The organism is Bartonella sp. AP1QHHD (assembly GCF_042196265.1).
Classification (GTDB): Bacteria; Pseudomonadota; Alphaproteobacteria; order Rhizobiales; family Rhizobiaceae; genus Bartonella.
The window spans coordinates 1-115,343 of sequence record NZ_JBHIPW010000006.1 but is presented as its reverse complement, the minus strand read 5'-3'; the positions used below and the strand labels follow the sequence as shown (position 1 = coordinate 115,343).

97 protein-coding genes and 1 other RNA gene are annotated in these 115,343 nt (G+C 37.6%); 47 read left to right on the top strand and 51 right to left on the bottom strand.

Going from position 1 to position 115,343, the window contains the following annotated elements; translation table 11 throughout:
• Positions 1 to 812: 812 nt before the first annotated feature.
• From ACFIME_RS01125 to gshB, 11 genes are all read right to left on the bottom strand, one after another.
• Positions 813 to 1,433 carry a ribonuclease D gene (locus ACFIME_RS01125; RefSeq protein ID WP_375618019.1) on the bottom strand — a complete coding sequence of 207 codons (621 nt, stop codon included), beginning with the start codon at positions 1,431 to 1,433 and terminating at the stop codon, positions 813 to 815.
• Positions 1,426 to 2,820: a M20/M25/M40 family metallo-hydrolase gene (locus tag ACFIME_RS01120; protein WP_375611787.1), complete on the bottom strand. Its 1,395-nt coding sequence runs from the start codon at positions 2,818 to 2,820 to the stop codon at positions 1,426 to 1,428. The genes ACFIME_RS01125 and ACFIME_RS01120 overlap by 8 nt, the downstream gene beginning before the upstream one ends.
• A gap of 84 nt (positions 2,821 to 2,904) precedes the next feature.
• Entirely contained in the window at positions 2,905 to 3,780 is an 876-nt protein-coding gene (gene mutM / locus ACFIME_RS01115; protein ID WP_375618020.1) for a bifunctional DNA-formamidopyrimidine glycosylase/DNA-(apurinic or apyrimidinic site) lyase, read from the bottom strand.
• A 273-nt stretch (positions 3,781 to 4,053) separates the two neighbouring features.
• Positions 4,054 to 5,301 (bottom strand): aminopeptidase, encoded by a 1,248-nt coding sequence (locus tag ACFIME_RS01110; protein WP_375634007.1) that lies wholly within the window; start codon positions 5,299 to 5,301, stop codon positions 4,054 to 4,056.
• Positions 5,302 to 5,478: 177 nt separating this feature from the next.
• Positions 5,479 to 6,312, bottom strand: coding sequence for a cell wall hydrolase (locus tag ACFIME_RS01105; RefSeq protein WP_375634006.1), 834 nt, complete (start codon positions 6,310 to 6,312; stop codon positions 5,479 to 5,481).
• Positions 6,313 to 6,859: 547 nt separating this feature from the next.
• Complete coding sequence (gene phoU, locus ACFIME_RS01100; protein WP_375634004.1) at positions 6,860 to 7,582, bottom strand: phosphate signaling complex protein PhoU; 723 nt, start codon at positions 7,580 to 7,582, stop codon at positions 6,860 to 6,862.
• A 21-nt stretch (positions 7,583 to 7,603) separates the two neighbouring features.
• On the bottom strand, positions 7,604 to 8,362 hold the full coding sequence (pstB, locus tag ACFIME_RS01095) for a phosphate ABC transporter ATP-binding protein PstB (protein WP_375611792.1): 759 nt from the start codon (positions 8,360 to 8,362) through the stop codon (positions 7,604 to 7,606).
• A 51-nt stretch (positions 8,363 to 8,413) separates the two neighbouring features.
• Entirely contained in the window at positions 8,414 to 9,703 is a 1,290-nt protein-coding gene (pstA, locus tag ACFIME_RS01090) for a phosphate ABC transporter permease PstA (RefSeq protein WP_375634578.1), read from the bottom strand.
• Entirely contained in the window at positions 9,700 to 11,160 is a 1,461-nt protein-coding gene (pstC, locus tag ACFIME_RS01085) for a phosphate ABC transporter permease subunit PstC (protein ID WP_375684363.1), read from the bottom strand. The genes pstA and pstC overlap by 4 nt, the downstream gene beginning before the upstream one ends.
• A gap of 75 nt (positions 11,161 to 11,235) precedes the next feature.
• Positions 11,236 to 12,282 (bottom strand): substrate-binding domain-containing protein, encoded by a 1,047-nt coding sequence (locus ACFIME_RS01080; RefSeq protein WP_375627631.1) that lies wholly within the window; start codon positions 12,280 to 12,282, stop codon positions 11,236 to 11,238.
• 133 nt (positions 12,283 to 12,415) lie between these two features.
• Positions 12,416 to 13,363, bottom strand: a complete 948-nt coding sequence (gene gshB, locus ACFIME_RS01075; protein ID WP_375634580.1) for a glutathione synthase — start codon at positions 13,361 to 13,363, stop codon at positions 12,416 to 12,418.
• Between the two features lie 87 nt (positions 13,364 to 13,450).
• On the opposite strand from gshB, the gene ACFIME_RS01070 reads away from it, so the two are divergent.
• Positions 13,451 to 14,245, top strand: coding sequence for a molybdopterin-synthase adenylyltransferase MoeB (locus ACFIME_RS01070; protein WP_375636671.1), 795 nt, complete (start codon positions 13,451 to 13,453; stop codon positions 14,243 to 14,245).
• A gap of 836 nt (positions 14,246 to 15,081) precedes the next feature.
• On the opposite strand, the gene ACFIME_RS01065 is transcribed toward ACFIME_RS01070, so the two are convergent.
• Positions 15,082 to 15,645: a c-type cytochrome gene (locus tag ACFIME_RS01065; RefSeq protein ID WP_375661907.1), complete on the bottom strand. Its 564-nt coding sequence runs from the start codon at positions 15,643 to 15,645 to the stop codon at positions 15,082 to 15,084.
• 104 nt (positions 15,646 to 15,749) lie between these two features.
• Between ACFIME_RS01065 and ACFIME_RS01060 the strand changes: the two genes are divergently transcribed.
• From ACFIME_RS01060 to truB, 24 genes are all read left to right on the top strand, one after another.
• On the top strand, positions 15,750 to 16,481 hold the full coding sequence (locus ACFIME_RS01060; protein ID WP_375618030.1) for a 3-deoxy-manno-octulosonate cytidylyltransferase: 732 nt from the start codon (positions 15,750 to 15,752) through the stop codon (positions 16,479 to 16,481).
• Positions 16,478 to 17,341, top strand: coding sequence for a prephenate dehydratase (locus ACFIME_RS01055; protein WP_273790573.1), 864 nt, complete (start codon positions 16,478 to 16,480; stop codon positions 17,339 to 17,341). Before ACFIME_RS01060 ends, ACFIME_RS01055 begins: the two co-directional genes overlap by 4 nt.
• 537 nt (positions 17,342 to 17,878) lie before the next feature.
• The gene (locus tag ACFIME_RS01050; RefSeq protein ID WP_375684362.1) at positions 17,879 to 18,286 is read left to right on the top strand and encodes a hypothetical protein; all 408 of its coding nucleotides are present in this window, start codon (positions 17,879 to 17,881) and stop codon (positions 18,284 to 18,286) included.
• A gap of 1,587 nt (positions 18,287 to 19,873) precedes the next feature.
• An RNA gene (gene ffs, locus ACFIME_RS01045) (signal recognition particle sRNA small type) lies at positions 19,874 to 19,971 on the top strand.
• A gap of 221 nt (positions 19,972 to 20,192) precedes the next feature.
• On the top strand, positions 20,193 to 22,133 hold the full coding sequence (locus ACFIME_RS01040) for a DNA polymerase III subunit gamma/tau (protein ID WP_375661908.1): 1,941 nt from the start codon (positions 20,193 to 20,195) through the stop codon (positions 22,131 to 22,133).
• A 14-nt stretch (positions 22,134 to 22,147) separates the two neighbouring features.
• Positions 22,148 to 22,471, top strand: a complete 324-nt coding sequence (locus ACFIME_RS01035) for a YbaB/EbfC family nucleoid-associated protein (RefSeq protein ID WP_375661909.1) — start codon at positions 22,148 to 22,150, stop codon at positions 22,469 to 22,471.
• Positions 22,472 to 22,501: 30 nt separating this feature from the next.
• Positions 22,502 to 23,107 carry a recombination mediator RecR gene (recR, locus tag ACFIME_RS01030; protein ID WP_273790577.1) on the top strand — a complete coding sequence of 202 codons (606 nt, stop codon included), beginning with the start codon at positions 22,502 to 22,504 and terminating at the stop codon, positions 23,105 to 23,107.
• A 69-nt stretch (positions 23,108 to 23,176) separates the two neighbouring features.
• On the top strand, positions 23,177 to 24,205 hold the full coding sequence (locus ACFIME_RS01025; RefSeq protein ID WP_375621200.1) for a YeiH family protein: 1,029 nt from the start codon (positions 23,177 to 23,179) through the stop codon (positions 24,203 to 24,205).
• Positions 24,206 to 24,940: 735 nt separating this feature from the next.
• A complete protein-coding gene (gene tsaB, locus ACFIME_RS01020; RefSeq protein ID WP_375661910.1) occupies positions 24,941 to 25,627 on the top strand; it encodes a tRNA (adenosine(37)-N6)-threonylcarbamoyltransferase complex dimerization subunit type 1 TsaB in 687 nt (228 codons plus the stop codon).
• Positions 25,627 to 26,118 carry a ribosomal protein S18-alanine N-acetyltransferase gene (rimI, locus tag ACFIME_RS01015; RefSeq protein ID WP_375633989.1) on the top strand — a complete coding sequence of 164 codons (492 nt, stop codon included), beginning with the start codon at positions 25,627 to 25,629 and terminating at the stop codon, positions 26,116 to 26,118. Before tsaB ends, rimI begins: the two co-directional genes overlap by 1 nt.
• 31 nt (positions 26,119 to 26,149) lie before the next feature.
• Complete coding sequence (gene miaB / locus ACFIME_RS01010) at positions 26,150 to 27,526, top strand: tRNA (N6-isopentenyl adenosine(37)-C2)-methylthiotransferase MiaB (RefSeq protein WP_375684361.1); 1,377 nt, start codon at positions 26,150 to 26,152, stop codon at positions 27,524 to 27,526.
• Positions 27,527 to 27,685: 159 nt separating this feature from the next.
• Complete coding sequence (locus ACFIME_RS01005; RefSeq protein ID WP_375634606.1) at positions 27,686 to 28,810, top strand: PhoH family protein; 1,125 nt, start codon at positions 27,686 to 27,688, stop codon at positions 28,808 to 28,810.
• The gene (gene ybeY / locus ACFIME_RS01000; protein ID WP_375633985.1) at positions 28,807 to 29,274 is read left to right on the top strand and encodes an rRNA maturation RNase YbeY; all 468 of its coding nucleotides are present in this window, start codon (positions 28,807 to 28,809) and stop codon (positions 29,272 to 29,274) included. The genes ACFIME_RS01005 and ybeY overlap by 4 nt, the downstream gene beginning before the upstream one ends.
• A 107-nt stretch (positions 29,275 to 29,381) precedes the next feature.
• Entirely contained in the window at positions 29,382 to 30,407 is a 1,026-nt protein-coding gene (locus ACFIME_RS00995; RefSeq protein ID WP_375634586.1) for a hemolysin family protein, read from the top strand.
• The gene (lnt, locus tag ACFIME_RS00990) at positions 30,370 to 32,004 is read left to right on the top strand and encodes an apolipoprotein N-acyltransferase (protein WP_375634587.1); all 1,635 of its coding nucleotides are present in this window, start codon (positions 30,370 to 30,372) and stop codon (positions 32,002 to 32,004) included. The genes ACFIME_RS00995 and lnt overlap by 38 nt, the downstream gene beginning before the upstream one ends.
• Positions 32,005 to 32,152: 148 nt before the next feature.
• The gene (locus ACFIME_RS00985; RefSeq protein ID WP_375633981.1) at positions 32,153 to 32,566 is read left to right on the top strand and encodes a helix-turn-helix domain-containing protein; all 414 of its coding nucleotides are present in this window, start codon (positions 32,153 to 32,155) and stop codon (positions 32,564 to 32,566) included.
• A 130-nt stretch (positions 32,567 to 32,696) separates the two neighbouring features.
• Positions 32,697 to 33,965 (top strand): methionine adenosyltransferase, encoded by a 1,269-nt coding sequence (gene metK, locus ACFIME_RS00980; protein ID WP_375633979.1) that lies wholly within the window; start codon positions 32,697 to 32,699, stop codon positions 33,963 to 33,965.
• Complete coding sequence (locus tag ACFIME_RS00975; protein ID WP_375634588.1) at positions 33,962 to 34,663, top strand: tRNA (guanine(46)-N(7))-methyltransferase TrmB; 702 nt, start codon at positions 33,962 to 33,964, stop codon at positions 34,661 to 34,663. The genes metK and ACFIME_RS00975 overlap by 4 nt, the downstream gene beginning before the upstream one ends.
• 127 nt (positions 34,664 to 34,790) lie before the next feature.
• Positions 34,791 to 35,441 (top strand): ribosome maturation factor RimP, encoded by a 651-nt coding sequence (rimP, locus tag ACFIME_RS00970; RefSeq protein WP_375611870.1) that lies wholly within the window; start codon positions 34,791 to 34,793, stop codon positions 35,439 to 35,441.
• A 47-nt stretch (positions 35,442 to 35,488) separates the two neighbouring features.
• On the top strand, positions 35,489 to 37,120 hold the full coding sequence (nusA, locus tag ACFIME_RS00965; RefSeq protein ID WP_375634589.1) for a transcription termination factor NusA: 1,632 nt from the start codon (positions 35,489 to 35,491) through the stop codon (positions 37,118 to 37,120).
• Complete coding sequence (locus tag ACFIME_RS00960) at positions 37,121 to 37,756, top strand: RNA-binding protein (RefSeq protein ID WP_375633975.1); 636 nt, start codon at positions 37,121 to 37,123, stop codon at positions 37,754 to 37,756.
• A complete protein-coding gene (gene infB, locus ACFIME_RS00955; protein ID WP_375684360.1) occupies positions 37,753 to 40,272 on the top strand; it encodes a translation initiation factor IF-2 in 2,520 nt (839 codons plus the stop codon). The genes ACFIME_RS00960 and infB overlap by 4 nt, the downstream gene beginning before the upstream one ends.
• Positions 40,273 to 40,393: 121 nt before the next feature.
• Positions 40,394 to 40,801 carry a 30S ribosome-binding factor RbfA gene (gene rbfA / locus ACFIME_RS00950; protein WP_375633973.1) on the top strand — a complete coding sequence of 136 codons (408 nt, stop codon included), beginning with the start codon at positions 40,394 to 40,396 and terminating at the stop codon, positions 40,799 to 40,801.
• Positions 40,802 to 40,805: 4 nt separating this feature from the next.
• Positions 40,806 to 41,768 (top strand): tRNA pseudouridine(55) synthase TruB, encoded by a 963-nt coding sequence (gene truB, locus ACFIME_RS00945; protein ID WP_375684359.1) that lies wholly within the window; start codon positions 40,806 to 40,808, stop codon positions 41,766 to 41,768.
• Positions 41,769 to 42,228: 460 nt separating this feature from the next.
• On the opposite strand, the gene ACFIME_RS00940 is transcribed toward truB, so the two are convergent.
• Positions 42,229 to 43,857 (bottom strand): MFS transporter, encoded by a 1,629-nt coding sequence (locus tag ACFIME_RS00940; RefSeq protein ID WP_375661914.1) that lies wholly within the window; start codon positions 43,855 to 43,857, stop codon positions 42,229 to 42,231.
• A gap of 314 nt (positions 43,858 to 44,171) precedes the next feature.
• On the opposite strand from ACFIME_RS00940, the gene rpsO reads away from it, so the two are divergent.
• The 3 genes from rpsO (at position 44,172) to ACFIME_RS00925 (ending at position 47,957) form a co-directional block, all read left to right on the top strand.
• On the top strand, positions 44,172 to 44,441 hold the full coding sequence (gene rpsO, locus ACFIME_RS00935) for a 30S ribosomal protein S15 (protein WP_005774142.1): 270 nt from the start codon (positions 44,172 to 44,174) through the stop codon (positions 44,439 to 44,441).
• Positions 44,442 to 44,693: 252 nt separating this feature from the next.
• Positions 44,694 to 46,889, top strand: coding sequence for a polyribonucleotide nucleotidyltransferase (pnp, locus tag ACFIME_RS00930; RefSeq protein ID WP_375661915.1), 2,196 nt, complete (start codon positions 44,694 to 44,696; stop codon positions 46,887 to 46,889).
• Between the two features lie 72 nt (positions 46,890 to 46,961).
• Positions 46,962 to 47,957, top strand: coding sequence for a class I SAM-dependent methyltransferase (locus ACFIME_RS00925; RefSeq protein WP_375661916.1), 996 nt, complete (start codon positions 46,962 to 46,964; stop codon positions 47,955 to 47,957).
• A gap of 19 nt (positions 47,958 to 47,976) precedes the next feature.
• Here the strand turns inward: ACFIME_RS00925 and hslU are convergent, their stop codons facing one another.
• Positions 47,977 to 49,287 carry an ATP-dependent protease ATPase subunit HslU gene (gene hslU / locus ACFIME_RS00920; RefSeq protein WP_375661917.1) on the bottom strand — a complete coding sequence of 437 codons (1,311 nt, stop codon included), beginning with the start codon at positions 49,285 to 49,287 and terminating at the stop codon, positions 47,977 to 47,979.
• Complete coding sequence (gene hslV / locus ACFIME_RS00915) at positions 49,288 to 49,869, bottom strand: ATP-dependent protease subunit HslV (RefSeq protein WP_375661918.1); 582 nt, start codon at positions 49,867 to 49,869, stop codon at positions 49,288 to 49,290.
• Between the two features lie 220 nt (positions 49,870 to 50,089).
• Between hslV and ACFIME_RS00910 the strand changes: the two genes are divergently transcribed.
• From ACFIME_RS00910 to ACFIME_RS00895, 4 genes are all read left to right on the top strand, one after another.
• The gene (locus tag ACFIME_RS00910; RefSeq protein ID WP_375661919.1) at positions 50,090 to 51,079 is read left to right on the top strand and encodes an asparaginase; all 990 of its coding nucleotides are present in this window, start codon (positions 50,090 to 50,092) and stop codon (positions 51,077 to 51,079) included.
• Positions 51,080 to 51,201: 122 nt separating this feature from the next.
• Entirely contained in the window at positions 51,202 to 52,200 is a 999-nt protein-coding gene (coaA, locus tag ACFIME_RS00905; protein WP_375613301.1) for a type I pantothenate kinase, read from the top strand.
• A gap of 13 nt (positions 52,201 to 52,213) precedes the next feature.
• Positions 52,214 to 53,587, top strand: a complete 1,374-nt coding sequence (locus tag ACFIME_RS00900; RefSeq protein WP_375661920.1) for a M17 family metallopeptidase — start codon at positions 52,214 to 52,216, stop codon at positions 53,585 to 53,587.
• A gap of 152 nt (positions 53,588 to 53,739) precedes the next feature.
• The gene (locus tag ACFIME_RS00895; RefSeq protein ID WP_375661950.1) at positions 53,740 to 54,603 is read left to right on the top strand and encodes an NlpC/P60 family protein; all 864 of its coding nucleotides are present in this window, start codon (positions 53,740 to 53,742) and stop codon (positions 54,601 to 54,603) included.
• Between the two features lie 920 nt (positions 54,604 to 55,523).
• Here ACFIME_RS00895 and mutT read toward each other — a convergent pair.
• The 3 genes from mutT to ACFIME_RS00880 all read right to left on the bottom strand — a co-directional run bounded on the left by mutT (position 55,524) and on the right by ACFIME_RS00880 (position 58,380).
• Entirely contained in the window at positions 55,524 to 55,937 is a 414-nt protein-coding gene (mutT, locus tag ACFIME_RS00890; protein ID WP_375661921.1) for an 8-oxo-dGTP diphosphatase MutT, read from the bottom strand.
• A gap of 125 nt (positions 55,938 to 56,062) precedes the next feature.
• Positions 56,063 to 57,295: a bifunctional glutamate N-acetyltransferase/amino-acid acetyltransferase ArgJ gene (argJ, locus tag ACFIME_RS00885; protein WP_375661922.1), complete on the bottom strand. Its 1,233-nt coding sequence runs from the start codon at positions 57,293 to 57,295 to the stop codon at positions 56,063 to 56,065.
• A 131-nt stretch (positions 57,296 to 57,426) separates the two neighbouring features.
• On the bottom strand, positions 57,427 to 58,380 hold the full coding sequence (locus ACFIME_RS00880) for a peptidylprolyl isomerase (RefSeq protein WP_375684358.1): 954 nt from the start codon (positions 58,378 to 58,380) through the stop codon (positions 57,427 to 57,429).
• 434 nt (positions 58,381 to 58,814) lie between these two features.
• Here ACFIME_RS00880 and secA point away from each other — a divergent pair, with 434 nt between their 5' ends.
• The 4 genes from secA to prmC all read left to right on the top strand — a co-directional run bounded on the left by secA (position 58,815) and on the right by prmC (position 64,124).
• The gene (gene secA, locus ACFIME_RS00875; RefSeq protein ID WP_375661924.1) at positions 58,815 to 61,532 is read left to right on the top strand and encodes a preprotein translocase subunit SecA; all 2,718 of its coding nucleotides are present in this window, start codon (positions 58,815 to 58,817) and stop codon (positions 61,530 to 61,532) included.
• Positions 61,471 to 61,962, top strand: a complete 492-nt coding sequence (locus ACFIME_RS00870; protein WP_375618055.1) for a Fur family transcriptional regulator — start codon at positions 61,471 to 61,473, stop codon at positions 61,960 to 61,962. Before secA ends, ACFIME_RS00870 begins: the two co-directional genes overlap by 62 nt.
• 222 nt (positions 61,963 to 62,184) lie before the next feature.
• A complete protein-coding gene (prfA, locus tag ACFIME_RS00865; protein ID WP_375633948.1) occupies positions 62,185 to 63,261 on the top strand; it encodes a peptide chain release factor 1 in 1,077 nt (358 codons plus the stop codon).
• The gene (gene prmC, locus ACFIME_RS00860; RefSeq protein ID WP_375618057.1) at positions 63,258 to 64,124 is read left to right on the top strand and encodes a peptide chain release factor N(5)-glutamine methyltransferase; all 867 of its coding nucleotides are present in this window, start codon (positions 63,258 to 63,260) and stop codon (positions 64,122 to 64,124) included. The genes prfA and prmC overlap by 4 nt, the downstream gene beginning before the upstream one ends.
• Here prmC and nrdF read toward each other — a convergent pair.
• Genes nrdF through nrdH form a run of 4 tightly spaced genes read right to left on the bottom strand, consistent with a single transcriptional unit; the run spans position 64,121 to position 67,861 of the window.
• On the bottom strand, positions 64,121 to 65,095 hold the full coding sequence (gene nrdF / locus ACFIME_RS00855) for a class 1b ribonucleoside-diphosphate reductase subunit beta (protein ID WP_012754609.1): 975 nt from the start codon (positions 65,093 to 65,095) through the stop codon (positions 64,121 to 64,123). The two genes, prmC and nrdF, sit on opposite strands and share 4 nt — an antisense overlap.
• A gap of 11 nt (positions 65,096 to 65,106) precedes the next feature.
• The gene (gene nrdE, locus ACFIME_RS00850; RefSeq protein ID WP_375633944.1) at positions 65,107 to 67,257 is read right to left on the bottom strand and encodes a class 1b ribonucleoside-diphosphate reductase subunit alpha; all 2,151 of its coding nucleotides are present in this window, start codon (positions 67,255 to 67,257) and stop codon (positions 65,107 to 65,109) included.
• Entirely contained in the window at positions 67,239 to 67,637 is a 399-nt protein-coding gene (gene nrdI / locus ACFIME_RS00845) for a class Ib ribonucleoside-diphosphate reductase assembly flavoprotein NrdI (protein WP_375661925.1), read from the bottom strand. The genes nrdE and nrdI overlap by 19 nt, the downstream gene beginning before the upstream one ends.
• The gene (gene nrdH / locus ACFIME_RS00840) at positions 67,637 to 67,861 is read right to left on the bottom strand and encodes a glutaredoxin-like protein NrdH (protein WP_005774163.1); all 225 of its coding nucleotides are present in this window, start codon (positions 67,859 to 67,861) and stop codon (positions 67,637 to 67,639) included. The genes nrdI and nrdH overlap by 1 nt, the downstream gene beginning before the upstream one ends.
• A 680-nt stretch (positions 67,862 to 68,541) precedes the next feature.
• Here nrdH and ACFIME_RS00835 point away from each other — a divergent pair.
• The 4 genes from ACFIME_RS00835 to ACFIME_RS00820 all read left to right on the top strand — a co-directional run bounded on the left by ACFIME_RS00835 (position 68,542) and on the right by ACFIME_RS00820 (position 71,644).
• Positions 68,542 to 69,294: an ABC transporter ATP-binding protein gene (locus ACFIME_RS00835; protein WP_375661926.1), complete on the top strand. Its 753-nt coding sequence runs from the start codon at positions 68,542 to 68,544 to the stop codon at positions 69,292 to 69,294.
• Positions 69,295 to 69,297: 3 nt separating this feature from the next.
• Positions 69,298 to 70,167, top strand: coding sequence for a metal ABC transporter permease (locus tag ACFIME_RS00830; RefSeq protein WP_375661927.1), 870 nt, complete (start codon positions 69,298 to 69,300; stop codon positions 70,165 to 70,167).
• Between the two features lie 9 nt (positions 70,168 to 70,176).
• On the top strand, positions 70,177 to 71,094 hold the full coding sequence (locus tag ACFIME_RS00825) for a metal ABC transporter solute-binding protein, Zn/Mn family (RefSeq protein WP_375613291.1): 918 nt from the start codon (positions 70,177 to 70,179) through the stop codon (positions 71,092 to 71,094).
• Between the two features lie 370 nt (positions 71,095 to 71,464).
• On the top strand, positions 71,465 to 71,644 hold the full coding sequence (locus ACFIME_RS00820) for a DUF4102 domain-containing protein (RefSeq protein WP_375661928.1): 180 nt from the start codon (positions 71,465 to 71,467) through the stop codon (positions 71,642 to 71,644).
• A gap of 1,382 nt (positions 71,645 to 73,026) precedes the next feature.
• Here the strand turns inward: ACFIME_RS00820 and ACFIME_RS00815 are convergent.
• The 7 genes from ACFIME_RS00815 to ACFIME_RS00785 all read right to left on the bottom strand — a co-directional run bounded on the left by ACFIME_RS00815 (position 73,027) and on the right by ACFIME_RS00785 (position 82,083).
• Positions 73,027 to 74,073, bottom strand: coding sequence for a sn-glycerol-3-phosphate import ATP-binding protein UgpC (locus ACFIME_RS00815; RefSeq protein ID WP_375634596.1), 1,047 nt, complete (start codon positions 74,071 to 74,073; stop codon positions 73,027 to 73,029).
• Positions 74,074 to 74,075: 2 nt separating this feature from the next.
• Positions 74,076 to 74,927 (bottom strand): sn-glycerol-3-phosphate ABC transporter permease UgpE, encoded by an 852-nt coding sequence (ugpE, locus tag ACFIME_RS00810; protein ID WP_375633937.1) that lies wholly within the window; start codon positions 74,925 to 74,927, stop codon positions 74,076 to 74,078.
• Between the two features lie 10 nt (positions 74,928 to 74,937).
• Complete coding sequence (ugpA, locus tag ACFIME_RS00805) at positions 74,938 to 75,822, bottom strand: sn-glycerol-3-phosphate ABC transporter permease UgpA (RefSeq protein ID WP_375621175.1); 885 nt, start codon at positions 75,820 to 75,822, stop codon at positions 74,938 to 74,940.
• 94 nt (positions 75,823 to 75,916) lie between these two features.
• Positions 75,917 to 77,251, bottom strand: a complete 1,335-nt coding sequence (ugpB, locus tag ACFIME_RS00800) for a sn-glycerol-3-phosphate ABC transporter substrate-binding protein UgpB (protein WP_375633933.1) — start codon at positions 77,249 to 77,251, stop codon at positions 75,917 to 75,919.
• 964 nt (positions 77,252 to 78,215) lie between these two features.
• Complete coding sequence (locus ACFIME_RS00795) at positions 78,216 to 78,938, bottom strand: glycerophosphodiester phosphodiesterase (RefSeq protein WP_375611843.1); 723 nt, start codon at positions 78,936 to 78,938, stop codon at positions 78,216 to 78,218.
• Between the two features lie 169 nt (positions 78,939 to 79,107).
• Positions 79,108 to 80,664 carry a glutamine-hydrolyzing GMP synthase gene (guaA, locus tag ACFIME_RS00790; RefSeq protein WP_375634023.1) on the bottom strand — a complete coding sequence of 519 codons (1,557 nt, stop codon included), beginning with the start codon at positions 80,662 to 80,664 and terminating at the stop codon, positions 79,108 to 79,110.
• Positions 80,665 to 80,796: 132 nt separating this feature from the next.
• Positions 80,797 to 82,083, bottom strand: coding sequence for an RsmB/NOP family class I SAM-dependent RNA methyltransferase (locus ACFIME_RS00785; protein WP_375661931.1), 1,287 nt, complete (start codon positions 82,081 to 82,083; stop codon positions 80,797 to 80,799).
• 519 nt (positions 82,084 to 82,602) lie between these two features.
• On the opposite strand from ACFIME_RS00785, the gene ACFIME_RS00780 reads away from it, so the two are divergent.
• Positions 82,603 to 82,749: a hypothetical protein gene (locus ACFIME_RS00780; RefSeq protein ID WP_273722522.1), complete on the top strand. Its 147-nt coding sequence runs from the start codon at positions 82,603 to 82,605 to the stop codon at positions 82,747 to 82,749.
• 179 nt (positions 82,750 to 82,928) lie between these two features.
• Here ACFIME_RS00780 and guaB read toward each other — a convergent pair whose 3' ends face one another.
• The 3 genes from guaB to ACFIME_RS00765 form a co-directional block, all read right to left on the bottom strand.
• The gene (guaB, locus tag ACFIME_RS00775; RefSeq protein ID WP_375684357.1) at positions 82,929 to 84,428 is read right to left on the bottom strand and encodes an IMP dehydrogenase; all 1,500 of its coding nucleotides are present in this window, start codon (positions 84,426 to 84,428) and stop codon (positions 82,929 to 82,931) included.
• A gap of 150 nt (positions 84,429 to 84,578) precedes the next feature.
• Positions 84,579 to 86,150, bottom strand: a complete 1,572-nt coding sequence (locus tag ACFIME_RS00770; RefSeq protein ID WP_375633928.1) for a phospholipase D family protein — start codon at positions 86,148 to 86,150, stop codon at positions 84,579 to 84,581.
• Between the two features lie 403 nt (positions 86,151 to 86,553).
• A complete protein-coding gene (locus ACFIME_RS00765) occupies positions 86,554 to 87,939 on the bottom strand; it encodes a sigma-54-dependent transcriptional regulator (protein WP_375655127.1) in 1,386 nt (461 codons plus the stop codon).
• Between the two features lie 253 nt (positions 87,940 to 88,192).
• Here ACFIME_RS00765 and ACFIME_RS00760 point away from each other — a divergent pair, with 253 nt between their 5' ends.
• Positions 88,193 to 88,552, top strand: coding sequence for a hypothetical protein (locus tag ACFIME_RS00760; RefSeq protein ID WP_375618071.1), 360 nt, complete (start codon positions 88,193 to 88,195; stop codon positions 88,550 to 88,552).
• A 274-nt stretch (positions 88,553 to 88,826) separates the two neighbouring features.
• Here ACFIME_RS00760 and ACFIME_RS00755 read toward each other — a convergent pair whose 3' ends face one another.
• Positions 88,827 to 89,819, bottom strand: coding sequence for an SIS domain-containing protein (locus ACFIME_RS00755; protein ID WP_375661932.1), 993 nt, complete (start codon positions 89,817 to 89,819; stop codon positions 88,827 to 88,829).
• Positions 89,820 to 89,858: 39 nt separating this feature from the next.
• Positions 89,859 to 90,749, bottom strand: a complete 891-nt coding sequence (locus ACFIME_RS00750) for a UTP--glucose-1-phosphate uridylyltransferase (protein WP_375661933.1) — start codon at positions 90,747 to 90,749, stop codon at positions 89,859 to 89,861.
• A 266-nt stretch (positions 90,750 to 91,015) separates the two neighbouring features.
• On the opposite strand from ACFIME_RS00750, the gene ACFIME_RS00745 reads away from it, so the two are divergent.
• A complete protein-coding gene (locus ACFIME_RS00745; protein WP_375661934.1) occupies positions 91,016 to 92,269 on the top strand; it encodes a lytic murein transglycosylase in 1,254 nt (417 codons plus the stop codon).
• Between the two features lie 14 nt (positions 92,270 to 92,283).
• Complete coding sequence (locus tag ACFIME_RS00740; RefSeq protein WP_375661935.1) at positions 92,284 to 93,360, top strand: SGNH family hydrolase; 1,077 nt, start codon at positions 92,284 to 92,286, stop codon at positions 93,358 to 93,360.
• Between the two features lie 162 nt (positions 93,361 to 93,522).
• On the opposite strand, the gene ACFIME_RS00735 is transcribed toward ACFIME_RS00740, so the two are convergent.
• Positions 93,523 to 95,547: a M3 family metallopeptidase gene (locus ACFIME_RS00735; RefSeq protein ID WP_375684356.1), complete on the bottom strand. Its 2,025-nt coding sequence runs from the start codon at positions 95,545 to 95,547 to the stop codon at positions 93,523 to 93,525.
• Positions 95,548 to 96,097: 550 nt separating this feature from the next.
• On the opposite strand from ACFIME_RS00735, the gene mgtE reads away from it, so the two are divergent.
• The 3 genes from mgtE (at position 96,098) to ppa (ending at position 101,178) form a co-directional block, all read left to right on the top strand.
• Positions 96,098 to 97,474 carry a magnesium transporter gene (mgtE, locus tag ACFIME_RS00730; RefSeq protein WP_375684355.1) on the top strand — a complete coding sequence of 459 codons (1,377 nt, stop codon included), beginning with the start codon at positions 96,098 to 96,100 and terminating at the stop codon, positions 97,472 to 97,474.
• A gap of 1,267 nt (positions 97,475 to 98,741) precedes the next feature.
• A complete protein-coding gene (typA, locus tag ACFIME_RS00725; RefSeq protein ID WP_375684354.1) occupies positions 98,742 to 100,568 on the top strand; it encodes a translational GTPase TypA in 1,827 nt (608 codons plus the stop codon).
• Positions 100,569 to 100,647: 79 nt separating this feature from the next.
• Positions 100,648 to 101,178, top strand: a complete 531-nt coding sequence (gene ppa, locus ACFIME_RS00720) for an inorganic diphosphatase (RefSeq protein ID WP_375661939.1) — start codon at positions 100,648 to 100,650, stop codon at positions 101,176 to 101,178.
• Positions 101,179 to 101,230: 52 nt separating this feature from the next.
• Here the strand turns inward: ppa and ACFIME_RS00715 are convergent, their stop codons facing one another.
• From ACFIME_RS00715 to ACFIME_RS00640, 16 genes are all read right to left on the bottom strand, one after another.
• The gene (locus ACFIME_RS00715; RefSeq protein WP_375684353.1) at positions 101,231 to 101,545 is read right to left on the bottom strand and encodes a DUF167 domain-containing protein; all 315 of its coding nucleotides are present in this window, start codon (positions 101,543 to 101,545) and stop codon (positions 101,231 to 101,233) included.
• Positions 101,546 to 101,567: 22 nt separating this feature from the next.
• On the bottom strand, positions 101,568 to 101,861 hold the full coding sequence (locus ACFIME_RS00710; RefSeq protein ID WP_375684352.1) for a YggT family protein: 294 nt from the start codon (positions 101,859 to 101,861) through the stop codon (positions 101,568 to 101,570).
• A gap of 327 nt (positions 101,862 to 102,188) precedes the next feature.
• The gene (locus tag ACFIME_RS00705; protein ID WP_375633907.1) at positions 102,189 to 102,749 is read right to left on the bottom strand and encodes an invasion associated locus B family protein; all 561 of its coding nucleotides are present in this window, start codon (positions 102,747 to 102,749) and stop codon (positions 102,189 to 102,191) included.
• Between the two features lie 99 nt (positions 102,750 to 102,848).
• Complete coding sequence (locus ACFIME_RS00700; protein ID WP_375611860.1) at positions 102,849 to 103,376, bottom strand: RNA pyrophosphohydrolase; 528 nt, start codon at positions 103,374 to 103,376, stop codon at positions 102,849 to 102,851.
• A gap of 39 nt (positions 103,377 to 103,415) precedes the next feature.
• Positions 103,416 to 104,726 (bottom strand): S41 family peptidase, encoded by a 1,311-nt coding sequence (locus ACFIME_RS00695; protein WP_273790634.1) that lies wholly within the window; start codon positions 104,724 to 104,726, stop codon positions 103,416 to 103,418.
• Positions 104,716 to 105,957, bottom strand: coding sequence for a murein hydrolase activator EnvC family protein (locus tag ACFIME_RS00690; RefSeq protein WP_375661952.1), 1,242 nt, complete (start codon positions 105,955 to 105,957; stop codon positions 104,716 to 104,718). The genes ACFIME_RS00695 and ACFIME_RS00690 overlap by 11 nt, the downstream gene beginning before the upstream one ends.
• A 133-nt stretch (positions 105,958 to 106,090) precedes the next feature.
• Complete coding sequence (rlmH, locus tag ACFIME_RS00685) at positions 106,091 to 106,573, bottom strand: 23S rRNA (pseudouridine(1915)-N(3))-methyltransferase RlmH (RefSeq protein WP_375661941.1); 483 nt, start codon at positions 106,571 to 106,573, stop codon at positions 106,091 to 106,093.
• 1 nt (position 106,574) lies between these two features.
• On the bottom strand, positions 106,575 to 106,961 hold the full coding sequence (rsfS, locus tag ACFIME_RS00680; RefSeq protein WP_375661942.1) for a ribosome silencing factor: 387 nt from the start codon (positions 106,959 to 106,961) through the stop codon (positions 106,575 to 106,577).
• A gap of 109 nt (positions 106,962 to 107,070) precedes the next feature.
• Positions 107,071 to 107,664 (bottom strand): nicotinate-nucleotide adenylyltransferase, encoded by a 594-nt coding sequence (locus ACFIME_RS00675; RefSeq protein ID WP_375661943.1) that lies wholly within the window; start codon positions 107,662 to 107,664, stop codon positions 107,071 to 107,073.
• Between the two features lie 29 nt (positions 107,665 to 107,693).
• On the bottom strand, positions 107,694 to 108,950 hold the full coding sequence (locus tag ACFIME_RS00670; RefSeq protein ID WP_375661944.1) for a glutamate-5-semialdehyde dehydrogenase: 1,257 nt from the start codon (positions 108,948 to 108,950) through the stop codon (positions 107,694 to 107,696).
• A gap of 45 nt (positions 108,951 to 108,995) precedes the next feature.
• Entirely contained in the window at positions 108,996 to 110,135 is a 1,140-nt protein-coding gene (gene proB, locus ACFIME_RS00665) for a glutamate 5-kinase (protein WP_375661945.1), read from the bottom strand.
• A 1-nt stretch (position 110,136) separates the two neighbouring features.
• A complete protein-coding gene (obgE, locus tag ACFIME_RS00660) occupies positions 110,137 to 111,162 on the bottom strand; it encodes a GTPase ObgE (protein WP_375684351.1) in 1,026 nt (341 codons plus the stop codon).
• Positions 111,163 to 111,312: 150 nt separating this feature from the next.
• Positions 111,313 to 112,059, bottom strand: coding sequence for an RlmE family RNA methyltransferase (locus tag ACFIME_RS00655; protein ID WP_375634604.1), 747 nt, complete (start codon positions 112,057 to 112,059; stop codon positions 111,313 to 111,315).
• Positions 112,060 to 112,088: 29 nt separating this feature from the next.
• Complete coding sequence (locus tag ACFIME_RS00650; protein ID WP_375661947.1) at positions 112,089 to 113,399, bottom strand: Ppx/GppA phosphatase family protein; 1,311 nt, start codon at positions 113,397 to 113,399, stop codon at positions 112,089 to 112,091.
• Between the two features lie 909 nt (positions 113,400 to 114,308).
• Positions 114,309 to 114,911: an invasion associated locus B family protein gene (locus ACFIME_RS00645; RefSeq protein WP_375661948.1), complete on the bottom strand. Its 603-nt coding sequence runs from the start codon at positions 114,909 to 114,911 to the stop codon at positions 114,309 to 114,311.
• On the bottom strand, positions 114,908 to 115,343 hold a 436-nt coding region (locus ACFIME_RS00640; protein WP_375684350.1), incomplete at its 5' end, for a YadA-like family protein. The genes ACFIME_RS00645 and ACFIME_RS00640, both read right to left, overlap by 4 nt.

Genomic DNA, 115,343 nt, shown 5'->3' with positions numbered 1-115,343 from the left:
ATACCATAAAACCCTTTCATTCCAAATCTTCCTCATGTTGAATCAACCAAAACCATTTGTTTGTACATTACAAGTGGGGAAGCCTATGTGGAGTGAAACTGTACAATAAAGGACTAAAAATGCCTTTTATGAAATGTCTCCAGTGCCAAGGGTTGTCGCAAAATTGGGTGTTGGCAAAATGTGTGATAGTAGCGGCTTGTTAACTCTATAAGCGTAAGATGGTAGTGTTCAATAGATTTTATATTGGTATTGGAGGCTTTATCGTTATATCTTTTATGAGCACCGCCGTAAAATGAACTTGGGTGTCGGTTTCTTTACAAAAAGTACATGAATTAGCAACACAAATATATTCCGTTTAGGGCGTTCTGTTTTACATGAAGAACGTAAATCCATTAAAAAAGCATGAGGCAATGCGTAATCTCTATTATTTAACAGACATTGCTTTAAATACTTTTGAAAGTCGTAAAGTAGAATTAAAAATGATGGTAAAGATGAGATTGGTTTTTTACATTTACACATTCATATTCTCCCCCAATTAGGCTGTATACCGGTTTCAGAGATTTAAGTCTTCCAACCTACCGTATGTTTCCAGCCTCTCCTCAAAATTGCTTTGTTTCAAATAAAAGCTGTTACAAAAATAAAAAATATGAATTCGCAAAAGTACCTTTATTGCCTAAACTTCAAATGAAATAGCACTTAAGAATTTATTATAATTCTTATCAGAAAAGATGAGAGGATAAAATGCCCATAATGTACAAGCATTTTGTCCTCTCACATCAATAATTAACTCCATTTAAAAGCCAATTTTAAAGTTAGCTATGCGCAAAAATATCAACTTCCGCCCATCCTAAAAGATCAAGCCTAGCTCTCATAGGCAAAAATTGAAAGCATGCCTTGGCAACATTTTCTCGCTCTTCACGTCTTAAACGTTCTTCAAATATAACCTTTAAACGATGCAAATATAACACATCCGACGCAGCATATTCAATTTGTGCCTGTGATAACGTTTCTGCCGCCCAATCCGAAGATTGTTGCTGTTTAGAAATATTCACATTCAGCAATTCATTACAAATTTCTTTCAAGCCATGACGATCCGTATAAGTGCGCGTGAGTTTCGAAGCAATCTTTGTACAAAAAATAGCCTCTGGCATAACACCAAATGTATGTGCTAAAATAGCAAGATCAAAACGCCCAAAATGGAATATTTTTACGACTGCTTTATCTTCAAGAAGCTTGACCAAATTAGGTGCATTCTTTTGTCCTTTAGCAATCTGTATAATATCAGCAGTACCATCTCCAGAAGAAAGCTGAACAACGCATAAACGATCACGATGGGGTTGTAATCCTAAAGTTTCAGTATCAATCGCAACAGCATCAGTTTGATAATTATCTAAGTTTGGTAAATCACCTTGATGAACGCGAATCTCAGCCATTTACCCTCCTACTTGCTAAAGCAGCAAGAATACGCGCCCAAGACCGCTGCCCCTTATGAAACGATTTTAAATTATACTTTTCATTAGGAGAATGAATACGGTCATCAGCCAGTCCAAAACCAACCAAAAGAGTTTCCATACCAAGAATTGACCGAAAATCTGCTACAATTGGGATCGAGCCCCCCATGGCTGTCAAGACAGCAGGCACTTCCCACTCTTGTGATAAGGCATCCTTCGCCTCCTTGATAAAAGATGAATCATCAGAAATCTGAAGTGCCGGAGAAGAACCGTGATTCTTAAATTCAACCTTACAATCAGCAGGAATTGAGCTACGTACATAATCACGCAACGCTTGGCGTATTTTCTCTGGATCTTGCTTATGCACCAAACGACACGATACTTTTGCACTCGCTTGAGAAGCAATAACTGTTTTCATCCCTTCCCCTTCATAGCCGCCACTAATACCATTAATTTCCATGGTAGGACGTGCCCATACAAGCTCTAAAATGCTCCGCCCTTTTTCACCAGCTGGAACGGAAAGTCCTATAGGACCAAGAAAATTTTCAGCAGTACAATTAAGTGCATTCCATGATTGTAAAATCTGTGGAGGTGTTTCTTCTACGCCATCATAAAAACCAGGAAGTGTTGCCCTATTATTTTCATCGTGAAGTCCTGCTAAGATTTTCGTTAAAATACGAATGGGGTTAGCTGCTACTCCTCCAAAATAACCAGAATGCAAATCACGATTCGCTGCTGTGATAATAATCTCTTCTGCCATAATTCCCCGAAGAGAAAGAGCAATAGATGGTGTATCCGCATCCCACATTGACGTGTCACAAACTAATGCATAATCTGCCTTAAGTTCATCTGTATTTGCTTTTAAAAAAGGAATAAGGGAAGGAGAAGCACATTCTTCTTCTCCCTCAAATAAAACAGTAACTTTAATAGGAAGCTGCCCTGTTTCTTTCTTAAATGCACGACATGCTTCAATAAAAGTCATCAACTGACCTTTGTCATCTGAAGCTCCACGAGCACAAATAACTTTCTCTCCATCTCTCTCTTTTAAAGAAGGTGTAAATGGATCATCCTCCCATAAACTCAATGGATCAACAGGTTGAACATCATAATGTCCGTAAAACAACACATGCAAACAATCATCTGAAGGTCCTGGATGATGCCCAACAACCATTGGATGCCCCGGCGTATCACGGCGTGAAGCCTCAAAACCGATGCTTTTTAAATCCTCTACTAACCAATCAGCTGCTTTACGACATGCATCCTTGTAAGCCGAGTCTGTAGAAATCGATTGAAAACGTAAAAGAGAAAAAAGGCGTTCAAGGCTCTTCTCTATATTTCCATCAAGATGTGTTAGTACTTTATTCAGCATAAAAAAAACCTTTCAAGCCTTGTGTAATTATATTATAGATGCGATGACTTTAAGCCTCTTGTAAGATTTTGCAAGACACCTTATTCATTTTTGACATTGTGAGCAGTAAAAACTTGAACGTCCAGCCTGTAAAATGCGCATAATAGGCGCTCCACATTCCAAACATTGCTTGCCTTCTCGTCCATAAACTGAAAAAGTATGCTGAAAATAACCAAGCGAACCATCTATATGCATATAATCACGTAAAGAAGAGCCACCAGACAAAATGGCTTCAGAAATCACATTGCATATATTTTGTGCTAAAGAATCTGCAAATTCACGTGCACGTGCCGTTTTTGATGCCAATGTAAATGCACCACGTTGTGGAGACAAACGACTCCGCCAAAGTGCTTCGCAAACATAAATATTCCCAAGACCTGCAACAATAGACTGATCAAGTAAAACACCCTTGAGAGACATTTTTTTATTAACAAAAGCCTTTTGTAAATAACGACCAGAAAACGAATTACTCATAGGTTCAAGACCTAGCTTATTTAAAAGTGGATGTTCATAAAGCTTATCCGTATCGACTAAAAGCATAAACCCAAAGCGACGCACATCATTATAAATAAGACGATAAACGTCACCATTCTTTGTCTGAATCTCCATGACAAAATGATCATGTTTAACTAATTTACTTGACGCTGAACAAGCTTTTCTTAAAAAATCATTCTCTATACGCCATGAACCAGACATTCCTAAATGGCTTAAAATCGTTTCATCCTGAGAAAGATGAAATAATAAATATTTCGCACGCCGGCCAAGTTCTATAATTGTTCTGCCAATAAGGCGCTCAGAAAAAGCCTCAGGAAAAGGAAAGCGCAAATCTCTACGATTAAGTTTGACAGATACTATCTTTGCATCAGTTACAACGGACTCAAGTCCACGACGAACTGTCTCTACTTCAGGAAGCTCAGGCATTACTCTTCTTTAATAATTATACACTTTCCAATCGTATCTCTGATAAATTGACTTCTTCCCACCCCTCAAAGAACGAAGACTTCCTCTACATCTACTAAACAAATTCTTGATGAGTGGATTTTACTTGGATTCCTACTCATGTGAGTCATTTAACTAAAGGCTTTATGGCCAAACCCTGCCTTGAATATATACCACACACTCTAAAATACTTAACGTATCAATGAGGCTTACATCCCACCCCACCTCAAATGACCGTGTTTTATGGTAACAAAATTAAGCCCATTCACCCTTACGAAATACAGGAACTCTTACACCATCTTGGGTAATGCCATCTATGTCAATTTCACCAGAACCAATCATCCAGTCAATATGAATGACACTTTTATTCCCACCACGTGCTGCAATCTCTTCTGACGTCAATGATGCCCCATCTAAAAAGCATTTGGAATAACACTGCCCTAAAGCAATATGACATGCAGCATTTTCATCAAATAAGGTATTATAAAAAAGGAGGCCACTTTTAGAAATTGGTGAAGAATGGGGCACAAGGGCAACTTCGCCCAACCGGCTTGCACCCTCATCACTTTGCAAAACCTGCTGTAAAACTTCTTGGCCTGTTGATGCACGAGCCTCAACAATACGCCCTGCTTCAAAACGTACTTCAATATTATCAACCAGAGTTCCTTGATAGGAAAGGGGCTTTGTTGAGCGAACGAAACCTTCAACCTTATGAGCATGAGGAGTCGTGAAAACTTCTTCTGTCGGAATATTCGGATTGCAAATAACACCATTTTGAGCAACGGATGCACCACCATGCCATTCATGATCATCTGCCAAACCAACAGTTAAATCAGTCCCTGGCCCTGTAAAGTGTAAGGCAGAAAAACGCTGCTCATTAAGCCAAGATGATCGTTTCTTTAAATTCTCGTTATGGACAGTCCACGCCTGCACCGGATCTTCTCCTGTAACACGTGAAGCAGAAAAAATTGCATCGGCTAATTTTTTAATCGCCTCATTAAGTGGTAAAGAAGGAAACATTGCCTCAGCCCATCCTGCTGTTGGATAAGCAACAATCGACCAATTCATAGCAAAATTTGATATTTGCTTGAGTGCCGGCTGGTAAGCTATTGAAGTGGCTTTATTTAAACGTGAAACCTTATCAAAATCCTGATTGGAAAGGAGTAAAGGATTATCACCAACAATCGCTAAACGCGCTGCCCCATTTTCAAAAGCCTTTGCCATTCCCTCATAAAGCCAAGAAGGGGCACAATCAAAACTAGTTGTATGGGCATTTTCAAACCGTGTAAGCGATAACATATCATCACTAAAAATTGGTGTAATGACACCAGCACCAACCTTATAAGCATGATATGCAATACGCCGAACAAAAGGTAACGCTGAAACTGGAGCAGTTAAAACAAGATCCTGCCCCTCTTGTAAATTCAACCCCACTTTCACTGTAATTTCTGCAAGACGATTAAGCATTTCAGGCGAAATTGTCTCATGAATATCAAAGTACATTACCAATACCCTTCTTTAAATAGAATGCGTTCTTTATGTTGTCATATTATAAATTGTTTTTCAGATCCTTTGAGTTCGCTTTCTCTACGTATATTTATGCGTATCATTATCGCTAAAATTCACTTAATTCATAAACCGCAATGGGTATATCATCCTTCTTTGGTCATGAAAAACTTACTAGTTCCTGTGTCGTTTTTCTAACATTGCAACAATTGCATTTAACTGATCAGATGAAGGTAAAGCCATAATCGTTTTATTTTCCTCTTTCCTAGCTAGATGTTGAGGTGCATAGGCAGGAATAGGAACTTTATCAAGCTGTACCATAGCAAAAGGAGCAGGATGTGCCGTCTTGGACTGTGCTACTTCTGTCAAAGGAGATGTACTTTTCTCTGCCTTTACTCCCCTACTCTCTAAGCCTTCATCTATAAAGCTTGGCGCATGACCAGAACGTTCTTGAGCAAAAGCATAAGCAACATCATAAGGGCGATTATTTGTAGGAACTTGAAGTTCTCCATCACGTGATCGTTTTTCATAAAAAGCATTTCCCCCTGCAACCTGAACATAATGCATGTTTTTATACGGAAAAGACAAACCAGCGGTATGAAAAAACTTAGCGTGTTTAACTTTCTTATCTCGTTCACCCCGTAAAACGGCATCAGCCGCCTCTCTTACACGAGCAACAGATGCTTTCTCCGTCATAGGACGCGTTAAAACACCAGGAGCAAATTGCCTATATTGACCAACAACACCACAAATCGTCTTAGGATAGGCGGTTGAATTAACACGATTCATAACAACCGTTCCAACGGCAATCATTCCTTCACGGCTTGTGCGATTTGATTCAAAATACATCGCTCGCATAAGACATTGACGCTCTGTCAATGGATATGTAACCGTTTTTGTCTTATTATTATCTACTTTTCCAGCATCTAAATAACTTGAAGCACATCCCACAACAACTAACGGCGCTACACAACAGGTAACAAAAACATTCCAACGATTTTTTTTCATCTTATGCAACACATTCCTATAATCTCTGAGATATTCAAGTCTTGAAATGAGCTTTAAATGTATCTCTCAATAAAGTACATAGCTAATTGTTACCACTCAGTAAAATTTTAATACAAGAGGTAATCAAAAAGTATCTATGCAAAATAAAAAATAAAAAACTATTAATTTGCGGATCGATATTGTTATTCTTCATGGCTCAATATAGGCTATAATAACCCACACGTTTCAATTACAATAAAGTAACACTATCCACTTCTTCTACATACGAAAAAATAATACAGATATCCCCTTTAATATAAAATTTTAACAAAATGATCTGAAAGGAAATCCCCTAGAAAACTCCCCTCCTGCCACAATACGAGTGATGACATCATCCAATATACAAATATGTCAAACCAAGAGTTAACAATCTGCCATGCTTCTCTGAAAAAACTCTTTGTTGCTTCTTTGTGCTTTTCCATAGATGGTTATCTTATTCTTTCTATAGCTGCACTATAAGAGAATACTCATATATCTACAAACTGATTTTATATATATAAGAGAAATTTTAATCTATTTTCTTCTCACCTACCCCAACTTTATAAGTAAGGTCATCGCGAGGACGATCAGAGGACATATGGTAACCCGTTATGATATAATGCAGCATTTCAGCAATATTAGTAACATGATCACCAATTCGTTCAATATTCTTTAAACAAAACAGTAAGTGCGTACAAACCGTAATATTGCGCATATCTTCCATCATATACGTCAAAAGTTCACGAAAAAGAGAAGTATACAAAGCATCAATCTTCTCATCACGCTCACGCACCGCGTCAACACGCTCTAATAGGCGACTCGTATAAGCATTTAAGACTTCTTTTAATTGATTGAGTGCTAAAGCTGTAATTGTTTCAAGCCCATGATAAACAGAAGCAGATTGACGTATTTCTGAAAGTGCAACAGTCCTTTTAGCAATGTTTTTTGCCATATCCCCAATCCGTTCAAGATCAGAAGAAATACGAATGGCTCCAATAATTTCACGCAAATCGACAGCCATTGGTTGGCGTTTGCAAATAATAGCAACCGCTTTTTCATCAATGTCACGTTCTGCTTCATCTAAAAACACATCATCGGCAATCACTGTCGTTGCAAGTTGAAGATCACTACACACAACCGATGCGACAGAACGTTCAATCATCCTTTCTGCATGGCTCCCCATTTCTGTAATCCTTACTCTTAAATATTTTAGTTCTGCATCATAAGAACGGACAGTATGTTTCATAGACATATCTTACACTCCTCAATTCACCTATCCAAAACGCCCCGTAATATAATCTTGCGTCCGTTGCTCTTTTGGTGAGGTAAAGATCATTTCAGTCGCACCAACTTCTACCAAATGCCCTAAATGAAACATAGCCGTATATTGAGAAACACGTGCAGCCTGTTGCATGGAATGCGTTACGATAACAATTGTATAATTTTGCCGTAACGCATCGATAAGCTCTTCAATCCGTGCTGTCGCAATAGGATCAAGAGCTGAACATGGCTCATCCATCAAAATAACTTCAGGACTAACCGCAATAGCACGTGCAATACACAAACGCTGTTGTTGTCCCCCTGATAAACTTGTTCCAAGATCATGAAGGCGGTCTTTCACTTCTTCAAACAAACCTGCCTGCCTCAAACTCTTTTCAACGACATCATGCAATTCAGAGCGTGTTTTAACTAAACCATGAATGCGTGGACCATACGCAACATTCTCAAATATAGATTTTGGAAAAGGGCTGGGCTTTTGAAAAACCATTCCAACACGAGCGCGCAATTCTACAACATCAATCCGTGTGTCATAAATATTCTCCCCATCTAAGGTAATAAGACCAGTTGTTTTAGCGCCTTCAATCGTATCATTCATACGGTTAAAACAACGCAAAAAAGTTGACTTTCCGCATCCTGATGGACCAATCAAAGCAGTTACTTGATGTTCAGGAATATCAAGTGTAATACCGTGGAGTGCTTCTTTATCTCCGTAAGAAACCTTCACATCCTGACCGCGCATTTTAATCTTCATTACAAAAATTCACCTTACAAAAATCTTATCAAAGCTGTTGTTTTATTAAAATTACTGGCGGCGTTCAAATCGTCGACGTAAAAAAACCGCAGAAATATTCATGATCGCAAGAAAAATCATCAATACAATAATAGCACCTGATGTCTTTTCAACAAAAGCACGCTCTGCTTCACCCGCCCACATAAAAATTTGAACAGGCAAAGCCGTTGCTGGATCCATGGGGGTCGTAGGAATATTAACAACAAAAGCAACCATTCCAATCAAAAGCAAAGGAGCTGTTTCACCCAAAGCCTGAGCGACTCCAATAATTGTGCCTGTCAAAATGCCAGGCGCAGCTAAAGGAACAACATGATGAAAAATCATTTGTGTTTTTGATGCTCCCAACCCCAAAGCTGCTGCACGAATAGAGAGAGGAACAGCACGCAGAGCAGAACGTGTTGCAATAATGATCGTGGGAAGAGTCATGAGCGCTAAAACAAGACCACCAACAAAAGAGGCTGAACGTGGTAATCCTAAAAAATTAACAAAAAAAGAGAGTCCTAAAAGACCAAACACAATTGAAGGAACAGCTGCAAGATTATTGATATTAACCTCTATAAAATCTGTAAATTTATTTTTGCGTGCATATTCTTCTAAATAAAGAGCCGTTGCTATACCTATTGGAAGTGAAACTAATAAAACGATGCCTATCATATAAAGAGAACCAATGATCGCAACACCTAATCCCGCAGTCTCAGGACGACTTGAAGCGCCAAATGTAAAAAAACCAATATTAAATGTTTTATAAAGCGTACCATCATGCGCTAAACGCTTTATCCATTCTATTTGTCGATTAGAAACTTTACGGTTTTTTTCTGCTACACGCAAATCAATCTGTCCCTTATAAGCAGAATCAATATCCGCAGATGCCAAAACTTTAACTTTTTGCATTGTGCCAATCAGTTTTGGATTTTTTGTCACCATTTCACGCAGTTGAACACGGACACCATTCGAAAACATACGGTTAACGTCTCGAAGAGAGGCTCGATCATTTTGATTGATATTAAGTTTCTTTGCTAAAGCATTGCGTACAAGAAGTGGATAATTCGCCGTCATGAGCACTTGTGGTTTTGTTTTACGTTGACCACTTGGATCAATGATCTTTTCATCCAAATAAATCGACAATGTCATTTCACTTTGAAAAAAAGCTGTATAACCCTGACTAATGATAGACCATAAAAGCGCAAATAAAAAAAACAAACCAATAAAAATGGCAATCAAACCATAGGCACGAAAACGACGTTCAGCCCAATACCGACGATTGAGACTAATATTGCGACGAGGAAAAAAATCTTCATTCATTCATATTGTTCCCGATATTTACGCACAATATAAAGAGCTAGAATATTCATCAAAAGTGTCATAACAAAGAGCGTCATCCCTAAGGCAAAAGCCACCAGAGTTTGTGGAGAATTAAACTCAAAATCACCGGTCAATTGATTAACAATCTTAACAGTCATCGTAGTCATTGCTTCAAAAGGATTGAGTGTTAAGTTTGCTGCAACACCTGCCGCCAAAACCACAATCATTGTTTCTCCAATTGCACGCGATGCCGTCAACAAAATGGCCCCCATAATCCCTGGAAGCGCTGCTGGTATAACAACTTTTTTAATTGTTTCAGATTGCGTTGCGCCTAAACCATAAGAACCTTCACGTAAAATGCGTGGAACAGCCGTAATAACATCATCCGATAAAGAGGAAACAAAAGGTATCAACATAATTCCCATCACAACTCCAGCGGTCAAAACACTTTGTGCCATAATAAAACTAACCCCGTCTGAGAGAGAAGCAGAAAGATCACGTAAAAATGGTCCCACAACCTTCAAAGCAAAAAAGCCATAAACAATCGTTGGAATGCCAGCAAGAACTTCTAACAATGGTTTTACAATTGCTCGCAATCGCGCAGAAGCATACTCCGCCATATAAAGAGCTGAAAATAGTCCTATAGGTACAGCAAAAAGCATGGCAACAAATGCAATATAAAGCGTACCAGCAAGAAGCGGTATTAAACCAAATTGTCCTACTTCATCGCTGGAACCGCTCGCGGAAAAACGCGGATCCCAAACTGTTCCTAAAAAGAAATTTGAAAAGGATACAGACTGAAAAAAGCTCACTGTCTGAAAAAGCATAGAAAGCGCAATGGCTATTGTTGTCAAGACTGCAACAATAGATGCACAAATCAATCCAATAATAATAAAAGATTCAACCTTATTACGCGCACGTTGATGAGGCGCAATTTGCATCATTCCACAGATAAAACCAAAGGACGCAATAGCAAAAAGGAAAACATAACCTATAAATTTAAGCTTTTCAGAAGAAAATACCCACGACTGTGCTATTTTGAACACATCATCTGATGCTTCATCGGGTAAAATCAATCCCTTCGCGAGTAATTGTGCCTGCACTTCCTTATAGGAAGCGGTAGAAAGATTCCCCTCAAAACGATGAATCTTTTTGACGAGACTTCGAAGTGTCTCCCAAAGTAGATCGTGATTTACAAGCTCTGTTACATGCGCACTATACGCCCCCAGCTCTCGAGAAGCATTATATTCTAAATAAATTGTACTCCCAGCATCCCAAACAATTACAAAAATAAAAGCTGGAATAACAGTAATCAAAAATGTCCACCAGCCATAATAATACGCACGAGAATGCATTTTATGTTGTCTGTATTCAAGAATGCGTGCTCGCATATAAGAAATACAAAAGCCACAAAATCCAAAAATCAATAATAGCAAAACAATGAAGGAAATGCGCATTTTATCTTTCAGTTTTTATAAAAAAATAGCACCCAAATTTCCTATCTCAGAAATCCAACAAATTTTCCCTGCAAATTATTTCAATGTCATTACTCGACCAGCAGAAAAATCAGAACGCTGTGCTTGACGTTCCTTTTCAGGAGAAACAATCAAACCATATTCAGCCAAAGGACCCTCTGGACCAATCATTTGATCAGAAAGAAAAAAATCAACATACTCTCGCAAACCTGAAATAATACCTAAATGTGCTTTCTTAATATAGAAAAAAAGCGGACGAGAAACTGGATATTGTCCACTAGAAATCGTCTCAACTGTTGGCGCAAAACCGTTAATATCGGCAACCTTTAGCCTATCAGCATTATTTTGATAAAACGACAAACCAAAAATACCAACCCCTGTTTTATTAGAAGTTAGACGCGCAAATGTTTCAGAATAATCACCATCAATATCAACCGCTTTTCCATCCTTACGTACCGCAATACAAGCAGTGTGTATCTCCTTATCATCCATTCCTAAAGACTTCATCACCTCAACTGCCCCACTCTCTTTACACCCCTTAGTAAGTAATTTTTCCTCAAAAACTTCACGTGTCCCATGCTTCTCTCCAGGAATATACGCTGCTATCGTCCAATCAGGAAGAGCACTATTAACTGCACTCCATTTCAAAACATTATTCGGTTGCAACTTTCCGTCTATAATAATTCGAGCAGCAAGGGCTTTATAAACATCTACTGGCTGTAATTTCCAATCAGGCCCCTTAATATCAGTTGCAAAAACAATGCCATCATACCCAATACGTATTTCCTCAACATCTTTTACACCAGCATCAAAACAAGACTGTAATTCACTCGGTTTCATTGCTCGCGAAGCATTAACAATATCAACAGTGTTCTCCCCAATACCACGGCAGAATTCCTTAATACCAGCTCCTGTTCCTCCCGATTCGATAACAGGAACCTTAAAATGGGGATAAATTTCTCCAAATGTTTCAGCAACAATCTTTTGATAAGGTAAAACTGTAGATGAACCAGTAATCTGTATTTGATCGCGCGCATTGCCTCCATTTGCTGACAGCAGTAGCGCAAAAATCAATCCCACTCCAATTGATAATACTTTGTTCATCTATAAACTCCCTAAAAATTGAAAACAAAGCCTCTTAATTTATATCATACGGTCATTCTAGTTCACATTTGCAACATAACAAATATAAAAAACAACATGGATCATTTTTTTAAAACCATGTTTTTGTCCTCTGTCAAATAAATTCATTTGAACGCTTGAACTCAATAACATCCCAAAACAAATGAGCAACATCTATACCGCAGAAGCGTTTAATTTCACGAATTCCCGTAGGAGACGTCACATTAATTTCTGTTATATAATCTCCAATCACATCAATCCCCACAAAAAGAAGACCGCGTTCCTTTAAGGCTGGACCAATGCGTTCACAAATTTCATAATCACGTTTTGTTAACTCCACATTTTCCGCACGACCTCCAACATGCATATTAGAGCGCACATCTGTTTCTGTCGGAATTCGATTAATAGCTCCAACAGGTGTACCATCAAGCAAAATAATCCTTTTATCTCCTTTTCGTACTGCCTCTAAATAGCGCTGAACAATAAAAGGTTCGTGATAAATTTCTGCAAATATTTCCAACAATGATGCTAAATTGCGATCATCTTGTTTTAAATAAAAAATACCAGCGCCCCCATTTCCATAAAGTGGTTTAACAATAATATCGCCAAATGTCTCTCTAAAAGCTGTTATTTCTTCAATATCTTTGGTAATTAATGTTTCTGGCATCAGATCAGAAAATTCAGTAACAAAAATTTTTTCTGGACTGTTGCGTACCCATGCCGGATCATTCACAACGAGTGTTTTAGGATGAATACGTTCTAACAAATGAGTTGTTGTGATATAATTGAGATTAAAAGGTGGATCTTGGCGTAAAAGAACCACATCCATATCTGTTAATTCCGTACGAACAGGCTTTTCTAATCGATAGTGGCTTCCCTCTTTATCATGTACAATCAATGGCTCTAGTCGTGCAATCACACAACCATCGTATAGAGATAAACGATCTGGTGTATAATGGAAGAGAGAGTGTCCACGTTCTTGGGCTGCTAAAGCGAGTGCAAATGTCGTATCTCCTTGAATCCGAACTGTTGAAATATGATCCATCTGAATGGCAATTTTCATAAATAAATCCTCTCTATCCTAAAAGCAGACTGGTCTATGCATCATAAACTTAGTAAACAATAAAAGAACTATGACAAGAGAAAATTTATGACACAAGAAACAGATATAAAATTAAACAACAAAGAAATCGAACGCTATGCACGCCACATCATTTTGCCTGAAATTGGTGGTGCAGGGCAACAAAAGCTAAAAAAAGCACGTGTTCTTGTTGTAGGCGCTGGTGGTCTTGGTGCTCCTGTCTTAACCTATTTGGCTGCCGCAGGTGTTGGAACTCTTGGAATTGTCGATAACGACATCGTTTCACTTTCCAATTTACAACGCCAAGTTATTCATAAAACAAATGCAATCAAAAAAAGTAAAACAGACAGTGCTGAAACCACTATAAAAGCAATAAATCCCCATGTTATAGTTGAAAAACACACCCTACGCTTAGACAAAAGTAATGTGGATAAACTGCTCAATGCTTACCACATCATTGTTGATGGAAGTGATAATTTTACGACACGCTATCTTCTTGCTGATCACGCTGCCCAATGTAAAAAACCTTTAATAAGTGGTGCTGTAGAACGTTTTAATGGCTCATTAACCGTCCTTATGCCATATAAAGACAATAATCCTCACTATCGCGATTTATTCCCCACCTCTCCAGCTCACGGGACTATCCCAACATGCGCTGAAACTGGAATCATCGGTGTTTTACCTGGCGTTATTGGAACCCTACAAGCAATGGAAGTTATTAAAATGATCACAAACATCGGAGAGCCATTAGTAGGAAAGATTCTTCTCTATAATGGATTATTAGCGCAATTTAATATTATTACTTATAAACGCTCAAATTATAAAGAAAATACCATAGTTATTAAGGAGCTTGGAGAATCATGATTATGTCCTCTCTTCCACTAATTTTTAGCACTCTCGCAATATGTATTGAAATACTAATTATTTTATCGCAAGTCATCGAAACATTGTAACCAATGAAACCTATTAAATTTATCACAAATATGGCAAACCTTTTGTGAAAAAATAATTCTCTATAATGGATTATCATCATAATTTCATGTCATCGTCTATAAATGGACAGAGACTCGTTGGAACGTAGCTGCTATCAGTATTCTTGTGTAAAAAATTTTCGACGTAGATAAAAATACAATCAGCAGAACTCTATTCAACTATTTTACTATTCACACATAAAAATTGTTTCACATGAAAGTGCTTACTTCAAACCATAACCTATAAATAAATAATCTAAGTCATATTTTAGTGATCGATACTATAAAAGGTCAATGATCTGTCCATACATCTCTAACCTCAAGAGAAAACGTCTATTCATCGAGCATCATAAAATGCAGCTTAGGATTATTGCACGTATAAGAACAATCAATTGTCTCTGTTCATAAGAAAAATACATGGGAATTGATGTAAAAGTACATAGGGATTGATGTGTATAGAAGGATTGAGATAAACTTCATGGAGAGCTTTAATTACATAATTATTGCATTCAGAAGCAGAAAGCTGCGGCTCATGAATTGATAATCCTTCAGCAATAATTTCACAGACAAGTATATGTAGAAAAAGTGAAGCACACAAATCTTGAAAACCAATCCGCAGATGACAGCGTAAAGAGTGCATTTTTATATAAGAGCTCTTTTTATAAAACTATGAAACTAAAATTACAAAAAAATCAGACTTCTTTCTAAAGTTAACATCTATGGTATAAGTTAATTTGGCTCGTTCGCTTTATTATTATCCATTGGTAAAGGAACAGGATGATCGGATAAACTGCGTAAATAAAGCAAAAGATCGGCACGATCTTGGTCATTTTTAATTCCACGAAAAGACATAATAGTCCCAGGAAAAGCTTCACGTGGAGAACGTAGATAACGATCCAAAGTGATAAAATCCCATTTTTGATCAGAATGAGCACGCAATGCCCGTGAATAAGCAAAACCTGCTGCTGATGCCAAAGGGCGGTCAACAATCTTCCAGAGAACTGGACCAACACGCCCTGCTTCATTGCGTCCAGAAGTATGGCATATGGCACATTGGCGAAAAATTTTACGGCCATTTTCAAAATTGCCTTGTTGAAGGCGGCTATTTAGTGATAGAGAAACATCAGGTGCTTTTTGTTTTTCTTGAAATATATCATTCTTGGCAACTGTATGATGATATTGGACTGATGTAGGATGATCGTAAACTATATTGCTGAGTGTGAAAATCCCCACAATAGCAACCAGCACACATAAACAAGCACAAATAAAATAAATAAATCTCGGGCGATTCATAAAAACTCAAATGTTCACGGTTTCATTACCATTTTTAGTTTAAGCTTTTTCTTTATAACACACAATATCATAAATGCATCACAGATGACATTGGGAATCTTACAATGGCTCTTGAACCAATTATTCTTATTCCTGCCCGTATGGGCTCAACCCGTCTTCCTCAAAAAGCTCTCGCTGAAATTGGCGGAAAACCGATGATTGTTCATGTCGCAGAACAAGCCAAAAAAGCTGGAATAGGACGTACAATCGTTGCAACAGATCATAATGATATCGCTAAAGCTGTTGCAGATTATGGGCATGAATATATCATAACACGAGGTGATCATAAGTCTGGATCTGATCGTATTTATGAAGCTTTAGTGCGCATTGATCCTGAACAACGCTACAACGCCATTTTAAATATACAAGGTGACCTACCAACAATCATGCCTCGTGAAATCATTCGTGCACTACGCCCTTTAGAAAATAGCTTTACTGATATTGCAACCTTGGGTGCTCAAATCATTGAAGAAAATGAAACAAGAGATCCCAACGTTGTCAAAATCATTGGTACACCGCTTTCTCAAAATCGCCTTCGTGCTCTTTACTTTACGCGCGCCAAAGCACCTTATGGAGAGGGTCCTCTTTATCACCATATTGGAATATACGCCTATAGGCGCGAAGCACTTGAGAAATTTGTATCATTCAAACCCTCACCACTTGAGAAACGTGAAAAACTTGAACAATTACGTGCATTAGAAAACAATATGCGTATTGATGTGGAAATAGTCGATACAATTCCCTTAGGTGTAGATACACAACATGATCTCGATAGAGTTTGTGAGATTTTAGCATGAAAATACTAAAAAAAACTAATAAAATTTCTTTCCAAGGAGAATACGGCGCTAATTCCCATATTGCTTGCTCCAATATGTTCCCCAATATGGATGCTGTTCCCTCTGCTACTTTCGAAGACGCCCTTAATTTAGTGGAAAGCGGGAAAGCTGATCTTGCTATGATCCCTATTGAAAATACCCTTGCGGGACGCGTTGCAGACATTCATCATCTTTTACCGCAGTCATCTCTTTATATTATTGATGAATATTTTTTACCTATCCATTTTCAACTCATGGTTTTGCCCGGCGTTACACATGACGAAATTAAAACCGTCCACAGCCATACGCATGCCCTTGCACAATGCCGAAAAATCATACGAAACAACGGTTGGAAACCTGTTGTTTCTGCTGACACCGCTGGAGCTGCAAAATTTATTAAAAAAAATGCTAAACGTTCACAGGCTGCCTTAGCACCTTTAATCGCAGCAGAACTCTATGGACTTGATATTCTTGAAAGAGATGTTGAAGATAACCCTCATAATATTACCCGTTTTGTCATCCTTTCACGCTCCAAACGGCATGTCCCCAAACCTCAAAATGGCGAAAAAATCATCACCAGTCTTCTTTTTCGAGTGCGCAATGTCCCCGCTGCTCTCTATAAAGCTATGGGAGGATTTGCAACGAATGGTATCAATATGACAAAATTAGAAAGCTATCAAATTGGTGGAAATTTCAATGCAACACAATTCTTTGTTGATATTGAAGGACATCCTGAAGACCCGATGATGAAACTTGCCTTAGAAGAATTATCTTTCTTTTCTGCAGAACTGCGTATTATCGGTACTTATCCAGCACAAAACGATCGAACATCGTATATATAAAAGCAATTAAGCTGCCATCATTTTTATTGATATCAAAAAACATCATAAAAATTTCATAATGCACCCCATCTTGAAAGGGCTCGTTTTTTTCTACTCAACACCCTTCATAAACACTGAAGAAGAAAAAATAGCTCGTAATAGAATATATAAATTATTTTCATAATATTTTCTCACAAATTATATCATGATAAACCGCAATTCAATTCGTATAAAAACCAGTGTAAAAAACACAGTAACCAAAAATAAAAACGCTTGTACCATCTATTTCCCTTTATATATTCAAAGAGAGCTTCTTGAGAAAAGTCATTTCCTCTGACAATTTATTCCAATAAAGATAACGAACTTCTAAATTAGCTCTCAAAATAATTCAAATTATTATATATAATAGAGCATTCAAATCTTTTAGATTAATATCATTCTAAACATGGTTTAAAACTAGAAAATGCAACTTAGCCCTGTTTTTAGCGTTAAGTTTGAGCTTTTATCTTTATAAAAATTGATTTATGATTCACCTCACTTTAGAAAAAGGAGAGGATAATGAAAAAAATCTTCATGCAAGGATTATTAGCCGCAAATATTCTCGCCTACTCTAGTGTTGCGTTTGCTGGCTTTGGTGAGAAAAAATGGAATTTTGGGCTGGATGAAAGTGTTGTGATCATACCATCCGATATAATCCATCAAGGAGCTGAATACTCTTGTAGTATCTTTGAACCGAAGAAAGTATCCTTTACTTTATCGTACTCTAACCCTTCTGATTTAAACAAATTGAGAATTGCTGTTGATGATGAAAAAAAAATAACCCATGATAAAGAAAAGAAGATCTTTATCCTAAAAAATATAAAATCTCTTCATATAAGTTTTCCTTCGTCAGGACATTATATTTTTAAAAATATTACGAAGAAAAAAGTTGTTGGAACAAATTGTGACACAGGAGATTATGATTAACAATATTTCTATAACATCTAAATTTGAGTAGAGTTATTCTTTTTTTCAGGCGTTTTTTTCAAAATACGGCATAATGAGCTACTAAAACTAATCGCTGAAGAGGTATTTTATCCTAATATGACAAACCTTAAGCTGCTTATAAGGTTAGATATTAAAGAACTTTTGCGAAAACTAAAAGACTAAACTTAAATTGTTCTGTATTTTCTACTATCAGAGCTATTTTTTTAATAAGAATATAACTTCTATCTTCGCAACTGCTTTATTTTAAGTACTATAAAGCACATCGTACCCAAATCACTTAGATAAACAGAAAAGTAAAATTTGCATCTACAGATGCATTCCTCACTGCACTTTAAGTCATACTCATTCAGCTTTTTATAAAAATTTATCTCGCTTTTCCCTCCTTATTAAAGAATATAATTATTTGAAACTATAAAATGTCGCTTATATCGAATAAGAACCATTTTTATGCTTATAAAATCATTACCCCCTTATTTCTATAGCGTTTAATGTTGCATCTTCTCTTGCTGAGTACAATCCCTTAAAAATATATGAAATCTTTTCTCAAATAATGGAAATTCATATATTGATCCATTTTGTGATGAACATCAATGTTTTTTAATTAAAAGAACAAGCATGCAAAAAAAGAGCGATAACATTTACTTAGTATTTATATTCATATATGTTAAAAGCAAAAATATTACATATTTGATATTCTCATTCACTATAGAAATGAAGTGGTTCTCTTGTACGATATTTAAGATATTGACTTATCATTATAAGAGTTCGATTTTTTATAATGAATTACAACCACGAATAAAGTAAGATTCTCTCATCTTAAATCTCATATTGAAATCAATTAAATTTGTTTCCTTGAAAGTTACAAATGAAAGTGATGTGTGAGTAAAAACGATTAAAAAAGGAATAAAAATGCTTCTTATAAAGCCTCTCAAGTGCAAGGGATCGCAACATTGGGAGTTGTTAAGTAGTATGAGGGCTAAAATTTATACTTTTATTAAGCATAAAGAGGATAGTGCACAATGGATTTATACCTCAAGGGAAGCATATATACTATTTATGAGTGGAGTTTGAAATATAGTTAAGAGTATTGAACAATAGCTCTTTAAAAAGCCTGTGAATGTACAACATTAAATGTATTATGTTTGGGATGTTTTGTATAGAGGAGCAACACCATTAAAGCAATATTTTATAATTATTTAAATAGCACTCTTCCCCCTAACTTTCGAATGTTAGCCAATTACATGATCTATATACTTTATTTGCCTTTTTTATCGTTGCAAATTTTTAATCATTCAATTTCGTAGTTTTAGAACAGGCGTATCTATCCTAAAACTCTTATATGTTTCAGCGAATGAGAATAATTATACATTCAGACGATCTTAAGCGAAAAGATATTTTCATACCAAATAAATATGAAGAGCTACTGCTATAAAAACTGGTAAATCCACAATCTCTTTGTTGTTTATATGTCAATAAATTAAACGCAAAGGAAAATTCTTCGTCTTTCTTAGGATATTTTTCGTTTCTGAGCTTGATTTTTCATTCCAAATCGACAATATGAACTTGGGAGGTTGGTGGTGGACGAACTACTCGCCAACTGGGTCAGGTCTGGAAAGAAGCAGCCCCAACGAGTTCTGGTACGGGTCATCGTTCCAACCTCCTATTTTGCTGAAGAAATTATTTTTATGCTGTCTTTTAGCGAGGTATTTTTAATCTTCAGAGCGGCATTTGTATGCAGCAAATAAAGGGATTTGGTTATTTTAAACAAATTGTCCCATAAATAATTTGATTAAGAAAAAATCCTTTTATATGAGACTACAGTATTGATCTATGCTTTTGTATTATCAAAATGTACGCATAAAAAACTTCGAAGTTGGAAATATTCATGGAAAATTTACCGGTAGAAACAGCCTATCGTGTTCTTGCTCGTAAATATCGACCCCAAAACTTCTCTGACCTCATTGGTCAGGAAGCTATGGTGCGTACTCTCACCAACGCCTTTGAAAAAGGTCGTATTGCACAAGCGTGGATGTTAACAGGGATTCGTGGCGTAGGTAAAACCACAACAGCACGTATTTTGGCACGTGCGCTTAATTATAAAACAAAAGATATTGACCAACCAACAACTGTATTGGACTCTCTTGGTGAACATTGCACACAAATTATCGAAGGGCGCCATATTGATGTTATAGAAATGGATGCCGCTTCTCATACGGGCATTGATGATATTCGTGAAATTATTGAACAAATACGCTATCGTCCTGTTTCTGCACGCTATAAAGTTTATATTATCGATGAAGTACATATGCTCTCAACACAAGCCTTTAATGGTTTATTGAAAACTCTTGAAGAACCACCTTCCCATGTGAAATTTATTTTTGCCACAACAGAAATTCGCAAAGTTCCTATTACAATTCTTTCGCGTTGCCAACGTTTTGATTTGCGACGTATTGAATCAAAAGCTTTGAGTGCACATTTGCGCCAAATTGCGAAATATGAAAAGGTAGAAGTAGAAGATCAAGCACTCTCTATGATTGCCCGTGCTGCAGAAGGATCTGCACGTGATGCATTATCCATTTTTGATCAAGCAATCGCCCATAGCAATGGCAATGTTAATGCTATTGCGGTGCGTACAATGTTAGGATTAGCGGATCAAGCACGTATTATTGATCTTTTTGAATTTATCATGAAGGGCGATGTTGTCAATGCGTTACATGAATTACGCAGTCAATATGAAGCAGGTGCTGATCCTCTTACTATATTGACAGAACTAGCCGATTTTAATCATCTGGTCACACGTTTACGTTTTACACCAGAAATAGTGGAAGATTTCTCTCTGACTGAAGAACAACGTTTAAGAAGTTTAGACTTTTCAAAAAAACTTTCCGTTCCTATTTTATCCCGAAACTGGCAAATGTTACTCAAAGGTTTACAGGAAGTTAATCAAACTGCACGTCCTCTTCAAGCCGCTGAAATGCTTTTAATTCGTCTTGCTCACACGGCTGACTTACCAACTCTTGATGAGGCTTTAAAAAAGCTTACGCAAGAAAAAACGCCTCTCACACTGGTTAAAAATTCTTCTCATCAAGAATCTACAAATGCAAATAATATAACAAAAGAAACAATGGTCGGAGCCCATGCTTCCTCGAGCGTTTCAAATATATTAGCCGATCAATCAGATTTAAAAACATCTTTGAAAAACCAATTAGATCATTCCTTACAACCAGAAAATTTAGTTGAAAATCAAAACCATGACAAAATCAACGCCCAAGAAGTAACAGAAATTCTAGAAACTTCTCAATCTACTGATCTTTCTGAAAAGATTGCAAATTCATCGCATTCTGTCACGCAAAAAACAGAAAAGATTACTGAACCTAAAACTCTCGTGATTAATTCTTTGCACGATATTGTTCAATTAGCCGAACAGCATAATGACGTTCCTTTCAAACTCCTTGTTAAAGAATTTGTTCATCCTGTTTCTTTTGAAGCTGGGCATATTACCTTGAGACTTTCTGAAAATACCCCACAATTTCTTGCTCATGATATAGAAAAAAAGATATCTCAATGGACTGAAAAACGCTGGACAATAACTTTTGTTAATGAAGGAGGTGGCCCAACCTTACAGGAGGAAAGTATAGCGATTCAAAAGACTCTTTTTTCCAATGCAGAAACAGATCCTGATATCGCGAAAATCCTCAATCATTTCCCAGAAGCAAAAATTGTCGATATTCGACTCAATAAAGAAGAAAATGATCTTGATTTACTCCCCAATACCTTTAAAAATGCTAATATTTTTAAAAATAAAAATGATATCAATGATGAATAAGGATACCTATTCCTATGCGTGAAATGATGAGCATGATGAAAAAAGCTAAAGAAATGCAAGAAAAAATGCAGAAGATTCAGGAGGAAATAGCTAATCTGCAAGCTGTGGGCACTGCAGGGGGTGGTCTCGTCAATATCACTTTAAATGGCAAAAATATTATAACAGCAATTCAAATTGATCCTTCATTACTCAAACCTGAGGATGCTGAAATTCTTGAAGATCTCATTATGGCAGCTTATAATGAAGCAAGAACAAAAATCGAAGTCGCAATAGAAGAAAAAACCAAAAGTATGACGGCAGGACTACCACTCCCATCAGGTTTCAAGCTTCCATTTTAATGAAACGGATTTTTCCCGTGAGACAAAAATATGTCTAAATACATTGCAGGACCTGAGATTGAACGTCTCATTCAGATTTTATCACGGTTACCAGGTCTTGGTCCACGTTCAGCGCGTCGTGCTGCGCTGCATCTTATCAAGAAAAAGGAGACTTTGCTGGAGCCTTTAGGAGCAGCTATACAAGCAGCTATAGAAAAAGTCGGCATTTGTTCTGTTTGTGGAAATGTCGATACCATTGATCCTTGTTCAATTTGTACAGATTTGCGCCGCGATGATACAACAATCATCGTTGTTGAGGATATTGCTGATCTGTGGGCTCTTGAACGCGCAAAAACTTTAGCCGCACGTTACCATGTGTTGGGTGGACGACTCTCCCCCTTAGATGGAATAGGTCCTGACGAACTCAACATTGCCACCTTAATACAGCGTGTTGTACAAAACCCTATTACGGAAATTATTCTTGCTGTCAATGCGACTGTCGAAGGTCAAACAACTGCTCACTATATCACCGATCAGCTTTCCAATTTTCCAGTTAAAATTACACGACTTGCTCATGGTGTCCCTGTAGGAGGCGAGCTTGATTATCTTGATGACGGAACTTTAGCAGCAGCTGTACAAGCAAGAACAAATCTTTAAAAATTTCTTTCTCTTACCTGTTATTTCGTTTTATTTACTATTATTTCTTTGTATGGGGAAAATATTCAAGTGATAAAGAAAAAACTCTCACTTTTAAACGACTTTGGTCCTGGTATTCTAGTATGTTTACTCATATCAGCCTTAGCTTATGGCTTAGAAGTCGTAGAAAAACAGCTTTTTGGACAAGCTTGGCTTGAAAGCCTTGTTTTGGCAATTCTTTTAGGATCGATTATCCGTAGTTGTTTTCCTTTGCCAACATATTTTCAAAAAGGTATCACCTTTTGTGCAAAAACACTTCTCGAAATTGCTATCGTTCTTCTAGGAGCAAGCATTAGCATTAACGCAGTCCTTTCAGCTGGCTGGAATTTGCTTGCTAGTATCATATTCGTGATATTCGTAACGATTATCCTGAGCTTTGCCATCGGCCGACTTTTCGGGCTTTCTACACATTTAGCAATGCTGGTCGCTTGTGGGAATGCTATTTGTGGCAATTCAGCTATTGTCGCCGTTGCACCTGTCATAAAAGCAAAACATGACGATGTAGCCGCGTCAATTGCCTTCACTGCTCTTTTAGGAATTCTTATTATTTTATTTCTACCCTTTTTACATCCATCTCTGAATTTGTCATTTAGCCAATATGGTGTGCTTGCTGGCATGGTTGTTTATGCTGTACCACAGGTTTTAGCAGCAACAGCATCTGTCTCTTTTCTGAGTGTTCAAATTGCAACAATTGTCAAATTAGTACGGGTTCTCATGTTAGGCCCTGTTATTTTTACTCTATCAATCATTTATCGCCGATCAGCACAAACACGCTTGCGTTTACATACCCTCGTCCCATGGTTTATCATTGGCTTTATTATCATGATGCTTGTTCGCTCAAGTGGTCTTATCCCTGAAAAGGCTATCAATCCCATCAAATTTATTGCCCAGTTGTTTACTGTTATCTCAATGGCTGCACTAGGATTAGGTGTTGATATCCGATCACTAAAAAAAGCAGGATGGCGCGTCATTTTGGCTTCAACCTGCTCCATAATTATTCTCGGTATTTGTAGCCTTATCATGATACAATTAAATGATTTAAATCATATAACATTTTAAATGTGTATTGATTATTATTTTTTCAACGTAGTATGCAATCAACCCAAAGTCCTCATTATTATTAAAATCAGTTCTTTCATAAACCAGAAAAAGTTCTAAAATACTGCTCATTATTCTATACAAAAAATTGAAAGAGCTGATATTTAAGTGAAAACTGTCAAATTTGCTTTTCAGTCCATAATGATTTGCAACAGGGTAGTATCGAAATACGTAACTCATGCAAAACAATGCCATTTCTTTCATCTGCTCTCATTACGCTGAGGTTTTTATATAAAGACGGATAGAATATATTCTTATTTGGAAAAAATGTGGGGTCATAACTGTTCCTCTTTTAAATTACTTTTACTTACTATGTAATACAAGTGGCATCATCGTACTATTTGATAGCTTAAAAGTTGTGACAATCATTACATTTAAACGATTCGTGAAAGGAGTTTTTATTCTTTTCTTCAACAGTTTTGATTCATACGCTAACTCCGCTTGTAATATACAAGCTAATAACTTTAATTGTTTCACCATAAGTAGATTTAAAATAAGAGAATCTTACAATACTCAAGATACTCATTCAAAAAGTGATAAAAATAAGGATTAAATCAACATCTCGTTCTATCCCATAAAAAGATATTGTTGCTTATTGGCACTAGTAACTTTCTTACAAATGAAATATACGATAATGAAAATATTAAAAATACAGCAGGACTTTTATTTATCGTTTTATTCAACTAAAATATTTTTATGCTTATCCTTGCTATAGATACTGCTTCAATTTATTGTGCTGTTGCGCTTATTCGTCATAAATCTGTTATTGCGCGTATCAATGAGCGCATGAACAAAGGACATGCTGAAAAACTTATTGGGCAGATTACACAAATAATGACACAAGCCAATATGACGCTTGATCAAGTTGAGCGTATTGCTGTCAATATTGGACCTGGGTCATTTACTGGTGTACGTGTCGGTGTTGCAACAGCGCGCGCTTTGGCATTAGCACTTGAAATACCAGCTATTGGAGTGAGTGCTCTTGAAGCGTTAGCAGCACAAGTCATAAACAGTAAAAGTACAGCATCGGCAATTACTGTTGTCATTGAAGCAGGGAGAGGGATGTTCTACCATCAAAATTTTCATAATGATCTCACACCTTTGGGAGAGCCGGCATTAAAAACAATTGAAAATATCCTCGAAGATTTGCCAAAAAAAACCCGACTGACTGGCCCAGCTGCTGATGTCGTTGTGGAGCATGTTAAAAACCATAAAATATACGAAAAAATTGTCCTAGAAAAAATCTCCTGCGAAGCGGCTGATATTGTAAACTATGCTTATCTTGCTGCAAACAAACAATCAAAAAATTCACCTCGCCCACTCTATCTACGCAGCGCTGATGCAAAACAACAAACCAATTTTGCTTTACCACAAAAAAAATAATGCCCAAATTTTCATTGACAAAAAAGAATTTTGGAATTGCTCCGCTACAAGTTAATGATAGTGCTTCTCTTCATCAAATTCATCAGCATTGTTTTACACCTTCTTGGGAAAAACAAGCTTTTGATAATTTCTTAACAGATCACTCTATCTTCGGACACAAAGTTTTTCTCATTGATCGCTCTGATCAAATTTTAGGCTTTTGCCTATGCCGTCTCATCCTTGATGAAGCAGAAATCATCACAATTGCTGTTCATCCTCATTATCGTCAACAAGGAATTGGTACCTTTCTTATCGAAAGCACAGTTCACCATCTTCACGACAAGGGCGCCATAAAATTATTCTTGGAAGTAGAAGCCACAAATCTTTCTGCTTTGAACCTTTATCAACGCTTTGAATTTCAAAAAATTTCTGAACGTCTTGCCTACTACGCGTCAAAAAATGGTCGTGGTGATGCAATTATCATGCAAAAAACTTTTAAGCAAATAGATTGAGATTTGTGTAAAAAACATTTACACATGCGCTATGAATAAAATAAATCCTAAAAATACGCCTCCTGTTGCTCCTAAAAAGGTTTTTATCAAAACCTATGGATGTCAAATGAACGTTTATGATAGCCAACGGATGTCTGATAGTCTCAGTTCGCAAGGCTATGTGACAACACAAATTCCCAATGATGCCGATCTTATTCTTGTTAATACCTGTCATATTCGTGAAAAAGCAGCAGAAAAACTTTATTCTGATCTCGGTCGTTTGCGCGTTATGCGTCAAGAGCGCACACCTGATAAACCCCTTATGGTTGGTGTAACAGGTTGTGTTGCACAAGCTGAGGGAAGTGAAATCTTGCGCCGTGCTCCAACAGTGGATCTTGTTATTGGTCCGCAAATGTATCATCGCTTGCCAGAATTGTTAGAAAAAGCCAAACAAGGGAAAAAAATTATCGAAACAGACTATGCTGTTGAAGATAAATTTGCTCATTTGCCGCCCCATAATAAACATGCAGTAAGAAAACGAGGTGTTAGCGCATTTTTAACAGTGCAGGAAGGTTGCGATAAATTTTGCACTTTTTGTGTTGTTCCGTACACACGCGGTGCTGAAATATCACGATCCGTTGAACAAATTACTGAAGAGGCCCTTCAACTCATTGAAGCGGGTGTCAAAGAAATTACGCTGCTTGGACAAAATGTCAATGGTTGGCATGGACAAAGTGCTGATGGCAAAACTTGGCGTCTTGGCGATCTTCTTTATCATCTCGCAAAACTCGATGGTTTAAAGCGTTTGCGTTACACAACCAGCCACCCACGTGATATGGATGATAGCCTTATTGCCGCGCATCGAGATCTTGATATGTTAATGCCTTACCTCCATCTTCCTGTTCAATCAGGTTCAGATCGCATCTTAAAAGCCATGAACCGACAACACAAAAGCTCTCATTATCTTCATCTTATCGAAAAAATTCGAACCGTACGGCCAGATATTGCCTTTTCAGGCGATTTTATTGTAGGGTTTCCAGGAGAAACAGATGAAGACTTTGAAGAAACCATTAAACTTATTCAACAAGTACAGTACAGTTCAGCTTATTCTTTTAAATATTCCCCCCGTCCTGGAACAGTGGGAGCCACAATGAAAAATCATGTTGATGAATCTGTAAAAGATGCCCGACTTCAACATTTACAAATCCTTCTCCTTGAGCAACAAAATGCATTTTTGCGTTCTAAAATTGGTCAAAAAACGAACGTTCTCATCGAAAAAACTGGACGTCACTCAGGACAAATGGTAGGGCGTTCCCCTTGGCTTTTACCTGTTGTCGTCGATACAGAAGCCTCTACAGGTAGCGTGATAGAAATTCATATTAAAAATGCAAGCTCAAACAGTTTTGTTGGTGAAGTGACAAATAGATAGACATGCCTCTAACACCTTGTTCACAATAAATATTTTGGAAAACTCTTTTATTTTAAAAGAAAATGATTACATCTAAAGCGTGCACTTTTTGTAAAAAATTGTCTTTTATAAAGTTTACTTAAAAAAATGTGCAATATTTATGTAGATATGGAGAATAGGCTGAAAGCTTCAACCGAAAAAATAAAGCGTATTAAAGAAAAAGTAAATACGTCCCTTGAAAAGGCTGATACCTTGAAACAAACAAGCGCTTCAGATCTGAGCCAAGTTGTTTTGATTTTCGAAAATAATCAATATGCAAAAGCAGTTTTTGGTAAATTTGACGAAAATCTCGCTTATATCGAAAAAAAACTCGAACTTAGTATTCATCCGCGTGGTAATGAAGTCTTAATCCGTGGAAATATTTCCGTTATAAAACGTGCGCAATATGTATTGCAGCAGCTTTATGAACGTGCCAAAACACATCAAGAGCTCACTTTATCAGATATAAAAGGAGCGATTGCTATGGCAAATATACCAAAGAAGCAGAAAGAAGACACAATAACACACAAATCTGCAACGAAACGTATACCAGCACGGTTGAGTACCCATAAAAAAATAATTCATGCAAGAACTCCAACACAAGACGCTTACATAAGTGCTATGGAGCATACTGAACTTGTGTTTGGTGTAGGACCAGCAGGAACAGGAAAAACGTATCTTGCTGTTGCTCATGCTGCAATGCTTCTAGAACGTGGTATCATTGAACGAATTATTCTCTCACGTCCGGCTGTTGAAGCTGGAGAACGTCTTGGTTTTCTTCCCGGTGATCTCAAAGAAAAAGTCGACCCATATTTACGACCACTTTATGATGCTCTTTATGATATGATGCCCGCTGAAAAAATAGAACGCATTTTAGCTTCTGGTGTCATAGAAATTGCTCCTCTCGCCTTTATGCGCGGACGAACACTTGCCCATGCTGCTGTTATTCTTGATGAGGCACAAAATACTACGCCCATGCAAATGAAGATGTTCCTCACACGTCTTGGAGAAGGAACGCGTATGATCGTTACCGGTGACGTAAGCCAAATTGATTTGCCTACAGGGCAAAAATCAGGTCTCATTGAAGCAGTTCGCATTCTTTCAAATATAGAAAATATTGCAATTGTGCATTTTGATGAAAAAGATGTTGTACGCCATCCACTTGTTGCTGCTATCGTTCGTGCTTATGATCGTGATTCCGAAATACAAAATAAAAAAAAATCATTCACACGCGATGCATTAAAAAATGAATTTGATTCATCATGATTATTATTGATATAATGATTAAAAGCGCAGGGTGGAATGATGAGAAAATGCTTTATAATATCACTGAAAAAGCATTAATGACAGCTATGCATCATGTTTCATTGGAAAATGTTGTAAGCGAGATTAGCCTGCTTTTTACGGATGATGAACATATGGCACAAATCAATGCACAATGGCGCAACAAAAACAAATCTACTAATGTACTATCCTTTCCTGCTTTTCCACTTAAAGCTGGAAATCGACCTGGTCCCATGCTCGGTGATATTATTATTGCCCGAGAAACTGTTGTTTTCGAAGCAGAGAAAGAAGGAAAAACATTTCAAGACCATTTAACACATATGATTGTTCATGGTATCTTGCATCTGCTTGGTTATGACCATGAAACTGATGATGAAGCATATAAAATGGAAAAGCTCGAAAGGGAAATTCTTCAAAAGCTTTCCATAAAAGATCCTTACGCATAATTGTCTATCAATGATAAAATTTAACTTTTAAAATCAATATTACCAGCATACCACTTAAAGCCTCTTATTTATCTGTTATAAAAGAAAGTCTAGAAGATTTCAAAACCATGGCAAACAAAATAAATGCACAAAATAATAATCAAGCATCTTCTAATAATGAAAAAGACCCCTCTCAGCAAACGAATCATACAGAAAAATATTCCCTGATGAATCATTTGTTTTCATTCTTACGGGGTCGAAATTGTGCATCTACGTCACTGCGCGATGATCTTACCGTTGCACTCACGACTAACAATGAAAAAGATACCGCCCTCTTCTCACCTGAAGAACGTACTATGCTGCATAACATTTTACGCTTACGTGAAGCACGCGTGGATGATGTTATGATACCTCGTTCTGAAATCGAAGCATTAGAAATAAACACCTCTCTTGGAGAAACCCTTAAATGTTTTGCAAAAATTGGTCATTCTCGTATCCCCGTTTATGCTGAAACTTTAGATGATCCGCGCGGCATGATCCATATCCGCGATATTCTTAACTACATCACTCGCTTTATTATCAATCCAACAAAAACCGAACAAAAATCCGATTTTCTTCAATTAAACCATACAGACTTGCATACTCCAATTGGTGAATTGGATTTGATCCGAACAGTTCTCTTTGTTCCCAGTTCTATGCTTGCAAGCAAATTATTAACACGGATGCAAACTACACGAACTCAAATGGCTTTAGTTATTGATGAACATGGAGGAACAGATGGTCTCGTTTCAATGGAAGATATTGTTGAGTTAGTCGTTGGAGATATCGAAGATGAACATGATAATGTCGACAATGCTATCGTACGTGAACCAAATAATAAATGGCTCGTTGATGCAAGAACTGAACTAGAAGATGTGGAGAAAGCTCTTGGTCCTGATTTTATCGTAGGCGAATATGGTGATGAAGTTGATACTATTGGTGGTTTGATCGTCTCAATTCTTGATCGCATTCCTGCCAAAGGTGAAATTGTCGAAGCTGTACCTGGCTATAGATTTCGTATTTTAGAAGCTGATAAACGCCGGATCAAACGGTTGCGCATTTTTCGCATTCCCAAAAATGAGAATCTTGAGAACAATGCCATCCCTAAAGAATAGTCCAGCGTTTTTAAACAATTTCATCGTTTTTTTATTCTCTGTTACAGGCTGGAAGCGCCAAGCATGGATATTTCTGTGTGGTGCTCTTACTTCTTTTGCACTTCCACCCTTTTATTTAACACCTCTTTGCTTTCTAACTTTCCCTCTCTTTATTGTTTTACTTGACTCAATACAGTCCACCAAAAACAATAAAAAACATTTTTTTACTTACGCTTTAAGCTGTGGAACCTTTGGTTTTAGTTATTTTATTTGCGGCCTTTGGTGGCTATGCAATGCTTTGTTAACAGATCCAGATTCTTTTGGTTGGGCCGTCCCATTAGCCATTTTAGTCCCTCCACTCTACCTTTCTTTTTATTGGTTTTTTTCTGGTTTCATTGTCGGTTTATTATGGACAAAAGGAATAGCACGCTTTTTTGTTTTAGCCTTTGCATTAGGATTATCCGAGTGGTTGCGTGCGTTTTTATTCACAGGATTTCCATGGAATTCTCTTGGCTATACAGCCATGCCAACCCCAGTGTTCATGCAATCTGATGCAATCGTAGGACTTTACGGAATGAATATTCTTGCTGTCTTAGCCTACAGTTTGCCAACTGTTTTATTAACGGATGAAAAAAAGAAAGTGGCACTTTCTCTTTGCTTATCACTTATATTAATTCACTGTGGTTTTGGGTTTTATCGTCTTCATACTATAGAAAACACAGCTGAAGATCAAAAAAGTGCTTATTGGGTGCGCATTGTTCAACCGTCCATCCAACAAAATATAAAATTGCGTGATAATACACGAGAATCTATGTTGGAAGCGCATATGAAGCTAAGTGCAACGCCAACAACCGATCAAAATTCAGAACCCGATTTTATCGTATGGTCTGAAGCTTCCGTTCCTTACCTTCTCTATGATAACTCATCTACCACAATGCGCATTGCCTCTCTTTTAAAACCTAAACAATGGGCTATCGTTGGAGCAATACGCGCCAGCAATGATCTACCTCATTCCCAAACACAATATTTTAATACAATTGCAGTCATTAATGCTCAAGGTAATATTTTAAATACTTCCGATAAACTTCATTTGGTTCCTTTTGGTGAGTATCTTCCTTATCAGAATTTATTGAAAAAAATTGGATTGCGTACCCTTGCCGATAATATTGGTGGATATAGTGCTGCAAGTGTGCGCAAAATTGTTACAATGCCAAACGGATTTTCTTATCTACCCTTGATTTGTTATGAAGCAATATTTCCCCATGAAATGACTTTTAAAGGCTCCCCGCCTCAAGCAATTATTAATATTACAAATGATGCATGGTTTGGTGTAACACCTGGACCCTATCAACATCTTCAACAAGCACAGCTTCGTGCCGTTGAACTGGGAATCCCCCTCATACGGGCAGCCAATAATGGCATATCAGCTGTTATTGATTCTTATGGACGAATCGTTGTAGCTCTTCGACAAAATGCTGTGGGCATTATTGATTCACGAGTTCCATCATCCATTACCCCTATAGGAAGCAATGAATACAGAACTTTCTCTACTTTTATCTTATTCATCCTTATGCTATTGTGTCGTATTGGTTTTGGTTTTACAAAACAGCTTAAATGATTCAAGTGCCCTTTGTACGGTATTATGTTGCGTGTACCAGTAATATTGGGAAAAAATATTACATATTGTTTTAATTATATGATAAATCAACTGCGCATAAATATGATGTTGGTTTAGAAGAAAAATGCTGGAAATAAAGAGTTGCATTATGACCGAAACTAAAAAAAAACCTGACCCTATAGATATCTATGTTGGAACTCGTATCCGTTTACGTCGTAATATTTTAGGACTCACTCAAGAGAAACTAGGTGAAAAATTAGGAATTACTTTTCAGCAAATCCAAAAATATGAAAAAGGAACAAACCGTATTGGTGCCAGCCGTCTTCAAGCGATAGCGGAAATTATGGATGTTCCTGTTTCTTACTTTTTTGATAAAGGTATTACCTCCCAACAAGTAGAGGGTTTTGCTGAAAGTGAACACAATTTTATAGACTTTTGTTCTAGCAGCGAAGGGATTCAACTCATGCGCGCTTTTACAAATATATCTGATGCTAAAGTGCGTCGAAAAATTATTGACTTGGCAAAAGCACTTTCTGAGGAAGATTTGACAAATAAGTTATAAATTAAAATTATATCTTTTCTCTTTTATTCATATACATTTGCATTGACTATTTGCTGTAGAATTAGCAAATGGTGACGACTTTAGTAAGCAATTGATTAAATCGTTGGTTTTCTTTTTTGAAGGAGTTCCTATGCCGCATCAAGATTATCTTTTTACGAGCGAATCGGTATCGGAAGGACATCCTGATAAAATTTGTGATCGTATTTCCGATGAAATCGTTGATATGATCTATAAAGAAGCTGAAAAGACTGGTACTGATCCATGGTTAGTACGCGTTGCCTGTGAAACTCTCGTCAGTGTCAACCGTGTTGTTATCGCTGGTGAAGTACGTGTTCCCGATACGCTATTAAAAAAAGATAAAAATAAAGAATTCATCTATGATGAAACTAGCTTTCCACTCATTAATCCCACACGTTTTCGTACAGCAGCCCGCCGTGCTATTCGTACCATTGGCTATGAACAAACAGGCTTCCATTGGAAAACTGTTAAAATTGATGTTCTTTTGCGCCCACAATCAGCTGATATAGCAAGAGGGGTTGATAATGCTACGGATCGGCATGGTGAAGAAGGAGCAGGTGATCAAGGTATCATGTTTGGATATGCTTGCCGTGAAACACCTGATCTCATGCCTGCGCCAATTTATTATGCGCATAAAATTCTCAAACTTCTTGCCGCAGCTCGTCATAAAGGAGAGGGAGAAACTGGAAAATTAGGACCAGATGCTAAAAGCCAAATAACCATACGTTATAAAAATGGAAAACCGATAGAGGTCACATCCATTGTTCTTTCAACGCAGCACCTTGATGAAAGCTGGGATTCCAATAAAGTACGTACAGTGGTTGAACCTTACATTCGCCAAGCTTTACATGACATTCCCATTGCAGCTCAATGCAGTTGGTATATTAACCCAACAGGAAAATTTGTCATTGGAGGACCTCAAAGCGATGCCGGATTAACGGGACGCAAAATTATTGTGGATACTTACGGAGGTGCAGCACCCCATGGAGGCGGTGCTTTTTCAGGAAAAGATACAACAAAAGTTGATCGTTCTGCTGCCTATGCGGCACGCTATCTGGCTAAGAATATTGTTGCTGCTGATTTAGCAGAGAGATGCACCATTCAACTCTCCTATGCAATTGGTATTGCACAACCTTTATCTATTTATCTTAATCTTCATGGAACAGGAAAAGTCGATGAAAAAGTTATTGAAGAAGCCATCCGCAAAATAATGGACCTTTCACCTACCGGCATTCGAAAACATCTTGACCTCAATAAACCTATTTATGCGAAAACAGCTGCCTATGGTCACTTTGGTCGTAAACCAAAACACGATGGTTCGTTTTCATGGGAAAAAACTGATCTCGTGAAAACGCTTCAAACAATGATCCAAATCCCATGATTAAACATAATATACGTAAGAGTGAAGCATTTTTTGGACGCCGACAAGGAAAACAACTTCGAAACAGTCAGCTTACACGTATACAAATGCTTCTCCCCAATTTGAATATTGATTTAAATGTCCCTCCTCCCTTAAACCTTACATCCTTATTTTCAAGCAAAGTAAGAGAAATTCGACTTGAAATCGGTTTTGGTGGAGGTGAACATTTACTTCATGAAATGGAATATTTTCCAAAAACCGGTTTTATCGGCGTCGAGCCCTTTATCAATGGCATGGCAAAAATATTATCGTCTCTTGAACAGCATCAAAACCATCAAAATCGTCTTCGCCTCTATAATGATGATGCTACACGCCTTCTTGATTGGCTCCCTGATAACTCGCTTGATGGAATAGACCTCTTCTATCCTGATCCTTGGCCGAAAAAGAAACACTGGAAACGACGCTTCATCAACATAAAAAATCTTAACCGTTTTGCTCGTGTTCTTAAAATAGGAAAGTTTTTGCGCTTTGCTAGCGATATAGACAGTTATGTAAACTGGACTTTGTACCATTGTGCACAACATGATCACTTTGAATGGAAAGCAGAAAGCCCTCAAGACTGGAAACTCCCTTATCCACTATGGAGCGGAACCCGCTATGAAGCAAAAGCTTTACGTGAAGGACGAACGCCTGCCTATCTTACCTTTATCAAGAAATAAATGATCAAGCGCTTTTCTCATAAACAACTTGAAAAATTTTGAATTTAAGAGTATCAATAGTTAAATTCTTGGTCTTATGATGAAGAGTGGGCCGTTGGACCCGCTCTTTTTTAATATCATAAAACTGATGAAACCAACTTGGATAAAATGTATGAACGAAGCTGAAAAAATAAGCAATCTTGACGAACCGCGCCTGTTTGAAGAAGATGGTATCGAAGCACAAGTTGCTGCTCTTGTCATACCACTACTTAAACCTTTAGGTTTTCGTTTGGTTCGTGTGAAACTTCTTGGTCAAAATGGTTTAACACTTCAAATTATGGTTGAACGTGCCGATGGTTCTATGACCATAGAAGATTGTGAAACTGTTAGTCGAACAGTTTCTCCCCTCCTTGATGTACAAAATGTTATTGAACGCAAATATCATTTAGAAATCTCATCACCTGGAATTGATCGTCCATTGGTAAGAAAATCTGATTTTTTTCATTGGCAAGGGCATCTTGCAAAAATTGAAACCAAAATAACAATTGATGGGCGCCGAAAATTTCGTGGGACACTTACAAATATCACGCAAGATGGATTTATTTTAAACACTGATAAAGCTGCTTATGGAGAAGCCATGTATACCCCTATTTCCTTTTGTGATATCATAAATGCGCATTTAGTGCTTACCGATGAGCTTATTCGCGATGCATTGAAACAAAATAAAGATTTAAGTCAACAATTCATTGCCGAAGAGAACGCTAACGACTCTATACAGACGCTCAATTTCAAAAAATAATATCACTGGGAAATACCCATCGTGTGGCACAAAGAAGGAGAAAATTGATGGCTACAAGCGCTAACAGGCTTGAGATTCTGCAAATTGCAGATGCTGTTGCACGTGAAAAGTCAATCGACCGTGAAATTGTCATTTCTGCGATGGCTGATGCTATTCAAAAAGCAGCACGTTCTCGTTATGGTCAAGAAACCAATATTCGTGCTGAAATCAATTCTAAAACAGGTGAAATTAAATTACAGCGCCTGCTTAAAATCGTTGATGTCGTTGAAGACTATACAACGGAAATTACTTTGTCTGATGCTCTCAAACGTCAAACAGAAGCAAAAATTGGTGATTTTTTTGCTGATCTTTTACCTCCTATGGATTTTGGACGTATCGCAGCACAATCTGCTAAACAGGTTATTGTACAAAAAGTACGCGATGCAGAGCGCGATCAGCAATATGAAGAATTCAAAAATAAAGTTGGTGAAATTATTTCTGGTACAGTTAAGCGTGTGGAATATGGTAACGTCATCGTTGATCTAGGACGCGGTGAAGCTATTGTTCGCCGTGATGAATTAATTCCTCGTGAATCATTCCGCTATGGAGATCGCATTCGTGCTTTTGTCAATGATGTACACCGTGAAACGCGTGGTCCACAAATTTTCCTTTCACGCACACATCCCCAATTTATGGTAAAACTTTTCACTATGGAAGTACCAGAAATTTATGATGGTATTATAGAAATCAAATCTGTTGCTCGTGATCCAGGTTCACGGGCTAAAATCGCCGTTGTTTCACGCGATGGTTCCATTGATCCTGTTGGAGCATGCGTTGGAATGCGAGGAAGTCGTGTACAAGCTGTTGTTGCTGAATTACAAGGCGAAAAAATTGATATTATTCCTTGGTCGCCTGATGCGGCAACATTTGTCGTTAATGCACTGCAACCTGCTGAAGTTTCTAAAATCATCCTTGATGAAGATGCTGAACGGATTGAAGTTATTGTGCCAGATGATCAACTTAGCCTTGCTATTGGACGACGTGGGCAAAATGTTCGCTTGGCTTCGCAACTAACAGGATGGAACATTGATATTTTAACGGAAAAGGAAGAATCTGAAAATCGTCAAAAAGAATTTACTGAACGGAGTAAATTGTTTATGGCAGCCTTAGAGGTTGACGAAATGATCGGACAGGTTATGGCATCAGAGGGTTTTTCTTCTATTGAAGAAATCGCCTATATTGATCTTGAAGAAATCGCTTCTATTGATGGTTTTGACCATGATACCGCCGCTGAAATCCAAAGTCGTGCCCGCGAATATCTTGATCATCAAGAAAAAGAACTTGATGAAAAACGCAAAAAGCTCGGAGTTTCTGACGAGTTGCGAACACTTCCTGGAATGACAAGTGCTATGTTGGTTGCTGTAGGTCAGGATGGTGTAAAAACAATAGAAGACTTTGCTGGCTATGCCGTTGATGATTTAGCTGGTTGGAGAGAACGTAAAGAAGGTCAAACACAGAATTTTTCTGGTATTTTAACCCCTTTTGACATTACACGCGCAGATGCAGAAGCTATGGTTTTAGCCGCACGTGTACAAGCAGGCTGGATAGACCAAGCTGATCTTGTTACAGAAAATCCTGTAGAAGATGAAAACTCTGCAGAAAATGAAAAAACAGATGATTTGGATGTGGATACACTTTAAATGAATGAACGGACTTGCATTGTGACCCGAAAAAATGCTTCAGCACAAACGCTGATCCGTTTTGTTATTGGTCCCAATAACCAAATTGTTCCTGATCTTAAAGCGAATTTACCAGGACGTGGCGTTTGGATTTCTGCCCATCACGCTGTTATTGAGAAAGCAATCAAACAGAAAGCTTTTCATAGAAATTTTAAAACAGATGTTGAAGTTACACCAAATCTTGTGCATGTTGTTGATACGCTTTTACTAAAAGCCGCTCTTTCAAGCCTTTCCATGGCACGAAAAGCGGGAGCAATTGTTATGGGAGCAACAAAGGTTGACGCTGCTATCCGCTCTGGTAAAGTTATTCTTGTACTTCATGCTAAAGAAACAACAGAAGATGGGAAACGAAAAATTGCACAGGCCATCCATTCAATACAACAACAAACAAATCGGACTATAAAAACCATATCTTTATTTACAAATGATGAAATGCGAGTGGCTTTTGGCTCTAATCCTGTAATGCACGCGGCCTTACTGGACACAAAAGCTGCTGAAGGATTTCTCAAAACGACATGTAGATTGATCAGCTATCGTGACGACAAGCATAGTAAGTCTAGTGAGATGACGGCACAAGCCGTGAAGGAAGTACAATGAGTGAAAATAACAACGACAAAACAACGGTCAAGAAGATACTAACTCTCAAGAGGTCTGTCTTGGAAACGAGCATGGTTAAACAAAATTTTAGTCATGGCCGTACGAAGGCTGTCGTTGTCGAAACCAAACGGCGTAAAATTACGCGACCTGATGAAAAAGCTGAAACCCTACAGCCCATTACAAAGCCGCATGTGGCCCCCCAGCGTTCTAAACCGCGTTTTGAGGAAAAAAAGCCTCAAGAATCTGTGGCCAAAAGCAATCTTTCATCAACTGAAATGGAAGCGAGACTTCGCGCGTTAGAAGAAGCACATATCCAAGAAAGAATAACGCGAGAACAAGCCGAAGAAGAAGCAAGACGCGCTAAAGAGCGTGAAGAAATTTTACAGCAAGAAATTAAAGAAAAAGAAATCCATCTCCAACAAGAAGAAGAAATATCGCCAGTGCAGATTCCACCTGTTCCCCCTCTCATTGAACAGGCAGATATTCCTATTGCCACTAAACAGACAACCGTGGTTGAAAAACGCAAAATAGATGACAATAATGAGGAAGAACGGCATAGTCGACGTGCTAATCCTGCTAAATCAGAAATACGTGTACCCAAAGTTGTCAAAGGAGCTGATGAGCGGAGACGCGGAAAGCTAACTCTGAATAGTGCACTGGATGAAGAAGGAAGCGCACGTGGGCGCTCAATGGCTGCAATGCGGCGTAGACAGGAAAAGTTTAAGCGTGCACAAAATCAAGAACCAAGAGAAAAAATTTCTCGCGAAGTTGTTCTTCCTGAAACGATTACCATTCAAGAGCTCGCACAACGTATGACTGAGCGTTCTGTTGATGTGATTAAATTCTTGATGAAACAAGGACAAATGATGAAACCTGGCGATGTTATTGATGCAGATGTTGCCGAACTCATCGCTGTTGAATTTGGCCATACTGTTAAACGTGTTTTAGAATCTGACGTAGAAGAAGGTATCTTTAATATAACAGATAATCCTCGAAACATGCAGCAGCGCGCCCCTGTTGTAACCATTATGGGCCATGTTGACCACGGAAAAACTTCTCTTTTGGATGCTATTCGTAAAGCAAATGTTGTTTCTGGCGAAGCAGGAGGTATTACGCAGCATATTGGTGCCTATCAAGTAGAACAAAACGGTCAAAAAATTACCTTTATTGATACACCAGGCCATGCTGCATTTACGGCTATGCGTGCACGCGGAGCTCGTGTTACTGATATTGCTGTTCTCGTTGTAGCCGCTGATGATAGTGTTATGCCTCAAACGATTGAATCAATCAATCATGCGAAAGCTGCTGGTGTACCTATCATTGTTGCTATCAACAAAATTGATAAACCAGCTGCGAATGCACAAAAAGTGCGTACAGAACTTCTACAACATGAAGTGTTTGTTGAAACTATGGGTGGTGAAACTTTGGACGTTGAAGTTTCTGCTAAAACTGGTCAAAATCTTGATAAACTTCTCGAAGCTATCCTTCTTCAGGCTGAAATGCTTGATCTGAAAGCAGATCCCCAACGAACTGCAGAGGGCGTTATCATTGAAGCCAAATTGGATCGCGGACGTGGGTCTGTTGCAACAGTTCTTGTTCAAAAAGGTACATTACACCCTTCTGATATTATAGTTGCTGGAAATGAATGGGGTCGTGTGCGTGCTTTGATTGACGACCATGGCCGCCATGTCAAAGAAGCCGTTCCCTCTACACCAATTGAAATTTTAGGCATGCAAGGAACACCACAAGCCGGAGACCGTTTTGCTGTTGTCACACATGAAGCAAAAGCACGTGAAATTTCTGAATATCGACAACGATTAGCACGTGATAAAGCTGTTGCGCGGCAAACTGGTTCGCGTGGTTCTCTTGAGCAAATGATGACAAAATTGCAAACGACTGGTGTTAAGGAATTTTCTCTTATTATAAAAGGGGATGTGCAAGGATCAATCGAAGCAATTGCTTCAGCATTGGAAAAACTTGGAAATGATGAGGTTCGTGCACGTATTGTACATTCTGGTGCTGGAGGAATTACCGAAAGTGATATTTCTCTTGCAGAAGCTTCTAACTCTGCTGTAATTGGCTTTAATGTTCGAGCCAATAAGCAAGCACGTGATTTTGCTAAAACACAAGGAATTGAGATTCGTTATTACAACATCATTTATGATCTTGTTGACGATATCAAGGCTGCCATGTCTGGATTACTCTCACCAGAACAGCGTGAAACTTTCCTTGGTAATGCTGAAATTCTAGAAGTCTTTAACATTACAAAAATTGGAAAAGTTGCAGGATGTCGTGTTACAGAAGGTAAAATAGAACGAGGAGCCGGTGTTCGCCTTATCCGCGATAATATCGTTATTCACGAAGGAAAGCTGAAAACACTCAAACGCTTTAAGGATGAAGTCAATGAAGTGCAAAGTGGTCAAGAATGTGGAATAGCCTTTGAAAATTATGAAGACATGCGTGCAGGAGACATCATTGAGACCTTCCGTATCGAACATATTAATCGCACATTATAAAATAATCCAATAACTTTACTCTGTTGTGAAATGAGAAAAGTTATTAGGTTTTATACACAATATCTCTTTTTACTTATCTAAATGGTCAAAAAAGAGATCTTGTAGCAAGGATAAAACTTTGATGAAAAATGCAGGGCCATCACAACGGCAACTTAGAGTAGCAGAGCAAGTACGTCATGCAATAGCGCATATATTACAGCGTGATATTTTGCTTGATGATATCTTAAAAGATATTGTTATTTCTGTCTCTGAAGTACGCATGTCACCAGATTTAAAAATTGCTACTTGCTTTGTATCACCTCTCAGCACTCTTAAAAATGCTTCTCATACCGATGTTGTTGATACCCTCAATAAACATAGTCGTTTTCTCCGTGGAGAAATCAGTCATGCGTTGCGACAAATGAAATATATGCCAGAACTGCGTTTCCGAATTGATAATAGTTTTGATAATTTTTCAAAAATTGATGCCCTCCTTCGCTCGCCTGAGGTTGCGCGCGATCTTCACCATAGTGATACAGATGAGGATTAAAGATATGACGCGGCAACACAAGAAAAAAGGGCGTCCTGTTTCTGGCTGGGTCATATTTGATAAACCAAAAGGAATGAAATCAACAGAAGCTGTCTCACAAATCAAATGGCTCTTCCATGCTCAAAAGGCAGGACATGCGGGTACACTTGATCCTCTTGCTTCTGGTCTCCTTCCCATTGCATTGGGCGAAGCAACCAAAACCGTCCCTTACGTGATGCAAGGCAAAAAAACTTACCGTTTTCATATTGCTTGGGGGCAAGAGCGCTCAACAGATGATTTAGAAGGAGAAATAACGAAAACTTCTCTCATACGTCCAACACAAGAAGAAATACTTGCTCTTCTTCCTCAATATACAGGTGTTATTTTGCAAACACCTCCACAATTTTCAGCAATCAAAATTGCCGGAAATCGTGCCTATGATTTAGCGCGTGAAGGGGAAGTTGTTGAAATTCCGCCCCGTGAAGTGGAAATAGAAACTTTCAAGTTATTAGAAATGCCTACCAAAGAGCATTCTGTCTTTGAAATAACCTGCGGAAAAGGAACTTATGTGCGCTCTTTAGCACGCGATATGGGACGTGATCTCGGTTGCTATGGGTATATTGCTGATTTAAGACGTATTGCCGTCGCACCTTTTGATGAAGAAGATCTCATTACATGGGAGGAACTAAAAGCAGCCATTCCGCCAAATAAAAACACTACAGATGAAAATAATCGTTCTTTTGAAAAAAACTTCTCAACACTTGATGAGCTCTTAATTGACACAAGCGCCGCATTGGATTGCCTTCCTCACTATATCCTTAATGAAACTCAAGCACAGAGGATTATAAGAGGCCATTCTATCCTCTTGAATCATCACAAAGTACCTCTTGATGAAAAGGAAGTTTGTGTCCTCTATAAGGAACAACTTCTTGCTATTGGCACTCTCGACAAAGGTCTATTTAAACCAAAGCGGATTTTCACAATTTAATCGATTCTTTTCCCAACCACCTTTTGCGGAAAGATATTTTTCTCTATCAATTAAGAAACATATGGTGCTTTTCATTGTCTATATTTACCGTATTCATATCAAAATTTAAGTCAGTGCTATAAGCTAACACCACCACACACTTTTTCCTCTTAATGTCGCAACAATCCTTGCATTTAAAGGATTCATAAGAGGCTTTTTATTTCTTTTTTAATCGTTTTTTACTCATACTTTAGTCCTCGTTTATAATGTACAAGCAAAGATATGGACTGATTTACTCTAAATAGATTTGAAACGAGAAAAGCTTAAGATTTTCAGAACTATCACTCAACATGAAAAATAACAAATAACCATTATAAATCAATGCATTAAATATTGAAACAGCAATTTTTTTATGATTATGCTAACAAATTGATCGAAATAATATTAATTATATTTAATATTTACAAAAACTGTTTTAACCCTAAGGGAGATGATCAGAGGAAACTTTTAAAAGCATCTCATTGGCTTGAGGTATTGTTTGGCGTTCAATCATGCGGTGCACTCTTATACCGTTAGGAGCACAATTTAAATGACGCAGACGCTTATTGACTTCTGCATCTGCTTTTGTACGACGATGATTATGGCGTAGATAATCTACCCATGTTGGCATATGATAAGCCTCTGTCCAATATTCAGGTCTTTCAAGATCTCGTAAAAGGACCCACTGACGCGCACCATCACGTAATCGAATATGGCGTCGACGCGTCATCACTTTGAGAAACTCTTCAAGATCATTTTCATGAATTTTATAATCGATCATTATCATGATCGGGCCACTTCTTGCTTTGAGGTCAAGTAATAATTCCGGCTCTCTAAAATGATCAAGAGGATTTAAATCTATCTGAGGAATTTCTTGAATTCTAAATTTTACCCCCGCAAGAGCACCAAAAATCAAGAATAGAGAACAAACGCTCAAAGCAATTGTTGGAGAATAACCATCAGCCAAAACTCCCCAGACTGCACTTCCAATAGCCATCCCCCCATAAGATGCCGTTTGATAAAGTGCTAAAGAACGTGCAACAACCCAGCGTGGTGTAGAGAGTTGTACAGATGTATTAAACAATGATAATGCCAAAACCCAACATAACCCTGCAGGAAATAAAGCAATATGGCTTATAATCAGTGAACGGCTTATTCCCAATAAAAAGCAAGAAAAGGCAAAACCAATAAATGCACTTGCAATAATTGTTTCTGAACGAAAATGATGCCGTACAACTGCATTAATAATACCTGCTGTCATGGCTCCTAACCCAAAACAACCGAGCAATGTACCATAAAGAAGGGCACTTCCTCCAAGAACTTTATGCGCAACAATTGGCAAAAGTGCTAAAATAGAAATTGCTCCTATACCAAAAAGGAACGCTCGAACCATAATACTCAGGAGATTAGGTGACATCGCAACATAACGCAAACCATCTGAGACAGCTCCTAACAGCCTTTCTCGTGGCAATGAGTTGTTTTCATAATTCGACTTCCAGAAAAACAACGCACCAATAAGAGGAATATAGCTTATAGCATTAAACAAAAAAGCAGCAGATGCCCCCAAAGTTGCAATGATGGCACCACCAATAGCAGGACCAACACTCCGCATCAAATTAAAGCCGACACTATTCAAACTAACAGCAGCAGGAATATTTTCCCTGCTCACAATATCTCCTATCGTTGCTTGCCAAGAAGGATTATAAAAAGCTGTACCACATCCAATCAAAAACGTAAAACATAACAAAAGCCAAGGTGTTAGAAATCCCATATAGGCTAAAACAGATAAACTCATGGATATGACCATCATCATAATCTGCGCACACAACATAATTTGACGCCGATTAAAATTATCCGCTAATGCCCCTGCCATCAAAGAAAACATAACAAGTGGTAATGTTGTGGCACTTTGAACAAGCCCAACCATGGAATGCGAAGAACTAATCAACGCCATTAACCACCCTGCTCCAACAGCCTGTATCAGCCCCCCTAAATTAGAAATAAGAGTAGATGACCATAGATTTCGAAATACCGAATTACGAAAAAGTTTTAATGTTGAAATGCTCTGCATCTTTTTCCTCCAAATCGGTATTTATCATCTTTGTTATCACACACACGCTCATAATCTTTGTATCAAAAGGATGCATAATTCTTTAAAAAACTTCTCATAAAACTCTATTTAAATCAATATTTCAAAACAAAAGCTTTTATTTAAAGAAAGACTTCAAAATGCTGTAAAGGACTAGTATTTTAACCTTCTTTCCTATATAAGGACGAAAATAGGTAAGAGTCTTTGACTCTTCTTGTTTCCTCACAGACCCTTGCTGAACGACATCTCGGCTATGGGTGACTTTATGTTTCTTCGTTTTTGGAAAGGATAATACGATGTCGATTACAGCTGAACGTAAACAAGCTCTTGTCGCAGAATACGCAAATAAAGTTGGTGATACAGGATCACCAGAAGTACAGATTGCTGTACTTTCTGAACGTATTTCTAATTTAACAAACCACTTTAAATCTCACAAAAAGGATAATCATTCTCGTCGTGGTCTTTTGAAGATGGTGTCTCAACGTCGGCGTCTTCTTGATTATCTTAAAGGAGTTGACCAAAATCGTTATCAGACACTTATCAAAAAGTTAGGTTTGCGTCGCTAAAAGAAAAATGGTGGTGGTGTTTAAAAAAAACCACCCATTTTTTCAACGTGTTGCTTTTAATTAAAAAATTTAAAAACTGACAAGTTATTATGGGATAGGACTGCTCATCATTTCGCATTTAAGGCAGTTTACTTCTCTATTCTCGTAACAAAGATAAAAAGTATGTTGTCCACCCCAGAGCTTGGAAATATGCTACGCAAAACCAGAATGTGAGCAATCAAAGATTTAAACACTGGTCATTAAGGATAAAAAATGTTCAAAACGCACAAGATAGAAATTGAATGGGCTGGGCGTCCTCTCACCCTTGAAACAGGGAAAATAGCACGTCAAGCTGATGGTGCAGTGATTGCTACCTATGGAGAAACTATTGTCTTAGCAACCGTTGTATCAGCCAAAAGTCCAAAACCAGACCAGGACTTTTTTCCACTCACCGTTAATTATCAAGAAAAATCCTATGCTGTTGGTCGAATACCTGGGGGCTATTTAAAACGTGAAAGTCGACCAAGTGAAAATGAAACTTTGGTTTCACGTTTGATTGATCGCCCAATTCGTCCCCTTTTCGTTGAGGGATATAAAAATGATACGCAAGTGATTGTTTCCGTTATACAGCATGATCTCGAAAATAATCCCGATATCCTTGCGATGATTGCATCTTCTGCTGCATTGACCCTGTCAGGTGTTCCTTTCATGGGTCCTATAGCTGGTGCCCGCGTTGGCTATTGTAATGGACAATATGTTCTCAATCCTCATATTGATGAAATGCCTGAATCAAAACTTGATCTTGTTGTTGCTGGAACAGAAAGTGCTGTTTTGATGGTTGAATCAGAAGCACAAGAATTACCGGAAGATATCATGTTGGGTGCCGTGATGTTTGGTCACAAAGGCCTTCAACCTGTCCTTGATGCCATTATAAAGCTTGCTGAAGTTGCTGCAAAAGATCCTCGTGATTTTGTTCCTGAAGATCTTTCTGAACTTGAAAAAACAATGCAGAAAATGGCAGAACAGTATATACGAAAGGCTTACACAATTACTGATAAGCAAGAACGTTATGCTGCAATTGATGCACTAAAGACAAAAATCCTCAGTAAATTTATGCCAGAAACAGAAGAAGACTGTAAGTTTAGTGCAGATCAAATTGCAACCGTATTTAAACAGTTGCAAGCAAAAATTGTTCGCGGGAATATTCTTGATACCCAAAAGCGGATTGATGGACGCAATCTTTCTACCGTGCGCCCTATCCAATCAGAAGTAAGTATTTTACCCCGCACACATGGATCAGCACTCTTTACCCGCGGAGAAACACAAGCTATTGTCGTTGCAACACTAGGAACTGGTGAAGATGAACAATATGTTGATTCCTTAACGGGAATGTATAAGGAAACATTCCTTCTCCATTACAATTTCCCACCATTTTCAGTGGGTGAAACGGGACGCCTTGGTTCTCCTGGTCGTCGTGAAATTGGACATGGCAAATTGGCATGGCGAGCAATTCACCCCATGTTGCCAACGAAAGAATCTTTTCCTTATACTATTCGTGCTGTCTCAGAAATCACTGAATCCAATGGATCTTCTTCTATGGCAACGGTTTGTGGGACCTCACTTGCTCTCATGGATGCCGGCGTTCCTCTAGCACGCCCTGTTGCTGGTATTGCCATGGGCTTGATTAAAGAAGGAGAACGCTTTGCTGTTCTGTCTGATATTTTAGGGGATGAAGATCATCTTGGAGATATGGATTTCAAAGTCGCAGGAACAGAAAATGGTATTACTGCCTTGCAAATGGATATCAAAATTGATGGTATTACCGAAGAAATTATGAAAATCGCGCTTGAACAAGCCAAAGGTGGACGAATCCATATCCTCAATGAGATGGCGAAAGCTTTAACCAGTGCACGTGCTGAGCTGAGTGAATTTTCTCCACGAATCGAAGTTATGAATATTTCTGTCGATAAAATCCGTGATGTTATCGGCTCTGGTGGTAAAGTTATTCGGGAAATCGTGGAACAAACTGGAGCAAAAATTAATATTGAAGATGATGGTACCATTAAAATTGCTTCTGCTGATGCTAAAACCATTGAAGCAGCAAAACGCTGGATCCATTCTATTGTCGATGAGCCTGAAGTTGGTGCTGTCTACCAAGGAACAGTTGTAAAAACTGCAGAATTTGGTGCATTTATAAACTTCTTTGGTTCTCGTGATGGACTCGTTCATATCTCTCAGCTTGCATCAGAACGCGTCACCAAAACAACCGATATTGTGAAGGAAGGTGACAAAGTTTGGGTTAAATTAATGGGCTTTGATGAGCGTGGAAAAGTTCGGTTATCAATGAAGGTTGTTGATCAAAAAACCGGAAAGGAAATCACCGGTGATAAAGCGATGAATGAAGAAAAGTGCGTGGATGAAAAAAAACAACCTGAAAATAAGCGCCGCCGTAAGAAAAAAGAAGAGTAAGTTTTTCCTCTTATCGTATCATGAAATGCCATCCCAACATTGGAGTGGCATTTTTCTTTGAAAGAGTCATATGTGTTATTATTTTTGCCTTTTGAAAATCATGAACTCCCATATCCTGATCCAAACCAATGTTGGTTAAGTTTCGGTTTAACAGAAATCCCAGCTCCAGAATGGGCACAGAATTTAAAAGTTATTACGCCTTGGCGACCAGATTTTTTAAAATTTGTCGATACTCAATTTCACTGCTCTCCCCAAATAGATAAAACCTTCAGCTATGATGGTGCATTTTTACATTTGAGCAAATATCGTGGTTTTAACCAAAATTGTTTTCTTGATTTATTAGAATGCGTTAAACCCAATGGATGGATTGTAATCAGTGGGAATAAAACTGCTGGTGCTGCTTCAATGATGAAGTGGGTCAAAACAATTGTTCCCATCACCAACAAATTGTCTAAAAATCATGGTCTTGTATTTTGGTTGCAAGTTCCTCAACAAATTGAGAGACATAACATTGCACAATTGCGCTCACCACCGCTCACTTTTGGTAAATTTCAAACCACTTCTGGTATGTTCTCACACGGACGTATTGATCCGGGATCCGCTGCACTTGCTTCTTATATGCCCAAAGTTATTTCTGGAAAAACAGCTGATTTTGGTGCTGGATGGGGCTATCTTTCTCACGTTGCACTTGAACGAAGTGAAAAACTCACCGCTCTAGACCTTTATGAAGCAGACTACAACGCTTTGAGAGCAGCAAAAAGGCACCTTAAATCCATAACTGCTCCTTTTCCAATTCATTTTTATTGGCATGACCTTGTGCATGAACCTATCACAAATCTATATGACACAATCATTTCAAATCCACCGTTTCACACACAACAAACGACAGATGTTTCATTAGGAAAAAATTTTATTATAAATGCTGCAAAGTGCCTAAAACCAGGCGGCAGCCTGCTTTTTGTTGCAAACCGCCACCTGCCTTATGAAACATTATTAAAAAATATTTTCCGCACAGTGTTGATACATGAACAAGCCCATGGTTTCAAAATTATCGAAGCGCGCAGATAAACAAAACAAGCAATAACTTTCAAAGAATAAAACGGGAAAGATCGATATCAGCAGCAAGCTCACCAATAGATTTTCTCACGTAAGCAGCATCAATTTTAAACGATGTTCCAGCTTTATCGGGCGCCGTAAAAGAAATCTCATCCAAAACGCGCTCCATCACGGTTTGCAAACGACGTGCCCCTATATTTTCAATCCTTGCATTTAAATCTACAGCAATATCTGCCAAAGCATCAATTGCATCATCGGTAATTTCCAAATGAACCTCTTCTGTTGCCATAAGAGCAATATATTGTTTAATCAAACTAGCTTCTGGTTCCGTTAGAATGCGCCGTAAATCTTCCCTTGTTAAAGGGTTGAGCTCCACACGGATGGGCAAACGTCCTTGAAGTTCCGGTAATAAATCAGATGGCTTGGAAACATGAAATGCACCTGAGGCAATAAAAAGAATATGATCTGTTTTGATTTGCCCATATTTTGTACTAACCGTTGTTCCTTCAACCAAAGGCAAAAGATCCCGTTGAACGCCCTCACGCGAAACGGCAGCACTGGCTCCACCATCCCTAGTTGCAATTTTATCAATCTCGTCAATAAAAACAATACCGTCATTTTCAGCAACACGAAGCGCTTCTTGAATAATTTGATCCTGATCAAGGAGTTTTTCAGATTCATCATCAATAAGCGGCTTAAAAGCATCCCTTACTGTCGTCTTACGAACTTTTGTACGACTGCCCATTTTACCCAAAATATCTGATAAATTCATAATACCCATTTGTGCCCCAGGCATACCAGGAATATCAAAGGTTGAAGCACTATTGCTATTATTATCGGCGACTTCAATTTCAATCTCTTTCTCATCCAATTCACCTTCACGCAATTTTTTGCGAAAACTATCACGGGTAGCGGGACTGGCTGTTTTACCAACAAGGGCATCTAAAACGCGCTCTTCAGCATTCACGTGAGCCTTTTCTTTTATTTCATCCCGTTTCTTTTCACGCACAAGAGAAATGGCAATTTCAACAAGATCTCGAATAATTTGCTCAACATCACGTCCCACATAACCAACTTCAGTAAATTTAGTCGCTTCTACTTTAACGAAAGGTGCTCCAGAAAGTTTTGCTAATCGACGTGCAATACCAGTTTTACCAACTCCTGTTGGCCCTATCATTAAAATATTTTTTGGCATAACTTCTTCACGCATCGGCTCATCAAGCTGTTGCCTACGCCACCGATTGCGTAGTGCAATAGCTACAGAGCGTTTGGCATCATTTTGGCCAATAATAAAACGATCAAGTTCAGAAACAGTTTCACGAGGGGAAAATACAACACACATTTAAATAGCTTTCTCTAAAGAAGATAATTCTGCATCCAATGTTTCAATCGTAAAATGATCATTGGTGTAAACACAAATTTTAGCGGCAATAGCCATAGCTTTACGAGCAATAGTTTCTGCATCCAAATCCAAATCCATGAGTGCACGCGCTGCTGAAAGAGCAAAATTTCCTCCAGAGCCAATTGCCATAACCCCATCTTCTGGTTCTAAGACATCACCAAGCCCTGTTAGAGCCAAAGTTACTTTCTTATCAGCCACGAGCATCATTGCTTCGAGACGACGCAAATAGCGATCTGTTCTCCAATCTTTTGCAAGTTCCACACAAGCACGCATAAGCTGATCAGGATATTGCTCAAGCTTTGTTTCCAATCTCTCCAGTAATGTAAAAGCATCTGCCGTAGCACCAGCAAAACCAGCAATAACCACTCCGTTCTTTCCAAGACGACGCACTTTACGTGCATTGCCTTTCATAATTGTCTGTCCAAGAGAGACCTGACCATCCCCGGCCATCACGACTTTTCCACTTTTTCGTACCGTAATAATTGTTGTACCATACATTATGTCTGGCTTATGTTCTGTCATAAGGAAACTCCTTAATATTAACTTTACTTTTTAATATTGATTTCTTTTCATACAATGTAAAACTCAATTACTATTGTCCTATTTAAGAACATATACAGCAAAACACAATGATTCAGCATAACTCAATTTGTTGAAAATGGAAAAATGATATCATTGTTGTCAATGTAAATTACTGCTAAATAGCTTTATATAAACAGTTTGTGCTTTTTAGAGGAAAATTATGAAAAAAATAGCCATAGGGACCTTAGGTGGAACAATTGCAATGACTGCTGATAGTTTTGGTCACATGCAACCGACTTTAACTTCAGATAACCTCATAAAAAGTGTTCCTGATTTAAATAACGTTGCTGATATTCATGCACAAACATTAATGCAAATACCAAGTGGATCTTTATCGTTTCAAATGCTTTTTGAAATAATTAAGTGGGCAAAACAACAAATAAACGCTGGTGCAGAAGGTATTGTTTTAACACAAGGGACTGATACTCTGGAAGAAACAGCTTTTTTTCTTTCTCTTTATTGGCAAGAAGCCGAACCACTCATCATAACCGGTGCTATGCGCATGCCTCATGAAGCAGGCGCCGATGGCCCCGCCAACATTTTAGCAGCCACTCGTGTCGCAGCAGCCACACAAAGTCGTAACAGGGGCGTTCTCGTTGTCATAAATGATGCAATTCATTCACCTTATTGGCTCTATAAAAGCCATACCATCAAAGTCGAAACATTTCAATCAGGTCTTGCAGGTGTTTTAGGAACTATTTTAGAGGGAAAACTTATTTATTTCAATGATCGAAAATTTTTCCCAAAAACGTTTGATCTTCCCCAAAACCATGATCATCAAATTGCACTCCTCTATTCCTCTTTATCATCTGATGCAAAATTAATGAAACTATGCCTTGAAAGTGGGTATTATGCTGGAGTTGTTATTGCTGGTTTTGGTGCAGGACACTGTAGTTTTCAAGAAGCAGACCTTGTACAACAATATGCACAAAAAATACCAATCATTATTGCTAGTCGTTGTTGTAATGGCTCAACAACTCGTATAACTTATGGCTATAAAGGCTCCGAAATCGATATGATTGCTTCTGGTGCTCTCATGTCTGGTTATTTATCAGCCGTAAAAGCGCGTCTACTTTTATGGACTTTTTTGGCGCAAGGGCACTCATTAGCACAAATCCGTGCAAACTGGAATGACTGGACTATAAGTTAATGAAAAATGATCTATTATCTTAAAAGAAGAGAGCATGCAAAACAAAATTTACTTGAAAATAAAGCCGCTCATCTGTCTGCTCTTAATCAATTGCTGCTGCAAAAAATTCTCGACCAATACAAATGATTGATACGACTATACAAAAAATTAATCAGAAAGATAATCTGGTCAAATCCGTTTCTGACCGATATTCACCCTATCGCGTTTTTACTGCACAAGAATGGTCAGAGTTTCGTGCAGACACACCTCTTACTTTGACTTTTGATGAAATTAAGCGTTTACGCTCTATTGATGATCCTATTGATCTTAAAGAAGTCCAACGCATTTATCTTTCTTTATCGCGTCTATTATCATGCCATGTTGAAGCAGTACAGGAACTTTTTCACAAACGTCAGCAGTTTCTCCATCAAGAAGAGAGTAGAAAAACGCCCTTTATTATTGGAATTGCTGGTTCTGTAGCTGTAGGAAAATCAACCACGGCTCGCATTCTTCAAGAACTGTTGAAAAGATGGACATCTAGCCTTAAAGTTGATCTGATAACGACGGATGGTTTTCTCTATCCTAACGCAATCTTACAGCAAAAAAATCGAATGAATCGCAAAGGATTTCCTGATTCCTATGACATTAAAAAGTTGCTGTGCTTTCTTTCGGCGATAAAAGCAGGTATCGGAAATGTCCGTGCCCCGCTTTACTCACATATGATCTATGATGTTCTAGAAAATCAGACTATTACCATTGATCGTCCTGATATTTTAATTGTTGAAGGTATTAATGTATTACAGGTCAGTGATCTTCCTAAAGATGGGAAAGCTATTCCTTTCGTATCAGATTTTTTTGATTTTTCAATCTATGTCGATGCCGAAACAGAAGTCATTCGTCACTGGTATTTAGAGCGCTTTAAACGTTTGCGTAAAACAGCTTTTCAAAATCCTGAATCCTATTTTCATCGTTATGCCCACCTCAATGAAAAAGAAGCTTCAAAAATCGCTGAGGATCTTTGGCAAACGATTAATTTAAAAAATTTACAGGAAAATATATTGCCAACACGACCACGGTCCAATCTCATTCTACGAAAGGGAAAAAATCATTTGGTCGAATATGTCGCACTTAGACGACTATAAGGATCTCATAACTATGCAGCACCACCACATTCATTTTACCTCAACGCGTATCGATAACAGTTGCCCTATCATCTTGGTAAACCAAAGAACTCTTGCCAACTTATCACTTGATGCGTCAACAACAGCATGGATAAAAGTTAATGACTTTACTGGTAAAGCAGGACAAATACTCTTTATTCCTCACGAAACGGGACATTTAAAAAAAGTTTTATTTGGAATTGGCAATGGTAACGATCCTTTTATCACAGGACTGCTTGCTCAAAAGCTTCCTGCTGGTCAATGGCATTTAGAAGGTACAACCTCTGATGAAATAAATACCTATCTTGGATTGGCATTTGGTAGCTATCAATTTAATCGCTATCGTCAAAATTCTTCTTTCAAATCATTATCTATCCATGTCAATGAGGCTATTGATCTTAATGAGCTCCAACGAATTTATGAAGCTGTCTTTTTCGTCCGTGATCTCATTAATATTCCAGCCAATGATATGAACCCTGATGCTCTCGAAAAAGAAGCTCGAAAACTAGGAAAAACCTACGGTGCTCATATCAAAAGTATTTGTGGAGACGATCTCTTAACCCATAACTTTCCGATGATTCATGCTGTAGGACGAGCAGGCAGCACTGCACCACGACTGATTGAGTTACTCTGGGGGCAAGAACATCATCCTAAAATAACGTTGGTGGGCAAAGGCGTAACTTTTGATACTGGAGGTCTCGATATTAAATCAGCCAATAACATGTTGCTTATGAAAAAAGATATGGGGGGTGGAGCAAACGTTTTGGGATTGGCTAAACTTATCATGGACGCAAAATTGCCTTTCCGTTTACGCGTTTTGATTCCAGCTGTAGAAAATGCAATTTCTGGGAATGCTTACCGACCAGGTGATATTCTCAAAAGTCGTAAAGGTTTAAGTGTTGAAGTAGGTAATACAGATGCTGAAGGGCGAATTGTCCTTGCCGATGCACTCGCCTATGGTGATGAAGAAAGTCCACAATTCATGCTTTGTATGGCTACTTTAACAGGGGCAGCGCGTATAGCATTAGGACCAGATCTTCCCGCATTTTATTGTAATGATTCAATATGGGCACAACAAATTTCTGAATCTGCTCACGCTGTCTTTGATCCTCTTTGGCAAATGCCCCTTTGGAAACCTTACCAAGAGATGTTATCATCACCAATTGCTGATCTTAACAATGTAACTGGAAATAGCTTTGCTGGTTCTATAACGGCTGCTTTATTTCTTAATTCTTTTGTTGAAAAAGCTGAACATTTTGCGCATTTTGACCTTTATGGATGGGTTCCAAAAGAAAAACCAGGATACCCTATTGGTGGATCAGCACAAACTATTCGTGCCCTTTATAATATTTTTAAAAATGAATTTTGACACAAATATCCACAAAAATGGACAATTTTGCAGCTTAAAGAATAATTGGTCTTACACTGTGTTCTTAGTTTTGTTTGAGGATAAAAACCTTACCAATACAGTTTTCATGAGTTTGTTTAAAGGTAAGGAGTAACAAAATGGACAGCAAAAAGATGATCTCTAAAGACCCAAGGCTTTATGCATTCAGAGATGATCTAGCAGATCAACGTCTTGAAACAGAAATTACAGCCCAGCGCTTTGTTCAAGGTGAAAAAAAACGTGTTAATACAGCGGTCGCTGGGCTTTTTAAAGAAAATAGTAAAAAAAGTGAAAGACAAACAGAATGCTTATTGGGAGAAGAACTTCTCATTTTTGAACAAGGGGAAACGATGTCGTGGGGGCAATCCCTTAAAGATGGTTATGTTGGTTATATTGATACAAAAGTTCTTTGTACATCAACCATAAAACAAACCCATGTGGTTTCAGTACCACGCACATTTAAATATTTACACGCTGACTTACGTGGACCAATAGTATCCCCATTATCTATGGGAAGCAAAGTCAGTGTTGTTGATGAAATTGAAGTCCGTGACACAATGTATTCTATTCTTGAAAATGGAACAGCAATCATTACGAGCCATCTCAGCCCCATTGGACGCGTATATGAAGATTATGTCACAGTTGCAGAAACCTTTATCCGTACACCTTATCTTTGGGGTGGTATCAGCGGTTTTGGAATTGATTGTTCGGGACTCATTCAGCTCTCTATGATGATGACTGATCAAATAGTTTTACGTGACACCGATATGCAGCAAAAAACTATAGGCAGTCCTCTTACAGATACTGATAAACTTCAACGAGGCGATTTAATTTTTTGGAAAGATCATGTTGCTATTATGGTTGATCATGAAAATATTATTCATGCAAATGGTTTTTCCATGGACGTTATGATCGAGCCATTAGAAGAGGCAATTACGCGTATAGCTAAAAAAAATCAATATCCCATCGCAAAACGTCGTCCAATGCAAGAAACTTAATACATGCCTCCTATAAAAAGTTAATTGAATGTTTTTATTATACAATAGATTGATTTATAAGGATAACTATCCATCATTCGCTCTGCATCAAGCATTCTAAATATCGTAAAATTCTCTTATTTCAAATCTGTTTTTATGTTGAATCAATCAAAATCGCTTGCTTGTTCATCACAAGCGAAATTGATGTATAAGTAAAAATGATTACGAAAAGAAAAAATATCCCTTCTGAATGCTCTCAAATGCCAAGAGCTATCATAACTAACATTGGAACCAGCTTACTCCTTCATAAGCGTAAAGATAGTGGCGCTCAATAGATTTTATCTTATAAGGCTTTACCATTATACCATTCACGAGTGCCAGCACAAAATGGGCTTTGGAATATTGCGAGATGTCTCTTTTAAACAACCCCGTAAATATGCAACACAATGGCGTTCTATATTACGTAAGGGATATGCCCCTCTTAATCAAAAGCAACATTTTTTGAAATTTTTCCTATTATCGATATCTTATGAAATAAATACTCCTAATATCTCTCGATGCATCCAAGACAATCTCTCAATAATAATCGCGAAAAGTATAAATCCATTATCTACCACCATTTTTATGCTTATGAAGCGCGCAAAGGCATCATTATACACTTTTTGCCAATTCTCAATGTTGCGATAACCCTTGGCTATTGAAGAGTGTTCTTTCAGCACGTATTTTATTTATTTCTGTCTTAAATAATTTTATCCACATGACCCGCCCCGCTTGGAACGTGCAAAAGAATGATTTTGATTAATTTAACATAAAACAGATTTGAAATGAAAAAATTTTTTATGACCCTGGACTTCCCCATTCAACATAAAAAAAATTATAAATTATTATTATAACTCAATATATTGATTTATATTTAAACAATATTTCCTTCTTATAACACATTAAAGAAGGTGATTTTTCAATACCTGAACCAATGGTTTATCAGCATCAGGCATAGGGTATTTATCAAGATCATTAATAAAAACCCATTCTAAATTTTGCCCTTCTCGTCCTTGCGCAACGCCCTCATAATGGTCACAAAGATACAATGGCATTAAGAGATGAAATGTTTTATAGCTATGACTTGCAAATGTTAAAGGGTGTAAATTATTTGCCTGAACATACACACCAAGCTCTTCTTCTAGTTCACGAATCAATGAAATTTCTGGAGTTTCACCTTGCTCAACCTTTCCACCAGGAAACTCCCATAAACCAGCCAGCGATTTTCCTTCAGGACGCTTGGTAAGCAAAACACGATTATTTTGATCTAACAGTGCACATGCAACAACAAGAAGAATGGAACTTTTCATACACATATCACTCCCCAATAGGGAACATAAAGATAACTGACTTTTCTATCATATCCCCTCTGCTCCTAAAAGAGCTCACATACCCCATTTGCTCTGAAAAATAATAAACTGTTAAATATAAAGTGCATCCATTAACTTCTGTAATCACTATTGATCATAACGTACTCTTTTGTTAAATCGCAAGACCAAACCGTCGCCGTGCTCTTACCCAAACCGATATCAACACGAATTGTGATGTGCTTACCTTGCATATAAGTACCTATTGTCTCTTCACAATACTCAGGATCTCGTACGCCATTCACGGCCACACGATGCTCACCAAACCAAATCGTCAATAGATCACGATCGACTTCAACACCGGCCTTCCCAACTGCCATAACGACCCGCCCCCAATTCGCATCTTCACCAGCAATAGCCGTTTTTACGAGCGGTGAATTTGCAATTGATAAAGCAATAGTTTTAGCTGCATTGTTTGTTGTAGCACCCATCACATTAACCTCAATTAAATGACGAGCACCTTCGCCATCACAAACAACTTGTAGTGCAAGTTCATGCAAAAGTGCACTCAATTGTTTCACAAAAACTCCATAACGCTGATCAGATTTACTTGTAAGACATGGGAAATGTTCTTTTCCTGTCGCAAACAACATAAGCGTATCTGAAGTTGAAGTATCGCTATCAACAGTAATTGAATTGAAAGAACCCTCAACTGCCTCTGATAACATGGATTGGAGTACATCCGAAGAAATAGTAGCGTCACTAACCACAAATGACAGCATTGTCGCCATATCGGGTGCAATCATACCAGCACCTTTTGCAATTCCATGAATGGTAACACGCTCTCCCCCACAGTCAAAAGTGCGCGTCGCAAGTTTTGGAAATGTGTCCGTTGTCATTATGGCTTTTGCAGCTTCCAACCAATTTCCCTCTTCTGCTGTCTCTGCCATACTTGGTAAAAGATTGACAATACCCGATGCATCCATTGGCTCACCAATAACCCCCGTAGAAGCTATAAAAATTTCATCTCCTCTAACCTTTAAAGCGTTTGCTGCTGCACAGATGATTTCATTGGTTGTGTGCTTTCCTTTTCTTCCTGTAAAAGCATTTGCATTTCCAGAATTCACAACAACACCCCTCGCAACCCCATGAGGAAGCGATGCACGACAATGCTCTACAGGAGCAGACGGACATTTTGAACGGGTAAAAACACCGGCCACACTCACTGGCTTATCGAATATGATGAAAAGAAGATCTGTACGATCTTTATATTTAATCCCAGCTTCAGCTGTTGCTATCCGTACCCCAGATAAGGAAGAAAGCTCCTGAATCTTTTGAGGCGACAAAGGAGAAATTTTCAAAACCACAATATGCTCTCTGTAAAAATAAATGAAATGATTGCAGATCAATAACCCCTCATAGAAAACTGCTAGGCTTTTTGAACAAAACTAACTTAGCAAATTATCTATTAAAGAGGCTATCCACTTATTTTTCCTAGCTATTCTGTATCTTCTTCATCTGATGTCTCATCGGGAAGTAGCGTCCCATTTTGATGAAGCGATTCCATGATTTTTTTAACATTAGGATCAGGGTATTTCACATCCATCTTGCTACGCAAATCAACAATCAGTTCTTGATAGCGCTTTTTTATCAGCTGTGTCCGCAACATCTCTTTAACATCATCAAATGCAGGAGGTTGTTTCAAACGACGATCTTCTAATTTAATAATATGCCAACCAAAAGGACTTTCAACGGGTTGTTTAGTGTATTCGCCAACTTTCAAACCAAATGCAGCATCTTCAAAAGGCTTGACCATTTGACCATGGCTAAAATAACCAAGATCACCCCCAACGGCAGCAGAACCATCTGTTGAACTTTTCTTTGCAATCTCTTCAAAATTTTCGCCTTTATTTAAATGCTTAATGATAGCTTCTGCTTCTTTTCTCGTTTTGACCAAAATATGACGCGCTTTAACCTCATCCTCTTTAGGTAAAGCAGCAACTTCTTGCTTATAAAGAGCTTCCAAATCAGTATCCGATATTTTGTCAACAATCGCCTGTTTAAAATAAAGCTGTTGAAGAACATTGTCACGCATGACTGCCATACGTTTATCGTAAGCTTCTGTCTTATCAAGACCTTTGCTTCTTGCTGCTTTTGCAAGTGCCTGCATATCTAAATAAGCTTTTAGAACCATCATACGACGTTGTTCATCAGGAAAACGTGCTAAATTAGGATTTATTTCAAGTGCTAAATCATCCAATTGGCCTGCTGTAATATTTTTCCCATCAATAACCGCCATAACATGAGAAGGAGAAACGGCTTTTTCAGAAGCTTTCTCCAAAGTCTTTAAATCATTCGACGATGAATTCAAACCTTCTTGGGCTCTCACCCCTAAACTTGTACTTGCCAATAAAGTTGATGCTAAAAAAAGCGTGATAAAGTTAAATTTCATAAATATACTCCTTAAAAATGAAGGCAGGTTCAAGATTCCAATTTTCTTTAACATAACACTTTAATCTTTAAACATAGAGAAATAAATTAGTAATTTATTTTAAAAAAGTATAAAATTATCCTTTTATCTCAGTTTCTCCAATCCTATCTAATGCAGATGAAAAGCATGATAATAGAGAAAAATGACATATTGTATCTTAAATTACTTTGTATTGTATCAGTTAAATAGCATACTTAAAGTTGACATAAAGCGCTTAGCCTCTTATCTCTACTTTACAATTAGAGTGAAAAATTGCACACCAGCAAGTATAATGGTACCATCTGCATTTCATGATGTCTCCAATGATATCAGACAACCTGAAGGAAATGTAGAGTATGGGGAGAGCATATGAATTACCCAACAAGAGTGACAACAATTAAAAGAAAGGGCCAGAGATGGTCAGTTTAGGTGTTTTTGCCCGTAAGTTTTTTGGTTCAGCTCATGAGCGACATCTCAAAGCACTCCGCCAAAAAGTTGCACAAATTAATGCTTTGGAAGAACAATTCGTAAAATTAAGTGATGAGCAGCTTTGCCAAAAAACAGATGCCTTTCGTAAACGTCTTAGTGAAGGTGAAAGTGTTGATTTGCTCTTACCAGAAGCTTTCGCGACTGTTCGTGAAGCCGCAAAACGTGTTTATGACATGCGTCCTTTTGACGTGCAACTTATTGGTGGAATGGTCCTTCACGACTGTGGCATAGCTGAAATGCGTACTGGTGAAGGTAAAACATTAATGGCAACTCTACCAATTTATCTCAATGCATTGGAAGGTAAAGGCGTTCATGTTGTGACAGTAAACGATTATCTCGCCAGTCGTGATGCTGAAACAATGGGGAAAATTTTTAGTTTTCTAGGGCTTACAACAGGCGTGATTCTTCATGATCTTGATAGTGATGCCCGCCGAGAGGCCTATGCATGCGACATTACCTATGCCACAAATAATGAACTAGGTTTTGATTATTTGCGTGATAATATGGCCTTCGATCATAGTCAAATGGTCCAACGTGGACATCATTACGCAATTGTTGATGAAGTTGATTCGATTCTTATTGATGAAGCCCGTACCCCCCTTATTATTTCTGGTCCTCTAGAAGATCGTACTGACTTCTATAACCTTATTGATACATTTATTCCTGCCTTAACTCCAGAAGACTATGAAATAGACGAAAAACAAAAAACAACGACCTTTACCGAAGTTGGTACTGAAAAAATTGAAAAAATGCTCGAACAAGCTGGGCATCTTAAAGGTGAGAGTCTTTATGACATAGAAAATGTCGCTATCGTTCATCATGTCAATAATGCTCTAAAAGCTCATAAACTGTTTGCTCGTGATAAAGATTACATTGTTCGCAATGATGAAATCGTTATTATTGACGAATTTACAGGGCGAATGATGCCTGGGCGGCGTTATTCTGAAGGACTTCATCAAGCGTTAGAAGCTAAAGAGCATGTTGCTATTCAACCAGAAAACCAGACACTTGCTTCCATCACTTTCCAAAATTACTTCCGTATGTATAGAAAATTATCTGGCATGACTGGAACTGCAACAACAGAAGCCGAAGAATTCAGAAATATTTATGGTCTTGACGTTGTCGAAGTCCCTACCAATTTGCCAATACAACGTATTGATGAAGATGATGAGATTTATCGAACAGCAGAAGAGAAATATCGGGCAATTGTGCGTGATATCCGTCAAGCACACGAAAAAGAACAGCCTATTCTTGTTGGAACAACCTCTATTGAAAAATCAGAACAATTGGCAGAGCGTTTGCGAAAAGAAGGCATTACCGATTTTAGAGTCTTAAATGCTCGCTATCACGAACAAGAAGCATATATCATTGCGCAAGCAGGAGTTCCTAGAGCTCTCACCATTGCAACCAACATGGCAGGACGCGGTACGGATATACAGCTTGGTGGTAATGTTGAAATGCGCATCCGACAAGAGTTACAGGATATCCCCGAAGGTCCAGAGCGGACAGCTAAAATTGAAGAAATAAAAAAAGATGTTCAGAAGCTTAAAGAAAAAGCTTTAGCGGCTGGAGGGCTTTACGTTATCGCTACTGAACGTCATGAAAGCCGTCGTATTGATAACCAGCTTCGTGGACGTTCTGGTCGCCAAGGCGATCCTGGTCGCTCAAAATTCTTTCTCTCTCTTCAAGATGATCTTATGCGTATCTTTGGCTCTAACCGTATGGATAGTATGCTGCAAAAACTTGGATTGAAAGAAAATGAAGCTATTATCCATCCATGGATTAATAAAGCCCTTGAAAAAGCGCAAAAAAAGGTCGAAGCACGAAACTTTGAAATTCGTAAAAATCTGCTAAAATATGATGATGTCATGAATGATCAACGCAAGGTTATTTTTGAACAGCGTATGGAGGTTATGAACGCAGATGATTTATCAGAAATGATCCTTGAAATGCGCAATGAAGTCGTAGAGGATCTCGTAGAGGCTTATATTCCATCAGGGACATATTCTGAAAAATGGGATGCAAAAACTCTCGAAGAAGAGCTTCAACAACTCTTTAATCTTGAGCTTCCAGTGGAAGAATGGGCAAAAGAAGATGGAATTGCCGAGGAGCAAATTCTAGAGCGTGTATCAGATGCTGTTACAAAACTTGAAAATGAGCGTACTGAACGATATTCTCCAGAAGTTATGGCTTATTTTCACAAAGCAGTATTGCTCGAAACTATTGACACGTTATGGCGTGAACATCTGGTGAGTTTAGACCATTTGCGTTCTGTTGTTGGGTTTCGTGGTTATGCGCAGCGGGATCCGCTCAATGAATATAAGACAGAATCATTTGAACTCTTTCAAAGTATGTTGAAAAATTTGCGCCGAATTGTCACTTCTAAGCTTATGCGCTTTGAAATCATTCAACACCCCACAGAACCGACCATGCCTGAGCAAACTGATGCTGCTTCTTCTGTCTTTAATGATCAAAGTCAAGAAAATGCTCCCACCTTATGGGCACGATCACAAGAAAATAGATTTGTTAATCCACAAGATCGTGACCCTAACGATATAACCACATGGGGAAAAGTTGGACGTAATGAGCGTTGTCCTTGCGGTTCAGAAAAAAAATACAAACACTGTCATGGAGCCTTTGTTTGAAAAGCAAATTATGCAAATGAATAAAAAGCGAAATTATGAGCAAGAATTGCGCACAGCTGGTTTAAGAGTAACACGTCAACGACGAGTTATTCTTGATATTTTGACTGATACAAATGATCATCCTAATGCATTTGAAATTTTTCAGCGTGCAAACAAAATAGATTCGAATATTTCACTCTCAACTGTTTATCGAACCATGAAAATATTAGAAGGAAATGGAACAATTCATCGCCATAGCTTTAGTGGTGGTCCATCTCGTTTTGAGCAAGCAGATGGGCAACATCATGATCATCTCATTGATATAGAAACAGGACAAGTTATCGAGTTTCATTCTGATGTTATTGAAAAGCTGCAAGAGGAAATTGCAAAATCCCTTGGCTATGATATTATTCATCACCGCCTTGAACTTTACGGAAAAAAAAACTCTTAAAAAAGTAATCATATATCATTAGATAAAATACCTCAGGCAAATCAAATTTTATAAAAATTTACCTTTAAAATATAATAGTTTTCATTGGCAAAAAAAAAGAATTGCTTTATTACTCCTCTTTGTATGATGCTATACGGTAATTCATTGCCAATATTATAACAAAAAATCATTGCAACAAAATATTATAAAAATTGTATTATGAAAAATTAGGCCAATATTATCATGGTTTCTTTGCCACAAGATCGTATGAGACAGCTTGAAAAACGCTTTGAAATAATTGAAAGCCAAATGACGACGAATCCAAATGCTGAAACATATGTCAAATTAGCTTCTGAATATGCAGAACTACAACCCGTTATTACCTCTATACGCGCATTAAATGCTCTTTATGAAGAGATTACAGAATTAGAAACGATTATCAATGATAAACAAACAGATATAGAGATGCGTAATCTTGCTCAAGAAGAGCTACCATCGTTATATAAAAAAGTGGAGCAATTTGAAAAAGAACTCCAAATTCTGTTATTGCCTAAAGATGTTGCTGATGAAAAAAACGCTATTGTTGAAATTCGAGCAGGAACGGGTGGCTCAGAAGCAGCACTTTTTTCCGGTGATCTTTTCCGCATGTATGAACGTTATGCCCATGCTCACAATTGGAAAGTAGAAGTTATTTCACTTAGTGAGGGGGAAGTTGGCGGATATAAAGAGATTATTGCTACCATTTCAGGAAAAGGTGTCTTTTCTAAATTGAAATATGAATCAGGGGTTCATCGTGTGCAACGCATCCCTGAAACAGAGACAGGTGGGCGTATCCATACATCTGCTGCTACCGTTGCTGTGCTTCCAGAAGCTGAAGATATTGATATTGATATTCGTCCTGAAGATATTCGTATCGACACAATGCGTGCATCCGGAGCAGGAGGACAGCATGTTAATACAACGGATTCAGCTGTTCGTATCACGCATATTCCAACAGGAATTATGGTCGTACAAGCAGAAAAATCACAACATCAGAACCGAGCACGAGCCCTTCAAATTTTACGGGCACGCTTATTCGATATCGAACGACAAAAAGCGGAAAGTGAACGTTCAGCTTCTCGTAAAAGCCAAGTTGGTTCTGGTGATCGCTCAGAACGTATTCGTACCTATAATTTTCCACAAGGACGTGTCACGGATCACCGTATTAATCTAACCTTGTATAAGCTTGATCGCATTCTAGAGGGAGATCTTGATGAACTTCTTCATGCACTCATCTCAGATCATCAAACAACACTGCTGATGGAAATGGATAATAATTGAGCAAATATTCTTTCAAGAATGTTATCCAACAAATGCAAGAAAAATTGCGCACGAAAGGGATTGCTGAAGCCGATCTCGATGCGAAAATACTCGTTGAATGGATAACAGGAATAAATGCTGCTGAAAGAATTTCTAAACCAGATATGCATCTATCTTCTGAGCATATTATACAAATAGAACAGGCTTTACAACGGCGTATTGCAGGCGAACCCGTTTACCGTATTATAGGAGCACGAGAATTTTATGGTATATCTTTTACATTGTCTCAAGAGACGTTAGAACCTCGTCCTGATACAGAAACGCTGATAGATCTTGTTCTCCCTTTTCTCCAAAAACAGGTCGAAAATTCGAGAAGAACAACATTCCTTGATATGGGAACAGGAAGTGGCGCCATTGCTATTGCACTCCTTAAACAAATTCCCCAATCCTATGCGGTGGCAGTCGATATTTCTGAAGATGCCCTTAAAACAGCGAAAAAAAATGCAAAAAATGCTGAAGTAGCACACCGCTTCACACCTCTTCTTAGCGACTGGTTTGATTCTGTCACAGATCGCTTTGATTTTATTGTTTCCAATCCACCTTATATTCCCGCAAAAGATATCAAAAAACTTGCAAAAGAAGTGCGCTTACATGACCCATTACGCGCTCTGATAGGAGGGGAAGATGGACTTGATTTTTATCGAAAACTCGCCCATGAAGCAGCCAATTACTTAAAAGAAAACGGCTATGTCGCTGTTGAAATTGGTTTCTCTCAAGAAAATGAAGCCTGCAATTTGTTTGAAAAAAATGGTTTTCAATGTTTAGAAGTGCGCAAAGATCTAAGTGGAATACCCCGCGCACTTCTATTTGCATGCAAACATTAAAATTCCCAATCATCATCCGTAGTAGCAACCGCCTTGCCAATGACATAAGAAGAACCTGCCCCTGAAAAAAAGTCATGATTTTCGTCAGAGTTTGGTGATAAAGCTGCCAAAATAGCGGGATTAACACGACAAACCTCAGGGGGGAAAAGAGCTTCAAAACCTAAATTCATTAAAGCCTTGTTAGCATTATAATGAAGAAAAATTTTAACATCTTCTGTCAATCCAAGTGCATCATAAAGATCTTCAGTATATTTGCACTCGATATTATAAAGGTCAAAGAGCAGGTTAAAAGCAAAATCTTTAATTTCTTTCTTTTTGGCTTCATCAAGCTTTGCAAAGCCCAATTGGAATTTATAACCTATATAATAACCATGGACTGCTTCATCACGAATGATTAATCGAATGAGATCTGCTGTATTGGTCAACTTAGCGCGACTGGCCCAATACATGGGCAAATAAAAACCAGAATAAAATAAAAAGCTTTCCAGCAAAGTCGAAGCAATTTTTTTCTTAAGTGGATCATTTGCTTCATAACGCTCAAGTACTAATCTAGCCTTTTTCTGCAAATGAATATTTTCTTCTGACCATCTAAACGCATCATCAACTTCTACCGTCGAACAAAGGGTTGAAAAAATAGAGGAATAAGAACGTGCATGAACAGCTTCCATAAAGGCAATATTCGTCAAAACTGCCTCCTCATGCTCTGTTATCGCATCAGCCAGAAGCGAAATGGCTCCTACAGTGTTTTGAATTGTATCGAGAAGCGTTAGTCCTGTAAAAACACGAATCGTTAGCTTGCGTTCTTCATCCGTTAAGCTTGACCATGAGGGAATGTCATTGGAAAGTGGAACCTTCTCAGGTAACCAAAAATTCCCAGTTAAGCGGTTCCATACTTCAAGATCTTTCTCATCATGTAATCTATTCCAATTAACAGCGCACACAACAGGATTTTTGGTTGTAATCTTTGTCATATGATGATCTCCTATAAACTGCACGAAACACAGCCATCAACTTCTGTTCCACTTAATGCTACTTGCCGTAATCGTACATAGTAAATACTCTTGATTCCCTTTTTCCAAGCATAAATTTGTGCGCGGTTAATATCACGTGTGGTCGCTGTATCAGGAAAAAATAATGTTAATGAAAGACCTTGATCAACATGCTGTGTTGCAGCAGCATAGGTATCTATAATTTTTTCAGGACCAATCTCATAAGCATCTTGGTAAAAATTCAAATTCGTATTATCCATATAAGGAGCGGGATAATAAACGCGCCCAATTTTTCCCTCTTTGCGAATTTCAATTTTTGAAGCAATTGGATGAATGGAAGAAGTGGCATGATTAATATAGGAAATAGATCCCGTAGGTGGAACTGCCTGCAAATTGCGGTTATAAAGCCCATACTCAATAACTAATTTTTTTAGTTCCTGCCAATCCTTTTGATCTGGAATAACAATATTATTCCGTGCAAAAAGCTCTTGCACAAGCGGAAATTGCGGTTTCCATTCTTTTTCAATATATTTTTCGAAAAAACGTCCATCTGCATAAGCTGATTTTTCAAACCCTGCAAACATTTCTTGACGTTCGTGCGCAATTAAATTGGAAGCCCGTATGGCGTGATATGTCACAATATAAAAATAGATATTGGTAAAATCAATCGCTTCTGGAGACCCATAATAGATCTGCTCACGCGCTAGAAACCCATGCAAATTCATTTGTCCCAAACCAATCGCATGACTTTCAGCATTGCCTTTCGCAATGGAAGGCACACAAGCAATATTGCTCATATCCGAAACAGCAGTAAGAGCACGAACAGCAGATTCCACGGTCTGTCCAAAATCAGGACTTTCCATTGCTTTGGCAATATTCATGGATCCAAGATTACAGGATATATCACTTCCAATCGTGCGATAAGTTAAATCTGTCTCCAGTTCACTCGCCTCACTCACCTGCAAAATTTCTGAACATAAATTGCTCATACTTATGCGCCCAGCTATCGGATTCGATCGATTAGCAGTATCCTCAAATAAAATATAGGGATAACCGGACTCAAATTGAATTTCCGCTAATGTCTGGAAAAAAACGCGTGCACTTATTTTCTTTTTACGAATCTTTGCATTATCAACAAAAGAACGATAATGCTCCGTTAAAGAAATATCGCTAAAGGGCTTACCTGTCACACGCTCGATGTCATACGATGAGAAGAGATACATATCCTCATTATTCCGTGCAAGCTCAAAAGTAATATCAGGAATAACGACACCAAGCGAAAGCGTTTTGATTCTAACTTTTTCATCAGCATTTTCACGCTTTGTATCCAAAAACTTCATAATATCTAAATGATGAGCATGCAAATAAACAGCCCCAGCCCCCTGTCGTGCCCCAAGCTGATTGGCATAAGAAAAAGAATCTTCCAAGAGTTTCATCACCGGTAAAACACCTGAGGACTGATTTTCTATTTGCTTAATTGGCGCCCCTGCTTCCCGCAAATTCGTTAAACAAAGCGCTACACCTCCACCACGTTTTGAAAGCTGCAAAGCCGAATTAACCGAACGACCTATCGATTCCATATTATCTTCAACACGTAGCAAAAAACACGAAACCAATTCACCTCGTTGTTTTTTCCCAGCATTTAAAAATGTCGGTGTTGCCGGTTGAAAACGTCCTGTAATAATTTCATCCACAAAACTTTCAGCAAGAGCTTTATTCCCTTGTGCCAAATATAAAGCTACAAGACAGACGCGATCTTCATAACGTTCAAGATAACGTTTCCCATCAAAAGTCTTCAGTGTATAGCTGGTATAATACTTAAATGCGCCTAAAAAGGTAGGAAAACGAAACTTAAATGCATAAGCACGTTTAAAAAGCTTTTTAATAAAAGAAAAATCATAAAGCTCAAATAAAGCTTTTTCATAATAACCTTCTTCTATTAAGTAATCTATTTTTTCCTTCAGGTTATGAAAAAAAACTGTATTTTGATTAACATGCTGAAGAAAATATTGCCGCGCAGCAAGCCGATCCATATCAAATTGAATATGACCATTTTCATCATAAAGATTAAGCATTGCATTCAACGCATGATAATCAGTAATCTGATCCGATTTCTGCGATTGTCCTATACCAATTGTTTCCAAAATCTTTCCAATCCCTTTTTTACATAAATAACGTCTTCATCAGTTCCACGCAGCTCAAAACGATAAAGGCAAGGTACACAACATTTTTCAGCAATAATTTTACTTGCTAAATTATAATAGCGACCAAAATTACGATTCCCACCGCCAATAACACCACAAATTAATTTTCGGTTCTCAGCTTCATTAAGAAACTGGACAACGGCTTTCGGCACGGCCCCTCTTCCTTCACCATCTGCATATGTAGGAATAACCAATACATAAGGTTCAGCAACCAATGCAGAAGGCTTTCTTTTATCAATTTTGAAGAGTCGTTGACCAAGCTGCGAGACAAAATGTTCTGTATTACCCGTTGCACTCGAATAATAAACAATAAGCCCCATTAAGCACAAAGACCACTAATCATATCTGGTCTAAAACCAGACCAATGATTTTCACCACAAACAACGACAGGAACCTGACGATACCCCAGAGATTGAACAAAACTGTATGCTTGTTCATCACAGGAAATATCAACAACACGATAATGAATGCCTTTTGCATCAAAAGCGCGGCGTGTAGCATCACATTGGACACAAGATGGTTTGCTATAAATAGTGATCGACATTTTCTTCAACTTTCACAATTCCAAACAATCAACCCTGAAAGGTCAATCTAATAATTTTATAGGTACTCAAGAATAACAAAAAACAGAAATTGTACGCAAAACATGTGGTTATTTTCAAATAATACACAGCTTCCTGAACATAACAGAATTCCTCATCAAATAACTTCAAAAACTATGATGAGAATAAGCGATTATTCTACAACTTAAACGGCAAAGCCCCCTAGTTATAAAACAATCTTTTGCTTGCATTACAATTCCCTCCTGCTGTCTAAAAAACTAACGTTCTAAACTACCGTTTTTCAAGAGCTCTGTTTACTCTTTTACGGCAAAAATCAATTACAAAAACGAAAGGGAATCCTTCCAAAAGAGATTCTTCAGTAAAAATACTGCTATACCTTTGGCCAATAAACTCTTTACAATAATGGAAATAACTTAGATACCAAACGAAACACACTAACACCCTCTCTTGTGCTTATTTAGAATCACCAATCATTCTGATACTATATATAGTATATACTCTCTCTCTTTCGTCAAGGTGAATTCAATTATTATTTTTAATTTTCCACGATCTTCACACTAAAATTTTCAGTACTCAAAACTATGTAATAATATAACATTTTGTTGACAAACGTTATATTATTACATAGTTTCCAAAATAATAAGCAACGATGGTAAAAAATATGGATCTGTACTTCAATAAAACAACATTAGGCTATAGGAATAGAATAGCAATAAAGAACTTTTCAGCAAAGTTAAAAGCTGGTTCATTGGTTGCAATAACAGGTGATAATGGTGCTGGAAAATCGACACTGCTAAAAGCCATCGCCGGATTGATTAAACCTCTTAAAGGAAAAATTACAAAACCAAAAAAAAGCCGCATTGCTTATCTTGCTCAGCAATGTGATGTAGATCAAACATTTCCAATTGATGTGAAAACGCTTGTAAAAACAGGACTGTGGTCTTTTTGTGGATTATGGAAGAATCAGCGCCCTTATGATTCTAAGATTCAAAATGCTCTTAAAATGGTTGGGCTTACAGAACTCGCACCCCGTTCACTTGAAACATTATCAGGCGGGCAATTGCAACGCGCTCTTTTTGCACGTATCATTGTACAAGATGCCAATATTATTTTACTTGATGAACCTTTCAATGGTGTAGATCATAATACCCAAAAAGACCTTCTTGCACTGATCACATACTGGCAACAGCAAGGACGCACAATTCTCACAGCACTCCATAACCCTCTCATCGTGCAAGAATTTTTCCCCCAAATGATTCAAATTGATCAACAAAACGCCTTTTATGGAGAAACAACACAGTTTTTAAACAACACCATTCATCACGTTATGCCACATCTCATATCCAATTCTTTCCCTATTAGCGCACAAAAACAAAATCTTCTCATCAATGATTCTCTCTTTCTTAGGTTATAAGACGTGTATGCATTTTTTCTTGCCCCCTTTGTTGATTTCCAATTTATGCAAAACGCCCTTATCGGTTCTATTTTTCTGTCTATTAGCACTTGTCCTGTTGGTGTGTTTTTGATGCTCCGTGGAATGAGCTTGACAGGAGATGCTATCTCTCATGCCATTCTTCCTGGTGTTGCAACTGCTTTTCTGATTTGTGGTTTTTCCCTCATATCTATGACACTTGGTGGCATCTTCGCTGGTCTTATTGTTGCTTTAGCAACCATTTTGATTTCACGAAACAGCTTTCAGAAAGAAGATGCATCCATGACCGTCTTTTATCTTATTGCACTCGCGGCAGGTGTTATTATTATCTCACTGAAAGACTCAACAATTGAGCTGCTTCATCTCTTATTCGGATCGGTTCTTGCACTTGATGCACAAGCCCTTTGGTTAATCGCTACTATAATGCTGATTACACTATGCAGCCTTTGTATTTTTTGGCGTGCACTCGTTTTAGAAAGCTTTGACCCCCTCTTTTTTAAATCACTCTCTCCATTGAGTAAATATATTCATATTTCATTGCTTGGACTTGTGGTGTTGAATCTGGTTGGAGGCTTTCAATCATTGGGAACATTACTTTCCGTTGGCATTATGATGATTCCAGCCATTACAGCCCGTTTTTGGTTTTCACGGCTAGGCCCTATTTGCGCGCTTTCCACTCTTTTTGGAATCATTTCTAGCGTATGTGGTCTCCTGCTTTCTTTTCATCTTTCACTTCCCTCCGGCCCTGCTATCATCATTGCCGCAGGATTTATTTATCTCGTTTCCTGTTTGATAAGTCCACGTGGCTTTATTGTAACATGGTTTCCCCACCTCTTTTATACCTCCTCACTTTAAGGAAAAAATGTGCCTAAGTTTGCTCAAAAATTTGTTCTTCTTGGAGCTTTATTGCTTGCTCTTTCTCCATTTTCTGCTTCTGCACACAATAAAATCAAAGTTGTTGCGAGCTTTTCTATTCTCGCAGATCTCGTAAAAAATGTAGGAGACAACCATATCTCTATGACTACTTTTGTAGGTCCAAATGCGAATACCCACACTTATGAACCTACCCCCCATGATGCTCAAGCGCTTAGAAATGCTCAAATTATTTTCATCAACGGGCTTCATTTAGAAGGATTCATTGATCGCCTCATTACAGCAAGCGGTACAAAAGCACTTCTTGTCGAAGTTAGCGCTAACATTCCCTCTCTCAAAATGAAAAATCAAGAACATAATGCCCATCACCACCATAGCGTTATTGATCCACACGCTTGGCAAACAATTCCCAATGTCAAAATCTATGTGAAAAATATCGCTGCTGCTTTTTGTAAAATCGATCCACAATCCTGCACCAGCTACAAAAAAAATGCCGAAACCTACATCCAAAAACTTAAAATAGCACAAGATACCCTGAAAACAAAAATTGCTACCATTCCTAAAGATAAACGTATCATTATCACATCTCATGATGCCTTTGGCTATTTTGCCAAGGAATATGGTTTTACTATCCTTGCCCCTCAAAGTGCTTCAACAGAAACTGAAGCAACCGCAGCCGATGTTGCTAAACTTATAAAACAAATTAAAGCGAATAAAGCAACTGCCCTATTCGTTGAAAATATCTCTAATCCCCGTCTCATAAAACAGATTGCAAAAGAAACAGGTTTAACAATTGGTGGAACACTTTATTCTGATGCATTGTCAAACAAAAATGGCCCTGCAGCAACTTATCTCGATATGATGGAACACAATGTGAATACCATCATTGATGCTATCACAAAACATTAAGATCTTCTATAAAAGAGGTAAAAAAGAGTTCATAAAATCGTAGGTCTATGATTATGTTACTAATGATGCTCCAACAGCTATAATTGATAACATTGATATGAAATAAAGTTACTTTTACAGAGAAATTTATACTCTATAGATTCTAAGATAGATAAAGTAAGTGGATTTATTGCCTCATGGTGCCCAAACTGTCAGCAGTAGCATTCTATTTTTCAATGCTTCTTTTACAATAACTCTCGACACTTGAAACGATTCATAAGAAGAATTTGGTGTCTTTTTCTTAAAGTATTTTTATCTATCCAACTTCATTTATAACATGCAAGTAGAATTAGTGTATGAATAAAAACCACTTGAAGAAAAAATGCCTCTTATGAAGAGTCTCAACACAATAATTGTTGCAATGTTGGAGACTGAAAGAGAGTATGATGATGGCCCCAGCTTGCATTTTTATAAGCATAAAGATGGCGATACACAATGGATTTTATGTTATACTACTTATAAACGACTGCGTGAACAAATAGTTGGAACAACCTTGCAAGATATTTTTTAAAAAAAGTGCGTAAATTGGCAACCCAATAGCCTTCTGTTTAGGTATTCTGTTTTGTATGAGAGATGCAATTCTATTCAAAGAACGTAAAAAAATGTGTTCGGCAATGCTTAATCGCCATTATGTAAGAGACACTGGCTCAGATGTTTTTGAAAATTGCAATACTAAATTAAAAGATGATGCTAAAGACAGAATCTATTTTTTATCTTGATGCTTTCATATTCCCCCCCTAAATTAAGCTGTCTCCTCATTTTAAAAATTACACAAGCAGATAAGCTTATTCTACTCTGGCATACAAAACTGAATACAGCACTGAACCGTCTTCATATTTGTCTCAAACATACTGCTGTATAAAGTTTAGGTTGATTTATAAGCAACAAAAAGCACGCGCTTTATAAGAAAGTAATATCATAAAACCATTAATAGACTGGTAATATATTGAAAAAATATACCAGCTTTTATAAAATGCTTTGTAAAACAATAATATAACTGTCTTTGTCTCTGCTGATTCTTATAGGTGTTCGCATCGATCCCTTATGCTATATTCATAAAGATCTGTTTGAGGATGATCTATAGGCAATTTTTAACTCAAGAATATAGAAAAGATCGATGAGATGTTACAGATGTGTTTCATCTGCTTTTATCGTTAAAAGTAATGAAAATTCTAAAACAAGCACGCCTTCTATCTCTCAGTGATTTTTTTGCAACTTATCAGATACCCTCGCTGAGAATTGCATAGTGATTTACATGAGAAAAAAATAAACTTGCAGCATGCGCGCATAGGTTTCTCTCTAATTTATGTGATTGGTAGAAAAAACAAATGCTTCTTATAGGAGCTCTGAAACCATTTTAGATCATATGGCCAGCGGTAAAATAGAATGCGCCTATTTTCGTACAGACTATTTAAAACAGCGTCGTATTTTGTGGATCAAGTAGACTTCTTATGTTAGGGGTCAAAGCCAAGATATGGGGCGCATCCTCCCTTATCTGTGACTCATTTTTTCTCTCTATTTCTCTCATTTACTTTTATAATACACATAAATTATTACATCAAGAAACATATTATAATATGTTTTTTTATAACAAAATTATAAATGAGTAAAAATATGGTTAATAAAGATTTATTCTATATTGATATTTTTTTATAATGAAAATGATGTTTGAAAATTATATTCTTCTTACAGACCGTGAAAATGCAAAATTTCTTCATATAAATGTTTTGACATTCTCAGCGCCATGGGACAATGGATCATTACCAAAACTGTTAAAATTTTGTTTTTAATCCCATCGGTTACAACCTGAGTTTGTAAATGTAATCGAGAAAGTCAAAACACAACATTATCATGACGCAGCATAAAAGAGAGTCGTGTCACATCAAGTAATGCTTACTTATTATTTGTGCGCTTTCCTGTGTTTTTATTAAAAGTATGAAAATTCTGATGAGCAACTGTGAAACTTAGTTTTTGACCATAGTCTTGTGTCAAGCGTTCTTTTATTTCAATCGTAAAGATGATACCATTCCAACGCGTTAAAACATGGCAACCTGTTCCAATAAGCTTGATAAGCTCAATTTTTGTGTGAAAGACAGGCCCTTTATCTGGATGTTGTCCCAATAAGATTATTTCAGGTCTGAATGCCAAAAGATCAGTTTCTTCGCCATAAGAAAATGAATGCCCTAAATGTTGTTCTAAGACATGGCGATCAAGAAAATTCATAGGAGGAGAACCAATAAAATCAGCAACAAATGTTGTTGCTGGAGTATCGTAAATTTCCATTGGTGTTCCAATTTGCTCGATAGCTCCTTTATTCAAAACGACTATTCTATCAGCTAATGTCATAGCTTCTAGTTGATCATGGGTAACATAGAGGCTCGTTGTTCCTAATGAACGCTGTAGTGTTTTTATTTCAATACACATTTGCGCCCGTAATTTTGCATCAAGATTTGAAAGAGGTTCATCAAAGAGAAAAACACGGGGTTGACGTACAATCACACGCCCCATTGCAACACGCTGACGTTGTCCTCCTGATAATTGTCGTGGTTTACGATCAAGAAATGGTTCTATCTCCAAAAGCTTTGCAGCATGTGCGATACGTTTTTTAATTTCTTCTTTAGGAGTTTTACGATTTTTAAGACCATATTCTAAGTTTCCACGAACTGTCATATGGGGATAAAGGGCATAATTTTGAAAAACCATAGCGATATCACGATCAGCTGGTTCACGATCATTGATACATTCGTTATCAATGCATAATTCACCTGAAGTAACTTGTTCAAGTCCTGCTATAATACGTAATAAGGTCGATTTTCCGCACCCTGAAGGACCGACAAGAACAAGAAGTTCTTTATCGGCAACAGTTAAATTTAAATCATCAATGACCAGAATGCCGTTGTCATACTGTTTTTTTATATTTGATAACTGGATTATGGCCACAATTACTTCTCCGTTTCAATAAGGCCTTTGATAAAAAGCCGCTGCATGAAGATAACAACAAGAACAGGGGGAACCATGGCAACAACCGATACTGCCATGAGTATATTCCATTGAGGATCATGTTGAAGTGATTCGACAATAAGCTGTTTTAAAATAATAAGGATCGTTTGATGATTTTGATCCGTTGTGATGATAAGAGGCCAGAGATATTGTATCCATCCATAAATGAACATAATGATAAATAAAGCAGCGATATTACTTTTACTAAGAGGAAGAAGAATATCCTTAAAAAATTTAACTGGACCTGCACCATCAACACGTGCCGCCTCTAAGAGTTCATCTGGAACAGTCAAAAAAAACTGGCGAAATAAAAATGTAGCGGTTGCAGATGCAATAAGTGGAATAATCATTCCACTATAGGTGTTAACCATCCCCAATTTCGCAACAATCTCATAGGTTGGAAGAATACGAACTTCGACAGGGAGCATCAATGTAACAAAAATAAGAACAAAAGCAGTTTTTCGGAAGGGAAAGCGCATGTAAATAATTGCATAAGCAGACAAAAGTGAAATAATAATTTTTCCAACGCTAATCCCAAGAGCCATAATGAATGAATTCATTAAGAGTGGCCAGAGGTTGGGCAAACCCAGCTGTGCAAGGCCATCACCAAAGATTGTTTTATAATTTTCCAGAGCATATTTCCCAGGCAAAAGAGGAAGTGTTCCTGAGTTAAATGCTGCTGAACTATGAGTTGATGCAATGATAGCAACATAAACTGGAAAGCAAATAATGATAATACCAACAATAAGAGTAATATGGGTTAGAAATTTCAAAACAGGGCGATTTTCAACCATAATTTGTTTCCTAATATTGTACACGGCGCTCAATCCAGCGAAACTGGATAAACGTTAAGACAATAACCATCAACATCAATATTGTTGATTGTGCTGCTGATGCACCGATTATTTGATTTCTAAAGCCATCGTCATATACTTTATAGACGAGGATGCTCGTTGCACGCGCAGGACCTCCAGAAGTTGTATTATCAATAATACCAAAAGTATCAAACATAACATAATTGACATTGACAATAAGAAGGAAAAACGTCGTTGGTGAAATTTGCGGGAAAACCACTGTCCAAAATCGTTTAAAGGGACCAGCACCATCAATGGCGGCTGCTTCTATTTGAGAACGCGGAACAGACTGAAGACCTGTAAGAAAAAAGAGAAAATTGTAAGAAATTTGTTTCCAACTAGCCGCAATGACAATAAGAATCATTGCTTGAGTGCCATTAATACGATAATTCCATAGCACCCCTATTTTCTCGAGAAAAAAAGGGATAATTCCGATGGTGGGATGAAAGATAAACAGCCACAATATACCTGCCAATACTGGAGCAACAGCATAGGGCCAGAGCAAAAGCATTGTATAAGCCTTTTTTGCACGGATGACACGATCAACACAGACAGCTAAGAGAAGTGATATTGTCATTGAAGCGACAGTAACTGAGATGGAAAATACTGCGGTTGTAAGAAGCGATTGCCGATATGTAGGATCAGAAAGAACGGTTAGATAATTCTCAAAACCAATAAAGGTTGTTGTAAAGCCAAAAGGGTCTTCACGCTCAAAAGATGATTTTATTGCTTGAGCAGCAGGCCAAAAGAAAAACAAAAAAGTCACAAGAAGCTGAGGAAAAAGCAGTCCGTAAGAAAGTAGACTATTTTTAAAATATGCATGTTTTTCTTGCATTCGTAGGGCTCTTTAAATGTAGAGACTTTAAAAAGTAAACAAAAAGGACTCAACCGTTTTTGTTGAGTCTTTTTTGTTTAACAATAAAACGAAATTAATGATTAGATCTTTCAAATTCACGCAAGAGTTTATTTCCACGTTCAACGGTCTCATCTAAACCATCTTTCGGCGTTTTTGAACCACTAAGAACAGCTTCCAACTCTTGATCAAGAATGGCACGAATTTGTGGTAAATTACCAAATCTTATCCCTTTTGAGTTAACTGTTGGTGGATTAAGATTAATCTGTTTGATAGCTATATCCGCACCTGGCGTTTTTTCATAGAAATGTTGTTTTTTGCTCAATTCATAAGTCGCTTTTGTGGTTGGGAGATAACCTGTTTCCTGATGCCATTTTGCTTGATTTTCTGTTTTTGAAAGAAATTTAAGAAAAGCGGCTGCCCCTGCATATTCCTTTGGAGTATGGCCCTTAAACGCCCAAATAGAAGCTCCCCCAATAACTGAATTTTGTGGTGCTCCTTCTGTATCCTTATAGTACGGTAGCATACCAACCCCCACATTAAACTGAGCTTCAGAAACAATCCCAGCATGTGATCCTGAAGATTGCATAAAAATTGCACAATTTTGTGCCATAAACATTGGTGTTGAATCTAATGCACCTGCTGGACCACCATAACGGAAAATACCTTGATCAGACCACTTTTTCAGGTCAGCCCACATACGCACTTGTAAAGGTCCATTAAATGTAAGTTCTGAATCAAGTCCTTTAAAGCCATTTTCCTTCGTTCCAAAAGGAACATTATGCAACGCTGAAAAATTTTCTATACCGATCCATTGAGCGGCATAAGCCATTGTAAAACCACAATTTGCCGCTTTAGTCTCAAGAATTTTCTTGGAAAAGTTTTCTATATCTTGCCACGTTCTAGGAGGCTGTTCTGGATCAAGCCCTGCTTTTTTAAAGATATCTTTGTTATAATAAAGGATGGGTGTTGAAATATTAAATGGCATAGAGACGATACGTCCCTGTTCATCGGAGTAATAACCACTAATAACAGGGAAATAATCTGTAGGATCAAATTCTTGTTTTGTATCAGCCATAAGTTGATAAAATGGGTAGATTGCGCCTTTTGCAGCCATCATAGTTCCAGTACCAACGTCATAAATTTGAGCAAGTACTGGCTGTTTCTTTCCACGAAATGCTGCAATGAGTGAAATCAATCCCTCTTCATATTCACCGCGAAATGAAGAAACAACTTTATACTCAGATTGACTTGCATTAAAATCGTTAATGAGACTTTCAGTTTGCTTTCCTAATTCACCACTCATAGAATGCCAAAAGCTGATTTTTGTCTGTGCAAAACTTTCTGTCATCCCCGCTGTGGACATTATGATAGCAACCGTGGCCGCTATGGAAAGATAAAAACGACTCATGCTTCACCCTTTCTGAAGTGATGGAATACAAACTACCCCCTAAATTTATAGTATTACACATGAACATGCTATGACAGTTTTATTTCAGAAACATATTCTCTCATTTAAACAGGAACCACCTAAAGGTCAAATGAATTTATTTAAATTTATTTATTTTCTTTTATAAGCTTTCTTATATATTCACGAAATACGCGTTTGTAACTATCTGAAAAAAGTGAGATGGCTTAAATAAGCAAAGTCACTTGGTAAAAAGATATGGATCGTAAATATCATTCAATGACTATTTTAATATCTGGATTTACTTTTTTAAAAAGAATTGTTTATTCCTTTATTATTTGTCTTATAACTTTCGGCTTATAACTTTAACACGATGTTGCTACTGAATTTAAAGAAGAGACAAATAGAATTTTTTTAAAATTAAGAAAATCATTTTGAAGCGCTTAATAGTCTCTTTCCCTGTAACAAGATCACACCCCTCATGCAAAACAAAATGACACTGTATGACCAATTTCCATGCTGTTAAAAAATCTTTCAATACATCTACATTTCATGATAGAACCTGTAAAATAAGCCATAAAGCCTCTCCATTAAAGTATATAAGACTTTTTGTATGCCATCATTTTTACACTTCATAAAAGTGCAAAACGACATCATCATATGAGACCCTAATGCTTAATAAGCCGTGCATTTGAAATACGTTAAATGAATATTTTTATTCTTTTCTCAATCATTTTTTATCCACACACCAACCCTACTTGTAATGTTCAAACAAATGATTTTGATTGATTCATTGTAAAAATATTTGAAATAAGAGAATCTTACGTATTAAGGTCTCTTACTCACATGAGTAAAATATTAATTATCATTATAAATCAATGTATTATTGTTATATATTAGATAATTTTTCTTCTTTCATTACGCTAACTTTATGAATATATATAGTTCCTTTTGTGTTGATGTATTTTTACCTTTGTGCACACAATTGCAATGCGAGATCAGGTTGATCTGTCGTAATATAATGTACAGGCATATCAAGCCAATATGATAACCGAGCTTTTCCATTAATTGTCCATACCCCTACAGTAAAACCAGCCTCAAGAGCTGATTCAATAAAGTTCTGTGAAACAATAGAGCCATCTAAACTTAGGTCAGAATAACCTAATTGCTTCCATTCAGAAAAATGACGGTACATATCACCTTCAAAATTATCAACACATGGACCAGATGGTATTCCTGCTTCAATAAAAGGACGAAGGATAAAAGGATCAAAACTAATTGCAGAAACCCGTTCTGATAAATTTCGGCTTTTTATTAGCGCAAGCGCTTTTTGGGATAATATTGTTTCGCGCTCCACTTCACCGCATGTCTTGATTTCAAGATGCAATGCAACATTCGTTGGTGCTAAAAGATCAAGCACTTCTTCTAATAAGGGAGGTGCTTCTTGGCTTCCTTTTACGCAGAGTTGTTTGCGTGTTTCATTATCAATGTCATGAATATACCCCTTTTTTCCAACCAATTGGTCTAGACGGAAGTCGTGAAAGACAACCACTTCACCGCTTTTTAGCAAATGAACGTCGCATTCAACTTCATCAACACCTAACGCTATAGCATTATTAAATGCCGAAAGGGTATTTTCAGGATAAAGATGAGCTCCTCCACGGTGTGCAACAATTTTTTTCTCAGACATGCAAAATCCCACACTTCTCAATTTTAAACGATATTGACGTACAGATTGTCAGATAAAGGCTTATATCATATGAAAATACACAATCATTTTTAAATGATTTTTTCTACACTTCTCAAATATCAAACCCTCAGTCATATTTTATTCTTAAAAAACTTATCCTTCATTTTAATTATTCCCATTCAATAGTACTAGGAGGTTTTGAGGTTACATCATATACAACACGATTAATCCCTCTAACTTCGTTAATAATACGTGCTGCTGTCTTACTTAAAAACGCCATATCATAGGGATAAAAATCAGCAGTCATTCCATCTACAGATGTGACGGCGCGAAGAGCACAAACAAATTCATAAGTGCGATCATCCCCCATCACGCCAACAGTTTGAACAGGAAGAAGAACAGCAAAAGCTTGCCAAATTTCGTCATAAAGACCAGCTTTATGGATTTCCTCAAGGTAGATAGCATCTGCTTCACGTAAAATTTCTAATTTTTCACGGGTCACAGTACCTGGACAGCGAATTGCAAGACCGGGACCTGGAAAAGGATGGCGACCAATAAACTGCTCCGGTAATCCTAACTCTCGCCCTAGCAAGCGAACCTCATCCTTAAAGAGCTCACGCAACGGTTCTACAAGTTTCATATTCATCTGTTCTGGTAGCCCCCCCACATTATGATGGCTTTTAATGGTTACCGTTTCACCAATAGCAGACACACTCTCAATAACATCTGGATAAAGTGTTCCTTGTGCTAAAAACTCTGCACCTCCTATTTTTTTAGTTTCTTCTTCGAAAACTTCAATAAAAAGGCGACCAATCGTTTTGCGCTTTTTTTCTGGATCTGTCTCACCTTCTAAAGCATTAAGAAATATATCGGCAGCATTAACGTGAATAAGCTCTATATTATAATGATCACGAAAGAGCGTGAGAACTTCTTCAGCTTCATTCTTGCGCATCAGCCCATGGTCTACCAAAATGCATGTCAGTTGATCTCCTATGGCTTCATGAAGGAGTACCGCTACAACAGATGAATCCACTCCCCCTGAAAGACCACAAATCACACGACTTTTCCCAACTTTTTGTCGTATCGTAGCAATTGCCTGCTCACGATAAGAAGCCATTGACCAATTGCCTTTAATAGCAGAGATCTTATGAACAAAATTTTGCAAAAGTTTTGTACCATCCGGTGTATGGATAACTTCAGGATGAAACTGTACCGCATAAAAATATCTTTTCTCATCAGCAATAGCCGCATAGGGAGCTCCTTTTGAGGTTCCTATGACACGAAAACCTTCTGGTAAAGCTGCCACACGGTCACCATGGCTCATCCATACTTGATAACGAGAACCTTTTTCCCACACTCCATCAAAAAGGGCACTCTCTTCTTGAACTTCCAAAAAAGCACGCCCAAATTCACGCTCATGTCCAGCTTCAACCTTTCCTCCAAGCTGAACACACATGACTTGTTCACCATAGCAAATGCCCAAAATCGGAACACCCGCCTCAAAAATTTCCATTGGAGCACGCGGAGAGCCCTCATCAATAACGGAATAAGGACTTCCTGATAAAATAATAGCTTTAGGATTTATGCGGCGCACAGCTTCTAAAGCCAATTGAAAAGGAGTAATTTCACAATACACTCCCATTGCTCGTACCCGTCGTGCAATAAGTTGTGTAACTTGTGAACCAAAGTCAATAATAAGAACAGTGTCTGGATGTGATATGCTCATAGAAAACCAATCAACAATTGTAAAAGAAAACTCATGAGAGTTATGATTCAATCTTTCTCTTTTCACAAGCCTGTTTTCTTAAGAAAAAGATTATTCTCGTAAAGTTTATGATAAAAAGTGTAAGAATATGGATCAATGTTTTTTTTGCAACACAGATAAAAAGAACCCATCTGTTTGTGTTGTGGCCGGCGACAAAGTAAGTCCATAATTTGAAAAAACTGGTTGCACAGGAGAAAAACTAAAATGTTTCTGCCAAAGCGCTGGCATATCTATTGGAGAAAAATGAGAATGTTGTTGAAGGAAATGGGAAATTTGTTCCTCATTTTCATCTGTAAAAAGAGAACAGGTAATATAGATTAGGCGCCCATTTGGCTTAAGATAAGCTATCGCTTCATTCAAAATATCCCTCTGTTCTGTTTGGCGTTGTTTCACCTGTTCTAATGTTAAACGCCATTTCGCATCTGGACGACGACGCCATGTTCCTGTCCCACTACATGGTGCATCTAGTAGAACTCTATCCATCTGGCCTATTAATGGCTTCAATTCTTCTTTTTGTGCTCGTGTTTGTACATTACGAACACCAGCGCGTCGAAGACGATCAAAAATAGGAGCTAAGCGCGCTTTATCAAAATCATAAGCATAAATTTGCCCACGATTGTTCATATCGGAAGCTAAAGCTAATGTTTTGCCCCCAGCACCTGCACAATAATCTAATACCTGCATGCTCTCTTGCGCTTCCACAAGGTGAGCAACAATTTGAGATCCTAAATCCTGTATTTCAAAGTGTCCTTTTTGAAAAGCTGGTTCCACTTGAACATTGGGATGACGATTAAACTTTTCAATCGGTGCAATTCTTAAAGCTTGCCCAAACCATGGAAAAGATTTAAGTTTGGTTTTTGCTAATTCTTTCAGCACCTTTTCTGGTGTTGCCTTTAGGTTATTTACCCGTAGGTCTAAAGAAGGACGCGTTGCTAACGCAGCCGCTTCAGTGATCCAATTATCACCAAATAAAGGACGCAGATGCGCTTGACACCATTGCGGAATATCACCACGAATATAGTCTGGAGCATCCACTAATTGCTGACCTTGCCACGATTTACGCTGTTTAGCCCCTAATAACTGCGGTGCAAACCGATCTTCTGCCAATTCACCGTCAATTTGCTCCAGCGTCATTTTTTCAGAATCTAATAAGGCACCAAAAACGATATCTCGGATATCATCACTCTCCATACGCCATTGTAAAGAATAACGTCGTCTTAAAACATCATAAACGATTGTACCAATAGCTGCACGATCACCTGCTCCAGCAAAGCGATGAGAAAGACCCCAATCCTTTAAAGCTTCTCCTACTGGGCGATGCTTCACTTCTATCTCTGTGAGAACATCTATTGCTGCTTGCAAACGCCCACCTAATCGCATTCATTTCTCCCATTAAAATAATAAAATTTTAAATCATCTAAAAAAATAATATTATCGCCTTCTTGCCAATGAAACCTTCTCAAAGCCATAAAAAATTTACATTCAATATTAAAATGATCTGATCATACTTTTTTATAAGATCCAATTTAGAGTATCTAAATTTTTCCTTTCATCTTCTGCCCATTCGCTTTTTATCCTTCTACCTCTTATGCTAAAAGATACGTAGCCATCCATAAAGAACTTATTTCCGCCATGCATTACGAAAAAACCAAACTCTTTAATTTATTTGCGTAAAATAAAATTTACGAGGATTGTCTGAACAATAGAAAAAAATCAAATATCTCCCATCTTTATATGGCTATCCTTCTGAAAAAATAGAAAAAATCTTCTCATAAAATTAAACAAGTTCATCTTACGTTCAACAAAAAATTAACTTTTTAGAAAATGCTTGGAACCACTATTTGGCATGACCGTTTTTACTCTAATGGCAACTGCCAGACAATTTTAAAGGAGAAAATAATGACTTATAATAATGGAAAAACAACTTCGTCTAAAAGCCGTCATAATACAATGCCCTCAAACAACGGAAAGAAATCCGTCCAAAGTGATCAGACAAACACTCGCCAACGTGCGTCAAAGACTGGACGGAAGACAACAAAAAGTTAATTCTAATTTTATATAACTTATTTCATATAGTCTTAACAGAAAGAATTAGAGTTTTAACCTCTAATTCTTTCCTTTTTGGGATTATTACACCAAATTACAAACAGAAAAAAGCGCAATCTCTCTTTCTTGTTCTCGGAAAATTTTATATTTATGCAATATGATATTAGGCTCTTGTATCTTTAAACTGGTCCACGATAATTTGGACTCTCTCGTGTGATAGAAACATCATGCGTATGACTTTCATGGAGTCCCGCATTCGTAATACGTACAAACGTTGCTTTTTCACGAAACTCTACGAGATCTTTTGCTCCAACATACCCCATCGAAGCACGAAGTCCACCAGCAAGCTGATGTAGAACTGATGCTATAGGACCTTTGTAAGCCACCTGCCCCTCCACACCTTCAGGAACTAACTTAAGTTCATCACGAACATCATCTTGAAAATAGCGATCTGCCGATCCTCGTGCCATAGCACCAACAGATCCCATGCCGCGATAAGCTTTAAAGGATCGTCCTTGATAAAGATAAACTTCGCCAGGACTTTCTTCTGTACCCGCTAAAAGAGAGCCAATCATAGCAGCACAAGCCCCACCTGCTAAGGCTTTAGCAAAATCACCGGAAGCTTTTATCCCCCCATCAGCAATAACGGGAATGCCCGCTTTTTCAGCAACTTCTGCAGCATTCATAATGGCTGCAAGCTGAGGAACACCAACACCTGCAACAATTCGCGTTGTGCAAATAGAACCAGGACCAATCCCAACTTTTATAGCATCCGCACCACTTTCAATCAAAGCCTGTGTTGCTTGAGCAGTCGCCACATTACCAGCAATAATAGCTGGAGAAAACGTCATTTTTTTAATACGCTCAACAGTGTCTAATACACGCTGAGAATGTCCATGTGCAGTATCAATTACTAGAATATCAACGCCTGCATCAATTAATCGTTCAGCCCGCTCAAACCCATCGTTCCCTACACTACTTGCAGCTGCAACACGCAAGCGACCTTGTGAATCTTTGGCAGCGTTTGGATTTAATTTTGCTTTTTCAATATCCTTAACTGTTATCAGTCCGACACAACGATTCTGTTCATCCACAACTAATAATTTTTCAATACGATGATGGTGTAAAAGATACTTCGCTTCATTGAGTTGAACATTTTCACGCACTGTGATTAAATTTTCATGCGTCATTAATTCATAAATTTTTTGTTTGGGATCCGATGCAAAACGCACATCCCTATTTGTCAAAATGCCAACAAGCCGTCCAGCAGTTTCACCTTTAGCACCATTTTCAACAACCGGAATACCGGAAATACCATGAGAGCGCATCAAAGATTTTGCTTCTTCAAGTGTTGCATCTGGTCCAATGGTGACTGGATTAACAACCATACCAGATTCAAACTTTTTTACTTGGCGAACTTCTTCTGCCTGCTCTGCAGGAGACATATTACGATGAATAACCCCAAGACCACCAGCTTGAGCCATAGCAATTGCCAAACGCGATTCTGTTACCGTATCCATTGCCGCAGAAAGCAATGGCAAATTGAGCTTAATATCCGCTGCAATGCGCGTACTGAGATCCACTTGACTAGGCATAACAAGAGAATGACCGGGTTGTAAAAGTACATCATCAAAAGTCAGTGCCAATGCACCTGTCCCCGTTTCAACAATCTTTGCCATATCAAAATTCCTTTTATAATAAAACACCGCAAGAAGCTTTAAAATACAACTGCGGTTCTCATACATGGTAGATTGGCAAAAAATTATGCCATGCTACAAACAAAATGAAAAGAAAAATAAATATTTTTTTTAAGTGTGGTTTATAAAAATTTACAATTGTGATTCAATAGGTAACCAACTTATTATTTTTGCAAATGCGCGACGCCAAAAATTACTTTCTGGCTCATAGTCAATGCTATATTTTTTTTCATTTTCAATAAAATCCCAATAAATACGATTATTATCACCAAGACGCAGATGATAGCTCATTTCCCCTGTGGTTTCTTCAGAAAACAACAAATCTAATCTTGCTGTAATGGGAGCACATTCAAAAAGAATGCCCATTTCTGTATTTAATGATGCTGATCTTGGATCAAAATTTAAAGATCCAATAAAAGCTGTTTTACGATCAATTAAAAAAGCTTTAGCATGTAAACTTGCCTTACTCGATCGAAACAATCGCAACCCATGAGTATTGCCTTCCGCTTTTAATTCATAAAGATTAACACCACTTTTCAACAATGCCTTACGATAAGGTACATAACCACCATGCACTAATGCTACATCAGTAGCAGCTAAAGAATTTGTCAGAATTTTGACATCAACACCCTTTGAAACCAAATTACTAAAATTCTGCGTGCCAACCTTACCAGGAACAAAATAAGGTGACGTAATCTGAACCGTTTTTTTGGCATTTCCAATAACCTTTGAAAGTGCCTTCATAAGCCAATTGCTTGCTTTTTTACGCAATGCTTTTTCTGGAGGGTCAGAAAGAACAACAACTTTGTCTGCTAAAAATAACCGCTTTCCTGTTTGGATAAAACAATTAAAGTTAATGTGCTCTTTGACATAATCTAAATAAACTTTTGCAACCTTGGAATCACGAAACTTTCGTAATTTATCTTTCCAATAGCTAAGATCACTTGCGCTTTTAGGAACAACTAAAGTATGAATTGGCAAAACAACAGCACTATTCCAAAAATCATCAAAGATACTTTCTACCTTTTTAACAGAAGGACCGATTAACATCAAATCTAAATCTCGAAAATGGGATTCTTTACCAGCATCAAAATAAGAATCTGCAAGATTACGTCCTCCTACAAAAGCGACCCTGCCATCAACAATAAAAGCTTTATTATGCATTCTACGTGTTACAGTAATTGCCCGTAATATAATTTCTAAACCACGGCGTAAACCACCTTTACGCGATCGCCCTGGATTAAACATTCTCACCTCAATATGAGGATGTCTATCTAGCGCAATATAAGCTGGATCACGTGCCTGAGCATTAATATCATCCAAAAGAAGCCGTACCCGAACCCCTCGATCAGCTGCCTCAACTATTTCACTTAATAATAGGCGCCCCGTTAAATCATCATCCCAAATATAATACATCAGATCAAGGCTACGCCCAGCCTCTGCAGCTCCTATTGCACGAACACAAAACGCATCCAAATTGCTGATAATGAGGGAAAGGGCATCTTTATCAATCCCCAATCCATTTTCTTCCTCAGCTAATTGACTGACGATACGATCAAGCTTAGTTTCATCTTTCTGAATAGGTAACGCATAAGAACATTGCCCCCTAGCATTTTTCACAAAACGCCCATAGGTGTAGATTGCCAACATAGATGCAATAAAAAAAAAGAGGACAAAACCAATAACAATCTGTAAAAGAGTCAAAGAGGGTAAACTTTCTATTTTAAACTATCACATCATCAGTAATGCAAACGATAACACTAATCACTTTATCTTAATCGTATAGCAGATAAAATGCCACTTCTTGCTTAAGAGAGTATAAATTTAATATTGATGATACAAAAATTTTAGCGGTAGTATTTAAAAGTTTTTAAAAATGCTTCTCTGTTTTAATAAATGTAAACTTAACTAAAATTGTATAAATTGAAACAAACGATTAAAATAGTCACATAAAATTTATATTTGATTTAAATCTACAAAATCATCCTCTATAGATAAATTTTACAATAAATGATTGTTTTCTTAAGCTTCCTCCACGGAATTTATCAAAATCCACTCTATTTTTTTGAAACGCATGCTTGTCATGAAGAGAAATTTGTTATGAATTTTACTTTCGTTCTTGATTTCTTATTGCTCTCAATTCTTCCATTTTTCTATAAAGTGTAGAGCGACCAATATGAAGGCGGCGCGCAATCTCACTCATATGTCCTTTATAATGTTTAATCGCTTTCTCTATAATATCATGTTCCATCTCTGCAAAAGTACGTACATGCCCATCAGTATTCAAAAATTTTATCGATTCTTGCTCATTATCTTCTTGCATATTACCCTCAATGATATTGGGAACACTCATTAATGAATTTCCCATTAATTGCGGAAAATCTCGAACAGTTAATAACGGTCCTTCACTGAGTAAAATCGCACGAAATAAAAAGGTTTCAAGCTCATTTCTATTGCCAGGCCAATCATACTGCATAAGCAAGGAAAGAGCAGAGCCTGCTAAACCATGGACATGTGATCGCCCTGTTTCTGTGATAATGCGATCAATCAAACGTTGTGTGATCTCTGGAAAATCATCCCTTAATTCTCGTAAAGCAGGGACGCTAATAGACAAGTGAGAAAATTGTTCAAACAAACTATGCAAAAAAAAGTTCTCATTAACCAAGTCCTTTAAACGCGATGTTGAAATAGCGATGATCCGAAAAGGAAAAAAATCTCCTTTTGTATCCCTTTCCCTTTCTTTAAGGTAATGAGCAAACCGTTTTTGCTGTATGGGCTCAAGTCGATCAATATCACAAAGGCAAAGTGTCCCTTTTTCAAGAGAAGAAACCAATGGTAGGAATTCTTTAAACCACTGCTGATTTTCTTCTTCTGGATCAACGATGGCTGAACATTGAAAGCGAACAAAAACACCCTCCGAAAATAATCCCTCATGATGAATAATCCGAGCTAATGTCTCACGTCCTGTTCCAGCTTCCCCCTCTATCAAAAGATTCTGTAAAGAAGTTGCTGCTTGTCTCGATTGTTCTAACACTATCTGCATAGCTCTACTTTTTACGCAAAGATCAGAAAACCGTAAATGATTCTCTTTTTTTCGCCGAATATCTCGAACCTCATGCTCCAAGGCAGAAATAAGAGCAAGGATATCCAAAGTAACTCTTACGCGTAATAATGTTACTGGATGGATCCAATAATCAATAGCTCCAGCTGTTAAAGCTTTCTGGAGTAAATGCTGATTCTCTTGTTGTGCTATAACGACAATAGGAACAGAAACACCAGCAACTCTAATCATTTTAATCAAATCGCTCACACTCAAATCACTCATAACAACATCAAGGAGTGCAAGCACAATGTTTTTACGCCTGTGTAAAAGATCAATCGTACGGAGACCATTTTCTGCTTCAATGACACGATAACCAAAACCTCGCAGCATAGAAGAAAGTTCTATACGTCTTCCATAATCTTCACTCGCAACAAGAATGGGACCAACCATAATGTCAATAATCTCCTTTGAGACTACTTAGCAGCTTAATATAAAAATTGTTGTAAACCATAAGAAATATTTTACCTCTTGTGTTTCACTTACGAACTTCATCAAGCTGTCAATTAAATACAACATTAAGGCATTTTTTTCCATTTTTTTGCTTTTTCATTGATTTTTATCAAATTTTTCATATTGACTCATGGGGTAATTTAATAATGTTATAGAAACTAGAGAGCAAAATAATCTAAATAGAGTGCAATAAATGAAACATCCCTATCATATTTTATGTCTTACAATTACCGCCTTGCTGTTAAGTGCCTGTAACTTTTCGCGATATTATAACTCAAATATGCCAACTGGAATTGATGGAAAATGGGTTGATGAGAATGGTATTATTTCTTCTTTCCACAATGGTGTTTTTGAAACGCGTGCAGCAGATACAGAAGAAAAACTATCAGAAGGAGCATATAATTATCTCAATGCCCAAAATATAGAAATTGAAATACGCTCTATTCTCCGTGGAACAATTTCTAGAGTCAATTGTACAATGTCATATGACGCCACACAACTTCTCTGCACCTCACATACAGGAGCACAGTTTTTCCTTAAGCGGAAATCTTAACAAAGTACAAGGGAAACCTCTCTTAAGAACAGAGGGAGCACACACATTAAGCAGAAGGCGATATCCTTTCTCCTCCTGATAGAAAATCCTCTCTAAAATACGCAAAGAGGCTAGTATAATCTAGCCCCTGAGAATTTTTTAAACATTATGAAATGCGTAAAATAATCATTTTCTTCCACAAAATATCAATAAAGCCACCTCACAATAAAATTGTAACTTTGTATCATTCAATCTATTTCAACCTATAACATTTTATTTGATAGGGAAGCTTAATCTAAGCAGCGCCAATGCGCAAAAGATCATGAAAATGAACAATTCCTATCGGTTTTTTATCTTCAACCACAAAAAATGCACCAATCTGATGATCATTAATAAAAGCTGTTGCTGCACCAACAAGTGTATTTGGCTTTACAACTTTAGGAGCTTTGGTCATCACCTCGTCAACATTAAATTTTGATAAATTAAAATGAATGTTACGTGCAAGATCGCCATCAGTTACAATTCCGATTAGTTCACCTTCTTGATTCACAACACCAACACAACCAAAATGTTTTTCCACCAAAACATTCATCGCTTCAGTCATAGCTGTTCCCTGCATAACCAAAGGAATATTATCACCCTCATGCATAATATCACACACGTATTTAAGGCTTGCACCAAGAGAGCCACCAGGATGATATATTTTGAAATCCGTTGCGGTAAAACCACGCATTTCTAAAAGAGAAACCGCTAATGCATCTCCCATTGCCAATTGCATAATTGTTGAAGTTGTAGGGGCTAAACCATGGGGGCAAGCCTCTTCTATCTTTGGTAATAATAGCACAATATCAGCTTGTCGTCCTAACACAGAGTGCTTACTTGATGTCATCGCAATAAGAGGAATACGAAAACGCGCCGCATAACTCATAATACCACTTAACTCTTGAGTTTCACCAGACCATGATAAAGCAAGAATAACGTCATCAGAACCAATCATACCAAGATCACCATGATTGGCTTCTGCAGCGTGCACAAAAAAGGCAGGTGTTCCAGTTGAGGCTAAGGTTGCTGCAATTTTTGTCCCTATATGACCACTTTTTCCAAGACCAGTAATGACCACATGTCCACAAGCATTTCTAATAGTTTGAACAGCCGCTTCAAAAGAAGAAGAAAGACTTTCCAGAAGAGCTTTTTCAAGGGCTTCAAGCCCCTGCTTTTCACTAGCAAGTGTTTTAAGCGCTGATGCAACTGCACCTTGCAAAGCCATATGAGGAGACGGTATTGTCATAATCAAATTCGATCAATAAAATTAAGTGAGAGATCTATATCACTTTTCAACATTAATGGTTTCTAGTAAATTTTTCAATGAAGTAGAAACGTGGCTGTGCATATCAGCGCGTGCCAAAGAAAATGCAACGTTGGCTTCAATAAAACCAGCTTTAGAACCGCAATCAAAAGTGCGCCCTTTTACTTGCAAACCCCAAAAATCTTGCTCATTTGAAAGCCGTATCATAGCATCTGTTAATTGAATTTCATTTCCTGTTCCCCGTTCTTGAGTGGAAAGAATATTAAAAATTTCTGGCTGCAAAATATAACGTCCATTGATGTACAAATTTGATGGTGCCGTTCCTTGTACTGGTTTCTCTACCATTTTTGTGATTTCAAAACCATTTGCAATCTGTTTGCCTTTCCCAACAATACCATATTTATGTGTTTCTCTAGGATCGCATTCCTGAACTGCTATAATATTTCCCCCACCCACCTTTTCATAAAGGCTCATCATTTCAGAAAGACAGCCCTTTTTCGCCTGTATCAACATATCGGGTAATAATAAAGCAAAAGGTTCCCCTGCAACTAATTCACGCGCACACCAAAGAGCATGCCCTAATCCCAAAGGTTGCTGTTGCCGAGTGAAAGAAGTTGACCCTGGTAATGGCTGTAAACGGTATAAGTGTGCAAGATCTTCTTTCTTTCCACATTCAGCAAGTGTCGTGTATAATTCAACTTGCGCATCAAAATAATCCTCAATGACTGCTTTGTTACGTCCAGTCACAAAAATAAAATGCTCAATACCAGCTTCCCTCGCCTCATCCACAACATATTGAATAACAGGTTTATCAACAACTGTTAGCATTTCTTTAGGAATCGTTTTTGTCGCAGGAAGGAAACGCGTACCAAGACCTGCTACTGGGAATACTGCTTTCCGGATTTTACGCACACTCACCCTCCTCAATGAATTCATATAACTTTTTTGTTTTATTTATCATATGTTTTTACGAAATGGTAAAAAAGATATCTTATTGTTTTGATTATCATTATAATGGGCAATCAAAAATGTAAAAAGAGTCTGAGAATTTATTGAAAGGATTAAAACGAATTATTTATTTCAGTTTTTTCCTCTTCTTGATCATATTATCGATTAAACTAAATACAAAATAAAGTTATTGCACATCTAATGAATTGAATATTAATGGGGATTTCAAAATGCAAAAAACAGAATTGAAGAATCTCTTTTTAGAGGAGTCAATAACTTGGAGAACTCTTTTCACTGTCTCTGCCGTTATTTTTTCTGCTTTTTTTATGTTTTTTATATCCCTTTCATATGCTGATAGCGGATTTAAACACTGGATTAAAGAATTTAAAAAAATAGCTATTGCTCACAATATTACCCCTTCTACGTTTCATATGGCGTTTAAAGGTGTTAATGCCATTGATCCAGAAGTTCTAAAAAGCGCCGCATACCAACCGGAATTTGTTGCTCCTTCATGGAACTATTTCGATAATCGTGTCCATGATATTGCAATTGAGGAAGGACGGCGCCAAACTCAAAAATGGAACAAATGGCTTCTTCAAATTGAAAAACGTTTTGGTGTTGACCGCAATATTCTGCTTGCTATTTGGTCAATGGAAAGCAACTATGGGAAGGTTTTAGCCAATAAAAGTGTAATGCGTGATACCATTCGCTCTCTTGCAACTTTAGCCTATGCTGATAAAAAACGTGGAAAATATGCATATACACAGCTGATTGCTGCTATGAAAATTCTACAAAGTGGCGAAATTAAACGCTCTCAACTCACAGGATCTTGGGCCGGTGCATTGGGGCATACACAATTTATTCCAAGCAGTTATCTCACCTATGCAGTTGATATGGACCAAGATGGACGGCGTGATATCTGGAACTCTGTTCCAGATGCTCTGGCTACTGCAGCTAACCTTCTCCACAAAAATGGCTGGCAACCTAATCTTATTTGGGGAGTAGAGGTAAAAGTGCCGCAGGGGAAAAACCTTCCTGAAGGCTGGTATTCCTTTGAACAATGGAAAAAATTAGGTGTAAAACACGCAAATGGGCATCCTCTTCCTACATTAGCTGAACAAGCAATATTAAAATATCCAGATGGAGCAAAAGGACCTATATTTTTAGTCACAAAAAATTTCTTTGTTCTGAAACATTATAATAATGCAGATCGTTATGCATTTGCTGTTGGCCTTCTTGCTGATCGCATCGCTGGACATCCTGGATTGGTGCATAATTGGCAAAGACCTTTTCAATCTATTACTTTCCAAGAATGTAAAGAACTGCAATCGCGCTTAAAGACACTGGGCTATTATAAAGGGAATGTTGATGGAAAAATCGGAACAGCCTCTCGCGAAGCAATTAAAGCTTTTCAACTCCGTCACGGACTAAAAGCAAATGGATATCCATCATCTCAAGTGCTTTTTCTCCTTCGCAAACAATAATGGAGAATAAGGTTTTGTCTCTTTCTCGCCTGATATACTTGACATTATTGCTGTTTTCACTTTCTATTGTGGGAATCTTACAGCCATCCCCAAGTAAAGCAACGAACTTCTTCAAATGGTTGTCACAACAAAACAAACAGACACAGCAGCCACCGCAAATTATAGAACAAAAAATAGACAAGCCGCAAAAAAAGATCGTAACACAAAAAAACATACAAAAGCTAAAAAATGAGAATGCAAAGCGCATTCTTGTCATAGGGGATTTTGCAGCTTCTGCTGTTGCTGATGCACTTAAGAAATTTTTTATAAATAATAGCGATATCGTTATCATGAACAACACAATGCCAGCTTCCGGCTTAGTTCGAACGGATTATTATTCTTGGCAAAGCAATATTTCTAAACTCATTGACCAAAATAGCCCCGATGTTATTATCATGATGATCGGTGCAAATGATAATCAACCCATCACAGACTCTCATAACATGATTAACACAGATCAGTCAGAATGGATGCGCATCTACAAACAAAGAATTATCGAAATTACTGAAAGTCTTCACGCCTCTGGAAAATCATGGATATGGATAGGTCAACCTTCTTTTGAAAATGACCTTTTGACACAAAAAATGAAAATTTTTAATGCGCTCTATAAACAAGAAACAGAAACAGCAGGAGGGTATTTTCTCGATATCTGGAGCGGCTTTAGTGATGAAGAAGGAAATTTTTCTTTTTCAGGCTATGATATTAATGGAAAAATAACCAAATTACGCACCAATAATGGCATGCATTTCACCCCTGAAGGAAAGAAAAAACTTGCCTCTTATTTAGAAAAACCATTGAAAAATATTTCAAATTTTTATGCCTTTTCTCATGAAAATTCTTACTCAACCGATCAAGTTATTCAAAAACTTATACAAGAATCAGAGAATCAAGAGCGGAGTAAAATTATGCGTCAGCCTCCAATGAGCCTCGATGATATGGCACAAAAAAACACTCACCTTTTAGGCAAAAGAAAGTCAAGTTTTATAAAAAAATCATGGTTTCCACCAAATGGGCATCAAAAAGATCGAGCTGATAATTTTTCTTTCCCATAATGTCTATTTAAAATACAAAATCTATTTTCCTCTATAAACAAAAAGTGAATAAGATAAAAAACTCTGTTTACAGAGCTATAATGAAGAGAAAATTTGCATAAATCGCAACTGCACCTTTCGAATAATATGAAAACGGCATGGTGTTAACCATACCGTTATATCTTATAGTCCACGTTTGTTAATCATTGCCTCTGGTAAAGGCATTCGTCCCCGAAAAGCTTTATAAAGCTCCTCTGGATCACGACTTCCTCCAGCGGAGTAAATAAAACGTTTCAACTTATCAGCAAGCTCTGAATTAAAAACATCTCCCGTTTCTTCAAAAGCTTGAAAAGCATCAGCATCAAGGACTTCCGACCACATATAAGAATAGTAACCAGATGCATAACCATCCCCCGCAAACACGTGCATAAAATGTGGGGGACGATGACGCATAATAATTGTATCAGGCATTTGCAGCTTTTCTAATTCTTGGCGTTCAAACACTGTTGGATCAGTGACTGTTTCGCCTTGATGAAAAGCCATATCCACTAAAGCTGATGAGATAAATTCAACGGCAGAAAATCCTGCATTAAATGTCTGTGCTACTAAGACTTTATCTATCAACTCTTGTGGCATAGGATGGCCTGTTTTTGTATGTATAGCATAAGATTTTAATATCTCTGGTACTGTTAACCAATGTTCGTAAAGTTGAGAAGGTAGCTCAACAAAATCACGTGAAACAGATGTTCCCGACACAGATGGCCATGTGACATCAGAAAGCAAACCATGCAATGCATGTCCAAATTCGTGGAAAAGCGTACGTGCATCATCAAGTGATAAAAGAGCAACTTCCCCTTTAGGTGGTTTAGCAAAATTACAAACATTGTAGATAATAGGCTTTTGTCCGCCATCCAATTTATGTTGTGATTGCAAACTACTCATCCACGCACCGGAGCGTTTTGACGAACGTGCAAAATAATCACCAATAAAATGCCCAAGTAGACTTCCATCAGACTTTTTTACTTCCCACAAACGTGCATCAGGATGCCAAAGTGTAACAGCGTTTTTTTCTTCAAATGTAATGCTAAAGAGTTTTTCGGCTACCCCAAAAGCCGCTTTAATCATAAGATCAAGCTGAAAATAATATTTAATCTCAGCGCTATCGAAAGAAAGTTTTTCAGTGCGAAGCTTTTCAGCATAATAACGCCAATCCCAAGCAGCTAAAGATTCATTGCTGCCCTGATTGTTGGCAAAATTTTGTAAGTCAATTTGCTCAGTAGAAGCTTTCGCTCTTGCGCGCTTCCATACAGGCATAAGCAAATCCATAACGGAATCAACACTTTTAGCCATAGTATTATCGAGCTTCAAATCTGCGAAAGATTTATATCCCAATAATTTAGCCTGCTCATCTCGAAGCGCAACAATCTCTACAATAATTGTTTTATTATCATTCTTGTTATTATTTTCACCACGTTTAGCCCAAGCTTGGAATGCAACCTCACGCAAATCACGACGATCAGAGAATTTTAAAAAAGGTTCAACAATCGAACGTGCTAGTGTTAATGCATACGCTTCTTCATTGCCTCTTTCACACGCAATTTCCTTCATTGAAGCAATGAGATCTTGCGGTAAACCAGATAAGTCTGTTTGTTTTAAAAACAGAATCCATCCAGCTTCATCATTTAAGACATTTTGTCCAAAAGTAGCATTTAAAAAAGCAAGTCTTTCATTAATTTCCAAAAGCCGTTTCTTAGCTTTTTCATCGAGTTTTGCCCCATGACAAACAAACTTTTTCCACCATAATTCAAGAACACGTGTTGTTTCACTCTCAAATGTGCCCAGCTGCGACTGTTTATAAAGTACATCTATTTTCGCAAATATCCGCGCATCCATCATCATTTTTGAAGAATAATGAGAAAGTTTTACAACAAACTCTTGCTCTAGCTGTTGAATTAATACATTCGTATGAGCACTGGTGCGTAAGAAAAATATTGAACAGACACGATCAAGCGCTTTGCCGCAAAGCTCAAAAGGCTGCAAAAAATTCTCAAGCGTTGGTGGTTCTTGCACCATCGCAATTGCCTCTAGTTCTTCTTCTGCTTCTTGAAGTGCCTGTTCAAAAGCGGGTTTAAAATCTTCGTCACTTATAGAAGAAAAATCAGGAAGACCTGAAAATCCCTTCCAGTCCAGCACTGCTGCTTTTGTCATAATACTTTATGTCTCCATTATAAATTTAAACTGTAACAATTATCTTTACGACACAAATTGATAACATACTAAAACTATTTCGTGAGTTTCAAAACTACCTTTCAAAACGCTATTGAATAAAAAACCTGAAAATCGTAAAGCTCTTCCATTTCAAACCATATTATATTGAAGCAATAAAGATTATTCGCTCGCACATCACAATAGAATTGCATATTAACAAAAACACTTGGAGAAAAGCATAATCTCCACTCTTTATAAAATATTGCTGTAGATTCTTTTGAAAATCGCAAACTGCATTAAAGAAATGATGGTAAAATCAGAACTGATTTTTACATTTACGTTTTTATATTATCCTCAAATTAAGCTGTATTCTCGTTTTAGTGATTCAGAAACTTGTTTATAACTTATAATTTACCCTTGACTTTACTTCAAATATTAACAATTGGGAATATAGCTGGGGAGTTTTTTTAAAATCTTCCATAAACTTTTGTTTTTATCTCATCTATTATCTAGATTTACAACTCTCCAACTCTTCAGGAGGTACTTTATCATGACTGAAATCAAAACGGCCTTCGACTTCAAAAATTTTTCTCCTGAAGCTCTCGCTGAAAAGTTAAAGAACCAGCATTTTGCAGACTCTATTGATATCATCAATGAGCTCGATATCATGGAACGTGTAACTATTCTTAGTCTTCTGCCTCTTGATTATGTTATCGAACTTTTTGATAAACCAGAGCTTGAGCAACCTGCTGCCATCCTAGAACTTCTCCCTATAAATCGTGCTGTTGAAATTCTTGATGGCATGTCTGCCGATGCTGCTGCAGACGTCTTTCAAGAAATGGATAAGGAAACCCGTACACGACTTTATGCCTTGCTTAACCCCTTAACGCGCGCTGAACTTAAAAAACTCACCAGTTATCCTGATCATACAGCAGGAGCACTGATGACAACAGAGTTTATAGCCGTTCCTTCAAACTGGACCATACAAAAAACTTTGGATCACATTCGTGAGGTCGAGCGAACACGTGAAACAGTTTATACCAGCTATGTAATTGATCCCAAAACAGGTACTCTTCTCAAAGCTGTTTCCCTGCGTAACCTTATTCTTGCCTCACCTGATGAACAAATTCTTAATGTCCCTACCCATGACTCGCCCATTACAATATCACCTTTCACACATCATGAAGATATCGCACGCCTTTTCCAGCGCCATGATCTTCTCTCTGTGCCTGTAGTTGATGAAAGTAACCATGTCATTGGCATTGTAACCGTTGATGACGTGCTTGATACTATGGTCGATGAAATGAATGAAGATGCCTATAAATTTGGGGGTATGGAAGCACTTAATAAGCCCTATATGCAAATTAAGTTTCCTGAAATGATGAAAAAACGCGGAGGCTGGCTCGCTTTACTCTTTATCGGTGAAATGCTGACAGCAAGCGCTATGCAACATTTCGAAACAGAACTCGAAAAAGCGATTATTCTTACACTGTTCATACCTCTCATTATGAGCTCAGGAGGAAATTCCGGCTCACAGGCTACATCCCTTATTATCCGTGCATTGGCTTTACGTGAACTCACGTTGAAAGACTGGTGGAAAGTGATCATTCGTGAAATTCCAACAGGACTATCCCTTGGTCTCTTACTAGGAATTATTGGTGTTACGCGCATTGCTCTTTGGCAAAAACTGGGTATCTACGACTATGGCCAACATTGGATTGCTATTTCGACAACAGTGGGTACAGCTTTAGTTGGAATCGTTACCTTTGGTTCTCTTTCTGGATCTATGTTGCCTTTTATTCTTAAAGGTTTAAAATTTGATCCAGCAAGTGCTTCTGCTCCTTTTGTGGCAACTTTAGTAGATGTCATGGGCATTATAATCTACTTTTCTGTAGCTTCTCTCATTTTGTCAGGAACTCTTCTTTAAACATGTAAAGTAAAAACTCTTACTTATGGAAAAATCTTGTCATGTAACCTAAGATTCTTTCCATAAGAGAATAAGCTTTATTATTTATTTTCTAGCGCACCGCTCTATAGATAATTTATTATTTTTTTGAATAACAGCTCCGAATAACGTAATTTTACCTCATCATAAAGCTTCTCATATTAAATCGATTAAAGTCATCTTCTTGCCAGTCACAAACGAGATCGGTGTATGGCTAAAAACTATTCAAGAAAAAATAAAATACTTCTTATATCCTCTCTCTCTCGTATCAAAAACTGGCGCAATATTGACAGCTGAGAAAGAATAATAATGATGATACTCAACAGGCTTTATATTTTTTCACAAAGGCGTTAATAGTATACTATTCGCGTATGCTATATTATTTATGAGCCCTATCATGGAATGGATGTAGTGTACGTTAAGCAATCTCTCTTAAGTACATGAATATGCATCAAAAAGTATATTCTGTTTAAAGTGTTCTGTTTGGCATGAAAAGCATACTCCTATTAGAGAGTGCAATTAACAAAAGTGTAAGGCAATGCACTATCTCCATGGTTTAAAAGATATTACTTTAGATGCTTTTGAAATTATAAATTGGATTAACAGCAAAGATGGGAATTTTCTTTGGATGCCTTCATATTCTTTCTAAATAAGACTGTATGCCGAGTTCATAAATAAATCAAACAGATATAACTCTTGCCCTAATCTGGCATACAAAAGCTAGAACTTCTTATAAAATTCTTAATCGTCTCAATATTTACCTCAAATACACGATTGCATTAAATCTGGATTTTGATTGACAAGTTATAGAATAAGAAAAAGCTTTATTTAGAATAAGAATGTTGTACAGTTGTCAATAAATTGGCTATGGATTGAGAGATATTCCGGATTTTTATTAATCTCTTTGCAAAACAACAACAATAATATGGCTAGCTTTATACTTACTTACTCTTACAAGAGCTCATATAAATTTCTTGTGTCATATTGATAAAAATCAAATTGACTGTGATTTTTGGGATAATTCTTAGCTCGAGAATAGAACATACGTACTATAAAAAACTTTTACGAAGCTTCAGAAATTGAAGCTCAATAGAGCCTTAAAGACTTGGATAAATAGTTTTGCCATAAAAATATTGCCTCCATCTTCCAAAATTATAAAAAAACATGTAAAAGGTTTTCTAATAGTCAGGCAAAGAATGTAAAGACTTTGCCTCAAATGAAATTTCATTAAACGAAAAGAAGAAAATTTATGCAATTGCGTAACATTGCCATCATTGCCCACGTTGACCATGGGAAAACAACGCTTGTAGACGGGCTTCTCAAGCAATCAGGAAACTTCCGTGATAATCAGCGTACAAGCGAACGTATGATGGATTCAAACGATATTGAGAAAGAACGCGGAATTACAATCCTAGCGAAAGTGACATCTGTTGTTTGGAAAGATACTCGAATTAATATTGTTGATACACCAGGTCACGCTGACTTTGGTGGAGAAGTTGAACGCATCCTCAATATGGTTGATGGAGCCATTGTACTTGTTGATGCTGCTGAAGGACCAATGCCACAAACAAAATTTGTCGTTGGCAAAGCATTGAAAATAGGATTGCGCCCTATTGTTGCTATTAATAAAATTGACCGACCGGATGCACGCGTTGATGAAGTCATTAATGAGGTTTTTGACCTTTTCGCTGCTCTTGACGCAACCGATGAACAGCTTGATTTTCCTATTCTTTATGGATCTGGACGCGATGGATGGATGGCTGAAGCCCCTGAAGGACCAAAAGATCAGGGATTAGGTCCTTTATTTGATCTTGTGACGCAGCATGTCCCTTCTCCTAGTTTAGCAGAAGGACCGTTTCGCATGATTGGAACTATTCTTGAAGCGGATCCGTTTTTGGGACGAATTATTACAGGACGGATTCATTCTGGCTCTTTAAAACCCAATCAAAATGTCAAGGTTCTTGGACAAGATGGAAAACTTTTAGAAACTGGGCGTATTTCAAAAATTTTAGCATTTCGTGGCTTAGAACGGCAACCTATTGAAGAAGGAAGTGCTGGTGATATTGTTGCGATTGCAGGTCTACAAAAAGGTACCGTTGCTGATACTTTCTGTGACCCTACTGTCAATGAACCCCTTACTGCCCAACCAATTGATCCTCCTACTGTTACTATGAGTTTTCTCGTCAACGATAGTCCCCTTGCTGGAACTGAAGGCAATAAAGTAACAAGTCGTGTCATTCGTGACCGATTGTTAAAAGAAGCAGAAGGCAATGTCGCTCTTAAAATTGAAGAATCAGCCGATAAAGATTCTTTCTACGTTTCAGGACGAGGAGAATTACAGCTTGCAGTTCTTATTGAAAATATGCGCCGTGAAGGATTTGAGCTTAGTGTTTCACGTCCACGTGTTGTTATGCAAAAAGATGAAAATGGAATAACTCTTGAGCCAATCGAAGAAGTTGTTATCGATGTTGATGAAGAATATTCCGGTATTGTTGTACAAAAAATGTCTGAACGTAAAGGCGAAATGGTGGAGTTACGTCCTTCTGGAGGTAATCGTGTCCGCCTTGTCTTTTATGCCCCAACCCGAGGACTCATTGGTTATCAATCTGAACTTTTAACGGACACACGTGGTACAGCAATTATGAATCGCCTTTTCCATGCTTATGAACCTTATAAAGGAGACATTGCTGGTCGTGTTAATGGTGTTATGATTTCAAATGACAACGGTGAATCTGTCGCTTATGCTCTTTTTAATCTTGAAGATCGTGGACCTATGATCATCGATGCGGGTGTGAAAGTCTATCAAGGTATGATTATTGGCATCCACTCACGAGATAATGACTTAGAAGTTAATGTGTTAAAAGGGAAAAAACTCACCAATATGCGCGCTTCCGGAAAAGATGAAGCCGTAAAGCTAACGCCTCCCATTAAAATGACGTTAGAACGCGCCTTATCGTGGATACAAGATGATGAGCTTGTGGAAGTAACCCCTAAAAATATTCGTCTCCGCAAACTCTATCTTGATCCTAATGAACGTAAACGTTTTGAAAAAACACGTGCATCAATTTCAAATTAATTTCATAATCTCTTTGGTAAAATATTTATAAAATATTTAATTGTATTGAGCCTCACTATATTCCAGAAAGGATGTCTCTATGAATATTAAGGAAATACCCGTAGGCAAAAATCCACCAGAAGATATTAACGTTATTGTGGAAGTCTCCCTTGGTGGGCAACCAATAAAATATGAGATGGATAAAAAGTCGGGTGCATTATTTGTTGACCGTTTTCTTCATACATCAATGGTTTATCCTGGAAATTACGGTTTTGTCCCTCATACGCTTTCAGATGATGGTGATCCTATTGATGTCCTTATCTGTAATACCCGTCCACTTATGCCTGGTTGTGTTATCAATGTTCGCCCCATCGGAGCTCTAATGATGGAAGATGATGGTGGTAAAGATGAAAAAATTATTGCCATTCCCACTACAAAATTAACAAAACGCTATATCAATATTCATGACTATACAGACCTGCCCGAGATTACACTCAAACAAATTGAACATTTCTTCAAGCATTACAAAGATCTGGAACCTGGAAAATGGGCTAAAATTGAAGGATGGGGTGATAAAAACTTTGCTCATGAATTAATTAAGCAAGCTGTTGAGCGCAATAAAAAAGTATAACGATTTTAATAAAATAAAGCCTATAAAAAATAGGCTTTGTTATTTATTTTTTCTACGAGATGTAATCTCTAAAGGATTGCCATATCTGCTTTAGCTTTTCTAAATGTGTTGAAAAGTAAAGTTGTTTGTAGCGAGATATTGCGCCGCTTTTCAGAGAAATAGAAGAAGATGGGATTTTCCACTGCTTCGCAAGAAATTTAATGAGAGCTTTATTCGCTTTTCCATCTTCAGGAACAGCCCGAAGGCGTATAACCAGATATTGTTTTTCACCATCCCTACATTCAACCCCTATTATTTTGTCAACTGATGATTTAGGAATGAGATATACAAACAAAATCAAGTTATTTTCATCAACTTGATAAAACATGTATTCGCCTCAAGTAATATTTCTATAAATACATGTTTGAGTAAACGCGCCACATGAAAGTACGAATAAAATAAATAATAATAAAAACTATAATAGGTGAAATATCAATTGTTCCAAAATTTGGTAAAATTTGCCGGATACGGCTTAGAATGGGATTTGTAAGACGATATAGAAAGCTTCCTATCAAAACAACAAAGCGATTGCGCGAATTTATGATATTAAAGACATAAAGCCAAGAAAAAATGACACTAGCGATTAAAATATCAATATAAATCTCAAAAATCAAATCAATCGTTCGAAGCAATGCATAAATCATGCGTCATCCCTTTCAATCAAGGAAACAGAAGAGCGTATAGAAAACCTTCATTAAAGCAGGTCTGTGTATCAAAAAATGGTTTTATATTTCAATACTCTTTTTTCTTGAATAAAAACCAGACATCTAAATTCTTCATCTCTCTATTTAATGACGATGCAGTTAGAAAACAAATATCAAAATTAAAAATAGCACATAAAATAGAAGAAACAGCAAAAAATCTGAATATTCCTTAATAGGATTAATCTTAAATCTCATCATTTTAATTATTAATTATAAAAAACAAACAAACTAAAAGCGGCCTTTTAAAGTCCGCTTTTAGTTTTAAAATTATTTCTGCAAAGCAGTCAAACGATTAAGAGCACTGCTAAAACCATCTAGCTGAACAAATAAATCATTCAAAGCTGGTTCACCTGCAGCAGCAATTGTCATCGCCAACTTTAACTTTTTTCCAGAACGTAAAGCTGCTACGTGATTTTTGTCAAAAACGACAGGAACCACACAACCTGCTGGTACACAAGTCCGGATACCGGTTTCGATAACAGCTTTTCCCTCATCAACTTGTAAACGAACAGGCTTAGAAACCAAAATGCCAAAAGGAACTGTTAAATTACCAGATACAACACCCTCAGCATCGAGAGTAAGGCCCATAGCCACAACAACACGCCCCTGCTCATTCACTTCTTGACGGTGCATAAAACAAATTCTTTTCCCTTCTTGTATACCACAGTTAATAGTCCACAAACCGTAGGTTTCAGTCAACGAAGAAGCTCCATTTGGCAATGTCGCTGCCGCATCTTTTGATGCAGGAGGCTTTGAACTTGTTGCAAATGCAACAGATGAAATACTCAAGAGAGTAAAAACTATAAGTAAATTAAATAACTTTTTCATTTTATATTCCTGTTCTTTACATAAAAGATAAACATGTTTATTATTTATTATAATATAAAGCATCTTAATAAAAAAAGCTTTCTCATAATCATATAGCTTTTATAATGGTCTAAGGCTACCTCGAAATTCGCTGACAACTTTCGTATAAACGTGCTTTTTAAAAGAAACAGCAATCAACGGAAGGGTTTCTAGATCAATCCATTTCCATTGATCGAATTCCGCTTTATTGCCATCTGGTGGCGGATTAATCGCAATTTCAGAAAGCTTTCCTGTAAACTGGAAAGCAAACCATTTTTGTATTTGCCCACGATATTTATTTGTTAATGTGCACCCAATAAGTTCTTGTGGAAAATCATAATGGAACCAATTTTGTGCTTCTTTAATCAACTTTACAGATCGAATACCCGTTTCTTCATAAAGTTCACGATATGCCGCATCTAATGGTTTTTCATCTTCATCAATCCCTCCTTGAGGAAGCTGCCAACGATGAGATATGTCAATATCTGCATCTGCATGAATGGGCATCATTAAACGACGCCCAACCCACACTTTCCCCTCATGATTAAAGACAACAATCCCAACACATTTGCGATATGGAAGAATCTTCAAATTAATATCTGCATCCATTTAATATTCCTCAAAATCGCAAGCTATAGATATCAATTCTCACTTTAACACATCCTTATTGGGATCTGGTGGAAATGCTGCATTTGCCATTTCACCTCGTAACAGTTTATAGGCCTCATTCAATTGAATATCATCTTTAGGGTCTTTGGGAACAAAAGCAGCTGAACCAGATCCTTTATTACTTTCTCGTTTTCCTTTGATATGTCCTTTTAATGCAGACTCACCAACTTTTACATCATAACCTTTATATTTTTCAGGAAGTGGTTGCTCTACAATAATATCAGGCGTAATCCCTGTTCCTTGAATAGAAGTGCCTGATGGCGTGTAATAAAGTGCTGTTGTTAAGCGTAAAGCCCCATTTTCACCCAAAGGAATAATTGTTTGAACAGATCCTTTACCAAAAGACTGCGTCCCTAAAATTGTTGCACGACGATGATCTTGCAATGCACCCGCAACAATTTCAGAAGCACTTGCTGAACCACCATTAATAAGAACAATGAGCGGTTTTCCATTGATGACATCACCTGGCTTCGCATCAAATCTTGTCACATCACTCTTTTTGCGCCCACGAGTTGACACAATTTCACCTTTATTGAGAAAAGCACTCGAAACATTAACAGCTTGATCTAAAAGCCCACCCGGATTAAGCCGCAAATCAAGGACGTAACCTTTTAGCTTATCTTCAGGAATTTTAGATTGGATATCTTTAATTGCCGCTAGAAGATTATTTAATGTCTGTTCAGAAAACTGGATAACTCTTAAATATCCAATATCACCCTCAACCCGATATTTCACCGCTTTTACTTTGATAATATCACGAACAATCTTCACTTCAAATGGCTTATCAACGCCAGAACGAATAATTGTTAAGGTAATTGGTGTTCCAGGAGCACCTCGCATCTTATTAACAGCTTCATTCAATGTTTGACCATTCGTTTGTACATCATCAATTTTTGAAATAAGGTCTCCTGCTAGAATACCTGCTTTTGAAGCGGGAGTATCATCCATTGGTGAAACAACTTTAATTAAGTTTTTTTCCATAGTGACCTCAATACCAAGACCTCCGAACTCTCCTTTCGTAGAATCCCGCATATCCTTGGCTTCTTCAGCATTCAAATAAGATGAATGAGGGTCCAGTGATGTGAGCATGCCATTGATAGCATTTTCAATAAGCTTTTTATCATCTGGAACTGTAACGTATTGCATACGCACACGCTCAAAAACATCGCCAAATATAGCTAGCTTTTTATATGCATTATCTTCATTATTCGCAGCAACAGACTGCACCATAATCATTGAACAGGCGCCGAGCAATACCCCAGCGACCAAAAGAATAACTTTACGAATCATTTTGGCTCCTTCTTATTTTTTCAGTCTGCCACCAAGGAGTTGGATTTACAGGTTTTCCCTGCTTTCTAAACTCAATGTAAAGCATTGGAGAAGTTTTTCCTATATCCAATGCAACACTGTTTGAAATAAATTGCATCTCCATTATACCCAGAGGCTCACCTGAAAGAACAAACTGCCCCTGTTTTACATTAATTCTCGACATTCCAGTAAGAATGATATGATAACCATTTCCAACATTGAGAATGATTAAATGTCCGTAAGAACGAAATGGCCCAGCAAAAGCAACAAAAGCATCCACAGGTGAAATAACAACAGCTCCTGACTCTGTTTCTATCGTTTCACCAAAGCGCGTAATCTGCGAACTTTTGTTAGAGTGATGTATTCTTTTTCCTGAAACAGGAAAAAGTAAAGAACCTTTTCGGCTTTCAAAATTGGACTGTTCTAACAATTGTAAACTTTTCCGTACCTGTACTGATGCATCAGAGCTAAGTTTTGACTGACGATCGAGCTCTAAAATCAATTCTTCCAAAGACTGCGCTTTTTTAGCAAGAGCAATATTTTTTTGTTGCTGTTCTGTAAGTTCTTTTTCTGATTTTTTTTGTAGTTTGTTTTTTTGGTCTAATAAAAGCTCTAGACGTTTTCGCTGCTCTGCTTGATTTTGCAGTTTTGTCTTTAATGCCGTATATTCCGTAGTAATGGAATTACTCAAATTGGTCAACTCCTTGAGTTCCCCTTTTAAATCTCGTGTTTTCTCTTGCATCTGAGGAATAACAGTACCTAATAAAACAGAACTACGTATAGAAGCCAACGCGTCCTCTGGCTGCATCATAAGAGCAGGAGGCGGATTCAATCCCATACGTTCCAAAATTGCAAGAACTTCCGCAAATTCAGCACGACGATTTTTTAAACTTTGATAGACTTGTACCCGCTTTTCTATCATTTTTTTAAGCTTTTCTTCCCTTTTAGCAATATCATCTGCTACTATACGTTCTTCTTTAGCCGCCTTTATGAGTGCATCACTCAAAACACGTTGATCTTTTTTTAAATGCTCAACTTGATGCATAAGAAAAATAACACGCTCACGCGAAAATGAAATATTTTGGCGAATTTCTCCCAATTCTTTATGTACTTCCGTACTCCTCATTTCTTCCGCATGCGATACAGAAAAGCAAAAAAACATACTCAAGAGCAGAATGACAAATATGACGCACTCCTCATATAAATATAGCATCTTTCTATGAAGAAGCTTTTTCATTTGCAAAAACCATGACACCTCATCGTATACATTAGAGATGCTTTAAATGGTGTCAGCTAAAACAATATTAATAAACATATAAATAAGTGCTAAAAATTGAACAAAAATATTAAAAACGATGATACGGATGATTATTTTCAATTGTTACAGCGCGGTAAAGTTGTTCTGTAAGAAGAATACGTGCAATTTGATGTGGCCACGTCATCAAACCAAAAGATAAAAGAAAATCAGCATGCTTCCTTATTTGTTCATTATGCCCATCAGGTCCTCCCAAAGCGATGACGACATCTCGAATGCCCTCATCACGATAACACCTCAATTTTTCAGAAAAAGAAGTTGAAGAAATCGATTCTCCACGCTCATCTAACACAATTAATCGACATTTTTCAGGTAAAAATTCAATAAGTTTTCTCCCCTCTTCCTCCATACGTTGACAAACTGTTTGAGCACGACTTTCTGGTATCTCTTGTAACTTTTTTAAATGAAAGCCCACATCTCCAGAAATTTTAGAAAAACGATCCAAATAATGCTGAACTAGTTTTTGCTCCGCCCCACTTTTCATACGACCAACCGCAAAAACAGAAATTTGCATTTTAATGATCTCCGAAGAGAAGCAAAGCCGTATCGTTTAAATCCGGCGTCATCCATATTTTTTCTAAATTATAAAAAAGACGAATTTCTGGACGAAAAAGATGAATGATAATATCACCTGTATCAATCAATACCCAGTCACCTCCAGCAAGCCCTTCTACACGCACAAGCCCCTGCCCACTATCTTTCCAAGTATGTAATAAATGATCAGCAACAGACGATACATGACGCTGCGAATTTGCTGAAGCTATGACCATATAATCAGCCAAAGATGACTTCCCTCGAATATCAATAGCAACAATATCTTCTGCTTTTGTATCTTCTAAACTCTTGAGAATAACTTCAAGACTCTCACTCACAGAAAAAACTTTTTTTTCTTTTGAAGGCATAATTTCATAAGAGTGTTTGTGTGCAACGTTTTTCAGATCAATATCCTTTCTTATCGTTGTGGAATCTAAAAGAGACTTCTCTAAAGAGAAGCAGAATCTTATGAAATGTTCAAGAAAAATCATTTTTCTTCAAACGAAGGTTTGTTGAAGATTGAAAAGATAAAGGTCCATGCAAATAAGTCCAAACTGGTGGCTTGATAAAAGGTAATCGCTTACTTTCTCTCTCATCCAAACGAAAACGGCGATAAATATGTGCCATAGGAGAAGAAAGTGCTGACCGATTGCCTAAAGGACGATCAATAATCGCAATAGGAAGCATAGAGACGATATCATGCCATCGATACCAATGATGTATCGTCGCAAAACTATCTGCCCCCATAATCCATACAAAATTTACGCCACTGTAATGGGTAAGAATATGAAAAATCGTATCTACTGATACTTTGCTCCCTATAGCCTGTTCAAAACCTGTTAAGCGAATTTTTGGATGGTCAATAAGTTTAAAACTTAATTGCATTCTCTCCTCTAAAGAGAGCAACTGTGTGCAATCCTTTAAAGGATTTCCTGGAGTGATCATCCACCATAACTGATCAAGATACAAACGCCGAATGGCAATTTTTGCAACAAGAAGATGCCCCGCATGCGGTGGATTAAAGGAACCACCAAAAAGACCCACAACATTAGATCTTTCAACATGTGGCATACAATTTTTCCATGGAAAAAATAGTGTTCTCAAGCTCTAACCTGACCATTTCCTTTAACGTGATATTGAAATGATGTTAGCTGTTCAACACCTATGGGACCACGTGCATGCATTTTTCCTGTTGCGATACCAATTTCCATTCCAAAACCAAATTCACCTCCATCAGCAAATTGTGTAGATGCATTGTGCAGCAAAATAGCTGAATCTAAATGATTAAAAAAATTCTTCACCACTTCCAAATCCTCAGCAATAATCGATTCCGTATGTCCTGATGAATAACGCTTGATATGAGCAATGGCTCCCTCAACACCCTCAACCGTTTTAACAGAAAGAATAGCATCAAGATATTCATGCGACCAATCTTCTTCAGAAGCTAATTTGACATCTGGCATAAGAAAAACAATATCTTCTGTGGCGCGAATTTCACATCCCTTCTCCTGTAAAGCAGTTAAAACAGGAAGAAACTTTTTTAATGCTTGGCTGTCAATGAGAACTGTCTCAACAGCACCGCATATCCCTGTTCGCCGCAGCTTTGCATTTAAAACAATATTGCGTGCCATATTTAAATCTGCCGATTTATCAATATAAATATGACAAAGTCCCTCCAAATGAGCAAAAATTGGAACACGTGCATCAGACTGAACGCGGGCAACAAGGCTCTTTCCACCACGTGGTACGATCACATCAATCGCTCCATCCAATCCTTTGAGCATTTCCCCAACGGCAGCACGATCTGTCGTTCCAACCATTTGGATAGCATCTTTGGGTAAACCAGAGCGCTCTAAACCTTGTACCAAAGCTAAATGAAGAGCATGAGAAGAATGAAAGCTATCCGAACCACCGCGCAAAATCGCAGCATTACCTGCTTTTAAGCACAAAGAACTCGCATCAACTGTAACATTGGGACGACTTTCATAAATAATGCCAATCACACCAAGAGGTGTTCGTACACGACTTATATGAAGCCCATTTGGACGCGTCCATTCATCCATCACTTGTCCAACAGGATCAGATAAACGAGCAACTTGGCGAACACTGTCTATCATTGCACGTAAACGCAAGTCATCTAATTTTAGCCGATCAATTATTGCAGCTTTCAAATTATTCTGAGCAGCATTCTCTAAATCTTGACAATTCGCCCGTAAAATTTCATCTGACTGAGCCTCTAGACTTAAAGCGATCATTTCTAATGCATTATTCTTTTGCTCAGAAGAAGCAACGGCCAACGCTGCAGCGGCATAGCGTGCTTTTTGTCCCATATCTTTCATTTGTTCTTCTAAAGTCATCGTATTATCCACTCTGCGAAAACAATAAAAACAAAAGTAACTTTTTTAAACAGAATTGATCAAGCAACGTACAATCATATCATTACGATGCACCATAGCAGAGCGGGCCTCATACCCAAGAATAGCTTCAATTTCTTCACTTTTATGTCCTATAATGCGTACAGCCTCATCTTTGTCATAGCTTACAAGTCCACGCGCAATCTCAACCCCATCTGTACCAACAATTGCAACCGTATCCCCACGCTGGAAATTTCCCTCAACGCCAATAACCCCTGCTGCTAATAACGATTTTCCTGTTTCAAGAGCCCTAATGGCTCCTTGATCAATCGTCAAAACACCAGATGGATCTAAATGACCAGAAATCCATGTTTTCCAAGCATTGACAGATTTCTTACTTGCCGCAAAAAAACTCTTGCGTTCACCTTTGTCAATTGCTGCAAGGGGATTCATACGCTTGCCTGAAGTAATAATCATCGCCGTTCCAGCAGCATTAGCTATCTTTCCAGCATCAAGCTTGGTCTTCATTCCTCCCCTTGAAAACTCTGAAGCAGCAACATCTGCCATTTTTTCGATATCATGCGTAATGGATGCAACAAAAGGTATAAATTCAGCCGTTGGATCACCATGGGGAGACTTTGTATAAAGACCATCAATATCAGATAAAAGTATTAAAAGATCTGCCCCCATCATTGTTGCCACACGTGCAGCTAAACGATCATTATCACCATAACGAATTTCATTTGTCGCAACAGTATCATTCTCATTAATAACAGGTACTGCTCTAAAACGTAAAAGTACATTAATCGTCGCACGTGCATTGAGATAACGCCTTCGCTCTTCCGTATCAAATAAAGTGAGCAAAATTTGACCCGTTTTGAGCCCATGTTGAGCAAGCGCATCACCATAGGTTTTAGCTAACTCAATTTGCCCCAAAGCAGCACATGCCTGACTTTCTTCCAATTTCAAAGCCCCCTTAGGAAGCTGTAGCAATGTCCTTCCTAAAGCAATAGCGCCTGAAGACACCAACAATATCTCTACGCCTTTTTTGTGCAATTCAACAACATCACTAATCAAGCTGTTAAGCCATTCAACCCGCAAACCTGTCTGAGGATCAACCAAAAGGGCAGATCCAATCTTGACCACAATACGTTTATAGTGTGTAAGTTTTTGCGATCCAACAGCCATCTCAATCAACCTTGCTATCCCCACTAATCTCCTCTTTGCGTGACATTTCAATAATATGTGCACCAGCACGCAGCACATTTTCTAAACCTTCGCGGCTAACCGCAGAAAACATCATAACAGGTTGATCCGTTACTTTTTGCAAAGCTTCCTGTTTTGTTTTACGCTCTTCAATCGTTAGCGTATCTATCTGGCTTAAAGCAACAATTTCAGTTTTATCACTTAGATTATTTCCATATGCCTCAAGTTCATGACGCACAATTTGATATGCTTTTGCAACATCTTCTTCTTGAGCAGAAATCAAATGAAGGAGGACACGACAACGTTCCACATGTCCTAAAAAACGGTCTCCAATTCCCACCCCTTCATGGGCTCCTTCGATTAACCCCGGAATATCAGCCAAAACAAATTCACGACCATCAATTCGTAAAACACCAAGATGAGGATGTAGAGTAGTAAAAGGATAATCTGCAACTTTTGGCTTTGCCGCCGTTACAGAAGCTAAAAAAGTTGATTTTCCGGCATTTGGTAAACCAACAAGCCCCGCATCAGCAATTAACTTCAAACGAAGCCATATTGCACGCTCTTCTCCAGCCAAACCTGGATTTGCACGACGCGGTGCCCGATTTGTCGATGTTGTAAAGTGAAGATTGCCAAAACCGCCATTCCCTCCTTTTGCAAGGCGATAGCGCTGTCCCACTTCCGTTAAATCACATATTAACGTTGTATTATCTTCTTCAAAAATTTGCGTCCCAACCGGAACTTTAAGGATGACATCATCACCCTTCTCACCCGTCATATTACGCCCCTTGCCATGTCCCCCTGTTTTTGCTTTAAAATGCTGTTGGTAGCGATAATCAATCAGCGTGTTAAGCCCATCAACAACAAGAGCCCAGACATCACCACCCCGTCCTCCATTCCCTCCATCAGGCCCCCCAAATTCTATGAATTTTTCACGGCGAAATGATACTGCTCCAGAACCTCCATTACCAGAACGAATATAAACTTTAGCTTGATCAAGAAATTTCATTGGAAACACTCACTGAGGAATCAATCTCTCTACCTCTATAGGCAATACATTAATTTTACCAGTTTTTCATCATTGATAACAGAAAAACTGTCGCTATCGCTGATAACTCTTTGAGAAAAAAATCATCACATTTAAATAGGTTAAGTAAAGTTAAGTCTTCTTAAAAGAAGGTGCTATTCTTGTATTTTTTCCCTTAAATTCAAGCGCTAGAAGATAAAGCTCTACTGATTCTGATCGGCTTGCGGGTGGTTTAACATGGTAGACTTTTTTAAAATGCTGTTTTAATCTTGCAAGAAGAGTGTTTTCTGCTCCCCCTTGAAAAGCCTTTACTAAAAAATATCCCCCAGGCTTGAGAACCGAAAGAGCAAAATCAGCCGCAACTTCACATAAATAAATCGTTCTTAAATGATCCGTCTGACGATGACCTGTTGTTGGCGCTGCCATATCAGAAAGAACCACATCCGGTTTTGTCCCTAAAGTTTCAATTAATTTCTGCTGTGCATCTGTATGCAAAAAATCCATTTCCAACATGGCAACTCTAGGTAATGGATCAACATGTAAATAATCAATACCAACAACGCTAGGATCTTCATCACTTGACCCTACTATACGCTCAGCCACCTGACACCAACCCCCAGGTGCTGCTCCTAGATCAATAACCTTTTGACCTTTTTTCAAAAACCTATAGCGCTCATTAATTTCAATGAGTTTATAAGCCGCACGCGAACGATAACCATCTACTTTTGATTGATGGACATAAGGATCATTCAGATGCCTCTCTAACCATCGTCGTGATGAAGCTTTAATGGTTCCTGCTTTCTTTTTTACGCGCTGATATAATTCATGTGACCCTGAGCCTCCATAGCCACCTCTCGGTGTTTTTGTTATTTTTTTCATCGTTATTCATTGTCTCCATATTTAATTCTCTAACGCTTGAAATCTCTGCTCTTTCTATGACGACACCATACTCCATCGCGTAACATCAGCTCTATCAAAATTCCTTCCCTTAATCCACGATCAGCAACTCTTAAACGCTGACTTGGCCAAACTTCCCGAATAACATCTAAAATTGCACAACCAGCTAAAACTAAATCTGCTCTCTCGCGTCCAATAAAAGGACTTATGACACGTTTTTCTATATCCCATGATAATAGGCGTTGTGTCATAAGTGTAATGTCTGCATCATTCATCCAAATGCCATCCACTTTTTTCCTATCATAACGCTCTAAATTAAGATACATTCCTGCTAAAGTTGTAACCGTACCGGAGGTTCCCAAAAGATGAAACTTCGAACCTTGTGCTAACTCTCCTAATTTATGACGATCTGAAAAATTATTTAATAACCCTCGCACATAACTTTTCATTTTTTCAAAATCGTCTAAGCTAATATCATTCCCTCCAAAACGTTCAGCAAGCGTAACAACACCAACAGGAAGAGAAGTCCAAGCGATAATTTGTCGAGCTAAACGAAAAGAACGCTTTTGAGAAACATCAAGTAGCACAATTTCTGATGATCCTCCTCCAATATCAAAAAGCACAATTGCGTCAGTATTTGGTTCAACAAGTGTACTACACCCTGTAACAGCAAAACGCGCTTCTGTTTGCCGATCAACAATTTCCAATTCAAGACCTGTCTCCTCCAAAACACGCTGAATAAAATGTCTACCATTTTCTGCAGAACGACAAGCTTCCGTTGCAATCAAGCGATAACGCTTAATATGCCTTTGTTTTAGCTTTAAATGACAAATCTTTAATGCTTCAATCGCACGATCCATAGCTTGTGTATTAAGAAAACCGTTATTTATTAAACCTTCTCCCAATCGTACAATACGAGAAAAAGCATCAACAACACGAAAATATCCAGGTTTACTGGGAGATGCGATAAGAAGACGACAATTATTTGTTCCGAGATCAAGTGCCGCATAAAGAGGTGGAGATTTTACTGAATGGAACCGTCGAAGAAAAGGTGCTTTGAGTTTTTTTGTTTTTTGAGCACCTATCATTATCTGACTATGAAACTCAAAAGCTGCCTCAGATTGAACAAAAATCTGTTTCTGTTCATAATGTTTTTTTCTCTGTTGTCTCTTTATATCAACAAGGACAGAATATGCCTCTGTTCGTGACAATGCAGAATGATTATTTGTATTACTACCGCACTGATCATACAACTGATCTGCTTTGGTATCGTATATTTCTCCTCGCTTCAACTCTTTTGAACCATAATTTAACGGGGTCATTTCCCTTATCCCTTGAGCGTTCCCCCCAATAAATAAACGCGAAAACTCTTCTGCTCATTTCTAAATAAAGCAATAATGCAGCATCAAATGATAAATACAAGAAATCACTCTTTCTTTTCCTATCATTAAAATTTTCTACACTAGCATCATTCAGATTTTTGTATAATCTTTCGGTTGTTTCCGTAAAATCATGTTTCTCTTTATGAACTTAAAACTATAAATTAATCGTTTACGTTCACATCAATTTTTATAAATTATGCTCTTTTCTTTATACCATTTACACGGAGCACACCTCTATTGTAACAAACCTACACTATCATACTATTTGCTGACTCTTAAGGTTACAACAACCTATACATTAGTACGGTTTATAAGAAAAATTTTTTTAATCTCGTTATCCACACACGAGCCTCGTTTGTTATATGCAATGAAATAGCTTTGATTATGCTGAAATAAAAGTTCTGTAGTACCACAAACTGCAATTACAATAGCTGTTATTTTGTGAATACCAATAAAAACTATCGTTCAAAAAAATCTCTAGAATTATAAATTTATCTGAAAAATATTAATGCATAATCAGACCGCTTTAAAAATCCATTTGAAGCTTAAAAAAAGAATTTAGCCTACTCATTATTGTAAGGAATAAATCGAGTATTTCTAATCTTTTTTACTTTTAATAACTAACGAAATCATTCTTTAAGCATTATGGAAAACACTAACTTGATTTTCTATTACATATAAAGAACTTACTGTAACTTTATATTCATAAAACTCTCACTCTTTCCAACAAATCACCTCGATATCATATTATATAAAACTTCTTACTTATTTGACCTTATAATTTACACTCAGAAATATAATACAACAATTTATGGAAAAATGACTCTTGTTAAAAATACTCGATGGATTCTAAGGACGGAAAGAATTAAGTGCTGCATTTAACCCTTTAAATGGTACAGTAAAAGAAAATACCTTACCTTCTTTAGTTTTATAGGAAATACGTACCTTATTGTTCTGCTCTATTTGTTTAGTCAAAACCGGACCTACAGGTGATTGTGCCAAACAAACCGTTTCATTACATTGCGTATAATTAATAAGAACAGGTTTTTTAACACCTTTTACAAACATTTGAATCGGAACATTTATATCAGAATTTGGCAATGTTCGAAAAAGCATCACTGCTTGACCACTTGTCGTAGAAACAAGAGACCAACTAAAAATGGTATTTCCTTCTTGATCATGAACCGTCTGTGTCACATTACATATACCTTGCTTATGTTTCAGCTTTTGTTTTTCGTCACAAATCAAAGTCCAATCATAAAACTGCATAATAATTCGACGTGTTTCGCCAGGTTCTCCCTTAGGTATCGATAAGCGCGGTGGATGCACTGTATAAATATTATTGTTCTCGTTGGCAAAGCTTTCGCTCTTGCCTATTAAGGCAAGAGCAAACAGAACCTTTACTAACATACTTCTCGTTTTTACAATAACAGCTATTTTTTCTATTATCATCTCAACCTCAGAGTAATTCCAGCGCCTATTCCCCAATGACCTCCAGCACTTGTCACAGATACATTCGAGCGAATATTTCCATCTTCAGATGTATAACCAGCACCAATAGCAAATGCAGATTGACTGCGCCATAAACCACTCCCAAATGAAACACTTAAAGATCCTGGTATATCATAGTAACGTAAGTTGGACACCGCTAGACCAATAGCAGCAGCTTGTCTTGCTTCCTTGCGAACATCCTCAATAGCATAATTCAATGTCTCAAACTTCATATCCGTATAGGATTTCGACTCGTTAACAGCATCATTGACAAGACCACTAACTTTCTCATCCGTATACTTATTGGCATCTTCAAGAACTATCTTCATCTGCTCTTCAGTATAATCATGCAACTGACCACCATTAACAGCTTGCTGAGAACCTGTTTCAATC

Coding starts and splice junctions, on each gene's coding strand:
- ACFIME_RS01125 (WP_375618019.1), bottom strand. CDS start 1,433: ATGGCTGAGATTCGCGTTCATCAAGGTGATTTACCAAACTTAGATAAT.
- ACFIME_RS01120 (WP_375611787.1), bottom strand. CDS start 2,820: ATGCTGAATAAAGTACTAACACATCTTGATGGAAATATAGAGAAGAGC.
- mutM (WP_375618020.1), bottom strand. CDS start 3,780: ATGCCTGAGCTTCCTGAAGTAGAGACAGTTCGTCGTGGACTTGAGTCC.
- ACFIME_RS01110 (WP_375634007.1), bottom strand. CDS start 5,301: ATGTACTTTGATATTCATGAGACAATTTCGCCTGAAATGCTTAATCGT.
- ACFIME_RS01105 (WP_375634006.1), bottom strand. CDS start 6,312: ATGAAAAAAAATCGTTGGAATGTTTTTGTTACCTGTTGTGTAGCGCCG.
- phoU (WP_375634004.1), bottom strand. CDS start 7,582: ATGTCTATGAAACATACTGTCCGTTCTTATGATGCAGAACTAAAATAT.
- pstB (WP_375611792.1), bottom strand. CDS start 8,362: ATGAAGATTAAAATGCGCGGTCAGGATGTGAAGGTTTCTTACGGAGAT.
- pstA (WP_375634578.1), bottom strand. CDS start 9,703: ATGAATGAAGATTTTTTTCCTCGTCGCAATATTAGTCTCAATCGTCGG.
- pstC (WP_375684363.1), bottom strand. CDS start 11,160: ATGCGCATTTCCTTCATTGTTTTGCTATTATTGATTTTTGGATTTTGT.
- ACFIME_RS01080 (WP_375627631.1), bottom strand. CDS start 12,282: ATGAACAAAGTATTATCAATTGGAGTGGGATTGATTTTTGCGCTACTG.
- gshB (WP_375634580.1), bottom strand. CDS start 13,363: ATGAAAATTGCCATTCAGATGGATCATATTTCAACAGTTCGGATTCAA.
- ACFIME_RS01070 (WP_375636671.1), top strand. CDS start 13,451: ATGACACAAGAAACAGATATAAAATTAAACAACAAAGAAATCGAACGC.
- ACFIME_RS01065 (WP_375661907.1), bottom strand. CDS start 15,645: ATGAATCGCCCGAGATTTATTTATTTTATTTGTGCTTGTTTATGTGTG.
- ACFIME_RS01060 (WP_375618030.1), top strand. CDS start 15,750: ATGGCTCTTGAACCAATTATTCTTATTCCTGCCCGTATGGGCTCAACC.
- ACFIME_RS01055 (WP_273790573.1), top strand. CDS start 16,478: ATGAAAATACTAAAAAAAACTAATAAAATTTCTTTCCAAGGAGAATAC.
- ACFIME_RS01050 (WP_375684362.1), top strand. CDS start 17,879: ATGAAAAAAATCTTCATGCAAGGATTATTAGCCGCAAATATTCTCGCC.
- ACFIME_RS01040 (WP_375661908.1), top strand. CDS start 20,193: ATGGAAAATTTACCGGTAGAAACAGCCTATCGTGTTCTTGCTCGTAAA.
- ACFIME_RS01035 (WP_375661909.1), top strand. CDS start 22,148: ATGCGTGAAATGATGAGCATGATGAAAAAAGCTAAAGAAATGCAAGAA.
- recR (WP_273790577.1), top strand. CDS start 22,502: ATGTCTAAATACATTGCAGGACCTGAGATTGAACGTCTCATTCAGATT.
- tsaB (WP_375661910.1), top strand. CDS start 24,941: ATGCTTATCCTTGCTATAGATACTGCTTCAATTTATTGTGCTGTTGCG.
- rimI (WP_375633989.1), top strand. CDS start 25,627: ATGCCCAAATTTTCATTGACAAAAAAGAATTTTGGAATTGCTCCGCTA.
- miaB (WP_375684361.1), top strand. CDS start 26,150: ATGAATAAAATAAATCCTAAAAATACGCCTCCTGTTGCTCCTAAAAAG.
- ybeY (WP_375633985.1), top strand. CDS start 28,807: ATGATTATTATTGATATAATGATTAAAAGCGCAGGGTGGAATGATGAG.
- ACFIME_RS00995 (WP_375634586.1), top strand. CDS start 29,382: ATGGCAAACAAAATAAATGCACAAAATAATAATCAAGCATCTTCTAAT.
- lnt (WP_375634587.1), top strand. CDS start 30,370: ATGAGAATCTTGAGAACAATGCCATCCCTAAAGAATAGTCCAGCGTTT.
- ACFIME_RS00985 (WP_375633981.1), top strand. CDS start 32,153: ATGACCGAAACTAAAAAAAAACCTGACCCTATAGATATCTATGTTGGA.
- metK (WP_375633979.1), top strand. CDS start 32,697: ATGCCGCATCAAGATTATCTTTTTACGAGCGAATCGGTATCGGAAGGA.
- ACFIME_RS00975 (WP_375634588.1), top strand. CDS start 33,962: ATGATTAAACATAATATACGTAAGAGTGAAGCATTTTTTGGACGCCGA.
- rimP (WP_375611870.1), top strand. CDS start 34,791: ATGAAACCAACTTGGATAAAATGTATGAACGAAGCTGAAAAAATAAGC.
- nusA (WP_375634589.1), top strand. CDS start 35,489: ATGGCTACAAGCGCTAACAGGCTTGAGATTCTGCAAATTGCAGATGCT.
- ACFIME_RS00960 (WP_375633975.1), top strand. CDS start 37,121: ATGAATGAACGGACTTGCATTGTGACCCGAAAAAATGCTTCAGCACAA.
- infB (WP_375684360.1), top strand. CDS start 37,753: ATGAGTGAAAATAACAACGACAAAACAACGGTCAAGAAGATACTAACT.
- rbfA (WP_375633973.1), top strand. CDS start 40,394: ATGAAAAATGCAGGGCCATCACAACGGCAACTTAGAGTAGCAGAGCAA.
- truB (WP_375684359.1), top strand. CDS start 40,806: ATGACGCGGCAACACAAGAAAAAAGGGCGTCCTGTTTCTGGCTGGGTC.
- ACFIME_RS00940 (WP_375661914.1), bottom strand. CDS start 43,857: ATGCAGAGCATTTCAACATTAAAACTTTTTCGTAATTCGGTATTTCGA.
- rpsO (WP_005774142.1), top strand. CDS start 44,172: ATGTCGATTACAGCTGAACGTAAACAAGCTCTTGTCGCAGAATACGCA.
- pnp (WP_375661915.1), top strand. CDS start 44,694: ATGTTCAAAACGCACAAGATAGAAATTGAATGGGCTGGGCGTCCTCTC.
- hslU (WP_375661917.1), bottom strand. CDS start 49,287: ATGTGTGTTGTATTTTCCCCTCGTGAAACTGTTTCTGAACTTGATCGT.
- hslV (WP_375661918.1), bottom strand. CDS start 49,869: ATGACAGAACATAAGCCAGACATAATGTATGGTACAACAATTATTACG.
- ACFIME_RS00910 (WP_375661919.1), top strand. CDS start 50,090: ATGAAAAAAATAGCCATAGGGACCTTAGGTGGAACAATTGCAATGACT.
- coaA (WP_375613301.1), top strand. CDS start 51,202: ATGATTGATACGACTATACAAAAAATTAATCAGAAAGATAATCTGGTC.
- ACFIME_RS00900 (WP_375661920.1), top strand. CDS start 52,214: ATGCAGCACCACCACATTCATTTTACCTCAACGCGTATCGATAACAGT.
- ACFIME_RS00895 (WP_375661950.1), top strand. CDS start 53,740: ATGATCTCTAAAGACCCAAGGCTTTATGCATTCAGAGATGATCTAGCA.
- mutT (WP_375661921.1), bottom strand. CDS start 55,937: ATGTGTATGAAAAGTTCCATTCTTCTTGTTGTTGCATGTGCACTGTTA.
- ACFIME_RS00880 (WP_375684358.1), bottom strand. CDS start 58,380: ATGAAATTTAACTTTATCACGCTTTTTTTAGCATCAACTTTATTGGCA.
- secA (WP_375661924.1), top strand. CDS start 58,815: ATGGTCAGTTTAGGTGTTTTTGCCCGTAAGTTTTTTGGTTCAGCTCAT.
- ACFIME_RS00870 (WP_375618055.1), top strand. CDS start 61,471: ATGAGCGTTGTCCTTGCGGTTCAGAAAAAAAATACAAACACTGTCATG.
- prfA (WP_375633948.1), top strand. CDS start 62,185: ATGGTTTCTTTGCCACAAGATCGTATGAGACAGCTTGAAAAACGCTTT.
- nrdF (WP_012754609.1), bottom strand. CDS start 65,095: ATGACAAAGATTACAACCAAAAATCCTGTTGTGTGCGCTGTTAATTGG.
- nrdI (WP_375661925.1), bottom strand. CDS start 67,637: ATGGGGCTTATTGTTTATTATTCGAGTGCAACGGGTAATACAGAACAT.
- nrdH (WP_005774163.1), bottom strand. CDS start 67,861: ATGTCGATCACTATTTATAGCAAACCATCTTGTGTCCAATGTGATGCT.
- ACFIME_RS00835 (WP_375661926.1), top strand. CDS start 68,542: ATGGATCTGTACTTCAATAAAACAACATTAGGCTATAGGAATAGAATA.
- ACFIME_RS00820 (WP_375661928.1), top strand. CDS start 71,465: ATGAAGAGTCTCAACACAATAATTGTTGCAATGTTGGAGACTGAAAGA.
- ugpE (WP_375633937.1), bottom strand. CDS start 74,927: ATGGTTGAAAATCGCCCTGTTTTGAAATTTCTAACCCATATTACTCTT.
- ugpA (WP_375621175.1), bottom strand. CDS start 75,822: ATGCAAGAAAAACATGCATATTTTAAAAATAGTCTACTTTCTTACGGA.
- ugpB (WP_375633933.1), bottom strand. CDS start 77,251: ATGAGTCGTTTTTATCTTTCCATAGCGGCCACGGTTGCTATCATAATG.
- ACFIME_RS00795 (WP_375611843.1), bottom strand. CDS start 78,938: ATGTCTGAGAAAAAAATTGTTGCACACCGTGGAGGAGCTCATCTTTAT.
- guaA (WP_375634023.1), bottom strand. CDS start 80,664: ATGAGCATATCACATCCAGACACTGTTCTTATTATTGACTTTGGTTCA.
- ACFIME_RS00785 (WP_375661931.1), bottom strand. CDS start 82,083: ATGCGATTAGGTGGGCGTTTGCAAGCAGCAATAGATGTTCTCACAGAG.
- ACFIME_RS00780 (WP_273722522.1), top strand. CDS start 82,603: ATGACTTATAATAATGGAAAAACAACTTCGTCTAAAAGCCGTCATAAT.
- guaB (WP_375684357.1), bottom strand. CDS start 84,428: ATGGCAAAGATTGTTGAAACGGGGACAGGTGCATTGGCACTGACTTTT.
- ACFIME_RS00765 (WP_375655127.1), bottom strand. CDS start 87,939: ATGGTTGGTCCCATTCTTGTTGCGAGTGAAGATTATGGAAGACGTATA.
- ACFIME_RS00760 (WP_375618071.1), top strand. CDS start 88,193: ATGAAACATCCCTATCATATTTTATGTCTTACAATTACCGCCTTGCTG.
- ACFIME_RS00755 (WP_375661932.1), bottom strand. CDS start 89,819: ATGACAATACCGTCTCCTCATATGGCTTTGCAAGGTGCAGTTGCATCA.
- ACFIME_RS00745 (WP_375661934.1), top strand. CDS start 91,016: ATGCAAAAAACAGAATTGAAGAATCTCTTTTTAGAGGAGTCAATAACT.
- ACFIME_RS00735 (WP_375684356.1), bottom strand. CDS start 95,547: ATGACAAAAGCAGCAGTGCTGGACTGGAAGGGATTTTCAGGTCTTCCT.
- mgtE (WP_375684355.1), top strand. CDS start 96,098: ATGACTGAAATCAAAACGGCCTTCGACTTCAAAAATTTTTCTCCTGAA.
- typA (WP_375684354.1), top strand. CDS start 98,742: ATGCAATTGCGTAACATTGCCATCATTGCCCACGTTGACCATGGGAAA.
- ppa (WP_375661939.1), top strand. CDS start 100,648: ATGAATATTAAGGAAATACCCGTAGGCAAAAATCCACCAGAAGATATT.
- ACFIME_RS00715 (WP_375684353.1), bottom strand. CDS start 101,545: ATGTTTTATCAAGTTGATGAAAATAACTTGATTTTGTTTGTATATCTC.
- ACFIME_RS00710 (WP_375684352.1), bottom strand. CDS start 101,861: ATGATTTATGCATTGCTTCGAACGATTGATTTGATTTTTGAGATTTAT.
- ACFIME_RS00705 (WP_375633907.1), bottom strand. CDS start 102,749: ATGAAAAAGTTATTTAATTTACTTATAGTTTTTACTCTCTTGAGTATT.
- ACFIME_RS00700 (WP_375611860.1), bottom strand. CDS start 103,376: ATGGATGCAGATATTAATTTGAAGATTCTTCCATATCGCAAATGTGTT.
- ACFIME_RS00695 (WP_273790634.1), bottom strand. CDS start 104,726: ATGATTCGTAAAGTTATTCTTTTGGTCGCTGGGGTATTGCTCGGCGCC.
- ACFIME_RS00690 (WP_375661952.1), bottom strand. CDS start 105,957: ATGCTATATTTATATGAGGAGTGCGTCATATTTGTCATTCTGCTCTTG.
- rlmH (WP_375661941.1), bottom strand. CDS start 106,573: ATGCAAATTTCTGTTTTTGCGGTTGGTCGTATGAAAAGTGGGGCGGAG.
- rsfS (WP_375661942.1), bottom strand. CDS start 106,961: ATGCCTTCAAAAGAAAAAAAAGTTTTTTCTGTGAGTGAGAGTCTTGAA.
- ACFIME_RS00675 (WP_375661943.1), bottom strand. CDS start 107,664: ATGCCACATGTTGAAAGATCTAATGTTGTGGGTCTTTTTGGTGGTTCC.
- ACFIME_RS00670 (WP_375661944.1), bottom strand. CDS start 108,950: ATGACTTTAGAAGAACAAATGAAAGATATGGGACAAAAAGCACGCTAT.
- proB (WP_375661945.1), bottom strand. CDS start 110,135: ATGGCTGTTGGATCGCAAAAACTTACACACTATAAACGTATTGTGGTC.
- obgE (WP_375684351.1), bottom strand. CDS start 111,162: ATGAAATTTCTTGATCAAGCTAAAGTTTATATTCGTTCTGGTAATGGA.
- ACFIME_RS00655 (WP_375634604.1), bottom strand. CDS start 112,059: ATGAAAAAAATAACAAAAACACCGAGAGGTGGCTATGGAGGCTCAGGG.
- ACFIME_RS00650 (WP_375661947.1), bottom strand. CDS start 113,399: ATGACCCCGTTAAATTATGGTTCAAAAGAGTTGAAGCGAGGAGAAATA.
- ACFIME_RS00645 (WP_375661948.1), bottom strand. CDS start 114,911: ATGATAATAGAAAAAATAGCTGTTATTGTAAAAACGAGAAGTATGTTA.